125 protein-coding genes and 1 riboswitch (2 of these 126 only partly in view) are annotated in these 114238 nt (G+C 43.5%); of the genes, 44 read left to right on the forward strand and 81 right to left on the reverse strand.

Translation table 11 applies throughout. The annotated features are described in order from the left end of the window. The 6 genes from lptD to apaH all read left to right on the forward strand — a co-directional run. Positions 1 to 1561, forward strand: the 3' portion of a protein-coding gene (gene lptD, locus ACF8EG_RS08520; RefSeq protein WP_276419664.1) for an LPS assembly protein LptD. The gene continues 785 nt to the left of window position 1, outside the view; only the last 1561 of its 2346 coding nucleotides appear in the window; its start codon lies off the left edge, out of view; it ends in the stop codon at positions 1559 to 1561. Between the two features lie 61 nt (positions 1562 to 1622). Continuing rightward, positions 1623 to 2906, forward strand: coding sequence for a peptidylprolyl isomerase SurA (gene surA / locus ACF8EG_RS08525; protein ID WP_005459625.1), 1284 nt, complete (start codon positions 1623 to 1625; stop codon positions 2904 to 2906). Continuing rightward, positions 2896 to 3894 carry a 4-hydroxythreonine-4-phosphate dehydrogenase PdxA gene (gene pdxA / locus ACF8EG_RS08530; protein WP_029802775.1) on the forward strand — a complete coding sequence of 333 codons (999 nt, stop codon included), beginning with the start codon at positions 2896 to 2898 and terminating at the stop codon, positions 3892 to 3894. Before surA ends, pdxA begins: the two co-directional genes overlap by 11 nt. Further along, the gene (gene rsmA / locus ACF8EG_RS08535) at positions 3891 to 4700 is read left to right on the forward strand and encodes a 16S rRNA (adenine(1518)-N(6)/adenine(1519)-N(6))-dimethyltransferase RsmA (RefSeq protein ID WP_005459622.1); all 810 of its coding nucleotides are present in this window, start codon (positions 3891 to 3893) and stop codon (positions 4698 to 4700) included. The genes pdxA and rsmA overlap by 4 nt, the downstream gene beginning before the upstream one ends. A 65-nt stretch (positions 4701 to 4765) precedes the next feature. Beyond that, positions 4766 to 5146, forward strand: coding sequence for a Co2+/Mg2+ efflux protein ApaG (gene apaG / locus ACF8EG_RS08540; protein ID WP_005459620.1), 381 nt, complete (start codon positions 4766 to 4768; stop codon positions 5144 to 5146). 16 nt (positions 5147 to 5162) lie between these two features. Continuing rightward, complete coding sequence (gene apaH / locus ACF8EG_RS08545; protein ID WP_005480531.1) at positions 5163 to 5969, forward strand: bis(5'-nucleosyl)-tetraphosphatase (symmetrical) ApaH; 807 nt, start codon at positions 5163 to 5165, stop codon at positions 5967 to 5969. 80 nt (positions 5970 to 6049) lie between these two features. Here the strand turns inward: apaH and folA are convergent, their stop codons facing one another. The 6 genes from folA to rplU form a co-directional block, all read right to left on the reverse strand. After that, the gene (gene folA / locus ACF8EG_RS08550; RefSeq protein WP_005459612.1) at positions 6050 to 6532 is read right to left on the reverse strand and encodes a type 3 dihydrofolate reductase; all 483 of its coding nucleotides are present in this window, start codon (positions 6530 to 6532) and stop codon (positions 6050 to 6052) included. A 9-nt stretch (positions 6533 to 6541) separates the two neighbouring features. Continuing rightward, complete coding sequence (locus ACF8EG_RS08555) at positions 6542 to 7015, reverse strand: threonine/serine exporter family protein (RefSeq protein WP_005459611.1); 474 nt, start codon at positions 7013 to 7015, stop codon at positions 6542 to 6544. After that, the gene (locus tag ACF8EG_RS08560; RefSeq protein WP_005459610.1) at positions 7015 to 7815 is read right to left on the reverse strand and encodes a threonine/serine exporter family protein; all 801 of its coding nucleotides are present in this window, start codon (positions 7813 to 7815) and stop codon (positions 7015 to 7017) included. The genes ACF8EG_RS08555 and ACF8EG_RS08560 overlap by 1 nt, the downstream gene beginning before the upstream one ends. Positions 7816 to 8007: 192 nt before the next feature. Next, positions 8008 to 9180 (reverse strand): Obg family GTPase CgtA, encoded by a 1173-nt coding sequence (gene cgtA / locus ACF8EG_RS08565; protein ID WP_005489537.1) that lies wholly within the window; start codon positions 9178 to 9180, stop codon positions 8008 to 8010. 210 nt (positions 9181 to 9390) lie between these two features. Further along, entirely contained in the window at positions 9391 to 9648 is a 258-nt protein-coding gene (rpmA, locus tag ACF8EG_RS08570) for a 50S ribosomal protein L27 (protein ID WP_005383095.1), read from the reverse strand. 20 nt (positions 9649 to 9668) lie between these two features. Beyond that, complete coding sequence (gene rplU, locus ACF8EG_RS08575; RefSeq protein WP_005383096.1) at positions 9669 to 9980, reverse strand: 50S ribosomal protein L21; 312 nt, start codon at positions 9978 to 9980, stop codon at positions 9669 to 9671. 257 nt (positions 9981 to 10237) lie between these two features. On the opposite strand from rplU, the gene ispB reads away from it, so the two are divergent. Beyond that, the gene (gene ispB, locus ACF8EG_RS08580; protein ID WP_005479642.1) at positions 10238 to 11209 is read left to right on the forward strand and encodes an octaprenyl diphosphate synthase; all 972 of its coding nucleotides are present in this window, start codon (positions 10238 to 10240) and stop codon (positions 11207 to 11209) included. Between the two features lie 91 nt (positions 11210 to 11300). Here the strand turns inward: ispB and ACF8EG_RS08585 are convergent, their stop codons facing one another. Both ACF8EG_RS08585 and mdh read right to left on the reverse strand, forming a co-directional pair. Continuing rightward, positions 11301 to 11492: a hypothetical protein gene (locus ACF8EG_RS08585; protein WP_005479653.1), complete on the reverse strand. Its 192-nt coding sequence runs from the start codon at positions 11490 to 11492 to the stop codon at positions 11301 to 11303. Positions 11493 to 11605: 113 nt separating this feature from the next. Then, positions 11606 to 12541, reverse strand: coding sequence for a malate dehydrogenase (mdh, locus tag ACF8EG_RS08590; protein ID WP_047732637.1), 936 nt, complete (start codon positions 12539 to 12541; stop codon positions 11606 to 11608). A 358-nt stretch (positions 12542 to 12899) separates the two neighbouring features. Between mdh and argR the strand changes: the two genes are divergently transcribed. The 4 genes from argR (at position 12900) to ACF8EG_RS08610 (ending at position 18103) form a co-directional block, all read left to right on the forward strand. Further along, positions 12900 to 13370 carry a transcriptional regulator ArgR gene (gene argR / locus ACF8EG_RS08595; RefSeq protein ID WP_005430583.1) on the forward strand — a complete coding sequence of 157 codons (471 nt, stop codon included), beginning with the start codon at positions 12900 to 12902 and terminating at the stop codon, positions 13368 to 13370. Positions 13371 to 13775: 405 nt separating this feature from the next. Next, positions 13776 to 14744, forward strand: a complete 969-nt coding sequence (locus tag ACF8EG_RS08600) for a TAXI family TRAP transporter solute-binding subunit (protein WP_021454067.1) — start codon at positions 13776 to 13778, stop codon at positions 14742 to 14744. 297 nt (positions 14745 to 15041) lie between these two features. After that, positions 15042 to 17621, forward strand: coding sequence for a TRAP transporter permease (locus ACF8EG_RS08605; RefSeq protein WP_047732640.1), 2580 nt, complete (start codon positions 15042 to 15044; stop codon positions 17619 to 17621). Positions 17622 to 17665: 44 nt separating this feature from the next. Further along, a complete protein-coding gene (locus ACF8EG_RS08610; protein WP_005454686.1) occupies positions 17666 to 18103 on the forward strand; it encodes a universal stress protein in 438 nt (145 codons plus the stop codon). Positions 18104 to 18170: 67 nt separating this feature from the next. Here ACF8EG_RS08610 and thiQ read toward each other — a convergent pair whose 3' ends face one another. The 5 genes from thiQ to mpl form a co-directional block, all read right to left on the reverse strand. Continuing rightward, positions 18171 to 18875, reverse strand: a complete 705-nt coding sequence (gene thiQ, locus ACF8EG_RS08615) for a thiamine ABC transporter ATP-binding protein (RefSeq protein ID WP_025523364.1) — start codon at positions 18873 to 18875, stop codon at positions 18171 to 18173. Beyond that, positions 18875 to 20461, reverse strand: a complete 1587-nt coding sequence (gene thiP / locus ACF8EG_RS08620; protein WP_080346445.1) for a thiamine/thiamine pyrophosphate ABC transporter permease ThiP — start codon at positions 20459 to 20461, stop codon at positions 18875 to 18877. The genes thiQ and thiP overlap by 1 nt, the downstream gene beginning before the upstream one ends. A gap of 41 nt (positions 20462 to 20502) precedes the next feature. After that, positions 20503 to 21495 (reverse strand): thiamine ABC transporter substrate binding subunit, encoded by a 993-nt coding sequence (gene thiB, locus ACF8EG_RS08625; protein WP_021450137.1) that lies wholly within the window; start codon positions 21493 to 21495, stop codon positions 20503 to 20505. 72 nt (positions 21496 to 21567) lie between these two features. Further along, positions 21568 to 21704, reverse strand: a riboswitch (TPP riboswitch). Positions 21705 to 21741: 37 nt separating this feature from the next. After that, entirely contained in the window at positions 21742 to 22380 is a 639-nt protein-coding gene (locus tag ACF8EG_RS08630) for a flavin prenyltransferase UbiX (protein ID WP_047732647.1), read from the reverse strand. Positions 22381 to 22385: 5 nt separating this feature from the next. Further along, the gene (gene mpl, locus ACF8EG_RS08635) at positions 22386 to 23744 is read right to left on the reverse strand and encodes a UDP-N-acetylmuramate:L-alanyl-gamma-D-glutamyl-meso-diaminopimelate ligase (RefSeq protein ID WP_047732650.1); all 1359 of its coding nucleotides are present in this window, start codon (positions 23742 to 23744) and stop codon (positions 22386 to 22388) included. A 312-nt stretch (positions 23745 to 24056) separates the two neighbouring features. On the opposite strand from mpl, the gene fbp reads away from it, so the two are divergent. Together fbp and ppa are read left to right on the forward strand one after the other, a co-directional pair. Next, positions 24057 to 25073, forward strand: coding sequence for a class 1 fructose-bisphosphatase (fbp, locus tag ACF8EG_RS08640; RefSeq protein ID WP_005454699.1), 1017 nt, complete (start codon positions 24057 to 24059; stop codon positions 25071 to 25073). A gap of 127 nt (positions 25074 to 25200) precedes the next feature. Further along, the gene (gene ppa, locus ACF8EG_RS08645; RefSeq protein WP_021450134.1) at positions 25201 to 25731 is read left to right on the forward strand and encodes an inorganic diphosphatase; all 531 of its coding nucleotides are present in this window, start codon (positions 25201 to 25203) and stop codon (positions 25729 to 25731) included. 74 nt (positions 25732 to 25805) lie between these two features. Here ppa and ACF8EG_RS08650 read toward each other — a convergent pair whose 3' ends face one another. From ACF8EG_RS08650 to ACF8EG_RS08665, 4 genes are all read right to left on the reverse strand, one after another. Beyond that, entirely contained in the window at positions 25806 to 26168 is a 363-nt protein-coding gene (locus ACF8EG_RS08650; RefSeq protein ID WP_029559767.1) for a DUF2799 domain-containing protein, read from the reverse strand. A 96-nt stretch (positions 26169 to 26264) separates the two neighbouring features. Beyond that, entirely contained in the window at positions 26265 to 26612 is a 348-nt protein-coding gene (locus ACF8EG_RS08655) for a gamma-glutamylcyclotransferase (protein WP_047732653.1), read from the reverse strand. Between the two features lie 44 nt (positions 26613 to 26656). Beyond that, the gene (locus ACF8EG_RS08660) at positions 26657 to 30424 is read right to left on the reverse strand and encodes a translocation/assembly module TamB domain-containing protein (RefSeq protein ID WP_047732656.1); all 3768 of its coding nucleotides are present in this window, start codon (positions 30422 to 30424) and stop codon (positions 26657 to 26659) included. Beyond that, entirely contained in the window at positions 30421 to 32133 is a 1713-nt protein-coding gene (locus ACF8EG_RS08665) for an autotransporter assembly complex family protein (RefSeq protein WP_005454701.1), read from the reverse strand. Before ACF8EG_RS08665 ends, ACF8EG_RS08660 begins: the two co-directional genes overlap by 4 nt. Before the next feature lie 167 nt (positions 32134 to 32300). On the opposite strand from ACF8EG_RS08665, the gene msrA reads away from it, so the two are divergent. After that, positions 32301 to 32939 (forward strand): peptide-methionine (S)-S-oxide reductase MsrA, encoded by a 639-nt coding sequence (msrA, locus tag ACF8EG_RS08670; RefSeq protein WP_021450132.1) that lies wholly within the window; start codon positions 32301 to 32303, stop codon positions 32937 to 32939. A gap of 83 nt (positions 32940 to 33022) precedes the next feature. On the opposite strand, the gene ACF8EG_RS08675 is transcribed toward msrA, so the two are convergent. Next, positions 33023 to 33223 carry a DUF1107 domain-containing protein gene (locus tag ACF8EG_RS08675; protein WP_005454667.1) on the reverse strand — a complete coding sequence of 67 codons (201 nt, stop codon included), beginning with the start codon at positions 33221 to 33223 and terminating at the stop codon, positions 33023 to 33025. Between the two features lie 212 nt (positions 33224 to 33435). Here ACF8EG_RS08675 and ACF8EG_RS08680 point away from each other — a divergent pair, with 212 nt between their 5' ends. From ACF8EG_RS08680 to ACF8EG_RS08710, 7 genes are all read left to right on the forward strand, one after another. Beyond that, a complete protein-coding gene (locus ACF8EG_RS08680; protein ID WP_005454650.1) occupies positions 33436 to 33987 on the forward strand; it encodes a YtfJ family protein in 552 nt (183 codons plus the stop codon). Between the two features lie 159 nt (positions 33988 to 34146). Beyond that, complete coding sequence (locus ACF8EG_RS08685; protein WP_005454649.1) at positions 34147 to 34446, forward strand: DUF2607 domain-containing protein; 300 nt, start codon at positions 34147 to 34149, stop codon at positions 34444 to 34446. Between the two features lie 128 nt (positions 34447 to 34574). After that, positions 34575 to 35189, forward strand: coding sequence for a DUF2796 domain-containing protein (locus ACF8EG_RS08690; protein WP_047732660.1), 615 nt, complete (start codon positions 34575 to 34577; stop codon positions 35187 to 35189). Between the two features lie 64 nt (positions 35190 to 35253). Further along, positions 35254 to 35982 carry an ABC transporter ATP-binding protein gene (locus ACF8EG_RS08695; protein ID WP_025517589.1) on the forward strand — a complete coding sequence of 243 codons (729 nt, stop codon included), beginning with the start codon at positions 35254 to 35256 and terminating at the stop codon, positions 35980 to 35982. Continuing rightward, positions 35979 to 37238 carry an ABC transporter permease gene (locus tag ACF8EG_RS08700; protein WP_005454685.1) on the forward strand — a complete coding sequence of 420 codons (1260 nt, stop codon included), beginning with the start codon at positions 35979 to 35981 and terminating at the stop codon, positions 37236 to 37238. Before ACF8EG_RS08695 ends, ACF8EG_RS08700 begins: the two co-directional genes overlap by 4 nt. A gap of 2 nt (positions 37239 to 37240) precedes the next feature. Then, positions 37241 to 37735: a DUF3299 domain-containing protein gene (locus ACF8EG_RS08705; protein WP_005479671.1), complete on the forward strand. Its 495-nt coding sequence runs from the start codon at positions 37241 to 37243 to the stop codon at positions 37733 to 37735. Between the two features lie 317 nt (positions 37736 to 38052). Then, positions 38053 to 38958 carry a TIGR03899 family protein gene (locus tag ACF8EG_RS08710; protein WP_005454670.1) on the forward strand — a complete coding sequence of 302 codons (906 nt, stop codon included), beginning with the start codon at positions 38053 to 38055 and terminating at the stop codon, positions 38956 to 38958. A 90-nt stretch (positions 38959 to 39048) separates the two neighbouring features. Here ACF8EG_RS08710 and cysC read toward each other — a convergent pair whose 3' ends face one another. The 5 genes from cysC to cobA all read right to left on the reverse strand — a co-directional run bounded on the left by cysC (position 39049) and on the right by cobA (position 44939). Next, the gene (gene cysC / locus ACF8EG_RS08715; protein WP_005454655.1) at positions 39049 to 39666 is read right to left on the reverse strand and encodes an adenylyl-sulfate kinase; all 618 of its coding nucleotides are present in this window, start codon (positions 39664 to 39666) and stop codon (positions 39049 to 39051) included. Positions 39667 to 39690: 24 nt separating this feature from the next. Next, positions 39691 to 41415: an SLC13 family permease gene (locus tag ACF8EG_RS08720; RefSeq protein ID WP_005454668.1), complete on the reverse strand. Its 1725-nt coding sequence runs from the start codon at positions 41413 to 41415 to the stop codon at positions 39691 to 39693. A 231-nt stretch (positions 41416 to 41646) separates the two neighbouring features. Continuing rightward, positions 41647 to 43077, reverse strand: coding sequence for a sulfate adenylyltransferase subunit CysN (gene cysN, locus ACF8EG_RS08725; RefSeq protein ID WP_005454657.1), 1431 nt, complete (start codon positions 43075 to 43077; stop codon positions 41647 to 41649). Between the two features lie 18 nt (positions 43078 to 43095). Next, on the reverse strand, positions 43096 to 44004 hold the full coding sequence (gene cysD / locus ACF8EG_RS08730) for a sulfate adenylyltransferase subunit CysD (protein WP_005454659.1): 909 nt from the start codon (positions 44002 to 44004) through the stop codon (positions 43096 to 43098). 59 nt (positions 44005 to 44063) lie between these two features. Continuing rightward, the gene (gene cobA, locus ACF8EG_RS08735) at positions 44064 to 44939 is read right to left on the reverse strand and encodes a uroporphyrinogen-III C-methyltransferase (RefSeq protein WP_047732661.1); all 876 of its coding nucleotides are present in this window, start codon (positions 44937 to 44939) and stop codon (positions 44064 to 44066) included. Between the two features lie 266 nt (positions 44940 to 45205). On the opposite strand from cobA, the gene cpdB reads away from it, so the two are divergent. Then, a complete protein-coding gene (cpdB, locus tag ACF8EG_RS08740; RefSeq protein WP_025503879.1) occupies positions 45206 to 47167 on the forward strand; it encodes a 2',3'-cyclic-nucleotide 2'-phosphodiesterase in 1962 nt (653 codons plus the stop codon). 108 nt (positions 47168 to 47275) lie between these two features. Then, entirely contained in the window at positions 47276 to 47848 is a 573-nt protein-coding gene (locus tag ACF8EG_RS08745; RefSeq protein WP_005496941.1) for a Crp/Fnr family transcriptional regulator, read from the forward strand. 59 nt (positions 47849 to 47907) lie between these two features. Here the strand turns inward: ACF8EG_RS08745 and dbpA are convergent, their stop codons facing one another. Next, positions 47908 to 49287 (reverse strand): ATP-dependent RNA helicase DbpA, encoded by a 1380-nt coding sequence (gene dbpA / locus ACF8EG_RS08750; protein ID WP_005454697.1) that lies wholly within the window; start codon positions 49285 to 49287, stop codon positions 47908 to 47910. 146 nt (positions 49288 to 49433) lie between these two features. Between dbpA and ACF8EG_RS08755 the strand changes: the two genes are divergently transcribed. Then, a complete protein-coding gene (locus tag ACF8EG_RS08755) occupies positions 49434 to 49895 on the forward strand; it encodes a GNAT family N-acetyltransferase (protein ID WP_025594344.1) in 462 nt (153 codons plus the stop codon). Positions 49896 to 49961: 66 nt separating this feature from the next. On the opposite strand, the gene ACF8EG_RS08760 is transcribed toward ACF8EG_RS08755, so the two are convergent. Further along, positions 49962 to 50561: a LysM-like peptidoglycan-binding domain-containing protein gene (locus ACF8EG_RS08760; protein ID WP_276419657.1), complete on the reverse strand. Its 600-nt coding sequence runs from the start codon at positions 50559 to 50561 to the stop codon at positions 49962 to 49964. Between the two features lie 232 nt (positions 50562 to 50793). Here ACF8EG_RS08760 and ACF8EG_RS08765 point away from each other — a divergent pair, with 232 nt between their 5' ends. Then, on the forward strand, positions 50794 to 51414 hold the full coding sequence (locus tag ACF8EG_RS08765) for an FKBP-type peptidyl-prolyl cis-trans isomerase (RefSeq protein WP_005496936.1): 621 nt from the start codon (positions 50794 to 50796) through the stop codon (positions 51412 to 51414). 138 nt (positions 51415 to 51552) lie between these two features. Continuing rightward, complete coding sequence (locus tag ACF8EG_RS08770; protein WP_047732671.1) at positions 51553 to 52032, forward strand: DUF2780 domain-containing protein; 480 nt, start codon at positions 51553 to 51555, stop codon at positions 52030 to 52032. A 138-nt stretch (positions 52033 to 52170) separates the two neighbouring features. On the opposite strand, the gene rplQ is transcribed toward ACF8EG_RS08770, so the two are convergent. From rplQ to rpmE, 29 genes are all read right to left on the reverse strand, one after another. Further along, positions 52171 to 52551, reverse strand: coding sequence for a 50S ribosomal protein L17 (gene rplQ / locus ACF8EG_RS08775; RefSeq protein ID WP_005383141.1), 381 nt, complete (start codon positions 52549 to 52551; stop codon positions 52171 to 52173). A gap of 26 nt (positions 52552 to 52577) precedes the next feature. After that, a complete protein-coding gene (locus tag ACF8EG_RS08780; protein WP_005383143.1) occupies positions 52578 to 53570 on the reverse strand; it encodes a DNA-directed RNA polymerase subunit alpha in 993 nt (330 codons plus the stop codon). Positions 53571 to 53594: 24 nt separating this feature from the next. Then, a complete protein-coding gene (gene rpsD / locus ACF8EG_RS08785; RefSeq protein WP_005383146.1) occupies positions 53595 to 54215 on the reverse strand; it encodes a 30S ribosomal protein S4 in 621 nt (206 codons plus the stop codon). 27 nt (positions 54216 to 54242) lie between these two features. Beyond that, a complete protein-coding gene (gene rpsK / locus ACF8EG_RS08790; protein WP_001118870.1) occupies positions 54243 to 54632 on the reverse strand; it encodes a 30S ribosomal protein S11 in 390 nt (129 codons plus the stop codon). An 18-nt stretch (positions 54633 to 54650) separates the two neighbouring features. Beyond that, entirely contained in the window at positions 54651 to 55007 is a 357-nt protein-coding gene (gene rpsM / locus ACF8EG_RS08795) for a 30S ribosomal protein S13 (protein WP_005450559.1), read from the reverse strand. A 149-nt stretch (positions 55008 to 55156) separates the two neighbouring features. Next, a complete protein-coding gene (gene rpmJ / locus ACF8EG_RS08800; RefSeq protein ID WP_000868186.1) occupies positions 55157 to 55270 on the reverse strand; it encodes a 50S ribosomal protein L36 in 114 nt (37 codons plus the stop codon). 38 nt (positions 55271 to 55308) lie between these two features. Beyond that, positions 55309 to 56643: a preprotein translocase subunit SecY gene (secY, locus tag ACF8EG_RS08805; RefSeq protein WP_005481401.1), complete on the reverse strand. Its 1335-nt coding sequence runs from the start codon at positions 56641 to 56643 to the stop codon at positions 55309 to 55311. A gap of 20 nt (positions 56644 to 56663) precedes the next feature. Beyond that, positions 56664 to 57098 (reverse strand): 50S ribosomal protein L15, encoded by a 435-nt coding sequence (gene rplO / locus ACF8EG_RS08810; protein WP_005450562.1) that lies wholly within the window; start codon positions 57096 to 57098, stop codon positions 56664 to 56666. A gap of 5 nt (positions 57099 to 57103) precedes the next feature. Beyond that, positions 57104 to 57280: a 50S ribosomal protein L30 gene (gene rpmD / locus ACF8EG_RS08815; RefSeq protein WP_000201159.1), complete on the reverse strand. Its 177-nt coding sequence runs from the start codon at positions 57278 to 57280 to the stop codon at positions 57104 to 57106. A gap of 7 nt (positions 57281 to 57287) precedes the next feature. Continuing rightward, positions 57288 to 57791: a 30S ribosomal protein S5 gene (gene rpsE / locus ACF8EG_RS08820; protein WP_005435090.1), complete on the reverse strand. Its 504-nt coding sequence runs from the start codon at positions 57789 to 57791 to the stop codon at positions 57288 to 57290. A gap of 14 nt (positions 57792 to 57805) precedes the next feature. Further along, entirely contained in the window at positions 57806 to 58159 is a 354-nt protein-coding gene (gene rplR, locus ACF8EG_RS08825) for a 50S ribosomal protein L18 (RefSeq protein ID WP_005435088.1), read from the reverse strand. 9 nt (positions 58160 to 58168) lie between these two features. After that, a complete protein-coding gene (rplF, locus tag ACF8EG_RS08830; RefSeq protein WP_005455654.1) occupies positions 58169 to 58702 on the reverse strand; it encodes a 50S ribosomal protein L6 in 534 nt (177 codons plus the stop codon). Positions 58703 to 58714: 12 nt separating this feature from the next. After that, complete coding sequence (gene rpsH / locus ACF8EG_RS08835) at positions 58715 to 59107, reverse strand: 30S ribosomal protein S8 (RefSeq protein WP_005455656.1); 393 nt, start codon at positions 59105 to 59107, stop codon at positions 58715 to 58717. 29 nt (positions 59108 to 59136) lie between these two features. Next, positions 59137 to 59442: a 30S ribosomal protein S14 gene (rpsN, locus tag ACF8EG_RS08840; protein ID WP_005455658.1), complete on the reverse strand. Its 306-nt coding sequence runs from the start codon at positions 59440 to 59442 to the stop codon at positions 59137 to 59139. Between the two features lie 17 nt (positions 59443 to 59459). Continuing rightward, entirely contained in the window at positions 59460 to 59999 is a 540-nt protein-coding gene (gene rplE, locus ACF8EG_RS08845; RefSeq protein WP_005455660.1) for a 50S ribosomal protein L5, read from the reverse strand. A 23-nt stretch (positions 60000 to 60022) separates the two neighbouring features. Then, complete coding sequence (gene rplX, locus ACF8EG_RS08850) at positions 60023 to 60340, reverse strand: 50S ribosomal protein L24 (RefSeq protein WP_005455662.1); 318 nt, start codon at positions 60338 to 60340, stop codon at positions 60023 to 60025. A gap of 13 nt (positions 60341 to 60353) precedes the next feature. Continuing rightward, positions 60354 to 60725, reverse strand: coding sequence for a 50S ribosomal protein L14 (gene rplN / locus ACF8EG_RS08855; protein WP_005489425.1), 372 nt, complete (start codon positions 60723 to 60725; stop codon positions 60354 to 60356). A 162-nt stretch (positions 60726 to 60887) separates the two neighbouring features. Next, entirely contained in the window at positions 60888 to 61142 is a 255-nt protein-coding gene (rpsQ, locus tag ACF8EG_RS08860) for a 30S ribosomal protein S17 (RefSeq protein WP_005461671.1), read from the reverse strand. Further along, positions 61142 to 61333 carry a 50S ribosomal protein L29 gene (gene rpmC / locus ACF8EG_RS08865; protein WP_005379576.1) on the reverse strand — a complete coding sequence of 64 codons (192 nt, stop codon included), beginning with the start codon at positions 61331 to 61333 and terminating at the stop codon, positions 61142 to 61144. Before rpmC ends, rpsQ begins: the two co-directional genes overlap by 1 nt. Then, a complete protein-coding gene (gene rplP / locus ACF8EG_RS08870) occupies positions 61333 to 61743 on the reverse strand; it encodes a 50S ribosomal protein L16 (protein ID WP_005379577.1) in 411 nt (136 codons plus the stop codon). The genes rpmC and rplP overlap by 1 nt, the downstream gene beginning before the upstream one ends. Positions 61744 to 61754: 11 nt before the next feature. Next, positions 61755 to 62453 (reverse strand): 30S ribosomal protein S3, encoded by a 699-nt coding sequence (rpsC, locus tag ACF8EG_RS08875; RefSeq protein WP_005383161.1) that lies wholly within the window; start codon positions 62451 to 62453, stop codon positions 61755 to 61757. Between the two features lie 18 nt (positions 62454 to 62471). Then, entirely contained in the window at positions 62472 to 62804 is a 333-nt protein-coding gene (gene rplV / locus ACF8EG_RS08880; RefSeq protein WP_005383164.1) for a 50S ribosomal protein L22, read from the reverse strand. Positions 62805 to 62814: 10 nt separating this feature from the next. After that, complete coding sequence (gene rpsS, locus ACF8EG_RS08885) at positions 62815 to 63093, reverse strand: 30S ribosomal protein S19 (protein ID WP_004394525.1); 279 nt, start codon at positions 63091 to 63093, stop codon at positions 62815 to 62817. Between the two features lie 21 nt (positions 63094 to 63114). Beyond that, positions 63115 to 63939, reverse strand: a complete 825-nt coding sequence (gene rplB / locus ACF8EG_RS08890) for a 50S ribosomal protein L2 (RefSeq protein ID WP_005489461.1) — start codon at positions 63937 to 63939, stop codon at positions 63115 to 63117. 15 nt (positions 63940 to 63954) lie between these two features. Then, the gene (gene rplW / locus ACF8EG_RS08895; protein WP_004398471.1) at positions 63955 to 64257 is read right to left on the reverse strand and encodes a 50S ribosomal protein L23; all 303 of its coding nucleotides are present in this window, start codon (positions 64255 to 64257) and stop codon (positions 63955 to 63957) included. Next, positions 64254 to 64856 (reverse strand): 50S ribosomal protein L4, encoded by a 603-nt coding sequence (gene rplD / locus ACF8EG_RS08900; RefSeq protein WP_005379556.1) that lies wholly within the window; start codon positions 64854 to 64856, stop codon positions 64254 to 64256. The genes rplW and rplD overlap by 4 nt, the downstream gene beginning before the upstream one ends. A gap of 17 nt (positions 64857 to 64873) precedes the next feature. Further along, positions 64874 to 65503, reverse strand: a complete 630-nt coding sequence (gene rplC / locus ACF8EG_RS08905) for a 50S ribosomal protein L3 (RefSeq protein ID WP_005456132.1) — start codon at positions 65501 to 65503, stop codon at positions 64874 to 64876. Positions 65504 to 65517: 14 nt separating this feature from the next. Next, positions 65518 to 65829: a 30S ribosomal protein S10 gene (rpsJ, locus tag ACF8EG_RS08910; RefSeq protein WP_004410492.1), complete on the reverse strand. Its 312-nt coding sequence runs from the start codon at positions 65827 to 65829 to the stop codon at positions 65518 to 65520. Between the two features lie 457 nt (positions 65830 to 66286). Beyond that, positions 66287 to 66508, reverse strand: a complete 222-nt coding sequence (gene rpmE, locus ACF8EG_RS08915; protein WP_005457203.1) for a 50S ribosomal protein L31 — start codon at positions 66506 to 66508, stop codon at positions 66287 to 66289. A gap of 294 nt (positions 66509 to 66802) precedes the next feature. On the opposite strand from rpmE, the gene priA reads away from it, so the two are divergent. The 5 genes from priA (at position 66803) to hslU (ending at position 73140) form a co-directional block, all read left to right on the forward strand. Continuing rightward, the gene (gene priA, locus ACF8EG_RS08920) at positions 66803 to 69007 is read left to right on the forward strand and encodes a primosomal protein N' (protein ID WP_047732672.1); all 2205 of its coding nucleotides are present in this window, start codon (positions 66803 to 66805) and stop codon (positions 69005 to 69007) included. 293 nt (positions 69008 to 69300) lie between these two features. After that, positions 69301 to 70347, forward strand: a complete 1047-nt coding sequence (gene cytR / locus ACF8EG_RS08925) for a DNA-binding transcriptional regulator CytR (protein ID WP_254894148.1) — start codon at positions 69301 to 69303, stop codon at positions 70345 to 70347. A gap of 176 nt (positions 70348 to 70523) precedes the next feature. Beyond that, complete coding sequence (gene ftsN / locus ACF8EG_RS08930; protein ID WP_005481405.1) at positions 70524 to 71069, forward strand: cell division protein FtsN; 546 nt, start codon at positions 70524 to 70526, stop codon at positions 71067 to 71069. Positions 71070 to 71233: 164 nt separating this feature from the next. Beyond that, on the forward strand, positions 71234 to 71785 hold the full coding sequence (hslV, locus tag ACF8EG_RS08935) for an ATP-dependent protease subunit HslV (protein WP_005455873.1): 552 nt from the start codon (positions 71234 to 71236) through the stop codon (positions 71783 to 71785). A 23-nt stretch (positions 71786 to 71808) separates the two neighbouring features. Then, the gene (gene hslU / locus ACF8EG_RS08940; protein WP_047732675.1) at positions 71809 to 73140 is read left to right on the forward strand and encodes an HslU--HslV peptidase ATPase subunit; all 1332 of its coding nucleotides are present in this window, start codon (positions 71809 to 71811) and stop codon (positions 73138 to 73140) included. Positions 73141 to 73553: 413 nt separating this feature from the next. Here the strand turns inward: hslU and ACF8EG_RS08945 are convergent, their stop codons facing one another. Together ACF8EG_RS08945 and ACF8EG_RS08950 are read right to left on the reverse strand one after the other, a co-directional pair. Beyond that, positions 73554 to 73778, reverse strand: a complete 225-nt coding sequence (locus ACF8EG_RS08945; RefSeq protein WP_023624902.1) for a hypothetical protein — start codon at positions 73776 to 73778, stop codon at positions 73554 to 73556. A gap of 160 nt (positions 73779 to 73938) precedes the next feature. Next, complete coding sequence (locus tag ACF8EG_RS08950; protein ID WP_023624903.1) at positions 73939 to 74088, reverse strand: AlpA family phage regulatory protein; 150 nt, start codon at positions 74086 to 74088, stop codon at positions 73939 to 73941. Positions 74089 to 74258: 170 nt separating this feature from the next. On the opposite strand from ACF8EG_RS08950, the gene radC reads away from it, so the two are divergent. From radC to ACF8EG_RS08970, 4 genes are all read left to right on the forward strand, one after another. Next, the gene (gene radC, locus ACF8EG_RS08955; RefSeq protein WP_025604192.1) at positions 74259 to 74732 is read left to right on the forward strand and encodes a DNA repair protein RadC; all 474 of its coding nucleotides are present in this window, start codon (positions 74259 to 74261) and stop codon (positions 74730 to 74732) included. Next, entirely contained in the window at positions 74729 to 75160 is a 432-nt protein-coding gene (locus tag ACF8EG_RS08960) for a DUF2787 domain-containing protein (protein WP_025604194.1), read from the forward strand. The genes radC and ACF8EG_RS08960 overlap by 4 nt, the downstream gene beginning before the upstream one ends. 113 nt (positions 75161 to 75273) lie before the next feature. Then, positions 75274 to 76098: a YafY family protein gene (locus ACF8EG_RS08965; RefSeq protein WP_047732683.1), complete on the forward strand. Its 825-nt coding sequence runs from the start codon at positions 75274 to 75276 to the stop codon at positions 76096 to 76098. Next, the gene (locus ACF8EG_RS08970; protein ID WP_047732685.1) at positions 76095 to 77258 is read left to right on the forward strand and encodes a hypothetical protein; all 1164 of its coding nucleotides are present in this window, start codon (positions 76095 to 76097) and stop codon (positions 77256 to 77258) included. The genes ACF8EG_RS08965 and ACF8EG_RS08970 overlap by 4 nt, the downstream gene beginning before the upstream one ends. 365 nt (positions 77259 to 77623) lie before the next feature. Here ACF8EG_RS08970 and ACF8EG_RS08975 read toward each other — a convergent pair whose 3' ends face one another. After that, a complete protein-coding gene (locus ACF8EG_RS08975; RefSeq protein WP_047732688.1) occupies positions 77624 to 78280 on the reverse strand; it encodes an inovirus Gp2 family protein in 657 nt (218 codons plus the stop codon). 374 nt (positions 78281 to 78654) lie between these two features. Between ACF8EG_RS08975 and ACF8EG_RS08980 the strand changes: the two genes are divergently transcribed. From ACF8EG_RS08980 to rraA, 3 genes are all read left to right on the forward strand, one after another. Further along, positions 78655 to 79458: a hypothetical protein gene (locus ACF8EG_RS08980; protein WP_047732689.1), complete on the forward strand. Its 804-nt coding sequence runs from the start codon at positions 78655 to 78657 to the stop codon at positions 79456 to 79458. A gap of 128 nt (positions 79459 to 79586) precedes the next feature. After that, on the forward strand, positions 79587 to 80504 hold the full coding sequence (locus ACF8EG_RS08985) for a 1,4-dihydroxy-2-naphthoate polyprenyltransferase (RefSeq protein ID WP_005457195.1): 918 nt from the start codon (positions 79587 to 79589) through the stop codon (positions 80502 to 80504). Positions 80505 to 80580: 76 nt separating this feature from the next. Continuing rightward, positions 80581 to 81093: a ribonuclease E activity regulator RraA gene (gene rraA, locus ACF8EG_RS08990; RefSeq protein WP_005457192.1), complete on the forward strand. Its 513-nt coding sequence runs from the start codon at positions 80581 to 80583 to the stop codon at positions 81091 to 81093. A gap of 104 nt (positions 81094 to 81197) precedes the next feature. Here the strand turns inward: rraA and zapB are convergent, their stop codons facing one another. Then, complete coding sequence (gene zapB / locus ACF8EG_RS08995; RefSeq protein WP_005481417.1) at positions 81198 to 81440, reverse strand: cell division protein ZapB; 243 nt, start codon at positions 81438 to 81440, stop codon at positions 81198 to 81200. Positions 81441 to 81786: 346 nt separating this feature from the next. On the opposite strand from zapB, the gene glpX reads away from it, so the two are divergent. From glpX to ACF8EG_RS09010, 3 genes are all read left to right on the forward strand, one after another. Then, positions 81787 to 82794: a class II fructose-bisphosphatase gene (glpX, locus tag ACF8EG_RS09000; protein ID WP_031815877.1), complete on the forward strand. Its 1008-nt coding sequence runs from the start codon at positions 81787 to 81789 to the stop codon at positions 82792 to 82794. Between the two features lie 145 nt (positions 82795 to 82939). Further along, positions 82940 to 83554: a transcriptional regulator gene (locus ACF8EG_RS09005; RefSeq protein WP_276419652.1), complete on the forward strand. Its 615-nt coding sequence runs from the start codon at positions 82940 to 82942 to the stop codon at positions 83552 to 83554. A 104-nt stretch (positions 83555 to 83658) separates the two neighbouring features. Then, positions 83659 to 84015 carry a DUF3135 domain-containing protein gene (locus ACF8EG_RS09010; protein WP_046265218.1) on the forward strand — a complete coding sequence of 119 codons (357 nt, stop codon included), beginning with the start codon at positions 83659 to 83661 and terminating at the stop codon, positions 84013 to 84015. A 40-nt stretch (positions 84016 to 84055) separates the two neighbouring features. Here ACF8EG_RS09010 and ACF8EG_RS09015 read toward each other — a convergent pair whose 3' ends face one another. After that, positions 84056 to 84478, reverse strand: coding sequence for a DUF805 domain-containing protein (locus ACF8EG_RS09015; RefSeq protein ID WP_005458874.1), 423 nt, complete (start codon positions 84476 to 84478; stop codon positions 84056 to 84058). Positions 84479 to 84576: 98 nt separating this feature from the next. Further along, positions 84577 to 84924: a 5-carboxymethyl-2-hydroxymuconate Delta-isomerase gene (locus ACF8EG_RS09020; protein ID WP_025604208.1), complete on the reverse strand. Its 348-nt coding sequence runs from the start codon at positions 84922 to 84924 to the stop codon at positions 84577 to 84579. 270 nt (positions 84925 to 85194) lie between these two features. Here ACF8EG_RS09020 and tpiA point away from each other — a divergent pair, with 270 nt between their 5' ends. Continuing rightward, complete coding sequence (gene tpiA / locus ACF8EG_RS09025; RefSeq protein ID WP_005384863.1) at positions 85195 to 85965, forward strand: triose-phosphate isomerase; 771 nt, start codon at positions 85195 to 85197, stop codon at positions 85963 to 85965. Between the two features lie 97 nt (positions 85966 to 86062). On the opposite strand, the gene galU is transcribed toward tpiA, so the two are convergent. The 10 genes from galU to wecA all read right to left on the reverse strand — a co-directional run bounded on the left by galU (position 86063) and on the right by wecA (position 97600). Continuing rightward, on the reverse strand, positions 86063 to 86941 hold the full coding sequence (gene galU / locus ACF8EG_RS09030) for a UTP--glucose-1-phosphate uridylyltransferase GalU (protein WP_005397961.1): 879 nt from the start codon (positions 86939 to 86941) through the stop codon (positions 86063 to 86065). Positions 86942 to 87008: 67 nt separating this feature from the next. Continuing rightward, the gene (locus ACF8EG_RS09035) at positions 87009 to 88175 is read right to left on the reverse strand and encodes a nucleotide sugar dehydrogenase (RefSeq protein WP_203504583.1); all 1167 of its coding nucleotides are present in this window, start codon (positions 88173 to 88175) and stop codon (positions 87009 to 87011) included. Positions 88176 to 88272: 97 nt separating this feature from the next. Beyond that, the gene (locus ACF8EG_RS09040) at positions 88273 to 90258 is read right to left on the reverse strand and encodes a YjbH domain-containing protein (protein WP_276463650.1); all 1986 of its coding nucleotides are present in this window, start codon (positions 90256 to 90258) and stop codon (positions 88273 to 88275) included. A gap of 135 nt (positions 90259 to 90393) precedes the next feature. Continuing rightward, the gene (locus tag ACF8EG_RS09045; protein WP_140278285.1) at positions 90394 to 91143 is read right to left on the reverse strand and encodes a glycosyltransferase family 2 protein; all 750 of its coding nucleotides are present in this window, start codon (positions 91141 to 91143) and stop codon (positions 90394 to 90396) included. Between the two features lie 4 nt (positions 91144 to 91147). Then, on the reverse strand, positions 91148 to 92029 hold the full coding sequence (locus tag ACF8EG_RS09050; protein WP_140278284.1) for a glycosyltransferase family A protein: 882 nt from the start codon (positions 92027 to 92029) through the stop codon (positions 91148 to 91150). After that, the gene (locus tag ACF8EG_RS09055) at positions 92026 to 92790 is read right to left on the reverse strand and encodes a hypothetical protein (protein ID WP_262628709.1); all 765 of its coding nucleotides are present in this window, start codon (positions 92788 to 92790) and stop codon (positions 92026 to 92028) included. Before ACF8EG_RS09055 ends, ACF8EG_RS09050 begins: the two co-directional genes overlap by 4 nt. A 409-nt stretch (positions 92791 to 93199) precedes the next feature. Continuing rightward, positions 93200 to 94522, reverse strand: a complete 1323-nt coding sequence (locus tag ACF8EG_RS09060; RefSeq protein ID WP_262628707.1) for a polysaccharide biosynthesis C-terminal domain-containing protein — start codon at positions 94520 to 94522, stop codon at positions 93200 to 93202. Then, positions 94512 to 95552 carry a glycosyltransferase gene (locus tag ACF8EG_RS09065; RefSeq protein WP_262628706.1) on the reverse strand — a complete coding sequence of 347 codons (1041 nt, stop codon included), beginning with the start codon at positions 95550 to 95552 and terminating at the stop codon, positions 94512 to 94514. Before ACF8EG_RS09065 ends, ACF8EG_RS09060 begins: the two co-directional genes overlap by 11 nt. Further along, complete coding sequence (locus ACF8EG_RS09070; protein WP_262628705.1) at positions 95539 to 96474, reverse strand: glycosyltransferase; 936 nt, start codon at positions 96472 to 96474, stop codon at positions 95539 to 95541. Before ACF8EG_RS09070 ends, ACF8EG_RS09065 begins: the two co-directional genes overlap by 14 nt. A 43-nt stretch (positions 96475 to 96517) precedes the next feature. Then, positions 96518 to 97600, reverse strand: a complete 1083-nt coding sequence (wecA, locus tag ACF8EG_RS09075; protein ID WP_276463648.1) for a UDP-N-acetylglucosamine--undecaprenyl-phosphate N-acetylglucosaminephosphotransferase — start codon at positions 97598 to 97600, stop codon at positions 96518 to 96520. Positions 97601 to 98745: 1145 nt separating this feature from the next. On the opposite strand from wecA, the gene ACF8EG_RS09080 reads away from it, so the two are divergent. After that, complete coding sequence (locus ACF8EG_RS09080) at positions 98746 to 100062, forward strand: MBL fold metallo-hydrolase (protein ID WP_346330359.1); 1317 nt, start codon at positions 98746 to 98748, stop codon at positions 100060 to 100062. A gap of 239 nt (positions 100063 to 100301) precedes the next feature. Then, positions 100302 to 101309: a sugar transferase gene (locus tag ACF8EG_RS09085; protein ID WP_346330360.1), complete on the forward strand. Its 1008-nt coding sequence runs from the start codon at positions 100302 to 100304 to the stop codon at positions 101307 to 101309. 166 nt (positions 101310 to 101475) lie between these two features. Here ACF8EG_RS09085 and ACF8EG_RS09090 read toward each other — a convergent pair whose 3' ends face one another. The 11 genes from ACF8EG_RS09090 to ACF8EG_RS09140 all read right to left on the reverse strand — a co-directional run. Beyond that, a complete protein-coding gene (locus tag ACF8EG_RS09090) occupies positions 101476 to 102654 on the reverse strand; it encodes an ISL3 family transposase (RefSeq protein WP_276419646.1) in 1179 nt (392 codons plus the stop codon). A 304-nt stretch (positions 102655 to 102958) separates the two neighbouring features. After that, positions 102959 to 103879, reverse strand: a complete 921-nt coding sequence (locus tag ACF8EG_RS09095; RefSeq protein ID WP_025590642.1) for an IS5 family transposase — start codon at positions 103877 to 103879, stop codon at positions 102959 to 102961. A 109-nt stretch (positions 103880 to 103988) separates the two neighbouring features. After that, on the reverse strand, positions 103989 to 105002 hold the full coding sequence (locus tag ACF8EG_RS09100) for a glycosyltransferase (protein ID WP_219605461.1): 1014 nt from the start codon (positions 105000 to 105002) through the stop codon (positions 103989 to 103991). A gap of 24 nt (positions 105003 to 105026) precedes the next feature. Beyond that, the gene (locus tag ACF8EG_RS09105; RefSeq protein ID WP_140278294.1) at positions 105027 to 106124 is read right to left on the reverse strand and encodes a glycosyltransferase; all 1098 of its coding nucleotides are present in this window, start codon (positions 106122 to 106124) and stop codon (positions 105027 to 105029) included. A gap of 4 nt (positions 106125 to 106128) precedes the next feature. After that, positions 106129 to 107124 carry an EpsG family protein gene (locus ACF8EG_RS09110; protein WP_140278293.1) on the reverse strand — a complete coding sequence of 332 codons (996 nt, stop codon included), beginning with the start codon at positions 107122 to 107124 and terminating at the stop codon, positions 106129 to 106131. A gap of 13 nt (positions 107125 to 107137) precedes the next feature. Continuing rightward, positions 107138 to 108223: a glycosyltransferase family 4 protein gene (locus tag ACF8EG_RS09115; protein WP_206959396.1), complete on the reverse strand. Its 1086-nt coding sequence runs from the start codon at positions 108221 to 108223 to the stop codon at positions 107138 to 107140. A gap of 104 nt (positions 108224 to 108327) precedes the next feature. Next, entirely contained in the window at positions 108328 to 109314 is a 987-nt protein-coding gene (locus ACF8EG_RS09120) for a glycosyltransferase family 2 protein (protein ID WP_276419642.1), read from the reverse strand. Next, positions 109307 to 110428 carry a polysaccharide pyruvyl transferase family protein gene (locus ACF8EG_RS09125; protein WP_140278273.1) on the reverse strand — a complete coding sequence of 374 codons (1122 nt, stop codon included), beginning with the start codon at positions 110426 to 110428 and terminating at the stop codon, positions 109307 to 109309. Before ACF8EG_RS09125 ends, ACF8EG_RS09120 begins: the two co-directional genes overlap by 8 nt. After that, positions 110425 to 111750: a Coenzyme F420 hydrogenase/dehydrogenase, beta subunit C-terminal domain gene (locus tag ACF8EG_RS09130; RefSeq protein WP_276419640.1), complete on the reverse strand. Its 1326-nt coding sequence runs from the start codon at positions 111748 to 111750 to the stop codon at positions 110425 to 110427. The genes ACF8EG_RS09125 and ACF8EG_RS09130 overlap by 4 nt, the downstream gene beginning before the upstream one ends. A 19-nt stretch (positions 111751 to 111769) precedes the next feature. Then, positions 111770 to 113218, reverse strand: coding sequence for an MATE family efflux transporter (locus ACF8EG_RS09135; RefSeq protein WP_276419638.1), 1449 nt, complete (start codon positions 113216 to 113218; stop codon positions 111770 to 111772). A gap of 156 nt (positions 113219 to 113374) precedes the next feature. Continuing rightward, positions 113375 to 114238, reverse strand: the 3' portion of a protein-coding gene (locus tag ACF8EG_RS09140; protein WP_140278276.1) for a Wzz/FepE/Etk N-terminal domain-containing protein. 111 nt of this gene lie beyond the right edge of the window; only the last 864 of its 975 coding nucleotides appear in the window; its start codon lies beyond the right edge, outside the window; it ends in the stop codon at positions 113375 to 113377.

The raw sequence follows: 114238 nt of genomic DNA on the forward strand, positions 1-114238 counted from the left end.
TGGCACCAAACTCGACACCGATTTCCGTTACCTAACCGATGGTTGGGGTGAAGGTAAACTGAAAGGCGAATACCTCAACAGCGATAAAAAATATCAAGATGATTCTCGCTGGGGTTACCAAGTTAAGCACGATGGTATTATCAATAAACAGTGGATTGTTAAAGTTGATTACTCACAAGTCAGTGACATTGATTACTTCCTAGATTTGGACTCTGACATCGGTAACCGTGAAGACGGCCAGTTAGTCCAAGAAGGACATGTGCAGTACCGTTCAGATTTCTGGGATGCGTCTTTAACCGTTCGAGATTTCCAAATCCTCTTGAAAGAAGAAAACCGTCCATATCGTTTGCTTCCTCAATTAGATTTGAACTACTACACGCCGTTGTGGGGTGATCACCTTAACTTCGACGTAAAAAGCCAAGTCAGCCGTTTTGACACTAGTGATACCGCTCGACCAAACGCGACTCGCGTTCACATAGAGCCGGGACTAACCATGCCGCTGTCAAACTCTTGGGCCACTTGGACAACGGAAGCGCGCGTACTTTCCACTTACTACTCTCAAGACCTTACTGGCTTGACAGACGTGGACTTGAAAAACCAGCTTGATGAACAAGTTTCTCGTGTTATTCCTGAGTTCCGTACCCATGCTCAGATTTACTTAGAGCGTGACACCAGTTGGATCAAAGGCTACACACAAACGCTAGAACCACAGCTTCAGTACCTTTACGTACCAGAAGAAGATCAAACCAACATCTACAACTACGATACAACGCTGCTGCAAACTGACTACTACGGTCTATTCCGCAGTCGTAAGTACAGTGGTATTGATAAAATCGCATCGGCTAACCAGCTGAGCTACGGTGCAAGTACACGCTTCTTTGATGATGACTACAAAGAACGTTTGAACGTGTCGTTTGGTCAGATCTACTACTTCGATAAGAAGACGAAAATCAGCAATAGCCCGAACATTCCAGACGAGACAACCAACTACTCTTCATGGGCAGTTGAAGCTGATTTCAACTACAACGACTACCTGTTCTATCACGGTGGCGTTCAGTACGACATCGACTTAAGCTCAATGCAGCTTGCCAACAGTACGTTGGAATATCAGTTTAACGGCGGCTTTATTCAAGGTAACTACCGCTATGTCACTCGCGAATACATCGAAGATACGATCATTCTCGAAAACCTCGACACTATTACTCGTAAAGGTATTTCACAAGCAGGTATCGTAGCGGCATACGAGTTCAACCGTAACTGGTCTGCAAGCGGTCAGTACTACTATGACCTAAATGAAAATACCGATATGGAATGGCTAGCAAGCCTGCGTTACCAATCTGATTGTTGGTACATTGGTTTGACATACTCTAACCAATTACTCGGTTGGGAAAATCAAGCTATCGGCAGTACGGGCTCCTCTCCTGAATACGAAAACAACTTTAGTGTTAACTTCGGTATTCAAGGCTTTGCGACAAATCAAAGCACCGGTACAGCAGTCAAAGAACTGGATGGTTCCGACAACGCGATTAAATACGGTCGCCCATTCTATTTGAACAATTAATCGAATTAAGCGTCTTACTCTAAATAAGACGCTTCTTCAAAAAATACTGACGGAATTTTAAATGAAAATTTGGAAATCAATCTTATTCACGACCCTACTCTCTTGTGGAGCAGTAGCAGCACCGGTAGAGCTTGATAAGGTTGCTGTCATCGTTAACGACGGTGTCATTCTACAAAGCGACATCAATACTGCGATGAAAACCCTACAAGCCAATGCTCGTCAAAGCGGAAAAAGTCTACCTTCGGCAAGCGTGCTCAAAGAGCAAGTGGTAGAAAAACTGATCATCGATACGCTGCAAGGCCAAGAAGCTGACCGTATTGGTGTACGCATCGACGATAACCGTCTAAACCAAGCCATCGCAGAAATCGCACGCAACAATAACCAAAGCGTGGAAGAACTGGCAGCATCAGTGCAAGCAGAAGGCCTAAGCTACCCAGAGTTCCGCGAGCAAATCCGTAAAGAAATTGCAGCGTCAGAAGCTCGTAATGCGCTAGTTCGTCGCCGAATCAATATCCTTCCAGCAGAAGTTGATAGCCTTGCAGACCAGCTAGCGAAAGAAACCAACGCAACCGTGCAATACAAAATCGGTCATATCCAACTGCGTTTCACCGACGGTCAAGATAAATCAGAAGTAGAAGCACAAGCGAAAGCCCTGGTTAAAAAACTGAACGACGGCGCAGACTTCACCGAAATGGCTTACACCTACTCTAAAGGTCCGAAAGCTCTCCAAGGTGGTGATTGGGGGTGGATGCGTAAAGAAGAAATGCCAACCATCTTTGCTGATCAAATCAAGATGCAGAACAAAGGCAGCATCATTGGTCCATTCCGTAGTGGTGTTGGTTTCCACATCCTAAAAATTGAAGATGTGAAGGGTCTAGAAACCGTTGCGGTGACGGAAGTTAACGCTCGCCATATTCTGATCAAACCAACCGTGATTCTTAGTGATGAAGGCGCTAAAAAGCAGTTGAATGAATTCGTTCGTCGCATCAAAGCTGGCGAAGCGACCTTTGCTCAATTGGCCTCACAATACAGCCAAGACCCAGGCTCTGCGGCTCAAGATGGTGAACTTGGTTACCAAACACCGGATCTTTATGTTCCTGAATTTAAACACCAAGTTGAAACGCTACCAGTTGGCTCAATCAGTGAACCATTCAAAACGGTTCATGGCTGGCACATTGTTGAAGTGTTAGACCGACGCCAAGTCGACCGCACAGATTCAGCAATGAAGAATAAAGCTTACCGCATTCTATTCAATCGTAAGTTTAATGAAGAAGCAGGCGCATGGATGCAAGAGCTGCGTGCAAGTGCGTTTGTTGAAATCGTGGATGACAACAATGACAACTAATTCAATTCGCAGAATTGTCGTAACCGCAGGGGAACCTGCGGGCATCGGCCCTGACTTAGTGCTGGCTCTATCAAAAGAAGATTGGGCACACCAGATTGTCGTCTGCGCAGATAAAAACATGTTGCAGGAACGTGCCAAAATGCTTGGCATTGATGTCCAACTCTTTGATTACAATCCTGAAGAAGCACCTAAGGCGCAAAAAGCGGGCACACTTATCGTTGACCACGTTGAAATTTCGGAAAACGCGATTGCTGGTCAACTTAATGAAGCCAACGGCCACTACGTATTAAAAACGCTAGAAAGAGCCGCTTTGGGCTGTATGAATGATGAATTTGATGCTATTGTCACCGGCCCTGTTCACAAGGGGGTGATCAATCGCGCAGGTGTTGCATTTAGTGGTCATACTGAATTCTTTGCCGAGAAATCAAATACACCGTTAGTGGTGATGATGTTGGCAACAGAAGGACTGCGTGTCGCATTGGTTACCACACATATTCCATTGGCGTATGTGTCAAAAGCGGTCACCGAAGAGCGACTAGAGAAGATTATCGATATTCTTCATAAAGACCTCGTAGAAAAATTTGCCATCGCAGAGCCAAACATCTATGTTTGCGGGCTTAATCCTCATGCAGGTGAAGATGGCTGTTTAGGTCGTGAAGAGATCGAAACCATCACTCCGACACTGGAAAAGATTCAAAAAGAAAAAGGTATCAAGCTGATCGGCCCACTGCCGGCAGATACCATTTTCAATGAAAAATATTTAAACGATGCAGATGCTGTTTTAGGCATGTACCACGACCAAGTATTGCCGGTATTAAAATACAAAGGCTTTGGACGTTCAGTAAACATTACTCTTGGTCTACCTTTTATTAGAACCTCGGTAGATCACGGTACTGCATTAGAGCTGGCAGGGACAGGTCAAGCGGATACAGGGAGCTTCCGAACAGCGCTCACGCATGCGATAGAATTGGTAGAGAAGAAACAATGAGAAATGATGTCCATTTAGGACACAAAGCGCGTAAACGTTTTGGTCAAAACTTCCTGAACGATCCATACATTATTGATGGCATCGTATCAGCAATTAACCCAAAGCCAGGTCAGAATCTGGTTGAGATCGGCCCGGGTCTTGGTGCAATCACAGAACCCGTTGGCCGTGAAGTAGATAAGTTCACCGTCATCGAACTGGACCGTGACTTAGCCGAGCGTTTACGTAACCACCCTGATTTGGCAGACAAACTAACGATTCATGAAGGCGACGCAATGCGCTTTGACTTCACTCAGTTAGTGAAGCCAAACAACAAGCTGCGTATCTTCGGTAACTTGCCGTACAACATCTCTACACCTTTGATGTTCCACCTATTTGAATTCCATAAAGACATTCAAGACATGCACTTTATGCTTCAAAAAGAAGTGGTGAATCGCTTGGCAGCAGGCCCGGGTAGTAAAGCTTACGGTCGTCTAACGGTAATGGCGCAGTACTACTGTAAAGTTGTACCTGTACTAGAAGTACCACCAACCGCATTTGTTCCGCCACCGAAAGTAGACTCCGCTGTTGTTCGCCTAGTACCTTATGAAGAGCTACCATGCCCAGCGAAAGATCTACGTTTACTCGATCGAGTTTGTCGTGAAGGCTTTAACCAACGCCGTAAAACCGTGCGTAACTGCTACAAATCTCTGTTGAGCGCAGAAGTTCTGGAAGAGCTAGGTGTAAACCCAAGCATGCGTCCAGAAAACCTAACGCTACAACAATTCGTCGCGATGGCGAACTGGCTAGCGGACAACCCGCAGCACTAATAACTCAAACAATAAGCCAAACCCTTGCCGGTTTGGCTTATTATTAAGTTTATCAAGGAGTGCACATGGACGTCATTCAACCCTGCATCAAGATTCAAGTTCACACCAAATACATCGAAGAGCAATCCAATCCAGAGCTACAACGCTTTGTTTTCGCCTACGTCATTACCATTAAAAACCTCAGCCAGCAGACAGTGCAGCTCATAAGTCGCCGATGGTTGATTACCGATTCCAACGGTAAACAAATGACGGTAGAGGGAGAAGGTGTTGTTGGGCAGCAGCCGTTTATTCCAAGCAACGATGAATACACTTACAGCAGTGGTACCGCGTTAGAAACGCCTGTTGGTGTCATGCAAGGACACTACAAAATGCTGGATGAAAAAGGCCAGGAATTCATCACTGAAATTGAGCCATTTCGTTTAGCGATTCCGAACGTTTTAAATTAATAAGATTGGAGATTCAGTGGCTACCTATATCGTTGGTGACATCCAAGGCTGTTTTGACGAACTACAGCAGCTACTCAAGCGCGTCAACTTTTCCACTCAACATGACCAACTTTGGCTCGCAGGAGATTTGGTGGCTCGCGGCCCGAAATCACTCGAAACACTGCGCTTCGTAAAGTCACTCGGTGACAGCGCAAAAGTCGTACTCGGCAATCATGACTTGCATTTACTGGCAGTATCCTACGGCCTGAAAAAGCGAAAAGACAAAGATAAAACGACCCCTATTTTCCTCGCTAAAGACCGCGAAGAACTGCTCTCTTGGCTAGCTAAACAACCTCTTCTGGCAGAGCACGACGAGTTTGTGATGTGTCATGCGGGTATTTCACCGCAATGGGATTTAGAAACAGCAAGACAATGCGCTCGCGAAGTAGAACGTATTATCCAAGGCGAAGAGTTGCCGTGGTTGCTAAAAAATATGTACAGCAACTTACCAGATCTTTGGGATGACTCACTGGAAGGTCTAGATCGCTACCGCTATATCATCAATGCCTTTACAAGAATGCGTTTCTGCTTTTCTGATGGTCGTTTAGATATGGACTGCAAACTGCCTCCGCAAGAAGTCACAGGTGACCAATTGGTACCTTGGTTTGAACTGCCGCACCGCATACCGTTAGAAAAAACAGTGTTATTCGGCCACTGGGCAGCATTGCAGGGCTATATCGATGAAAAAGTCATTGGACTCGATACAGGTTGTGTCTGGGGTGGTTCGCTGACGATGATCCGTTGGGAAGACAAACAACTCTTTACCCAAGACGCTCTCGATTAATCACTAGATCGTTACTCCAAAAACAAAAAGCACCGTGGTTACGGTGCTTTTTTCTATTCTGCTTCGAGAGACTTTTCTAACTATTGCTTTTCTAAAATCGTAAAACGCATGTTGTAAGCGTTTTTCTCATCCGCTTGGTAGGTTTCAGAATATGTCTCTTTGAACTCATTACCCCAGTCTGGGAACTGGGTGTCACCTTCAACTACAGCATCAATATGTGTGACATACAGTTTATTTGCCATCGCTAAACAAGAAGCGTAGATAGCACCACCACCAATGATCATTACTTCTTCAACATCACCTGCAGCCTCTAACGCTTTTTCAACTGAAGTCACCGTCGTAACGCCTTCAATACTCAATGATTCATCTCGGCTAATGACAATATTCAAACGTCCTGGCAAAGGGCGACCAATTGAATCGTAAGTCTTTCTTCCCATTACGACGGGCTTCCCCATCGTACAACGTTTAAACCAAGCAAAATCCGCAGGAAGATGCCAAGGCATTTGATTATCTTTGCCAATAACGCGGTTGTCTGCCATCGCGGCAATCATACTAATGATCATGTCGGGTCCTTATACTATCGGTCTGCGGCGGTAGAATAACAGCCCAGGAACTGCGAGGCCAACTGCTAAACCAGCAATAATAAACATGGCTTTAAGAAAGTTCTCCATGCAGGTCGCAATTAACTCTGGCGAGTAACCCAAATGGTTAATCTCCACCATCGCAATCATCGCTTTGTAAGCAAAAACGCCCGGCACCATAGGTATCAATGCAGCGACAGTAAACACTTTTGGATGAGCCAAAAAGCGGTGAGACCAATGAACCCCTATCATGCCAACCAAGGTGGCAGCGAAGAAGGTCGCCCACTCAATCGGTACTCCAAACTGCATCATCAAGTAACGGCTTCCGTGACCAATCGCACCACCTACCGCGCAATAGATCAAAGCTCGCTGTGGCACATTAAACACCAACGCAAAGCCGACTGCAGGGATGGCAGCAAAAAACATGTCATTGAGCAAACCGAGCGTTAAATCAAAAATATTCATTAAATTGCCCACCCCCAAATACCAGTTACACTCATTGCCGCCACAATGCCCAAACACGTTGCTAACGTCAGCAAACTGGCCATTACAAACCGGGCAATACCCATGTTAATGTGACCTTTTAGCATGTCTGCTACCGAATTAATCAGTGGAAAACCAGGCACCAACATCAACACCGACGATGCCATCGCTACGGTTGGTAAATTACCAATTTGATAAATTTCAGCTTGAGCAGAAATCAACGTGGTTACAAATGCGGTAGCAGCAAAGTTAAGTAATGGATTGAAGTGACGATGGCCAATCTCTTGGCGCACGATCATGCCACCAGCCGAGGCCAAGAAGGTCATAATAAATACGCCCCAATCGCCACCCGCTAAATGGCTGAATGCCGCGCATGATAAGCCAATCATAAGCACCACTAGCCAGCGGTTGTACCGTTCTGGGCTGATGGTATTCAGTTTTTTCTGCGCCATGGCAGCATCGAGTAACCCGCGCTCCATCATGATACAGATGCGTTGAATTTGCGTAATAACGCGCATGTTGATGCCACGATCGGCACAGCTTCGAGTAGTGGTGATGCAGTGTCCATCCATTACGGTCGTGACAACCAAGGCATTGGCTGAGAGGGCTACAGCCACTTCATGCACGCCACAAGCTAAGCCAATACGACGCATGATATCGCACACAAGCGTACTTTCTGCGCCATGGGCCAACAGCATTTGTCCGGCTTGAGCGACAAGTCGAGAAATGGAGCGTTGGTTAGATACCGTCAACTCTCCAGACGGTATGGTTTCTAGATTCATAGATAGGTCTAAGTCCTTTTAGGGTGTTGCTTACTCTCACGTGAAGGAGGTCAAACAATCCCGAATCATCACGCGAAGCCACTATTGTGCCGCAAATCACATCATCTAAATATGATTTAGATACAAAAAAAGCCGCAATAGATTTTGCGGCTTTATTAAATTGTCTAGCAAGACATCGCTTGGAGAGAACAATTAGTCACGAACGTAGACAACGTGACCGTCATCTTCTTCGTCATCCCAATCATCCCAGTCGTCGTCATCTTCAGTAACAACGTCTTTTCCTGCCATTGCATCTTTATGGTAATCATCCCACATGAAGTTAACTTTATCTTCTTCAGCCACTTCTTCCTCTTCGCGAGGTAGGTTTTCCATAAAGTCAGCAAGTTTGTAGCAAAGCTCTTTTGTGCCAGAACGGTTGATCGCAGAGATCTTGAAGTACTCATCTTCCCAACCTAGCGCATCCAAGATCTCTTGGATCTTTTCATTCGCTTCTTCTTCAGGCATCAGATCAACTTTGTTGAACACCAACCAGCGAGGTTTGCTTGCCAGTTTTTCACTGTACTGCTCTAGCTCATCAATGATGGTTAGTGCATTTTGTACAGGATCAGACTGATCAATCGGCATGATATCAATCATGTGCAGCAACACTCGGCAACGTTCTAGGTGTTTCAAGAAACGAATACCTAGACCCGCACCATCAGCAGCCCCTTCGATAAGCCCCGGGATGTCAGCAACCACAAAGCTCTTTTCAGGAACAACACTCACCACACCCAAGCTTGGGATTAACGTGGTAAACGGGTAGTCTGCTACTTTTGGTTTTGCCGCTGATACCGCGCGAATAAACGTCGATTTACCTGCGTTTGGCAAGCCAAGCATACCAACGTCCGCCAACAGCAGTAGCTCAAGACGGATTTCACGAATTTCACCTTTCGTACCTAGCGTTCTTTGACGAGGCGCTCGGTTTACTGAAGATTTGAAACGCGTGTTACCAAGACCGTGCCAGCCGCCTTTCGCAACCATCACTTTCTTACCGTGCTCAGCAACTTCTGCCACAATTTCGTTAGTGTGGATATCCACTGCGCGAGTACCCACTGGTACGCGAAGAACAATGTCTTTACCACGTTTACCAGTACAGTTACCACCGCGACCGTTTTCACCACGCTCCGCTTCGTAGAAGCGTTGGAAACGGTAATCAATTAGGGTATTTAGGTTTTCATCAGCTTGGATGTAAACATCACCGCCGTCACCACCATCACCGCCGTCAGGGCCGCCTTTAGTGATGAATTTTTCACGCCAGAAACTGACAACGCCGCTACCGCCATCACCAGCCTGAACTTTTACTACCGCTTCATCTACGAACTTCATCTTTTACTCCGACTACTTCGTGCGTGGATTAAATCTACTGTGTCATCCGACAATTTTAGCAGATGACAGATCTAAGCTCCCAGATTCAAATCGCCTCGGATTCTAACGAGAAACTTCGATATATCGACTGCCATAAATAAAAAACCCCGCCGATTCGGCAGGGCTTTTGAATTCAGCTTAAAGCTATTAAGTAACTTGGTAAAAACCTAATTACTCAGCTTCGATGCTTACAAACTTACGGTTCTTAGGACCTTTCACTTCGAACTTCACTTTACCTTCAGTAAGAGCGAATAGAGTGTGGTCTTTACCGATACCTACGTTGTTACCAGCGTGGAACTTAGTACCACGTTGACGAACGATGATGTTACCTGCAAGTACAGATTCACCACCGAAACGCTTAACACCTAGACGTTTGCTTTCTGAATCGCGGCCGTTACGAGTAGAACCACCAGCTTTTTTGTGTGCCATTGTTAAACTCTCCTAATAGATTAAGCGTTGATACCAGTGATCTTCACTTCAGTGAACCACTGACGGTGACCCTGTTGCTTACGAGAGTGCTTACGACGACGGAACTTAACGATTTTAACTTTATCGCCACGACCGTGTTGTACAACTTCAGCAACAATTTTGCCGCCCTCTACAAGAGGAGCACCAACTTTGATGTCTTCGCCGTTAGCAACAAGAAGAACTTTATCAAATTCTACAGTTGCACCAGTTTCAACGTCTAATTTCTCTAAACGAAGAGTTTGACCTTCGCTTACACGGTGTTGTTTACCACCAGATTGGAAAACAGCGTACATATTTTACTCCGCTTTTTCCGCACAGCCTTTTCATGAGGGTGTGCGCTAAACTAATCATCAATAGGGCGCAGATTCTACAGAAGAGATGCCCCTATGACAAGCCATATTTTGAAAAAATTGGCGAAAAGCTAATCGCCAAAGAAAAGTGCGGCAATCATGCCCTTTAGTAATGTATTAATCAACGTTTTTTAGTGTATTATTCGACAATTATATAAATCGAATAAGCCTTGCAGGGTCTAACTTCAGCCGGATATACGATGGATTTTAAAACTATCCAAGCGCTTACTGCCGATGACATGGCAAAAGTGAATGAAACAATTCAAGCCCAACTAAATTCTGATGTCTCTTTAATCAACCAGCTCGGTTTCTATATCGTGAGTGGTGGAGGCAAACGTCTACGACCGTTACTGGCAATATTGTCAGCACGTGCATTGGGGTACCAAGGCACTGGCCATACGATGGCAGCGGCGTTTATCGAGTTCATCCATACAGCGACTTTGCTGCACGATGATGTCGTGGACGAATCAGACATGCGCCGTGGAAAAGCGACAGCGAATGCTGCGTTTGGTAATGCCGCGAGCGTACTTGTTGGGGACTTTATTTACACTCGCTCATTTCAGATGATGACTGAGCTAGGATCCATGAAGATCCTTCAACTAATGAGTAATGCAGTAAATGTGATCGCCGAAGGTGAAGTTCAACAGTTGATGAACTGTAACGATCCTGACACGACCGAAGAAAGCTACATGCAAGTCATCTACTCAAAGACTGCACGCTTGTTCGAGTCTGCAACGCAAATTGGCGCGATCTTAAATGATGCTCCAGAACACGTTGAATTGGCTCTGCAGAATTATGGTAAATACCTAGGCACTGCATTCCAGCTTATTGATGATGTAATGGACTACACATCCGATGGCGAAGACATGGGCAAAAATGTTGGTGATGATTTGGCTGAAGGAAAACCGACTCTGCCTCTGTTGCATGCAATGCGTAATACGACGCCAGAAAATGCGCTGATGATTCGCGAGGCGATTGAAAAAGCCAATGGCATGGAACGCTTAGATGAAATCCTAGCCGTTATGAAAGAGGCCGGTTCGTTAGAATACACTACGCAGAAAGCGTTAGAAGAAGCAGATAAGGCGATCGCTGAACTGGAAGTACTACCAGAATCAGAATACAAAGAAGCGCTTATCACGCTGGCTCATGTTGCGGTAAAACGCACTCGCTAGCACCACCAGACCCTTTAGCAAGAAAAACAAAAGGAAGAGCATTTCGCTCTTCCTTTTTCGTCTCAGCTCTAGACAATTTCAACGACTCTGACTAATAATATCGTTCGCTTCCACCGTGCAGCTGTGGATCGTCCTCTATCTCATCAAAACTCACTGCTATCTGTTGATCTGAGCCTTGCTTGGATAACAAAACGGTCTCTGCTTCACGGTCGACAACCAAAATCGTACCGACGCCTTCTTGGCACTCAACAACCATGCCTTTTCGGATTCGACTTGCTTCCATCATCTTCTCCTTAACAATGTTGTTTTGGTTCGCTTGTGATACGTAATTCAGAGCAAAAAGATCAAAAAAGCCGATCCTAAGATCGGCTTTCTTCTTAATTCGCGTTATAGAGATTATTTAGCGAATTCAACACCAATGTTGATGTCGCCATTTAGCGTTTCTAGCATTCCATCTAGTGCCGCTTTTTCGAAGTCGCTCAATTCGCCGTAGCTTAGTACTTCTTCTACGCCTTCTTTGCCCAGCTTCACAGGTTGTGCAAAGTAAGGTGCGTGCTCGCTGTCACCTTCAACGTAAGCACACTCAACAACGCCTTCTTCACCTTGAAGAGCTCGTACAAGTGCTAGACCGAAACGACAAGCCGCTTGGCCCATAGAAAGTGTCGCACTACCGCCACCCGCTTTTGCTTCAACAACTTCTGTGCCTGCGTTTTGAATACGCTTAGTCAGAGCTTCTACTTCTTCAGCTGTAAACTCCACACCTTCTACTTGAGAAAGAAGAGGAAGAATTGTCACGCCAGAGTGACCACCGATAACTGGTACACGGATATCGCTAGGATCTTTGCCTTTTAGCTCAGCAACAAACGTTTCTGAACGGATCACGTCTAGTGTGGTAATACCGAATAGGCGACGCTTGTCGTAAACGCCCGCTTTCTTCAGAACTTCAGCAGCGATTGGCACTGTTGTGTTCACTGGGTTAGTGATGATACCTACACATGCTTTAGGACAAACAACCGCAATCTTTTCAGCGAGTGATTTCACAATACCAGCGTTTACATTGAACAGATCCGCACGATCCATGCCCGGCTTACGAGCAACACCCGCAGAGATAAGAACTACATCTGCACGTTCTAGCGCAGGAGTTGGATCTTCACCAGCGTAACCTTTGATCGATACTGGTGTTGGGATGTGGCTAAGATCTGCTGCTACGCCAGGCGTAACTGGAGCAATATCGTATAGGGCTAAATCAGAACCAGCAGGAAGACGGTTCTTAAGCAGAAGGGCAAGGGCTTGACCGATGCCACCAGCGGCACCAATAACGGCTACTTTCATGTAGTTCTCCTTGAGAGTATTTCTCTTATAAACGTATTCGTAGGGTAGTTTGTAACCAACTGAAATAAGCTATCGGAATCACAACTTGATTACAATCAATTAACGCCAGCTTTGCGACCTCGCGCAACTCGCTGTTGTCGTGCTACAAATGAAGGTTGGATTATTCTTTTATTCTGTTGAAATGACAAGAAATTCAATAGGACAAAACGAGACTGGTTGAATTACCTTAAAGAATCCTGTTCTGTTTATGGTTTACAGTGATGCAACTAACAGAATGCCGGGACTTTTTGGCACTGCATGAATATATATGCGAGAATATGCAAAATTGCTGACACGTACTAAGAGAATCATAATGACTATGCGCAATTCAGAGAAACAAGATAACCTAGTCCGCGCCTTTAAAGCCCTGCTAAAAGAAGAGAGCTTTGGCTCACAGGGTGAAATTGTTGACGCACTCAAGCAGCAAGGCTTTGAAAGCATTAACCAATCTAAAGTTTCACGTATGCTGACCAAGTTTGGTGCTGTTCGTACTCGTAACGCAAAAATGGAAATGGTGTACTGCCTACCGGCTGAGCTGGGCGTACCAACAGTAAGCAGCTCTCTACGTGAACTGGTTTTAGACATCGATCACAATGCGGCATTGGTTGTCATTCACACAGGTCCTGGCGCAGCACAGCTTATTGCTCGCCTACTCGACTCGTTAGGTAAATCCGAGGGTATTCTTGGCGTAGTAGCGGGTGACGATACCATTTTTATTACCCCTACAATGCCAGTATCAACTGAACAATTGTTCAAGTCTGTATGTGAGCTATTCGAGTACACAGGCTAAGACCGACGAACATTGGTTTAAGTAACTCTTTGTGGGCTATGAAAGAAGTACTATTTTGTAGCCCATTATTTATGTAAACAAATTGCTTCATGTGACTACTTTTTACTCACCACTTTTGTGATTAATATCACGCAATTGATCTTTTTCACCATCTTGCCTTATTCACACCTAACTAACTGTTATAAAAAGAATTAAATCAAAGATCAATCACCATACCCTGTCGCAAGCTTTAGACTTATTCGCTATAACATTTAACATTCGGATAATTTTCTGCCAATTTTTTGTTATGATTTGCTCGCTTTTTCAAACAATTGGATTGGAAAAGATGCCGTTTCCAAATAGGAAACTCCAGAAGTGATTTATGGTTATTTCCGGGTAAATAATGAATATAAGGAAGGGAAATTCATGGCATTTAACAAACTTCTCAAAGTAGGCGCTATCGCTGCAGCTGTAATGGGCGCAGGCGCAGTTAACGCTCAAGAGTTTATTACTATCGGTACTGGCTCGGTAACTGGTGTTTACTACCCTACTGGTGGTGCTATCTGTAAGTTGGTAAATAAAGGTCGTAAAGACCACAACATCCGTTGTTCAGTAGAATCAACTGGTGGCTCAATTTACAACGTTAACACTATCCGTGCAGGCGAATTAGATTTTGGTATCGTGCAATCGGATTGGCAGTACCACGGCTACAACGGTACGAGCAAGTTTGCGGAACAAGGCCCGTACAAAAAACTGCGTGCAATGTTCTCTCTTCATACTGAACCTTTCAACATCATCGCACGTGCTGACTCTGGCATCGAAAACGTTCAAGACCTAGCTGGTAAGCGTGTCAACATCGGTAACCCAGGTTCTGGTGACCGCGCGACAATGGGCGTAGTAATGGATGCAATGGGCTGGACAAATGACAGCTTCAAACTTGCTTCAGAGCTAAAAGGCTCAGAGCGTTCTCAAGCCCTTTGTGACAACAAAATTGATGCGTTCATCTACATGGTTGGCCATCCAAACGGTTCAATCAAAGAAGCAACAACATCATGTGATGCGAAGCTAGTGCCTGCAACTGGTCCTAAGATCGACAAGATCGTCGCAGATAACCCGTACTACGCATTCAGCACAGTGCCGGCTGGTATGTACCGTGGTACAGATAAAGACGTGAAGAGCTTTGGTGTTGCGGCAACAATGGTAACAACATCTGATGTTTCTGATGAAGTTGCATACAACGTTGCTAAAGCCGTGTTCGAGAACTTCGACACCTTCAAACGTCTGCATCCAGCTTTTGCTAACCTGAAAAAAGAAGACATGGTGAAAGCAGGTATTTCTATCCCTCTTCACCCTGGTGCAGAAAAATACTACAAAGAAGTGGGTCTAATTAAGTAAGCACTCACTTATTTCAATCTCAGGCAGAAAAAGATGGTTTTCTGCCTGATTGAGTATGCTGGTTGTAGCACGTTGAACCGGCATGCTTTGTTCATTTGCCAGTTTTTCTTAGAACTGCGCACTCAATACCCAAGAAAACACTTTAACGCCGCCAACAAAGCACTCGGTACTCTTGCTTTGTGATTCGGCAGCGGAATACTCGAAAGCAAACTTCGCTCCATTCACTACACTGATAAAGGCGAAGTGTGGTTCTCGATAGAAGAACGGACAGGACCATCAATAATAAGGAAAAAGTACATGGCGACGAATAAGACTCCGTCTCAAGATGTGCAAGAAATGGTGGCTCAAGCAGACACGGGCGCACGTAACCCTTCGGGAGTGCAAGGACGAATCCTTTGGTTAGTCCCTCTGTGTTGGTCACTATTTCAATTATGGTACGCCTCCCCGCTACCATTTATTTTCAATTTTGGCGTACTGAATGACACTGAAGCGCGAGCGATTCACCTCACTTTCGCGATATTTTTGGCCTTCACTGCTTATCCAGCAATGAAGAACTCTCCGCGTGATCACATTCCTCTTGTGGATTGGATTCTCGCGTTAGCGGGTAGCTTTTCGGCTGCCTATATCTACCTTTTCTACACCGAACTCGCAGGACGTTCCGGCGCGCCCACCACTGCCGATATTGTGGTTGCGGTCGTTGGCATGATATTGCTACTTGAAGCGACTCGTCGTGCATTAGGGCCTCCGCTAATGGTTGTGGCCGCCGTGTTCCTGACTTACACATTTGCTGGCCCATACATGCCAGATGTCATAGCCCACAAAGGCGCAAGCTTAGGTAAAGCGATGTCGCATCTGTGGCTAACCACCGAAGGGGTATTTGGTGTTGCGTTAGGTGTATCCACTTCTTTCGTATTCTTGTTTGTACTGTTTGGCGCGATGCTAGAGCGTGCGGGTGCGGGTGCTTACTTCATTAAAGTCGCATTTTCTCTACTTGGTCATATGAAAGGCGGCCCAGCTAAAGCCGCGGTTGTCGCATCTGGTCTATCGGGTCTGGTTTCAGGCTCATCGATCGCAAACGTCGTAACCACGGGTACTTTTACCATTCCATTGATGAAACGAGTCGGCTTCCCGGGCACAAAAGCGGGTGCCGTTGAAGTGGCAGCGTCAACCAATGGTCAGCTCACCCCGCCAATCATGGGCGCGGCAGCGTTTTTGATGGTGGAATACGTTGGGATTTCTTACGTAGAGGTTATCAAAGCGGCATTACTTCCAGCGCTGATTTCCTACATCGCGTTGATTTACATCGTTCACCTTGAAGCATGTAAAGCGGGCATGACTGGCTTACCTCGTCGTCATAATCCAACGTTACTGCAAAGCCTACTTTCATTCACGGCTACCATTTTAGGTCTGTGTGTAATCAGCGCTTTGGTGTACTACGGTGTAGGTTGGACGAAAGATGTCTTTGGCGACGCAGCGACTACGATAGTAACGATCGCGCTACTCATCGCCTACGTCGGCCTCGTAAAAATTTCTGCGAACCACATGAAAGATGGCGCAATTGAGATTGATGCGGAGCTGACTGAAGTGCCAGATCCGGGTCCTACAGTGAAGTCTGGCTTACACTACCTGCTACCTATAGTGGTACTGGTTTGGTGTTTAACAGTAGAGCGCTTCTCACCTGGCTTATCAGCATTTTGGGCGACCGTCTTTATGGTCTTCATTTTGCTAACGCAACGCCCTCTGATGGCGTTACTTGCGAAAGAAGGCGACCTAGTACAACAAACCAAAGAGGGTTTTGTCGATCTCGCTGAAAGCTTGGTGGCTGGTGCTCGCAACATGATCGGTATCGGTGTCGCAACTGCGGCGGCAGGTACGGTTGTTGGCGTTGTGACGCTAACTGGTATCGGCTTGGTGATGACGGACTTTGTTGAGTTTATCTCTGGCGGTAGTGTCATCCTAATGCTGCTGTTTACTGCGGTTATCAGTCTGATTCTCGGTATGGGCCTGCCTACCACAGCAAACTACATTGTAGTATCAACGCTAATGGCGCCAGTTATCGTAACGCTCGGCGCAGCGCACGGTCTTATCATTCCACTGATTGCGGTGCACTTGTTCGTGTTCTATTTCGGTATTCTCGCCGATGATACACCACCGGTCGGTCTGGCTGCCTTTGCCGCTGCAGCAATCGCGAAGTCCGATCCAATTCGTACCGGTATCCAAGGCTTTACCTACGATATTAGAACCGCCATTCTGCCATTCATGTTTGTTTTCAATACCCAATTATTGTTGATGGGTATCGATTCTTGGTGGCATTTAGCACTCACGGTAATCTCTTCCATCATTGCGATGCTGATCTTCTCTGCCGCTACGCAGGGATGGTGGCTGACTCGTAACAAGTGGTGGGAAACCGTCCTATTATTAGTATTAACTTTCTCATTCTTCCGACCTGGTTTTTGGTGGGACATGTTATACCCAGCGAAAGTTCTTTCTCCTGGGGTTGAGATAGCTCAAATCACGGAAAACCTAAATGTAGGAGAATCCATTGAGTTACGTGTTGCCGGACAAAACCTCGAAGGCGAATACGTCGAGAAAACGGTACGTCTGCCATTCGAAGACAGAGCAACGACGGCTGAAGAGCGTATCTCTTCAATGGGTCTGATGCTGACTGAGAACGACGGCAAAATGGTCGTCGACATGGTTGAATTTGGTAGCCCTGCGGAGTCATCTGGTATCGACTTTGATTGGGAAATCAAATGGGTCGTTCAAGACGCAGATCGTCCAATGAAAGAATGGGTATTTGTACCTTGCTTGATTCTTCTGCTGGTACTTGCCATGAACCAAAAACGTCGTGCTCGCAAGAAACAACTGAGCGCATAACCGATTTGGCCCCGCGGATCTGGGGCCTTAGTGAGAGACATTGAATGTATAAACAAATTCTTGTTCCGGTTGATCTAAATGACCAAGGCTTCTCAGACCGAGCGGTTGAACTGGCGGTGTGGCAAGCAAAACAAGCAAACGCAGAAATCCACCTGCTCACTGTTTTGCCAGGTATTCACATGTCGATGGTCGCCACTTACTTCCCAAAAGACGCAGCGGCGAAAATGAAGCAAGATGTGAAGCAGCAGCTAAAAGCATTTGCCAGCGAGCACATTGATGATGAAGTGATTTACAAAGTGCACGTTGCCGAAGGCAAAGCTTACGCAACAATTCTTGATTACGCCGAACGTTTGGGCGCAGACCTTATTATCATGCCAAGTCACAAGCGTTCGAAAATCAACAAAGTGATGCTTGGTTCTGTTGCAAGTAAAGTTGTGGAATATTCTCCAATCAATGTGATGGTAGTGAAGCCGCAAGGTTAAGCTTACGGCCACTCAAGAAAAGAAAAAAGGTTGATGCGAGCATCAACCTTTTTTGTATCTCTCATCATTATCCGGCGGCGCGAACGAAGGCCTGTAGGGTCTTGCTGGGATGTTCGGCAGTCAGGGCATCAATCTCACCCACCGCTTCTACTTTTCCGTTAGCAACAAAGACAAAGTGACTCGCAATCGCTTTGGCATCACTAAGATGATGCGTAACCATCAACACGGTAATTCCCCGCTCCGCGGCCAGTTTTTTTACCAAGCTCAGCATCTCTTCACGCAACACCGGATCAAGTGCCGAGAAAGGCTCATCCAACAGCCACATGGAATGAGGCTGAACAAAACAACGCGCTAAGGCAACACGTTGACGCTGCCCTCCAGAAAGGTGCTCAGGCAAACGGTCGAGGTACTCTGCAACGCCAACTTGCTGCGCAGCTTGTTCAACCTGACGTTTTTGGTCTACCGTGAGCTTTAGTCCCGGGTGTAAACCTAAGCCAATGTTGTCACGCACCGACAAGTGAGAAAACAAGTTATGCTCTTGGAACAGCATGGAGAAAGGACGCTGATAAGGCTCTTTGCGCACAATCGACTCACCATCAACCCGAATGTCACCTTGGTCAGGATGGATGAATCCTGCAACCAGAGCCAGCAAGGTTGATTTCCCTGCCCCACTCGGCCCCATCAACGATACAATCTGACCACGTTCAATGCTCAACTCAAAACGAAACAGTTCACGTTGGTAGGTGTACTGCACATCATCCAACACTAGCATTATGCTTTCTCCTTCGCTTTCAATACTTTCTCTATCAAGGCAAAACAGCCCACACTCAACAACAATAGCGTCACGGACACCACCGCAGCGGCGTCCATCTGATAACTGCCAAGCAACTGGAACAAATACAGAGGTAAGGTACGAAATTCTTGTCCACCAAACAGCGCTATCGCGCTTAAATCCCCTATTGCAAACATAAAGCTGATCGCAAACGCATGTGCAAACGGCTTGCGCAGCGCCTGCCACTCCACCACTTTAAATCGTTGCCAGCCACGCATGCCTAAGCTGGCACATACATACTGATACTGTTGCTCAACGTGCAGCATCGGTTGCACTAGCGTTTTGATCACGTAAGGCAAAGCCATCAAACCATTCACCAAAATCACGACAAAAAACGCCAAGCTAAAAACATCGGTAAATGATCGCAGTAGTAAGAATAGGCCAGTGCTAATCACCAGCCCCGGCGTCACTAGAATAATGGTACCGATTAACTCTATCTGATCAGCTCGCGTGTTTTTATACTGCAAACGCCAACGGCGACTGGTCAACAATATAGACACTCCCGCAGCGACCGCAAGCGCACTGGCTAACCCTGCAACTTTGAGCGAGTTAGATAACGCAGACCAAAAACGTTCATCGGTTAACACCGTCCAAACTTGTTGGTTGATACCACTCAGTAACACCATCAGTAACGGCGGTATCACCAGTAAAAAGGCACCTATGATCCAAAAGCTATCCCAAGCTTTTGACCACCCATGATCCTTCGTTAAAAATTGCTGTACCGATGTGCTGCCAGCACTGATAGCAACAGGCTTTGTTAACTTCTGTACTCCAATCGCAAGTAGTCCACACAACAGCATCTGCCACAACGCTAATAACGCACCAGCTTGCAAATCAAAATCAAACTTAATCGCTTGATAGATGGCTAGCTCAATAGTGGTGGATTTTGGCCCGCCACCCAGCGCCATCACAGTGGCAAAACTGGTGAAGCACAACATAAATACCAAGCCACAAACGTGAGGAAGTTGCTGCCTTAAACGCGGCCATTCCACCCAGCGAAACTTATCCCAATGGCTCATACCAAGATGCGCACACAGCTTGTGTTGCTCAGCAGGGATAGACTCCAAGGCTTGCAGCAGCAAGCGGGCCGCGTAAGGTAAATTAAAGAACACATGGGCAAGTAAGATGCCATTCAAACCATAAATAGAAAATGGAAGTTTGGTGTCGAAACCTTGCAGCCATTGCGCTAACAAACCGCTATTGCCATAAATCGCTAATAGCCCAAAAACACCAACCAAAACCGGCAAAACCAGTGTCGATGCAAATAGCTTAAGCAGTAATGATTTACCCCAAAATTGGCGACGCGAAAGCGCGTGCGCAACTGGAATGGCAAAACCAACACTGAGCAATGTGGAAAGAAAAGCTTGGTAAAAGCTGAACTTGGTGACATGTTGATAATACGGGTCGTCCCATACCACAGACACATCAAGTGAAGGGGCTTGAACAATCAAAGCACCTAGGGCAGAAATAACAAAGGTCGCGATGATCATCGCGACCCCTAAACCTATTTTTGGAACAGAATTCAAAGGTAAAACCTATCTCATTCAGATGAGGGTGGAAACGTCAGCTAAAACGTCAGTGCACTTTGCCATTCGCGAATCCAAGACTTACGCATTTTTGCCACTTCATCAGCACTAAAACTCAACGACTTGCTTGGAACGCTCAAGGTTTCAAAACCTTTAGGTAACTCAACGTCAGTAACTGGGTACATCCAGTTGCCCGTTGGCATCGCTGACTGGAACTCATCACTTAAAATGAAATCCATAAACTTATCAGCAAGTTCTGAATTTTTTGACCCTTTCACTTTGGCGGCGACTTCAACTTGCATGTAGTGGCCTTCAGAAAAATTCGCCGTCGCAAACTTCGAATCGTTTTCCGCAATTAAGTGGTAAGCAGGTGAGGTGGTGTAAGAAAGCACTAAATCGGACTCACCATTGAGGAACATAGAATACGCTTCTGACCAACCTTTCGTGACCGTTACGGTTTTGCTTGCTAGCTTCTGCCACGCTTGCGTCACATCGTCGCCATAAATGGATTTCATCCACAGCATCAAGCCTTGGCCCGGCGTTGACGTACGCGGATCTTGATAAATCACTTTCAAATCGTCGCGCGTTTCCACCAGCTCTTTCATGCTTTTCGGTGGATTAGCCAGTTTCTCTTTGTTGTACACAAACGCGAAGTAGCCGTAATCGTACGGTACAAACGTCGTATCGCTCCAACCGTTTGGTAACACTGTGTTGGCCGTATCCACATTGTGCTCGGTAAGCAGACCGGTTTTCTTCGCTTCTGCCATCAGGTTGTTATCCAAACCTAACACGATGTCGGCTTTGCTATTACCGCCTTCAAGACGAAGACGATTCAGGATCGACACACCATCGTCCAACGCTACGAAGTTAACGTCACAGCCACATTTTGCTTCAAAAGCTTGCTCGATTTTAGGACCCGGCCCCCAATCTGCGGCAAAAGAGTCGTAGGTATAGATGGTTAATGTGTTTTCAGCGGCAAACGCTGAAGTAGAGGTGATTGCAGCTAAGGCAATCAGATTTAGAGTGGTTTTCACTGCTCGCTCTCCATGAGTATTTCAGAGAAATAAGTTGAGCGGCACAGGGTTTGAGGCGGCTATTAAGGATTTCCAATATCCAGACTCAATTCCTACGCCAGCATTATCTGGTTCAGGTAATACGGGTCCCTAGTAAAACACTTAGGTCTCAGCGCCCAAATGCATTGATTGACTCAATGCAAAATGGGTTTGCTCCCCGATGAGTTGGATGGATTGTAAAGGTATTTGAGTGGTTACACAATCAGCTCACGAGCGCTGGTCATAGCCCCAACGAGGCACTAAACCTTGCTCAATACCCAAGTGGTCGAGAATTCTCGCCACCATAAAATCCACTAAGTCTTCAATGCTCTTTGGCTGATGGTAGAAGCCCGGAGCCGCTGGCATGATGGTGACGCCCATTTGCGATAGCTTGTGCATGTTCTCAAGATGCAGCGTTGAAAATGGCGTTTCACGAACCACGAGCAACAGTTGCCCGCGTTCTTTCATTACCACATCAGCCGCCCGTTCGATCAAGTTGTCCGACATACCATGCGCGATCGCCGCAACACTTCCTGCTGAACATGGGCAAACCACCATTTGCTTTGGTGCCGCTGAGCCAGACGCTACCGGTGAGAACCAGTCATCTTTACCACAAACAGTGATGTTATTTGGATCACAGTTGAGATGTTCCACCAGTGTTTGCTTTGCGGCGTCTGCCCCACTTGGCAGCTTAAGGTTGTGTTCGGTTGCCATCACAACGCGAGCCGCCGAAGAAATCAGAACGTAGACATGATAATCCGCCGCGACCAAACATTCTAAAAGACGAAGGCCATAAGGAGCACCAGAGGCACCCGTTAATGCCAACGTGATGGCTTTTTTCTGAGAGGGTTGTATTTTGTTGTGCATATCAATCAGGCTTTTAGTTTTAACTGCTCAAGAAGTTTTCCGTGAATACCACCAAAGCCACCGTTACTCATTACCAGAATTTGGTCTCCAGGCTGAGCACGTTCGACAATTTTAGCCACAAAGTTATCTATATCGGCATCGACAAACGCTGGCTGCTTGCATTGATCAGCAATGTCTTGCACCGACCATTCGATATTGTCTGGCTGGAATAAGAACACTTCATCTGCGCTGTGTAGCGAATCCGCGAGTGTGTTCTTATGAACACCACGCTTCATGGTGGCAGAGCGAGGTTCCAACACAGCAAGGATACGTTTTTCACCCACTTTGTTACGCAAACCACCCAGTGTCAGTTCAATTGCCGTAGGGTGATGCGCGAAATCATCGTAAACCGTGATGCCTTGTTCTTCACCTTTGAGCTCTAAGCGACGCTTAGTGTTGATAAAACGCCCCAACGCCTGACAAGCAAGTTCCGGCGTTACACCAACGTGTCGTGCGGCAGCGATCGCCATCAGTGCATTATCCACATTGTGGTCACCCACCAAATCCCATTCGACGATACCGACCTTCTCGCCTTGCAAAGCAACTTCAAATTTTGAGCCATCAAGCACTAATTTGTGCGCTTGCCAGTCACCATCCTCACCAGAGAACTGTCTTTCCGTCCAGCAGCCACGCTCTAATACATCCGCCAAAGCTTGATCCTGCTTCGGCGCTAAGATCAAACCATTGCCCGGTACCGTTCGCACTAAATGATGGAATTGACGCTTGATCGCTTCTAGATCATCGAAGATGTCAGCATGATCGAACTCAAGGTTGTTCATGATTAAAGTGCGAGGATGGTAATGCACAAACTTAGAACGCTTATCGAAAAAAGCACTGTCATATTCGTCCGCTTCAACAACAAAAAACATGCTTTCGCCCAAACGAGCCGACACACCGAAGTTACCCAACACGCCACCAACGAGGAAACCAGGTTGGTAACCACAGTCTTCGAGTATCCACGCCAGCATGCTCGAAGTGGTCGTTTTGCCGTGTGTACCGGAAACAGCCAACACCCAACGATCATGCAGTAAAAATTCGTTCAGCCATTGTGGTCCTGAGGTGTAACGCATGTTGCTATTAAGTACATGCTCAACACACGGATTGCCACGGCTCATCGCGTTACCAATCACCACAAGGTCAGGTTGAGGATCGAGTTGAGACGGGTCGAAGCCTTCAATAATTTCAATACCTTGAGACTCTAGCAATGTGCTCATCGGTGGGTAAACATTGGCATCAGAACCCGTCACTTTATGCCCTAATTGACGCGCTAAAATTGCTGCGCCGCCCATAAACGTGCCACAGATACCCAAGATATGAATGTGCATAAACTAAACCTTGTAATGCGTTCTTTGATGCCTTCATTATCGCGATAACGACCAGAAAAGCGAGTGACTTTAGCCTTCTTCTTGCAGTCCCTTTCACAAATATGACAAGGTTGAACAGAGACTGTACAGCGCTCTGACCTGCGAATGAATCCCTAATTTGAGCAGACAAATAAATTGAGATCTCAGACAGTTACTTCATTACCATTAAAAAGATCCACGACTTAAAATTACATCTAGCGCAAACGTTTAACATCCATAAAGAGATGCCCGTTGCGCAACACCCCCAATGAAATGTAAATGTAAGGATTAACCATGTCAGGAATGCGCACCCTAGGCGAATTCATTGTTGAAAAACAAGCGGATTTCCCCCACGCTAGCGGTGATCTCTCATCTCTTTTAGCATCCATTCGTTTAGCTGCAAAAATCGTTAACCGTGAAATCAACGCAGCAGGTCTTGGTGATATCACTGGCGCTGTCGGCACGGAAAATGTCCAAGGCGAAGCACAGCAAAAGCTAGACGTGTACGCGAACGACAAATTTAAAGCGGCGCTTGAAGCTCGTGACCAAGTTTGTGGCGTTGCCAGTGAAGAAGAAGATGAAGCGGTTGCGTTCAACAAAGAACTCAACCAAAACGCAAAGTATGTTGTATTGATGGACCCACTTGATGGTTCTTCAAATATCGACGTAAACGTGTCTGTCGGTACCATCTTCTCTATTTATCGCCGTGTTTCGCCTATTGGCACACCCGCGACAGAAGAAGATTTCCTTCAGCCAGGTCATAAGCAAGTTGCAGCAGGTTACGTAATTTACGGTTCATCAACTATGTTGGTGTACACCACAGGTAACGGCGTAAACGGCTTTACTTACGACCCATCCATCGGCAGCTTCTGCCTATCTCATGAAAACATGATGATTCCTGAAGATGGTAAGATCTACTCCATCAACGAAGGTAACTACATTCGTTTCCCACAAGGTGTGAAAAAGTACATCAAATACTGCCAAGAGAATGTGCCTGAAGACGGTCGTCCATACACCTCTCGCTACATTGGTTCTTTGGTGGCGGATTTCCATCGCAACCTGCTTAAAGGTGGCATCTACCTTTACCCAAGTACGCAAAGTCACCCACAAGGCAAACTTCGCCTGCTTTACGAATGCAACCCAATGGCATTTCTCATCGAACAAGCGGGCGGCATTGCATCAGATGGCGTGAATCGCATCATGGACATCAAACCGACTGAGCTACACCAGCGTGTACCTTTCTTTGTGGGTTCGAAGAACATGGTTCGCAAAGTTGAAGAGTTCCTTGAACTGCACCGCGACGAAGAATAATCTCAGACCTTTGTCCAACGCGGCAGGTGTTTACTTGCCGCGTTTTTGTCGCTAAAGTGAAATGCGAATTAATCATAGATGAGGGCGATCTTCTGGCTACTCATCCTCAATGAAAAGGAATATTCAAATGAGCCTAAACCATGTACCAGCAGGTAAATCGCTACCTGAAGATATTTACGTCGTTATCGAAATCCCTGCCAATGCAGACCCTATCAAATACGAAGTAGATAAAGACTCTGGTGCTGTATTTGTCGACCGTTTCATGTCTGCGCCAATGTTTTACCCATGTAACTACGGTTACGTGAACAACACACTTTCGCTTGATGGTGACCCAGTAGATGTCCTTGTCCCAACGCCATACCCACTCATCCCAGGTTCTGTTATTCGCTGCCGACCTGTTGGCGTTTTGAAGATGACGGATGAATCGGGCGAAGATGCAAAAGTCGTTGCCGTACCGCACTCTAAAATCTCTAAAGAGTATGAACACATTCAAGATGTGGGCGACATTCCTGAGTTGCTAAAAGCGCAAATCACGCATTTCTTTGAGCGCTACAAAGAGTTGGAATCAGGAAAGTGGGTGAAAGTTGATGGCTGGGCAGATGTAGAAGCGGCAAAAGCAGAGATTCTACAATCTTACGAACGTGCGCAAAACAAATAAGCGTAAACGTCAACCCCGAATACAAAAAGAGCTGCAAAGTGCAGCTCTTTTGCTTTCTAACCTAAACGCTTGCCTTAAATAGGAGCTCCTGCGGAGGACATACGACCAGCGTCATAATCGTGTTGGAAGAACGGGTCAACGTCATCGCATATTCCGAAATACGGTCGTCCAACCACACCCAGCATATAGGCACTTTGCTCACAATACTCTTGCTTACCTTCTTGATAACCGTTTTGGTAGGCCATGATCAGTTCTGGCGTTGCGTGGTTAGTGTCATCCAACTTAGCTATCCGCTCTTGTGACAACTCTCGTAATCCATCTAAGGCAGACTGTTTCCCGAACGCTTGCCAATCAGTCACACTGGTTGAAGCTGGTAAGGTGGTTTGCGCACAAGCAGACAGAAGCATCATCATCGCGCCAATTATTAACACTCTCATCATCACTCCTTACTTTTCTGACTTGTCGTTTTCTAACGTATTTAGAAACGTTTTTAAATCTCGACAACGTTCTTACGATGGTTACTTAAGTATAGTTCACACCCTTTGACACCAATCGCCAGACGCTATCTCTTCCGTAAGCTGCTCCGTGTCTTGATACAAGTAAATCCACGCTTGGCCAAATGGCGTTGCAATGCTCTCTCTGCGATATTCGACCGGTACGTCTTCAAGCTTATCGAGCGCCACCAAAGTATCATCATCAATCATATAAACTTCGCCTTGGATTGAGCGCTGCCCTTCTGACAGCGCTGGGTACGAACCTACATCGTAGAGCGAAAATTGGGCGTCCGTTTCATGTAAACCAAGAAATTGAGCCGAGCTCAAATAATGATGGTTGTACTCTCCCTTACGTAACGTCCCGTAGACAAAAATCAAATGCTGCATAACCACTCCTTAGCTATGAGTTCTGTGTGGTTAGGACGTGTGCCCTAATCAAATTCAAATTGATAGAGTAGGTCAACTGCGCTATCTACACCAGATACCGCCTCTAAATACAAGTCTTGCATCAATCGGTAACGCACCGTGAACTCACCCAGCGAGTTGAAGATGCCAACACCATACTTAACCTGTAGACCTGGCAAAATGTAACCACTCACTGTCACTTGAGAGTCATCACCCGAGCCTGCCGTATCAAGCTGTAAATCTTGTACGCCAAAGGCTTCACCGATTTCTCCAACAACACGACCGCTTTTCGCCAAACTCAGACCAATCAATGTAGTCGTCATCGCGTTACCACCCGACTCACCATCAATATCTTGACCACGAAGCAGGTAAGACAACGCGTTGGCTTGTGGCATCGCTGGCTCCGAGAAAATTTCCACACTCGGATCTGAAGCTGGGCCAGTCACACGCACACCTGCGATCACATCGTCTTGAGTATTGTCAGGGTTACGAATCGCTTTGATCGATACATACGGTTGATCCGCGGGACCATTCATTAAGATCTTACCTTCTTCGATCACCAAATCTTGACCAAATGAACGGTAAGAACCGTCAACGATGTTTACCTCACCAACGATGAATGGTCCTTTGTCTTTTTGTGTCACGTTAAGGCTACCTTTCAAGCCGCCCTTCAAGCCAAACGCCGCAAGTTGGAAGTCGTCACCAATCTTGATGTTGATGTCCGTTTCAACGTTGAATGGCATGGCCGTCACTTCATCAACTGGCTGTAAATCCTTGTTTAAAATCACGGTATCACTCGACACCCCAACCGCACTTGGTGGCAGTTCCTCAATGACGATACGCCCCCACGGCAGATTGATGTTACCTTCCACCTTCGCCAATTGCGGCGTGACATCAATGGTCATGTCCGGCTCAACTTTGATTTTGACCATCGGCGGCATATCAACTTTTAGTTCTTTTGCAAACACGCGGGCGCGAGTGCGCCAGTCTTGCAAGTCACGCCAGTCAGCATCACCGGTGATTTCTAGCTTACCGTCAGGCGTAATGATCCCAGCATCCAAATCCGCTTGGTGACCTTTGAAGTTGATCACGACTTGTCCGGAGTTGATGTCGATTGGCGTCACTTCGCCTTGCAGCTTCATTTGATCGATAAGGAACTGACCATTCACTTTTGGATGCATGACATCACCAGACAAGGCCAAATCAGTATTCATATTCGCCTTGAACAAGCTGTATTCCCCGATCAACGGAGCCAAGAAGTCCAAGTGGAACGTAGAAAGCGCAACCTTACCGTCAATAGTTGGCTTCTCAGATGAGACATTCAGTAAAGAAACCTTACCAGACAAGTCACCGTTATCTTTCACATCAAATAACCACTCAGCATCAAGCTTGTCTTTCGCTAATGCCGCTTTAAAGCTGAAGCTGTCCCAGCCCACTTTAATTGGCTGCTCTAGTGCTTGTTCAACTTGACCTTTTGGCATGTTGACACTCAAGGTAACTTCAGGCTTTTTCTCTGGAGCCCATTTAGCAAAAGCCTGTGCATTAACTGAACCTTGCAGCTTGGTTTCTGGCGGCAGGAATTGTTTGATTTGGTCAAAATTAAAATCATTGATCGCTAACTTCGCTTGACCACTCTTACCGACACTAATATCTTCGGTTAGACACACGCTCGACTTCGCTTGCAACCAACAATGGGCTTGAACATTCGCGATCTGTTTGTCGATATTGACCTTCACCGCAGTCGATTTTTGCAGTGACCAAGGACCTTGTTGCGAGCTCAGCGTCAAGCGGCGCAGCGCCCCATCCCAAATCATTTCTGGCTTCTGCTTAAACGTCCCTTCGATTTCCAAACTGGTCGAAACCAGATCAGACACCACATCAAGCGTCAGTTGATGCAGTTTTTCATCTCCAGAGACTTCAAGATCCGCGCTATCAACTTTAATGTCGTCGTAGGTAATGTTATTCGCAATAAGACTTAAGTTCGCTTTTGGTGCTGGCAGAGGTGTCACATCGCCCTTTAAGGTGATCGTTTCTACATTCGCCTGTTGCTGCCAGTTGATCTGATTTAAAGCGAGATCAAGATTGATGTCAGGCTCTTTCAAACTACCACGTAGCGCTACTTTACCTTGCATCTTACCCGCAAGATCCGGAACACTTTTCGCAAAGTCAGGGAAGTTAACTTCAACATCCATCAAGATTTGTTTGTCGATCTTGCCCTTCGCACTCAGTTGGTTCGGGCCATGAGAAAGCGCTAAACCTTGAGTGGTTAGTTGGATGTCTTCACCTTTGCCATTCTTATCAGACGCTTCAAGTTGCCCTTCGACATTCAATGGATAACCTCGCAAAATGCCGTCGATGTCTAACTTAGGCAAACTGACTTGCCAACCACCTTGTTCCGTTAACGATCCCGAAGTCGAGAGGCTACCGCTGATATCCCCTTCTGCTTCTTTCCACTGCAATCCTGGTTGAATGTTTTTTAGGTTCAGGTCGGCTTGCCAGTTGATTGGCGCCGCCCAATTCGCCATAACTTTACCGGAAAGTTCGCCCCCCAAAGTTTTCACTACAAGGCTTTCGAGATCGATTTGCTCCAGCGTACCTTTGCCGTTCAGCGCAACATCAACGGCGGGAATGTCTTTGCCTGACGCTTTGGTTTCTAATGCGACTTCGTAACCATCAAGTGAACCTTTTGCCGCCAAACTTGGTACAGAAACCAGATAATCACTTTGCCCAAATAGCGGCCATTGCGCTTGAACATTTTTGATCGAAACATCAAACGGCAACTGCGTTTTAAGCGGTTGGATGTCACCTTTGATCTCCGCTTGTACAAGCTCAGAAAGAGTAGCATTTAACGATAAATCCCCAACCGAACCAGAGGCCGAAAGCGACAGTTTTTGTCCCTTCGCATCCGCTTGCTTCACTAACGCGTCCAATTGCGCTTTGATTGGGTAATCAGCAGAAAGGGTCACTTGTGTGCTTAACTTGCCTTCCACTTCTGGCATGTCGAGCTCTAACGTTTTGACATCAACACGCTCACCACCCGCTCTTGCAACCAAACCAAGATGATTGACGATCACTGGCGTTTCACCTGCCAGTTTAAAATTGTAAATATCCAGACGGCGCGCTTCTACCGTCAGCGGAATCCATACTTCTGGTAACACAATATCTTGCGGCGTAGCGTCAGTTTCTTTCGGCTCCTCGGCAGCCGCTTCAGGTTCAGCTTCACTTGGTGCGAGCGCAACATTGATGTCTTTCAATGTGGTTGGTGCGATCACCAAACGATCGCCCTGCATCGACAAAGCGGTCGAGAACGTTTGCCAATCAATCTGATTGCCTAACACATTGACGTTGATGTCATTAAAGCTGACTTTATTGACAAAAATTGGCACTGGCGTGCTGATAGAACGCAGCGGTGGTGTTTCTTCTTCAGGCTCTTCACTGGCAGGTGGCAATTCTGGCATTTGGAAGTTAACACCTTGTAACGCCAGTTCATCAACACACACTTTTGGGTCAAAGAAACAGCGGAAGTTAATCGCCAACGCAAGGCGCTCAACTTTCGCATCAATATGTAAAGACTCATCAACAAAACTGACATTTTGCAGTGCAAAACGAGGGAATAGCGAACCTTGAATGCTCTCGACTTTGAGTTGAGGTAAGGCTTTCTCTGCGCCCCAAATCGCCAGCTTCAACCCTGGATGGGTAAACAGTACCGTTGCGACAAAAATAGTGATTAACAACAGCAGACCAATCAAACTTAGTGATAACCACTTGGTCCACTTAAACATCTTTTTGATCATAGCTCAGGCCCCAAAGAGAAGTGGATGCGGAATTCGTTGTTTGGCTTTTCATCCAGCCCCCACGCAAAGTCGAAGCTTACCGGTCCCACAGGTGAAGCCCATCGAATACCAACCCCGGCACCAGATTTCCATTCAGGTGTGTCATTAAACGCATCACCAATATCGTAGAACGTTGCGGCCCACCAGTTGCCGTAAACACGATATTGATACTCTAAGGTGCTGCTTAAGATGTATTTCGCACCCGTTAATGCGCCACTTTCATCGACAGGTGAGATGGATTCATAGCCATAACCACGGATGTTGTTGTCACCACCAGCAAAGAAACGCAACGATGGCGAAAGCTTTTCAAATTCCTCCGTGATGTTAGCCCCCCCTTCGAGACGGAACAAACCACGATGGTTTTCGCCGATGCCACGAATCCACGAAGATCGCCCAAGCAAACGCAATACGCGCGTTTCAGACAGTAGCGCCGGATCGCCGTATTCAACCGTTACGCTTTGCTTATCGCCCCACATTGGCATACTGCCACCACGGACACGAGTACGCGAAAAGGTTGCGCCAGGAAGCACAAACTGCACGCCATCATCTTGCAAACCTTGCGAGAAGTTTTCGTACAAGTGACGAACGTACACGGTTTTGTGCCAACCACCGTCGGTTAACCAGTGTCTTTCTACCGCAAGGTTTGATTCCAAACTCTCAGTATCACGGTTGTCCAAATGCTTCAGACCAAATTGCAATTGATAGTATTCACGTAAGACGTCGTCTAATGGAATCTTGTAGCCGGCGGTGATGGTTTGTTCTGGTTTGGAGAGAGAAAGCGCCGTATTAAAGCTATGACCGCGTGCACTTACCCATGGTTTTTTCCATTTTAAAGTGCCGCGCACACCCGTATCGGTGGAGTAACCAATACCGGTTTCAATTTGGTTTTTCGCAGCAGGCGCTAACGAGACTTTAATCGGCAACTCGCGCCCATCTTCAAGCTTGCTTAAGTCAGGCTCAACAAACACGGAGGAGAACCAATCCGTGTTAGACAGGTTTTGGTTGTATTCACCCACATCAGAGACAAGATAAGGTTCACCAATTTCAAAAGGTCGCATCGACTCAACACGGTTTTCCCAGATCTGGCTTCCCGTAATTTCTACCGGACCAAAGTGATAGCGAATACCGCTGTCGTAGTGCAAACGCACATTGGCTTCATTCAATTCAGGGATCACTTCCAGCTTGTTGAGCTTAAAGTCACCATTGAAGTAACCACGTTGCAAAGCCAGGTTACGAATCCCTGATTTAAGGCTGTCATACTCACCCTGATTTAAAATCCGCCCAACTTTTAAAGGCGATTTGGCGATGAGATTCGTAAATTCTTCATCCTCTTTCGCTTCACCGCTGATCACGACATCCATTACTTTGATCTTAACTGGTAAGCCTTTGTGGATGTTAACGATCAGCTCGTCATTCCCTTCGGAAATAGAGTATGAGATTTTTGCATGATAATAGCCAAGCGCATTAAGCGCTTCGGTGATACTTTGATCCAATCGCGCCTGAAAGCGCAGCGAAGTGGAGTAATCCTTCTCTGGAATCGAAGACAGGTACGCTTTCACGTTATCTTCCAGTGCGCCATCGATGCCTTTAAGCTTTAAAGAAACATCGGCATACGCGCTCTGAGAAACAACCAACAAGCCAACAATGATGGGGAGAGCTTTTTTTATCATGCTTTTTTAGCTGAATGAGGTTAAATAAACGTAAATAATGATAACGCCAATTAAAGGCTAAGTCTGTAATATTAATAGGTTTACCGCGGTCTATGTCATAACAACATCAGATACAGACGAAATGAAAAAGTTCGCAAATTTAAGACACGTATTAAAGGACAAATACCATGCTCAACAAACAGACATTAATCAGTATAGAAGATGCCCTGCCTGGTAGAGAACAACCAATGCAGATTGAAGATTGTCATTTTGTAAATCAATCGAGTCTAACGGCACCATTAGCCCATCATCAGCAACAGATTTTGTTAGGCATGGGGTGCTTTTGGGGCGCTGAGCGTCTCTTTTGGCAATTGGATGGCGTGGTTTCAACATCTGTGGGTTATGCGGGTGGGTTTACACCAAATCCAACCTACGAAGAAGTGTGTACGGGTAAAACCGGTCATACTGAGGTTGTGAGAGTCGTGTTTGATGAGCGTGTTATCTCACTAGCACAACTCCTTGCGGTATTTTGGGAAAAACACGACCCGACTCAAGGCATGCGCCAAGGTAACGATCTCGGCACACAATATCGATCTGCGATTTACACGTACTCTCAAGAGCAACAAGAACTTGCTGAAAAATCAAAGCTTCAGTATCAACAAGCATTAGAAGCTGAGCTTCGCTCAACGATTACTACTGAGATCGTCCCTGCAGGGCCTTACTATTTTGCAGAAACCTACCATCAACAGTATCTTGCAAAGAATCCGGATGGCTACTGTGGCATAGGCGGCACAGGTGTTTGCTTCCCACCAAGCTTGCAAGGCTAATCAAACTGCACTGAAACGAGAAAGAGCGACCAAGGTCGCTCTTTTTAATCTTTCGTTTTTTGGGTTAACACGCCATGAATGGTTTAGGCGGATAATGATGAAATTGCTTGGTTTACTTCTTTAAAGACAGCCAGTCGCTTTTGATCTTTCACATCAGGAAGCAGCACTTTGCCATTATCAAAGCAGAAACTTCCCACCCCAACAATGAAGAATTGCCCTTTAAACAACGTCTTTACGAAACGGGCCACTTGTAGTGGTCGATATACAGCAAACTCACGTAGCATAATTCACCTCAATTCCTTTGAGAAAACCCCGATTGCTTATTCTCTGCAACCTTAATGCGCATTTTGCGACGGAGTTCAGTGTAGCAAATTCTAACTACAACGCAACATTACACCACTGCATACGTTAAATAAATGTTATCGACAATTCTACAAATTTGCCGGGACTGGATATATACTGGCTTAACTCCCAAACCCAAACGGAATATAACAATATGAAAACTAAGACTCTCCTACCTCTACTGCTTGCTCTTTCTCCAAGTTTGGCTTTCGCACATAACTTGTCGGTTGGTGAAACCGTTCCACCTGCACAAGTCGGCGCATACGGTGAAATTGTTTTACAAGGTGAAGGTGTGGCTTACCAACCTTGGGCAACACAGCATATGCTAGGTAAAGTCCGCGTAATTCAAGCGATTGCTGGTCGCAGCAGTTCAAAAGAGATGAACGCACCGCTGATGACTGCAATTACCGCCGCTAAATTCCCAGAAGATAGCTACCAGACCACCACCATCATCAACCAAGATGATGCGATTTGGGGCACTGGCTCATTTGTGAAATCTTCAGCACAAGACAGTAAAAAAGAGTTTCCTTGGTCATCAATGGTATTGGATGAAAATGGCTTGGTGGCGAACACTTGGGGGCTAAAAGAAGAAAGCTCTGCGATCATCGTACAAGATAAACAAGGCAAAGTTCTGTTTGTGAAAGAAGGCGCATTGACGCAAGACGAAATTACACAAGTGATTGGCCTTATCAAGCAAAGTATTTAGTTCGAGATGACGGCTCCTGACTCGGCACCAATCAGGAGCCTCAATCACACGGTATCCCACTAATATGCTGTGTTAAATTTTCCTCACCAGACAAAAGAGTGAACTTTTGCCAATAATGAGTGTTATATTATAACACCCGTTAGGATTTCAGGCGTTCAGATGTACTTTTCTTGGCAAACCATTTTCAGATCTTGGCATCGCACTGTTGTACTTTTCAGTGTTGCTTTGCTGATCATCTGGAATTTTGCTTCGATCTTTCATCAAGTCGACCTCACACCAGAGCATCATACCCATCATCACTGCCAACTCTTTGCTGGCGCGCAACATGGTCTCGCTAAAGCACAACCGGCAATCCCTGTGCCGTCATACACACGGGCCCATTATGATGATGTCTCAGAGCGCTCGCATCATGTAGAAGAAGTATTCAGCGCTGCGCGTGCACCGCCTTATTTTGCGTAAACACTCAAACACAACCCAATTACGTTATTTCCAACGTGTATAGACGCGTTTCAATAACAGAACGTCAAATGAGTACTAATCTGAAATCAACCAGATCTCGGATTTATCAGCAAAATTAGGAAAGTAAAATGCCATCTAAACAGGTTTTAGCGATCGTTATCGGTTTGTCTCTATCGACAGTCGCAACAGCAGAAGAATACCGCCAACACAGTGCGCACGTTCATGGTCATGTTGAATTTAATATTGCCCAAGACGGCAGTGACTTGCTGCTCGAAATCACAGCTCCTGGTGCTGATGTGGTCGGCTTTGAACACGCACCAGAAAATGCAGAGCAAGAGAAAACACTGCAACACGCAGTCGCAACGCTAGAAGATAGCAACGCACTGTTTGCGATTAACCCACAAGCACAATGCGAAATTGAAGAAGTTCATGTTGAACACACGCTTGGGGGGCAACATGAAGAACATGAGCACCATGATCATGAAGGCCATGATCATGATGAACACGCCCATCACGATCACGACGATCATGAAGGTCACGACCATTCAGAGCACAGCGACCACGGTGAATTTACCGTGCAATATCGCTTTCATTGTGCCCAAGTCGGCGAACTCAGCCATATTCAAACTGATTGGTTTAACCAATTCCCAAGTACTGAATCGGTAAATGTAAACTTATTCACAGATACGACTCAATCAGCCACTAGCTTAACCAAAAGCAACACTCAAATCGCAATCAAATAACCCAAATAGCGTGTAAGTACCCACTTACACGCTGTGTTTTTTTAATTCGCTTTGGTGATTTACTATGACTGATTCAGCATCAAACGTGGTTGAGCTCAAACAGGCTCAGTTTGTCTGGCCCGGTTCAGAGACCGCGGTGATCAATATTCCTGATTTGCAGATAGCAACGGGTGAGCATGTCTTTATCAAAGGGCCAAGTGGCTGTGGAAAATCCACACTTTTAGCTTTGCTCACCGGAATCAATACGTTAAGTTCAGGCTCGTTATCAGTACTCAATACGAACTTAGCGACGCTAAGCTCAAGCCGCAGAGATAGATTCCGCGCCGACCACATTGGTTATATCTTCCAGCAATTCAACTTGCTGCCGTATTTGAATGTCATCGACAACGTATTACTTCCTTGCCAATTCAGTAAAGTGAGACGAGATCGCGTGACACCAAACGCCTCCAAAGCCGAGCTTTTAGCACAAGCGACAACCTTGTTGGAGCGGCTTCATTTACCGACAAATTTACACTCTCGCCCAGTGTCAGAGCTGAGTATTGGACAACAACAGCGAGTGGCGGCAGCTCGTGCGCTAATAGGGCATCCTGCGTTAGTCATTGCTGACGAGCCGACATCTGCACTCGATCATGATAATCGCATGGCGTTCATCGAACTGCTGATGGAACAGGCTAATCAAGCCAACGCGACATTAATCTTTGTCAGCCATGATCCAACTCTGGAAAGCTTGTTCGATCGCACCATTAATCTGCCAGAAATAAACCAAAGCAGTAACATGGAGGTGCTAGCGTGAGTGCTGTAATCAAACTCGCTTGGAAAAGCTTGATGAACCGCAAAGCGACAGCGGTGTTGACGATCATGACGGTAGCAATATCGGTAATCTTGCTGCTTGGCGTAGAACGTATCCGCACTCAAGCAAAAGACAGCTTTGCGAACACTATTTCCGGAACCGACCTAATTGTCGGCGGACGCTCTGGCCAAGTGAACTTACTGTTGTATTCAGTCTTTCGTATCGGTAATGCCACCAATAATATCGATTGGAAAAGCTACCAAGAATTCAGCCAGCATCGCGCGGTTGATTGGGCAATTCCCATTTCGCTCGGAGACTCTCACAAAGGCTTTCGAGTGATGGGAACCAATCATAGTTACTTTGAGCATTATAAGTACGGAAGTAAGCAACCACTTACTTTCTCGAAAGGGAAAGAGTTCAATGGATTATTTGAAACCGTACTCGGATCGGACGTCGCCAAACAATTGGGTTACCAGATAGGCAGTGAAATCATCATTGCCCATGGTATCAGCGATGTTGGCTTCAGTCGTCACGATAAACTGCCATTCAAAGTTGTTGGTATTTTAGCTCCAACTGGCACACCAGTAGATAAGACTGTTCACGTCTCGTTAGAGGCGATCGAAGCCATTCATGTCGGTTGGGAAAGTGGTGCACGCTTGGGCCCAACACCGGATGCCAAGGTATTACAAGAAAGGGACTTTCAACCAAAACAGATCACTGCCATGCTTGTGGGCTTGAAATCGCGCATTCAAACTTTTGCGTTGCAAAGGCAGATCAACAACTACCCGAAAGAACCTCTCAGTGCCATTATGCCCGGTGTCGCGCTACACGAATTGTGGGGCATGATGTCTGTCGCAGAACAGGCCTTGATGGCGGTTTCTGGTTTTGTGGTTATCGCGGGTTTACTCGGCATGTTAAGCAGCCTACTGACCAGCTTACAAGAACGACGTCGAGAAATGGCCATTTTACGCGCTATGGGAGCGCGCCCACGCCACGTTTTTTCTCTGCTCATTAGTGAAGCGAGTTTACTCACAGCAGCAGGTATCGTCACCGGCGTTTTGGGGCTGTATGCGATACTCGCCCTACTTCAGCCCCTAATTCAACAACACTACGGTATAAATCTCACGTTAAGCACGCTTTCTGCGTACGAATGGATGCTGCTTAGCTTTGTACAATGCGCCGGTATTGTGATTGGTTTTATTCCAGCATTCCGCGCCTACAGACAGTCACTCAGTGACGGAATGACCATAAGGATCTAACGATGTGGAAAAAAGTTTTAGCCAGTTGCTTACTCGCGATTGCATTTACGACGCCGGTCATGGCGAGTGATGAGCCATTAACGCTCGACTGGATCGATCTGGTTCCTGAAGCGGAACGTAAGCTGTTCGACAGCGTGGGGATGCCCGCATCTGATCACAGTGGTGGCGCGGCGCAGCAATCAAAAATCGGTAACGTCAGACCAGAACTCAATGGCAGTCAGGTCAAAATCCCTGGCTTCGTGATTCCTCTTGAGGGAGATGCCAACACGGTGACGGAATTTTTGTTGGTGCCGTATTTTGGGGCGTGTATCCACGTACCACCACCACCACCAAACCAAATCATTTACGTGAAATTTCCGAAAGGCGCACCAGTACAGGAACTTTGGGATGTCATTTACGTGGTGGGAACGTTAAAAACCGAAACCATTAACCATGAACTGGCAGAAACAGCGTATGTGATTGAAGGTTCAAAAATCGAAGCCTACGACGATATGTAGTCGTCGATTTCGAGGTACACCAAAGGCGTCGCATCGGCGCCTTTGTCATCTTTAAATGTTAAACAATGTAGCGCGATAAGTACGCTAACACGCCCACATAAAGAATCAAAAGAAACGCTATCGACAGGTGCTTTTTCAGTTTACTTGCTTCCGAGAACTTCATCGCCCCTCCAAAATAACGATAACAATTTTAACAACTCATTATCATTTTGGGTAGACCTATTCCTTCAAAATCTGAGACGCTCTCTCTGGTCGCCTCGCGGATTAAGGTGTAAATTGAGGCAAGCGTCAAACGCAAGCTCTTGGTAGGAAAATACATGGCAGAACCAACGAAACAACCTGTAGTGATTGAACACCAGCCTAATACGCAGAAAAACGGTCACCACGACAAGAAAACGGGTTACATCAAAGACAGTGCGAGCAGAATTAAAAACATCGCTCAATCTCATGGCCTCGACGCTCTGTTGCAAACTGACCCTCCTGCCAAATCCGCATTAGAAAGAGCACAACTGCGAGACCAACGCCGCCAAGAGCAAAGACAAAAAAACCTTGAGCAAATCCTAAAACTCGCGCACAGCGCTTGCCGCGATGAAACCGCAGGTGAACCCGATCAAGATTGGTTGTATCGATTTTTTGATATGGCCCAAGACATCCACAACAGTTCAATGCAGAAGTTGTGGGCGCAAGTAATGAAGCGTGAAGTGACCAACCCAGGTTCCACGTCGATGAAAGCGCTGAAAGTCCTTAAGGATATGTCCCCAAAAGAAGCGCAAACACTACAAAGAGCAGCCTCTTTGGCGTGCAGTTTTGGCGGCGATAACAGTAAAAAGTTATTGATAGGCTATAAGGCACATGGCGGAATATTCAATTTTGGTAAACGAGATACCACCAGCAATCTGAATATGGGCAGCTTTCAATTGCCGTACTCAAGTCTATTAGTATTGATTGAATTGGGGTTACTGCATAGCACAGAACTGGAATCAGGAGAGATCGGCATTGAAACGCCATTGATACTGGCATATCAAGGCAAGAATTTGTCTCTGCAAGTGAATACGAAGGGCATCCGTCTGCTGTACTACCGTTTCACGCCGACGGGTAACGAACTGTGCAAACTGCTTGGCAACAAGCCAAATTCCCAGTACTACGATCAAATGCTCGCCTTGTTAAATCAAAAGTTTAGCGTAAGCACCGAAGCAAGCAGCAGCGTGAACTATACCGTTTAGTTTCGCTCTAGGAGCTTTAGGTCACCTATGATCTAAAAGCTCCTCAAGCAGTACACTAGGCTTTTGGCTACCTATGAACCAAAAGCTGAGTTAGCTGATCACACGACGTTGTTTAAGCTCATTCAAACACAATTCAACCAACTCTTCGACGCTCTTCTCGCCTGCTGGCAAATCGATTTCTGGATTGATTGGCGCTTGATATTCTGAATCAATACCCGTGAAATTTGGGATCTCACCTGCTCGCGCTTTTTTGTATAAGCCTTTTGGATCTCGGCCTTCACACACTTCGAGAGATGCATTCACAAACACTTCAATGAACTCACCTTCGGGCAGTAAATCGCGAACGAGTTGACGCTCAGCACGGTGAGGAGAAATGAACGCGGACAACACAATCAAACCCGCATCTGCCATCAGTTTCGCCAACTCGCCAATACGACGAATATTTTCACGGCGATCTTGTTCAGAAAAGCCTAGATCGCTACACAGGCCATGACGAACATTGTCACCGTCCAACAAATAAGTGTGGTAGCCCAACTCAGCTAAACGATTCTCCAGCGCGCCCGCGACGGTTGACTTACCTGCGCCAGATAAACCAGTAAACCAAAGCACTGCTGGTTTCTGTTTTTTCAGCTCAGCACGAAACTGTTTATCAACCGTGTGCTGATGCCAGACAATGTTTTCATCTTTTACCGGTGTTTCAGCGGTCATAACGAATCCTTGTATTTATCGGAATTAAAACGGAAAGAAGACCGGTATCAATGTCAGTACCAATACGGAATACACAATCGAAATCGGCACACCAATTCGCACATAGTCGGTCAATTTGTAATTACCTACACTGTAAACCAACAAGTTGGTTTGATACCCGTAGGGAGAAATAAAGCTCGCGCTTGCGCCAAATAATACCGCCATAATAAATGGCATCGGATCCACTCCGTACCCGACAGCCATGCTATAGCCAATCGGAAATGCTAACGCGGCAGCGGCATTGTTGGTCACCAATTCAGTCAGCACCAAGGTCATGATGTATGTGGCCACCAGCGCACCAAATACGCCCCAGCCGTTAAAGGCTTCGATAAACATCTCGCCCATCCTGACGGACAAGCCAGATGAAATCATCAGCTGCGCAATAGAGAGCGCAGAGCCCACAATCACCACAATATCAATGGGAAAACGGCGGCGAAGCTCAGAGATTTGCACTATGCCAAACGCAATGAGTGCAATGATGTATACCGCGAGCCCTTTAATGATCGGCACAAGTTCTAGTAGTGCACAGGCGATAACCGCAGCAAAACCAATCAACACAATCGTCGATTTATTGGAGTCTAAACGTGCGCTGGAATCTAAGTCGTGCACTAACACAAATTCTTTACGGTGCGCTCGACGCTCAGACTCGAAACGCTTGCCCGGCACCAACACTAAAGTATCGCCCGGAGCTAAGGTAATACTGCCCAATCCACCTTCTAGACGCTCATGTCCACGACGAATGGCGACAACAACCGCATCAAAACGATCGCGGAAGCGGCTTTCTTTCAAGGTCTTATGGCAGAAGGTTGCAGAGGAACTGACCACCACTTCAATAAAGTTTTGGCCATTCAAATGCTGTTGCCCAAATAGCGTCAGCCCCGGAATTTCTTGCAAGGTCGCCACACTTTCGACATCGCCACAAAACAGCAGACGATCTTTCGCTTTCAGCACGAAGTCGGGGCCTACTGACGATACCGTCACGCCATCACGAACCACCTCTGCAAGAAACAACTTACGCAGCGCACGCAGATTGTTTTCACTGATGGTACGGCCAACCAAAGGGGAACCTGGTTCAACACGAGATTCAAGGAAATAAGGTAAGTCTTCTTGGTTTTGGTCATCGTAACTTGGCAGCAAATAGCTCAGCGGAATAAGAATTAAAAGACCACCAGCTAAGACAGCCAAGCCAATCATCGTCGGAGTAAAAAAGCTTAGACTCGGTAGCCCTGCATCTTCCACAAAGCTATTAATAATAAGGTTGGTCGAAGTACCAATAAGCGTTAATGTGCCGCCAAATATCGCCGCGTAAGAAAGTGGAATCAGTAGCTTAGAAGGCGCGTGCTGTTGATTGCGTTTAATCGCACCAATCAAAGACACAACAACGGCCGTATTGTTGGTAAAGGAAGACAGTAAGGCGGTCGATAACCCAAGCTTGGCGATCACACTGCCTAAATGACCTTCTGAAATACTACGGCTCACCCAACTGATCAGTAACGTTTTTTCTAATGCACAAGAAGCGAGAATCAGCAGGACCAAAGTTAACAATGATGAGTTGGTAAAGTTCGCAGCAATGGTCGTGGAATCCATCATTCCCGCCATGAAAGCAATAAAGGCTGCACCAGCAAAAACGTAGCTCGGCTTAATCTTAGTCACAAGCAAACAAGTGATAATGCCAAGCAAAATCGCTAATACAAATCCTTGTTCCCACATAGCCTTTCCTTACCAAACAGCTCGAAACGAGCGAAACAAACCGCAACACAACGACAGTGTGTAGAGCGATAAAACAAGTAACCAGAGCAAAGCAAAGCGAAAAAGAGTGCCAGAATGCTCAGTTTTCTTGGGCTTCACTGAACATTCCGGTGTTAGAGGCAGCCTAACCGCATTTCGCACTCGGTTAGGCTGTGAACCTAGACACTAATAACGTCCCTAGGTTTACTGCCATTACTTCTTGAGTAACTGGCTTAGGTCTTTAGCTTCCCAATGTGGGAAGTGTTTGCGAACAAGGGCGTTCAACTCAAGTTCAAAGGCAGATACATCAGCTAAACCGCGTTCAAGCTCTGTTAAGCTTTCTTTCACCATACCAGCACCAACGGTCACATTAGTTAGGCGATCGATGATGATGAAACCACCGGTATCTGCGCAGTCTTGGTAATTGTCCAAAGCTACTGATTCATTGAGCGACCACTCACACAAACCAATGCCATTTAGAGGCAGTTCCGCAGCACCATGTGTCGACAAGTTATTGATGTCGTACTGGTGACGAATCGACTCTACGTGACCAACGGTCTTCTTACCTGCAATCTTGATGTCGTAATCACGACCAGGTTGCAACGGCTGCTCAGTCATCCACACCACATCGGCAAGCAAATGGTTGGTGGTTTGCACTTGCGCGTTCTCAAGCACGATCAAATCACCACGGCTGATGTCAATTTCATCATTCAGAGTCAGCGTAACGGCTAGACCAGCTTGCGCTTCTTCAATGTCGCCATCGAAGGTCACAATGCGAGCGACAGTCGACGTTTTACCGGACGGCAATGCTTTGATGGCATCACCGACTTTCACAGAGCCAGACGACACCGTGCCCGCAAAGCCACGGAAATCAAGGTTAGGACGATTCACGTACTGAACAGGGAAACGGAATTCACCCGCACCTTTTTCGTAGTCCACATCCACCGTTTCTAGCAACTCAAGCAACGATGGACCTTCAAACCAGTTCAGGTTCTGTCCTTTATCCACTACGTTGTCGCCTTCCAGCGCTGAAATCGGGATTATTTGAATATCAATATCGCCAGTTAGATTTTCAGAAAACTTCAGGTACTCATCACGAATTTCTTCGAAGCGCGCTTGTGAGTAATCCACCAAATCCATCTTGTTGATTGCGACAACAAAATGTTTCAAGCCCAATAGGTTTGAAATGAAAGAGTGACGACGCGTTTGATCCAAAATGCCTTTACGGGCATCCACTAAAATCACCGCTAAATCACACGTCGATGCGCCTGTCGCCATGTTGCGCGTGTACTGCTCATGTCCTGGGGTATCAGCAATAATGAACTTACGCTTCTGCGTCGAGAAGTAACGGTAAGCAACATCGATTGTGATGCCTTGTTCACGCTCAGCCTGCAGACCATCGACAAGCAACGCCAAATCGGGCTTTTCACCCGTCGTACCAACGCGTTGGCTGTCTGAGTGAACCGCGGCTAGTTGGTCTTCATAAATTTGTTTTGAATCATGGAGTAAGCGACCAATCAGGGTGCTTTTCCCATCATCCACAGAACCACAAGTCAGAAATCTAAGCAGAGACTTGTACTGATGTTGTTTTAAATAGCCTTCGATACCAAGCTCGGCTAATTGAGCTTCAACTGCACTGTTCATTCTCTTTCCTTAGATCTTTTAGAAGTAACCTTGACGTTTCTTGAGTTCCATCGATCCTGACTGATCGTGGTCGATCGCTCGGCCTTGACGCTCACTTGAGGTCGCCACCAACATCTCTTCAATAATGCCCGTCAGCGTATTCGCTTCGGATTCAATCGCACCTGTCAGTGGATAACAGCCCAACGTACGGAAACGCACGCTTTTCTCTTCAATTACTTCACCCGGTTGAAGCTCCATACGGTCATCATCCACCATGATCAGCATGCCATCGCGTTCGACAACCGGACGCTTATCAGCAAGATAAAGCGGGACAATTTCGATGTTCTCTAGGTAGATGTATTGCCAGATATCAAGCTCAGTCCAGTTAGAAAGTGGGAACACTCGAATGCTCTCACCTTTATTCACTTGACCGTTGTAGGTTTTCCAAAGTTCTGGACGCTGGTTTTTCGGATCCCAGGTATGGTTCTTGTCACGGAACGAATACACTCGCTCTTTTGCGCGTGATTTTTCTTCATCACGACGAGCGCCTCCAAAAGCAGCATCGAAGCCATATTTGTTTAGCGCCTGCTTAAGACCTTGCGTTTTCATGATGTCCGTATGCTTTGACGAGCCATGAACAAACGGGCTACATCCCATTGCTATGCCTTCTGGGTTCTTATGAACCAAAAGCTCAAAACCGTATTTTTCCGCAGTACGATCACGGAATTCGATCATTTCGCGAAATTTCCAATCGGTATCCACATGCAGCAGCGGAAATGGGATCTTACCTGGGTAAAACGCCTTACGCGCCAAATGCAGCATCACTGATGAATCTTTACCAATCGAATACATCATGACTGGGTTATCAAACTCAGCAGCAACTTCGCGGATGATATGAATACTCTCCGCTTCGAGTTGTTTAAGATGAGTTAAACGTTGTTGGTCCATGTTTTGTATTTCCTTTTTAAGCTTGAAGGCGCGTTACGTCTCTAATCTTTGGACTGAAATTATATGGAGTTGGCAATAGCACTTTTGTTGAAATCAGTACTAGACAAAAACCAATCTAACTTTTGAGACAATCGCACTACCTCTCCTACGACAATCAAAGATGGCGCCTGAGCTTCCTTCGATAAATCAGATAGTTGGGAAAGTTCTCCCGTAAAAACTTTTTGCTGAATTTGCGTACCGCGCTCAATAATAGCAATCGGAGTTGAAGCCGCTCTTCCGTGCTGAATGAGCTGATTCTGAATATAGTGTGATTTCATGAGTCCCATGTAGATCACTAAAGTCTGATTGCCACGAGCCAGTGTTGACCAATCCATCTCATCACTTTCTTCTTTCAAGTGACCAGTAACAAAAATGGCCGATTGAGCATAATCACGGTGCGTCAACGGAATGCCAGCATATGCTGTCGCTCCTGCTGCGGCAGTAATACCAGGCACCACTTGAAAACGAATGCCAGCATCAGCCAACACTTCTAGCTCTTCTCCACCGCGACCAAATACGAAAGGATCACCGCCTTTTACTCGTACTACTCGGTATCCTTGCTCAGCAAAATCAACCAAAAGTTGATTTGTCTTTTCTTGCGGTACACTGTGGTGCCCTGCACGCTTGCCAACACAAACTAAAATCGTATCGCTTGGGATCAGCGCCATGATCTCTTCAGACACCAAATAGTCGTACAAGACCACATCCGCCTGTTGTAAACAGTTCAGTGCTTTAATGGTGAGAAGTTCAGGGTCGCCAGGGCCAGCACCAACCAATGCCACTTCGCCTGGTTTGAGTGACTGCTTTACAAAACGAGTGACGCCAGACACTTGGTTGTCAGAAACCAACCTCGGCTTTTGTACAGGTAAAGGAGTGACTGAATCGTTCGTTGCCATGTGCTTGCTCATCGTCCATTGATATTGTGATGCAGGCATTATGGCGGGGTGTTTTTATTACCTGAAATTCTAAAATTTCATTTTTTATTCAAAAATCTGCTAAGAAGTTTTTGTTTGGTCTCATTCAAAATCGTGAAAAAGTCGGCGTTTAATATGAAAATGGTTCAGTAAAATGTCGTTGATTCACAGTTTTCTGCACCTTAATCATTAAGTTGCATTAAAATTCGTTACACTCGACTTCCTATCCCATTAAATTGGAGCACCTCATGAAAATGGCAGTTAATCCTATTTCCGTCGCAGTTTTGAGTGGCATGTTGACGCTTGCAGGGCCAGCAATGGCAGACACGATCAAGCTTCGCATTATTGAAACCACTGACATCCACACCAACGTGATGGATTACGATTACTACAAAGACCAACCATCACAACAAATTGGTTTGAGCCGCGCAGCCACATTAGTTAAGCAGGCAAAATCCGAAGTGGAAAACAGCGTGTTGGTCGACAACGGCGACTTAATTCAAGGTAGCCCGATGGGTGACTACATGGCGGCAAAAGGCATACAGGCTGGGGAAGTTCATCCTGTATACAAAGCCATGAACCAATTGCACTATGATGTGGGGAACATTGGTAACCATGAATTCAACTATGGTTTGGACTTCTTACAAAATACGCTGGCCGGCGCGAACTTCCCCTACATCAACGCCAATGTGTTTGATAAGAAAACTGGCGAACATTACTTCCAACCTTACCTGATCAAAACACACAGTTTTAAAGATACCGATGGCGAAGTTCATCAAGTAAAAGTGGGTTACATCGGGTTTGTTCCACCGCAAATCATGGTTTGGGATAAGAAAAATCTTGAAGGTAACGTGGTTGCCAAAGACATCAAAGAAACTGCAGAGAAGCTGATTCCGCAGATGAAGAAGGAAGGTGCGGACATTATTGTCGCGATTCCGCACTCAGGGGTTTCAACCGATCCATATAAACTAGGTGCGGAGAACTCGGTGTACTATTTAACGCAAGTGAAAGGCATTGATGCCATTGCGTTTGGTCACTCTCACGCGGTCTTCCCAGGCAAAGGATTTGAAAATCTACAAGGCGTAGACAACAACAAAGGTACCATCAACGGTGTCACTGCCGTCATGCCTGGCCGTTGGGGTAGCCACGTGGGAGTCATGGATCTGGTCATCGAGCAAAAAGACGGCCAATGGCAAGTAGTGGAAGGACAATCTGAAGCAAGACCAATTTTCGACAAAGCGACTAAGAAATCGCTTGCAGAAGCAGACCAAGGCATCATTAGAGCACTCGAAGACGATCACAAAGGCACTCGCGAATTCGTTAACCAACCAATTGGTAAAGCGAATGACGTGATGTACAGCTTCTTGGCTTTGGTGCAAGATGACCCAACAATCCAAATCGTTAACCTTGCACAAAAAGACTACGTTGAACGTTTCATTCAAGGCGATCCAGACCTTGCTGACATTCCAGTTTTGAGCGCGGCAGCGCCGTTTAAAGTGGGCGGACGTAAAGATGATCCGAACGGCTTCACTGAGGTAGAATCTGGCCAACTGACTTTCCGCAACGCCGCCGACTTGTACCTATACCCAAATACGCTCGTCGCAATGAAGGTGAAAGGCAAAGAAGTACATGAATGGCTAGAGTGCAGCGCAGGCCAATTCAAGCGCATTGATGTCAATACGACTCAGCCACAATCGTTAATTGATTGGGATAACTTCCGTACGTACAACTTTGACGTGATTGATGGTGTGGAATACCAAATCGACATCACTCAACCACCGAAGTACGACGCGAATTGTAAAGTCATTAATCCGGACTCCCAGCGTATCGTGAATCTGACTTTCAATGGCAAACCAGTTGATCCGAAACAAGATTTCATCATCGCGACTAACAATTACCGCGCGTACAGCAATACCTTCCCTGGCACGGGTCCGGACTTCATTGCATTTGACTCTCCAGACGAAAACCGTTCTGTGGTTGCTGCGTACATTTCTCGCGTGAGTGAGGAAAAAGGCGAAGTCACGCCAAGCGCTGACAATAACTGGTCGTTCGCACCAATTAAGTCAGACAAAAAACTGGATATTCGCTTTGAAACCTCACCGAGCGAAAAAGCTTCGAAGTTTATCCAAGACAAAGGCCAATACCCGATGAAACGCGTCGCAACTGACGAAGTGGGCTTTGCGATTTATCAGATCGATTTAAACAAATAAGCGACTCCATGTTCAAACTAGCGGCTCCTCAGTGAGCCGCTTTTTGTTACTGCGCAAAGCAGTTAAGATAGTTCAAATGCGCTAACCCTTTCACTGCAGATAACCTTCATGCAAAACGACGTATTTTTCGATCTCACTCAACATGGATTTTCAGAAGATGAAGCCTCACAACTCATGGTCTATGGACAAGAGTTAGAATTACCTACTAGACACATTCTTAGCCATCAAGGTGAATTTAGTTCACACATCTACTTCATTCTGAAGGGGTTATGTCACGCAAGCTATCTCACAGAGAAAGGCAAAGAATTCAGCAAAGAGTTTTATTGGGAAAAGGACTGGGTGATCGGCTTTGAAAGCGTGATAAAGGATCAACCTTCACCGTACTTATTGGAAACGCTGACCGCATGTCATTTATTCTGTTTGCCTATCGAGGCATTGCATCAATGGCGCGCCGAAAAGCACTCTATTTACCTAAAATTGCTCGAAACGCAGTTGATGAACAAAGAGAATAAAGAACGTTTTATGCTGTTGTATTCACCTGAGGAACGTTATCAGTTATTTTGCCACCACTACCCAGATTTAGAACAGCGTATTACCGATAGCCAAATTGCGGCTTACCTCGGCATTACAGCTATCAGCTTGAGCCGTATTAAAGCGCGTTTAGCAAAAGACAGCGAATAAGAGACGCACCAAACAAAAAAAGGCTCTTCCAACGAAGAGCCTTTGTTCAATCTAATGACTTATTTAAGAAGACGTGCTCGGAACTGACGCCCTTTCATCTTCCCCGTACTGATAATTTGCAGCGCTTTCTTCGCGGCAGACTTTTCTACAGCAACGTAAGAACGTACAGGGAACAAATGAATCTTGCCCACTTGCGCACCTGGGATGCCATTTTTGCCAGTCAAACAACCAAGAATATCGCCAGGACGAACTTTTTGCTTCTTGCCGCCATCAATGTTGATGGTCACCATCTTCGCTTGGTATGGCTGCTGATTTGATTTCGCTGGCAAGGTCGCGGGTACCACATCCATCTCTAAGTACTCTTCGATACGAGCAACACGTAGACCGTCTTTTTCACCAAAGAAGCTGAACGCCAAACCTTTACTGCCTGCTCGGCCAGTACGGCCAATACGGTGCACGTGCACTTCTGGGTCACGAGACAGCTCAAAGTTGAACACAGCATCAAGATTGTCCACATCCAAACCTCGTGCCGCCACGTCCGTTGCCACAAGAATAGAAACGCTCTTGTTCGCAAATTGCACCAGTGCTTGATCACGTTCACGCTGTTCAAGATCACCGTGAATATCGATCACGCTAAAGCCGCGATGGTGTAATTCATCCGCAACATTTTGAACCTCTTTCTTCGTATTACAGAACACCACCGCCGACTCTGGTTGGTAAGTCAAAAGAAGATTCGCTAGCGCCTCATCACGCGCTTCAGTTCCTTCTACTTTGTAGAAGTATTGAGCAATGCTGGAAGTATCGTGAGTCGATTCAACCTTGATCATCTCTGGCGATTTCATAATACGCTGAGCGATTTTCTCGATCTTCTCTGGGAATGTTGCGCTAAACAGCAATGTCTGACGCTGTTTAGGCGCCGCATTAATAATTGCATCTAAAGCATCTTGGAAGCCCATTTCTAGCATACGATCGGCTTCATCCAGCACCAATGTATTCAACTCTTCCAAGTTAATACGGCCTTTCTCAAGGTGATCCAGAATACGCCCCGGAGTACCAACAAGGATATGTGCACCATGCTCTAACGAACCAATTTGCGGTCCCATCGGCATACCGCCGCACAACGTAAGTACTTTAATGTTATGGATACCACGCCCTAGCGTTCGAATTTCTTTAGCAACTTGATCCGCCAGTTCGCGAGTCGGACACAGCACCAAAGCCTGCACGCGAAATCGTTTTACGTTTAGATTTGATAGCACGCCAAGACCAAACGCCGCTGTTTTACCCGAGCCCGTTTTACCCTGACCAATTACGTCACGCTGATTCAAAATCGCCGGTAAGCTTAACGCTTGAATTGGCGTCATATGGGTGTAGTTCAATGAATCCAGCGTTTCTAGTAGCGCTGGGTTCAGGCCTACTTGGTCAAAAGTTTGTTTGCTCACAGGGAAATATCCTCAGGTGGGATGAAAAAGAGGGCTCATTATCGCCAGATTTTCTGGGAAGACCAGTGAAAATTAACCATTGTTAATGAGTATTGAAACAAAAGCGAGTACATTCAGGCACTCTACTATCATTATGGACGACGGACATGACCACTTGGATCACTTTGCCTTTTGCTCAACTAACTACCTTACAACTGTATGAGATGCTGCGCTTACGCGTCGACGTGTTCGTCGTCGAGCAAACTTGCCCGTACCCGGAGCTAGATGGTAAGGATATTATTGACGGCGTTCATCACCTACTCGGCTACCACAATGATGAACTAGTTGCCTGCGCTCGGCTTCTGCCAGCTGGAACCACTTACGATAACGTCAGTATTGGCCGAGTCGTAACCAAACAAACAGCCCGAGGTGGTGGCTTAGGCCATCGGCTAATCACACAAGCCATCCAAGCATGTTCTACGTTATGGCCCGAAAAAACCATAGACATTGGTGCACAAGAACATCTTATCGATTTTTATGCTCACCATGGATTTGAAGTTATTTCTGACAGTTACTTAGAAGATGGAATTCCACACGTAGACATGCGCAGGAAGCATTCGACTCAATAAACCTCTACAAAACTGCAATAAGAAAGACGCGAGATGATTGCGTCTTTTTTAAATCTACAACGGAAACTATTTGTTTCTGCCGAAGCTGCCATCCGATAGACGGAAGAACATAACCGAATGATCGCTCTTTTCCAGTTGCAACATATCTAACTGGCCGTTTTCTGAGAGTTTAAAACGGATGAGTTGCCCCTGCTTGATATGGCTCAGTGGCTTGTCGCTTCCTTCTATTTTTACTAAGGCGCTAAGGTCAGCCATAGAAAGCTGATTGTTGCGAAAAACTTGAGCTAACGTATCACCATTCTTCACATGGTACTCTTTCCAGTCTTCTGACTTAGGCCCCGAGCTTTGCGACGTACGTTGCTGACTCAGGCTTTGCGCATTTAACTGGATCGCAACACGCTGGCTATCCACTTCACCCTGCGGTTCGACTAACGTTTCCGTTTTTTTCGGTAACGGTACAATCAGAAGTAGAAGTAATAATGGCATTAACACCATCAAAGCTCGTTGATGGAATTTAGGTAAGCGCTGCCAAAATGCCTTGATTGGTTCTACACGTTCCAACCACTTACTTTTGTTGAACGGCTGCTTCCAGTTGATAGCAGCGAACTTTTGTTTGACCAACTCGACGTAGTCGACTTGCTGCTTTTTCTTTCTGCGACGATTCATGTTGATGTGTCCCTTAATACTTCTACTACCAGTATAAAAATACCAGCGCGGAGAGTATATGGTTTTGACTAAAGTAAAATGGAATTTGGTTTAAATTAGCAGAAATTTCACTTGGAGTAAGAGATAAGTCACACGCTGACTGGTCAGATAACGCAATCGCCAGCAATTATTTAAACCTAAGCTCGAAACTGATATCCTGTTACCTTTATCACTCCTAATAAGAGCGACATTCATGTCTGAAATTAAATTTGAAACTGCAGAACAAAAAGCAAGCTACGGCATTGGTCTGCAAATGGGTCAGCAACTAGCTGGCTCTGGTCTTGAAGGCCTTAGCGTTGACGCTATCGCTGCGGGTATCGCAACAGCATTGACTGGCGAAATGCCATCAATCGAAATTGACGAAATCAACAATGCACTGCAAGAGCTACACACTCGCGCAGAAGCAGCTCGTCAAGAAGCTGCTAAAGCAGCAGCAGCTGATGGTGAAGCGTTCCTAAAAGACAACGCTCTACGTCCAGAAGTTAATGTTCTTGAATCTGGCCTACAGTACGAAATCATCAATGAAGGTACTGGCGAAATCCCAACAGCTGATAAATCTGTACGTGTTCACTACCACGGTGAACTAACAGACGGCACAGTATTCGACAGCTCTGTATCTCGCGGCCAACCAGCTGAGTTCCCAGTAACTGGCGTAATTAAAGGTTGGGTTGAAGCTCTACAACTAATGCCTGTAGGTTCTAAGTGGAAACTATACATCCCACAAGACCTTGCGTACGGTGAACGTGGCGCAGGCGCTGCAATCCCTCCATTCGCAGCACTAGTATTCGAAGTTGAGCTACTAGATATTCTATAATTGAGACTTTTCTCAATGACCTACATAAAGCGGCGCATTAGCGCCGCTTTTTTTATAAAATAATAGAAGTTATCAGTCAGATGACCTAAAAAAATAAATACAACAAATAAGTTAAAACGCTCAACCGTCGGAGGTACTATGCGTAAAACTCTCCTAACTTTAGCTCTCCTATCAGTGAATATTGGCAGCGCACATGCGTTTTTGGATACTGTCGTAGATAAGAGCAGCAAAAATGGTCTTATGGATATGGTAAGCCAAGGCCTAAATGCAGAATCTTCACCTCTTACTGAGCTACTAACGAGTCAGCTACCAGTTTCGACAGAACAAGCTGCAGGTGGCAGCAGTGCCCTAATTGCACTTGCTCAAAGCCAACTGTCTCAACAAAACAGCACGGAATTGCAGTCATTGATCCCTGGATTATCCAACTTGAAAGGTGCACAAAGCCTGTTAGGTAACATCGAAAGCTTGAGTGCCGTACAAAGCGCATTTAATGCACTAGGACTAGACCCATCGATGATCAGCCAATTTGCACCAGTGATTTTAGGTTACCTAAATGAGCAAGGAGCAAGTGAGGGATTATTGAAGTCTTTAAGCGGTCTATGGACGAACGGTAAGTAATTTCGCTTTAAGCGAAATCCCCACCGAAATAGAAGTAAAAAGAATGGGAACATACAAACAGTAGGCTCCCATTTATGAGCAAATTACAGATACAAAAAAGCCGAGCTAACGCTCGGCTTTCTCGTTCTTACGAACTGATTACTCAGCAGCTTCTTCAGCAGCTGGGCGATCTACAAGCTCAATGTAAGCCATTGGAGCTTTATCACCAGCACGGAAGCCAGCTTTTAGGATACGAGTGTAACCGCCCTGACGAGCAGCAAAACGTGGACCTAGTTCGTTAAATAGTTTTGCAACTACTTCGTTGTCACGAGTACGTGCAAATGCTAGACGACGGTTAGCAACACTGTCAGTCTTAGCTAGTGTAATCAAAGGCTCAACTACGCGACGTAGCTCTTTTGCTTTTGGCAAAGTAGTCTTGATAACTTCATGACGTACTAGAGAGCTAGCCATGTTGCTAAACATCGCTTTACGATGTGAGCTGTTGCGGTTGAGTTGACGACCACTCTTACGATGGCGCATGACCTAATCCTTCTAACTAGTATCGATTAATCTTCAGCGATTGATGCAGGTGGCCAGTTTTCTAGGCGCATGCCCAGAGACAGACCACGTGACGCAAGTACGTCTTTAATCTCAGTAAGAGATTTTTTACCAAGGTTAGGCGTTTTAAGTAGCTCAACCTCAGTACGTTGTACTAGATCACCGATGTAGTGAATCGCTTCTGCTTTCAGACAGTTAGCAGAGCGAACTGTTAGTTCAAGATCGTCTACAGGACGCAGTAGGATCGGATCGAATTCTGGCTTCTCTTCCTTCTCCTCAGGAACACGTACATCACGAAGATCTACGAATGCATCCAATTGTTCAGCTAGGATAGTAGCTGCACGACGGATTGCTTCCTCAGGTTCTAGAGTACCGTTTGTTTCCATATCGATAACAAGCTTGTCTAGATCAGTACGCTGTTCTACACGAGCTGCTTCTACAGCGTAGGCAATTTTGTCTACTGGGCTGTAAGTAGCATCTACTAGTAGGCGACCGATTGGACGCTCGTCTTCTTCATTATGGATACGCGCAGAAGCTGGAACATAACCACGACCACGTTCAACTTTAATACGCATTGCGATTTCAGCGTTGTCATCCGTTAGGTGACAAATAACGTGTTCAGGGTTAGCGATCTCTACATCACCGTCATGGGTGATGTCACCTGCAACCACAGGGCCCGAGCCTGATTTGTTCAAAGTAATGAACACTTCATCTTTGCCTTCAGCTACACGCACTGCCAAACCTTTAAGGTTTAGAAGGATTTCAAGAATATCTTCTTGTACGCCTTCTTTAGTGCTGTACTCATGAAGTACGCCTTCAATTTCTACTTCTGTCACTGCACAACCAGGCATAGAAGATAGAAGAATGCGGCGAAGTGCATTACCCAGAGTATGACCAAAGCCACGCTCTAATGGCTCAAGAGTTACTTTTGCGTGAGTCGAGCTGATTTGTTCGATGTCAACTAGACGTGGCTTAAGAAATTCTGTTACAGAACCCTGCATTGTGTCCTCTCTTTAGTTTAAACCTTACTTAGAGTAAAGCTCGACGATCAATTGTTCGTTGATGTCAGCTGATAGATCAGAACGCTCAGGCATACGCTTGAATGTACCTTCCATCTTGCCACCATCTACTTCAATCCAAGTTGGTTTTTCACGTTGTTCAGCAACTTCTAGAGCTGCTTTGATACGAGCTTGCTGTTTAGCTTTCTCGCGAATAGAAACAACGTCATTAGCCGCTACTTTGAAAGAAGGAACGTTTACAACTTTACCGTTAACTAGGATAGCTTTGTGGCTAACTAGCTGACGTGCTTCTGCGCGAGTTGCGCCAAAGCCCATGCGGTAAACTACGTTATCAAGACGACCTTCAAGAAGCTGAAGCAGGTTCTCACCTGTGTTGCCTTTAAGACGTGCAGCTTCTTTGTAGTAGTTACGGAATTGTTTTTCTAGAACGCCGTACATACGACGAACTTTTTGCTTCTCACGAAGCTGAACGCCATACTCAGATAGACGACCGCGACGAGCGCCGTGTACACCTGGTGCGTTATCAATTTTACACTTGGTATCGATCGCGCGAACACCAGACTTAAGGAATAAGTCAGTGCCTTCACGACGGCTAAGCTTCAGCTTAGGACCCAAATATCTTGCCATGATTCTTCTCCAATAGTCCTAGAAACGTTATACGCGACGTTTCTTAGGTGGACGACAACCGTTATGAGGGATTGGTGTAGCATCAACGATGTTTGTGATGCGGAAACCAGCTGCGTTCAGTGCGCGAACAGTAGATTCACGACCTGGACCAGGACCCTTAACCATAACTTCCAAGTTCTTTAGACCGTATTCTTTAGCCATTTCAGCACAACGCTCAGCAGCAACCTGTGCAGCGAACGGAGTAGACTTACGAGAACCACGGAAACCAGAACCACCTGCAGTAGCCCATGCAAGAGCGTTACCTTGACGGTCAGTAATGGTTACGATTGTGTTATTGAAAGAAGCATGGATGTGCGCAACGCCATCTGCAACTTGCTTGCGTACGCGCTTACGAGCGCGAGTTGGTTGTTTAGCCATTGTACTCTACCTTCCCGATTATTTCTTGATCGGCTTACGCGGACCCTTACGGGTGCGAGCGTTGGTTTTAGTACGCTGTCCACGTAGCGGTAGACTGCGACGATGACGAAGACCACGGTAACAGCCAAGGTCCATAAGACGCTTGATGTTCATAGATACTTCACGACGTAGATCACCTTCTACAGTGTACTTAGCTACACCATCACGCAGTTGATCGATCTGCTCTTCAGTTAGTTCACTGATCTTAACATCTTCAGCAATACCCACTTCAGCTAGGATAGCTTGAGAGCGAGTTTTACCGATGCCGTAGATCGCCGTTAGAGCGATTACAGCGTGTTTCTGATCAGGAATGTTAATGCCTGCTATACGGGCCATTATTCACTCCTAAGTGTTTCTATAAAAGAATTAGCCGCAGCAAAGCCCGTTATGGATACGCTGCGGAATACTACTTCTTTTGCACGCAAAAGGTAGGCCGAGGAATATACTCGACCCAACCTTCATTTTCAAGTAAAAATTTCTGCTAATTAGCCTTGGCGCTGTTTGTGCTTTGGCTCACTGCAAATCACGCGAACGACACCGTTACGCTTGATTACTTTACAGTTACGGCAGATTTTTTTAACGGAAGCACGAACTTTCATTGCTAAACTCCGTAAATGAAACTGAGTCTACCGCCGGATTAACGGCCGTAGCCTTTCAGATTCGCTTTCTTCAACACAGAATCATACTGTTGAGACATCAGATGAGTCTGTACCTGTGCCATAAAGTCCATAATTACAACAACTACGATTAGTAGTGATGTACCGCCGAAGTAGAAACGTACGTTCCACGCGACCATCATGAACTCGGGAATCAGACAGATAAAGGTAATGTACAGTGCACCAGCAAGGGTAAGACGTGTCATTACTTTATCGATGTACTTCGCTGTCTGCTCACCTGGGCGGATACCGGGTACGAATGCACCAGACTTCTTCAAGTTATCTGCTGTTTCACGCGGGTTGAAAACCAACGCCGTGTAGAAGAAACAGAAGAAGATAATTGCTGCTGCATATAGCATTACATACAATGGCTGACCTGGGCTAAGAGCCAAAGACACGTCAGTTAACCAACCGAACGCGCTGCTCTCACCATTCTGACCAAACCACTGAGCCAGTGTTCCTGGGAACAGGATAATGCTTGATGCGAAAATCGCTGGAATAACACCTGCCATATTAATTTTAAGTGGCAAGTGAGAACTTTGTGCAGCAAATACTTTACGACCTTGTTGACGCTTCGCGTAGTTAACGACGATTCGACGCTGACCACGTTCCATGAAAACAACGAAGTAAATTACTGCAAAAGCTAATACCGCGATTAGCAACAGAAGAAGTACATGCAATTCACCTTGACGCGCTTGCTCGATTGTTTGACCGATTGCAGAAGGCAATCCAGCAACAATACCTGCAAAAATTAGTAACGAAATACCGTTACCAATTCCACGCTCTGTAATTTGTTCACCTAACCACATTAGGAACATGGTGCCGGTTACTAAACTTACGGTAGCAATTAGCGTAAACATGGTTTGGTTGATAACAACCAGATTGTCGACCATGTTTGGTAAGCCTGTTGCGATACCTATAGCCTGGAAGGTTGCAAGTACAAGCGTGCCGTAGCGTGTGTATTGGCTGATCTTACGACGGCCTGCTTCACCCTCTTTTTTGAGTTCAGCTAACGCTGGATGAACTACAGTTAGCAATTGGACAACAATAGATGCCGAAATATACGGCATGATGCCCAATGCTAATATAGATGCACGCTCAAGAGCACCACCGGAGAACATGTTAAACATTTCAACGATGGTACCTTTTTGCTGTTCGAACAAATCGGCAAGTACAGCAGCGTCAATACCAGGAATCGGCACAAAAGAGCCGGCTCGGAATACTAAAAGTGCACCAATTACGAATAACAAGCGCGACTTTAGTTCACTTAAGCCGCTCTGAGCACTACGAAAATCTTGTCCTGGTTTCTTAGCCATCTGTACCTCGTTCCTCGAGATTATTCCTCGATTTTACCGCCTGCAGCTTCGATTGCAGCTTTAGCGCCTTTAGTCACACGTAGACCTTTAACAGTCACTGCTTTGTTAATTTCACCAGAAAGAACAACTTTAACGAATTCGATGTTCTTAGTGATGATGTTAGCAGCTTTAAGGCTGTTTAGATCAACCACGTCACCAGAAACTTTCGCTAGCTCAGCTAGACGAACTTCAGCAGACACTAGGCTCTTACGAGAAGTGAAACCGAATTTTGGTAGACGTTGTTTCAGAGGCATCTGACCGCCTTCGAAACCTGGACGAACTTTACCGCCAGAACGTGATTTTTGACCTTTGTGACCACGGCCACCAGTTTTACCTAGGCCAGAACCGATACCACGGCCTACACGCTTAGGAGCATGTTTAGAGCCAGCAGCCGGTGCAAGAGTATTCAAACGCATTCTGATTACTCCTCAACTTTAACCATGTAGTAAACCTTGTTGATCATACCGCGTACGCACGGAGTATCTTCAAGTTCTACTGTGTGGTTGATTTTACGAAGACCTAGACCACGCAAAGTAGCTTTGTGCTTTGGTAGGCGGCCAATTGAGCTTTTAGTTTGAGTTACTTTAATAGTTGCCATGGTGTTCTTACTCCGAAATAGCTTCAACAGTTAGACCACGTTTAGCAGCAACCATTTCTGGCGACTTCATGCTACCTAGTGCATCGATCGTTGCACGAACGATGTTGATAGGGTTCGTTGAACCGTATGCTTTAGATAGTACGTTGTGTACACCAGCAACTTCTAGTACTGCACGCATCGCACCACCTGCGATAACACCAGTACCTTCTGCTGCAGGCTGCATGTAAACTTTAGAGCCCGAGTGGCGACCTTTCACTGGGTGGTGAAGAGTGCCTTCGTTTAGAGCGATCGTAGTCATGTTACGACGCGCTTTTTCCATTGCTTTTTGGATCGCTGCAGGTACTTCACGAGCTTTGCCGTAACCGAAACCTACACGACCATTACCGTCACCAACTACTGTTAGTGCAGTGAAGCTCATGATTCGACCGCCTTTAACCGTTTTAGAAACACGGTTAACTGCGATTAGCTTTTCTTGCAAATCATTCGCTTGAACTTGTTGTTCTTTAGCCATCTTCCAACCCTACCTTAGAATTTCAGACCAGCTTCGCGAGCAGATTCTGCTAGCGCCGCTACTCGACCGTGGTATTGGAAACCAGAACGATCAAATGCAACTGCAGTTACGCCTTTTTCAAGAGCGCGTTCTGCAACAGCTTTACCTACTGCTTTAGCTGCATCAACGTTACCAGTGTATTTCACTTGCTCACGGATCGCTTTTTCTACAGTAGAAGCTGCTGCGATAACCTCAGAGCCGTTAGCCGCGATAACCTGTGCGTACACGTGACGAGGAGTACGGTGTACAACTAGGCGAGTCGCACCCAGTTCTGCAATCTTACGACGTGCGCGTGTAGCACGACGGATGCGAGATGCTTTCTTATCCATAGTGTTACCTTACTTCTTCTTAGCTTCTTTAGTACGCACATTTTCATCTGCGTAACGAACACCTTTACCTTTGTAAGGCTCAGGTTGACGGTAAGAACGAATGTCAGCCGCAACTTGACCAACTAGTTGTTTGTCACAACCAGTAATCACGATTTCAGTTTGGCTTGGACATTCAGCTTTGATACCCGCTGGCAACTCGTGCTCAACTGGGTGTGAGAAGCCTAGTGTTAGACCTACAGCGTTGCCTTTGATAGCAGCACGGTAACCAACACCTTTAAGAGTTAGCTTCTTAGTAAAGCCTTCAGTAACACCAACAACCATGTTGTTAACTAGTGCACGAGCAGTACCTGCTTGTGCCCAAGCGTTAGCAACACCTTCTTTAGGACCGAAAGTTAGGTTGTTTTCTTCCTGAGCGATAACTACAGCGTCGTTTAGTACGCGAGTTAGTTCGCCTTTAGCACCTTTTACAGTGATTTCTTGGCCGTTTAGTTTCACCTCTACGCCAGCTGGAATAGCGACAGGTGCTTTAGCAACACGAGACATATTCTACTCCTATTAAGCTACGTAGCAGATGATTTCACCACCAAGACCTGCTTTACGTGCAGCGCGGTCTGACATAAGACCCTTGGAAGTAGAAACGATAGCAATACCAAGACCACCCATTACAGAAGGAAGTTCATCTTTCTTCTTGTAAACACGTAGACCTGGACGAGAAACACGTTTAAGTTGCTCGATTACTGGTTTAGCTTGGAAGTACTTAAGAGTTACTTCTAGCTCAGGTTTTGCTTCGCCTTCAACAGCGAAGTCAACGATGTAACCTTCAGCTTTTAGTAGTGCAGCAATTGCAACTTTAAGCTTTGAAGAAGGCATTTTAACAGCAACTTTGTTTGCTGCCTGACCGTTACGAACGCGGGTCAGCATATCCGAAATCGGATCTTGCATGCTCATATGATTTACTCCAAATGATTAAGTGGCAATTACCAGCTAGCCTTACGAAGACCCGGAATCTCGCCTTTCATGCAAGCTTCACGAACCTTAATACGGCTTAGACCGAACTTACGTAGGTAACCGTGTGGACGACCAGTTTGGTTACAACGGTTGCGCTGACGTGATGCACTTGAATCACGTGGAAGAGATTGCAGTGTAAGAACTGCGTTCCAACGATCTTCTTCAGATGCGTTTACATCGCTGATGATAGCTTTTAGCGCTGCACGCTTTTCAGCGAACTTAGCTACTAGCTTTGCACGTTTAGCTTCACGTGCTTTCATTGATTGTTTAGCCATAACAGTAACCCTTCACCTTACTTACGGAATGGGAAGTTAAAGGCAGCCAGCAGAGCACGGCCTTCCTCATCAGTACCAGCAGACGTCGTAATAGTGATGTCTAGACCGCGTACACGATCAACTTTATCAAAGTCGATTTCCGGGAAGATGATTTGCTCGCGAACGCCCATGCTGTAGTTACCGCGACCGTCAAAAGACTTAGCGCTAACACCACGGAAGTCACGTACACGTGGAAGAGCGATGTTAATCAAACGCTCAAGAAAATCCCACATACGTTCGCCACGCAAGGTTACTTTACAACCGATAGGGTAGCCTTCACGGATTTTGAAACCTGCAACAGATTTACGCGCTTTAGTGATAAGTGGCTTTTGACCAGAGATCGTTGCCATATCAGATGCTGCGTTTTCTAGCAGTTTCTTATCGTTGATTGCTTCACCAACACCCATGTTTAGGGTGATTTTCTCGATTCTAGGGACTTGCATGACGCTTGTGTAACTGAACTGTTTGGTCAGTTCAGCGACTACAGACGACTTGTAGTAATCATGCAGTTTCGCCATAGTAGAACTCCAAATTACTTCTATTAGTTAGAAACGGTTTCGCCGTTAGACTTGAAGAAACGAACTTTTTTGCCGTCTTCAAAACGGAAACCGATACGGTCAGCTTTACCAGTAGCTGCATTAAAGATAGCCACGTTAGAAACATCGATTGCTGCTTCTTGCTCTACGATACCGCCTTGGATACCTAGTGCAGGAACAGGTTTCTGGTGTTTCTTAACAAGGTTGATACCTTCAACGATAACTTTACCAGTTGCTAGGACCTTAGTTACTTTACCTTTCTTGCCTTTGTCTTTACCAGCAAGAACGATTACTTCGTCATTACGACGGATTTTAGCTGCCATTTCTACGTGCTCCTTACAGAACTTCTGGAGCCAGTGAAACGATCTTCATGAACTTATCGCCACGAAGTTCGCGTGTCACAGGACCAAAGATACGTGTACCGATTGGTTGCTCAGTAGTGTTATTCAACAGTACGCAAGCATTTCGGTCGAAGCGAATGACAGAACCGTCAGGACGACGTACGCCTTTACGGGTGCGCACTACAACCGCCTTCATAACGTCACCTTTTTTAACTTTACCGCGAGGAATTGCTTCCTTAACAGTAACTTTGATGACGTCACCGATATGTGCATAACGGCGGTGTGAGCCACCCAGAACCTTAATACACATTACGCTGCGTGCGCCTGAGTTATCAGCTGCGTCCAGCATACTTTGCATTTGGATCATGTTAGTGCTCCGCTAAATATTAATAACTAGACCCATCACGGGTCGGGCTGCCTCTTTATAAGGGACGCGAATTGTACCACCCTTTTCTGTGATTGGGTAGTCAAAAAATAAACGGCTCCAAAAATATTTTTGGAGCCGTTTCTTATCATAGAAGAGTGAAGATTACATCTTCGCCTTTTCTACAACTTTCACCAAAGTCCAAGACTTAGTCTTAGACAGTGGACGACACTCTGCGATTTCAACAGTGTCGCCAATGCCACACTCGTTGTTTTCGTCATGTGCGTGTACTTTAGTCGTACGTTTAACGAACTTACCGTAAATTGGGTGTTTTACGAAACGTTCGATTGCAACAGTGATAGACTTGTCCATCTTGTCGCTAACAACACGACCTTGTTGAGTACGTTTTACTTCGCTCATTATGCGCCTGCCTTCTCAGTCAAAACAGTTTTCACACGTGCGATATCACGGCGTACAGCTTTCAGAGTATGAGTTTGCTGTAGTTGACCAGTTGCAGCTTGCATGCGCAAGTTGAACTGTTCACGTAGCAAATTCATTAGCTCAGCGTTAAGCTCTTCAACGCTTTTCTCGCGTAGATCTTGTGCTTTCATCACATCACCTGCTTAGTTACAAATGTAGTTTTGAAAGGCAGTTTACGTGCCGCTAGACGGAACGCTTCACGTGCCAATTCTTCAGGTACACCACCCATTTCGTACATAACCTTACCAGGTTGGATTTGGGCTACCCAGTACTCAACGTTACCTTTACCCTTACCTTGACGAACTTCTAGTGGTTTTTCTGTGATTGGTTTGTCTGGGAACACACGGATCCAGATTTTACCTTGACGCTTAACGTGACGTGTCATTGCACGACGTGCCGCTTCGATTTGACGAGCAGTTAGACGACCACGGCCAACAGCTTTAAGACCGAATTCGCCGAAGCTTACATCAGTACCTTTAGCTAGACCACGGTTACGACCAGTCTGAACCTTACGGAACTTAGTACGTTTAGGTTGTAGCATCTGTCGACTCCTTACTTACGGCCTTTACGCTGCTTCTTAGGCTTGTCGCCTTTAGGCTCTACAGCGTTAGCTGCTGGCATACCACCTAGGATTTCACCTTTGAAGATCCAAGTTTTAATGCCGATCACACCGTATTGAGTGTGAGCCGAAGAAGTTGCGTAATCAATGTCAGCACGTAGAGTGTGTAGAGGCACACGGCCTTCACGGTACCACTCTGAACGTGCGATTTCAGCGCCGCCTAGACGACCGCTTACTTCCACTTTGATACCTTTAGCGCCTAGACGCATAGCGTTTTGTACTGCGCGCTTCATAGCACGACGGAACATAACACGACGCTCTAGCTGAGACGCGATGCTGTCACCAACAAGTTGCGCATCTAGTTCAGGCTTACGTACTTCAGCGATGTTAATTTGCGCTGGTACACCTGCAATTTTAGCTACAGCTGCGCGTAGCTTCTCAACGTCTTCACCTTTCTTACCGATAACAACGCCTGGACGAGCAGTGTGAATAGTCACACGGATGCTCTTAGCAGGACGCTCGATAACGATGCGTGATAGAGACGCTTTTTTCAGTTCACTTGTAAGGAACTGACGTACCTTGAAGTCGCCGTCTAGGTTGTCAGCGAAATCTTTGGTGTTAGCAAACCATGTAGCATTCCAAGGCTTAACGATGCCTAGACGAATACCATTTGGATGTACTTTTTGACCCATTGCTTACTCTCCTAGTCTCTAGCGATCTGCTACAACAACAGTGATGTGGCTTGAACGCTTCAAGATACGATCCGCACGACCTTTAGCACGAGGCATAATACGCTTCATGGTTGGGCCTTCATCTACAAAGATTTTTGCGACATTCAGATCGTCAATATCTGCACCTTCGTTGTGCTCCGCGTTAGCGATAGCAGACTCTAGAACTTTCTTAACTAGTGCAGCAGCTTTTTTGTTGCTGAACGTTAGGATTTCTAGAGCTTGGTCAACAGATTTACCACGGATTAGATCCGCAACTAAGCGAGCTTTCTGAGGCGAAATGCGAGCAAAGTTATGTTTAGCAATTGCTTCCATTATCTACTCCTTAGCGCTTCTTAGCTTTCTTATCCGCAGCGTGACCGCGGTAAGTACGTGTTGGTGCGAATTCGCCCAGTTTGTGACCGATCATTTCATCAGTTACAAATACTGGTACGTGCTGACGACCATTATGGACAGCGATGGTCAAACCGATCATCGTAGGGATGATCATTGAACGACGGGACCAAGTCTTAATAGGCTTTTTGTCTCCGCTTTCCACCGCTTTCTCTACCTTCTTCAGCAAGTGTAGGTCAATAAAAGGACCTTTCTTGAGAGAACGTGGCATGGCGATTCCTCTTTATATAGATTACTTGTTACGACGACGTACGATGTACTTGTCAGTGCGTTTGTTCTTACGAGTCTTGAAGCCTTTAGTTGGCATACCCCAAGGAGATACTGGATGACGGCCACCAGAAGTACGACCTTCACCACCACCGTGTGGGTGATCAACCGGGTTCATTACTACACCACGTACGGTTGGACGTACGCCGCGCCAGCGTGAAGCACCAGCTTTACCAAGTTCGCGTAGCATGTGCTCAGAGTTACCAACTTCACCGATTGTTGCACGGCCTTCAGAAAGAACTTTGCGCATTTCGCCAGAACGTAGACGGATAGTTACGTACGCACCGTCGCGAGCAACGATTTGAGCGTAAGCACCAGCCGAACGAGCTAGCTGACCACCTTTACCAGGTTTAAGTTCAACATTGTGTACAGTTGAACCTACTGGGATGTTACGCATTGGTAGAGTGTTACCAGCTTTGATTGGTGCATCAACACCAGACTGAATAACATCACCAGCTACAACACCTTTAGGTGCTAGGATGTAGCGACGCTCACCGTCTTTGTAAAGAACTAGAGCAATGTTTGCGCTACGGTTTGGATCGTATTCTAGACGCTCAACTGTCGCTGGGATACCGTCTTTAGTACGTTTGAAGTCAATTACACGGTAGTGATGCTTGTGACCACCGCCGATGTGACGTACTGTGATACGACCGTTGTTGTTACGACCGCCATTCTTAGAGTTTTTCTCTAGAAGAGGTGCGTATGGCTTGCCCTTGTGTAGGTCAGCGTTAACAACTTTAACAACGTGACGACGACCAGGGGAAGTCGGCTTACATTTAACAATAGCCATTTTTAACTACTCCTGTTATTCCGCGCCGCCAACAAAGTCAAGATCTTGACCTTCTTTCAAAGTAACGTACGCTTTCTTAACGTCGCTGCGGCGACCTTGGCGTAGACCTTGACGTTTGGTCTTACCCTTAGTGATAAGAGTATTTACAGACTTAACTTCAACTTCAAATAGCTTTTCTACAGCTGCTTTGATCTCTTTTTTAGTTGCATCTTTAGCTACTTTGAAAACGATAGTGTTCGCTTTCTCAGCTGCCATAGTTGCTTTTTCAGAGATGTGCGGTGCACGTAGAACTTTTAGGATACGCTCTTCAGTGATCATGCTAGCATTTCCTCTACTTGCTTAACTGCTTCTGCAGTCATTACAACTTTGTCAAACGCGATTAGAGATACTGGATCGATACCAGCAACATCACGTGCGTCAACTTTGTATAGGTTACGAGCAGCTAGGAATAGATTCTCATCTACTTCGCTAGTCACGATTAGAGCGTCAGTTAGCTCAAGCTCTTTCAGCTTAGCAACTAGCTCTTTAGTCTTTGGTGCTTCAACTGAGAAGTTATCAACAACGATTAGACGCTCTTGACGAACAAGCTCAGAAAGAATGCTCTTCATAGCACCGCGGTACATTTTTTTGTTTACTTTTTGGCTGTGATCTTGTGGTTTCGCAGCAAAAGTAACACCACCTGTACGCCAGATTGGGCTACGAATTGTACCAGCGCGAGCGCGACCAGTACCTTTTTGACGCCATGGCTTAGCGCCACCGCCAGATACTTCTGAACGTGTTTTTTGAGCACGTGTACCTTGACGAGCACCTGCTGCGTACGCAACAACTACTTGGTGTACAAGAGCTTCGTTAAACTCACGTCCGAAAGTAGTTTCGGAAACAGTTAGTGCATCAGCACCTTTAACCATTAGTTCCATTACTTACTCCTGAGACGTTATGCTTTAACAGCTGGTTTAACGATCACGTTGCCGCCAGTTGCGCCTGGGACTGCACCTTTAATAAGAAGCAGGTTGCGCTCAGCGTCAACACGTACGATCTCTAGGTTTTGAGTCGTTACACGCTCAGCACCCATGTGACCTGCCATTTTCTTGCCTTTAAATACGCGACCTGGAGTCTGACATTGACCGATAGAACCAGGAGCACGGTGAGACAATGAGTTACCGTGAGTCATATCTTGAGTACGGAAGTTCCAACGCTTAACAGCGCCTTGGAAACCTTTACCCTTAGATGTACCAGTAACGTCTACTTTCTTAGTTTCGTTGAATAGTTCAACAGTTAGTTCAGCACCAACTTCGAACTCTTCGCCGTTTTCTAAACGGAATTCCCAAAGACCGCGACCAGCTTCAACGCCAGCTTTAGCAAAGTGACCTGCTTCAGCTTTGTTTACGCGGTTAGCTTTCTTAGAACCAGCTGTAACCTGAATTGCAGCGTAGCCATCAGTTTCAAGAGTTTTCACTTGAGAAACACGGTTAGCTTCAACTTCAACAACAGTTACTGGGATAGAAACGCCTTCTTCAGTAAATACGCGGGTCATGCCCACTTTACGACCGATTAGACCAATCATACTTCTAATCTCCCTTAACCTAGGCTAATTTGAACGTCAACGCCCGCAGCAAGGTCTAGACGCATTAGAGCATCAACAGTTTTGTCTGTTGGCTCAACGATGTCGATTAGACGCTTGTGAGTACGGATTTCGTACTGGTCACGTGCTTTCTTGTTAACGTGTGGAGAGATAAGAACTGTGAAACGCTCTTTACGAGTTGGTAGTGGGATTGGACCACGAACCTGTGCGCCAGTGCGCTTAGCTGTTTCAACGATTTCCGCTGTAGAAGCATCGATTAGTTTGTAATCGAAAGCTTTTAGGCGGATACGGATACGTTGGTTCTGCATGAGACAGAGCTCCAATTTTAAAAATTACACAAACAATATCGCCACTCAAACTCGTCAAGACGAGAGAATGCCGATTGATTTATGTGAAACCGTAGCATCCAAGATTAGGACGCATTGTCAGTTAATTTTCGATTAACAATCCCTACGTGCCAAAGTCACCTTTGGGGATAGTTTTTCCGAAGAAAAGATAGCTAATTGTATTAACCGCGAACATAAGCTGAGTCTACATTACCTAACAGTCCTATAAGGAAGTTAGCTCCTCACTGCTCATTGGTTCACAACTGGCTTAACCAGTGCGACGCATTATACAGATCACACTTTAGGTTGCAAGGGCTGAATGAAAAATAATCGAAACTATTTTTAACTTGCTGTTTTATGGTCACCTGCAAAATGGGCCATAAACAAAAAGGACGCCGAAGCGTCCTTTTCTAAACTGTAATCGTAATAGCAGTTGCTATTATTTCTTACCGCTTGATAGTGCACCGAAACGCTTGTTGAAGCGATCAACACGGCCGCCTGTATCAACGATACGTTGCTTACCAGTGTAGAATGGGTGACACTTGTCACACACGTCTAGGTGAATAGACTCTTTACCTAGAGTAGAGTTGAACTCGAAAGAGTTGCCGCAAGAACAAGTAGCGTTTACTGCTTTGTATTCTGGGTGGATACCAGCTTTCATGGGATAACCTCAATAGTAGGCCGTGTCGCTATACGAATCTAAGCCGCACACCACACGCAATTAATAATAAAATGGGATACCGCACCAACCAATTGCTGAAGCCATATCTCAAGGCGCGATATAGTAATGAATCCCCTAGATAGGATCAATACGTATGGCAATTTTTTCGCCACTTTTTTCACCAATCCGGTGATATTAGTATATTTCCGAACACACTCTGTAGGTTGACTCGTATTCCTGGGGCGATTTTAATAAACTCTACAGTCCTTTCTTCTTTTATATAGCTACGAATCTATGCATCCATCCATTGCTAGAGTGGCACTGCCCGTACCTCTCGACAAACAATTTGACTATGCCATCCCAGGATACCTGTTTCCTATCATTGGCGGGCGCGTATCCGTACCTTTTGGACGTCAAACGTTAGTTGGCATCGTCACCGCGATGGTTAATCACTCGGACTTTCCCCAAGATCAACTCAAGCCAATCAAAGCAGTTCTTGATTCTCAGCCGGTATGGTCTGAAAAGCTTTATTCGTTGCTGACTTGGTGCAGCCAGTTCTACCAATACCCACTTGGAGATACGCTACACAATGCGATGCCGGCAGCTCTGCGTAAAGGAAAGCCTGCAGATTTTGCGACGCTACAAGAGTGGCAAATTACCGAATCCGGTAAAGACAAGCTGATGCAAGGGCTTGATCGTCGAGCGGTCAAACAACAGAAGGTCTTGCAAATGTTGATTAACGGCGCTTTGCCTCACCAGGAATTTGTCGACCAAGAGATAGCCTCAACAGTACTAAAGTCTTTAGAAGAGAAAGGCTGGATTGAACGTATCGAGAAGAAGCCTGCAATCACCCAGTGGGGACAGCACGTTGAATCCGACGTCGAGAAGCCAAAGCTCAACCACGAACAAGCGCTGGCTATTGCGAGTGTAAATAGCCAAACAGGTTTTGCTTGCTATTTATTAGAAGGCGTCACGGGCTCAGGTAAGACAGAAGTGTACCTTAACCTGATCAAACCGGTCTTAGAGAAAGGTAAACAAGCCTTGGTTTTAGTACCAGAGATTGGCTTAACACCACAAACCATCAACCGCTTTAAACGCCGTTTTAATGTGCCAGTTGACGTTATCCACTCCGGGTTAAACGAGACGGAGCGTCTGAATGCATGGCTTTCTGCACGCGACAAAGCGGCCGGAATCATTATCGGCACACGCTCTGCCCTACTCGCGCCTTTTGCTGATCTCGGGATTATCATTGTGGACGAGGAACATGACACCTCTTACAAACAGCAAGATAGCTTGCGTTATCATGCACGCGATGTTGCTGTAATGCGCGCCCATAAAGAACAAGTTCCGATTGTTCTGGGCTCAGCTACACCTGCACTGGAGACATTGCACAATGCCTTGTCAGGCAAGTATCACCATTTAACCCTGACCCAACGCGCAGGCTCTGCGGTTCCTACTACTAATAAAGTGCTCGACGTCAAAGGTCAGTATTTAGAAAGTGGTTTATCTGCCCCATTGATTGCGGAAATGCGCAAACACCTTAAAGCAGGCAATCAGGTGATGTTGTTTCTTAACCGTCGTGGTTTCTCCCCTGCTCTCATGTGCCATGAATGTGGTTGGATTGCCGAATGCAAACGTTGTGATGCTTATTACACCTTCCACCAATACAGCAATGAGATTCGCTGCCACCATTGTGGTTCACAGCAACCAGTGATTCATCAGTGTCAGGGCTGTGGTTCAACTCAACTGGTTACCGTTGGTGTCGGTACCGAACAGTTAGAACAACAATTGGCACAACTGTTCCCCGAATACAAAGCCATCCGTATCGACAGGGATAGCACGCGCCGAAAAGGCAGCTTAGAAGACGCGTTGGAATCCATCCGTAAGGGTGAATATCAAATTTTGATTGGCACTCAAATGTTGGCTAAGGGACACCATTTCCCCAATGTAACGCTCGTCGCCTTGCTAGATGTTGATGGCTCTCTATATAGTAGCGACTTTCGCGCCTCCGAAAGATTAGCGCAGCTATTCATTCAGGTCGCAGGGCGAGCCGGACGTGCAAGTAAGCCGGGGGAAGTGGTTTTGCAGACTCACCATCCTGAGCACAGTTTGTTGCAAGCCTTATTGGAAAAGGACTACCGACACTTCGCTATGACGGCATTAGAGGAACGTAAACTGGCGCAGTTGCCACCGTACAGTTTCCTTACTCTATTTAAAGCCGAAGCGAATCAGAGCGAGATCGTAGAAGATTTTCTGCGTCAAGTTCGCTTTACCTTAGAATCGCACCCTTTATTTGACGACACCTGCATGGTGCTTGGTCCAACACCATCGCCTCTCGCCAAACGCGCAGGCAAATACCGTTGGCAGCTGTTACTCCAAACCCAGCACCGTTCATTAATGCAAAAGTTATTAACCAGTGCCAAACCTGCTATTGAGTTGTTGCCTAATTCCAAAAAAGTTCGCTGGAATTTAGACATAGAACCACAAGATCTCAGCTAGCAAACGTTTAACTATGTAATGAATTACCTTTTAATGTGATGAGACTCACATCAAGATTGCAATTTTTGTTAAACAGACCGTAACTTTCCCGATAGAAATGAATAGACTATCCAAATTAGCAAAGTCTAAAGTGGGTTTACCCCATAGGCTTAGATTAAAACAATGACTATTCCCAAAATTTGAAGCAGTAGCCAAGCGATGCTTTATCGCCTACTCCCTAAAAATAACCACTAACAACGTGATTAGATAGGCACTGATTACCAGTGATAAAGACCTACGACTTCTGACAGGGAATAACGTCATCTTGGCAAAAATTTGAGAGGTTAAACACTATGGCGACAATGAAGGATGTTGCCCAGCTTGCGGGAGTGTCGACAGCTACGGTATCTCGAGCATTAATGAATCCAGAAAAAGTCTCTTCTTCAACAAGAAAAAGAGTCGAAGATGCCGTCCTTGAAGCGGGCTATTCTCCAAATTCATTAGCGCGTAATCTACGTAGAAACGAATCAAAAACGATTGTTACCATCGTTCCTGACATCTGTGATCCTTACTTTTCTGAAATCATTCGTGGTATCGAAGACGCAGCTATGGAACATGGCTACCTCGTACTGCTCGGTGACAGCGGCCAGCAGAAAAAGCGTGAAAGCTCGTTTGTGAATCTAGTGTTCACCAAACAAGCCGATGGCATGTTACTGCTTGGTACCGACCTGCCATTTGATGTCAGCAAGCCAGAACAGAAAAACCTGCCACCAATGGTCATGGCTTGTGAGTTTGCGCCAGAGCTAGAATTACCAACCGTGCACATTGACAACCTAACGTCTGCTTTTGAAGCGGTCAATTACCTAACTCAACTTGGCCATAAACGCATAGCACAAATTTCAGGGCCAGACACAGCGGTATTGTGCCAGTTCCGCCAGCAAGGTTATCAACAAGCCTTACGTCGCGCGGGGATCAGTAAAGACCCACAATACAGTGTTATCACTGAGTTTTCTTTTGACGGCGGCGCGAAAGCTGTACGTAAGTTGCTAGAACTTCCAGAGCCACCAACTGCGATTTTCTGCCACTGCGACACCATGGCAATCGGCGCAATCCAAGAAGCGAAACGACTCGGTCTGCGCGTTCCGCAAGATTTGTCAGTGGTTGGTTTCGATGATATCAACTTTGCTCAATACTGCGATCCACCGTTAACGACCATTTCTCAACCTCGTTATGAAATTGGCCGCCAAGCGATGCTTATGATGCTTGAACTACTTAAAGGCCATGACGTTCATTCAGGTTCACGCTTACTAGAAACTAAGCTTGTTGTCCGTGGTAGCGCAGCGCCACCGCAACGCGCCTAAGCGCTCGGTAGTCCAACGCGACCTATCATGTAAACTAACGATAAGCGGTACCCATTGGTGCCGCTTTTTGTCTTCTCTATCTGATACGTAGCTATCAAGATTACATCAATAGGGTGTTTTCTCGACCCGTTCTGGATTAACATATTTGGAAGAATCCTTGATGACCAGAAGTAACCGTGGCAAACAGAGATTATGTGAGACGGGGGCGAGGCGCTCCAAAAAAGTCGACAAAAAAACAACCTCCCAAAAGAAAACCTTGGCGTAGTGGTCTACTTGCAATCTTGCTTGTGGGCGGTTTTGGCTATGGTCTGTATTTATTAAGTAACGATCCAGAACCGAAACCACCCGTGGTTCAACAACCTACCACGACCGTCAGTAAGCCAAAGCCGAAAAAGGATTTGCCACCACCACCTGAAGAGAAGTGGGAATACGTCGAATCTTTACCCAAGCGAGAAGTGGAAGTCGTCGCCAAAGAAATCGAAGTATCTAAAATCCCATACGTAATGCAGTGTGGCGCTTACAAAACCCAAGCACAGGCCGAAGAACGAAAACTGGCTATTGCTTTCCAAGGTCTTTCGAGCAAAATTCGTAAGAAAGAAGGCAGTTCTTGGTACCGTGTTGTACTTGGCCCGTACAAGTTCAAACGCGATGCAGAAAAAGATCGCCACAAGTTGCAACGCGCGAAAATCGAACCGTGCGCAATTTGGAAAGAAAACTTCTAATCTCACAAAGACCAACCGCATTCGCTGTTGGTCTTTTTTATTCCTCGCGTGTTATTGGCATCATCAGCGTTAGCAAATGTGAAAAACGCCCTCCCCTTGAATCCCAAGTTCCTCTCCCCCATATACTGAATTAAATCCAAAGAGAAATAATTAAGAGGTCGACTGTGACTACCATTGTATCTGTACGTCGAAATAACAAAGTCGTCATCGCGGGTGATGGCCAAGTATCTCTAGGCAATACCGTCATGAAAGGTAACGCGCGCAAAGTTCGCCGCCTATACAACAATAAAGTGCTTGCTGGCTTTGCTGGCGGTACAGCGGACGCCTTCACCCTATTTGAACGCTTTGAAAGCAAACTACAAATGCACCAGGGCCACCTGACGAAAGCAGCCGTAGAACTGGCAAAAGACTGGCGCAGCGACCGAGCTCTTCGCAAATTAGAAGCGTTACTTGCTGTTGCAGACGAAACAGCATCACTCATCATCACTGGTAACGGCGATGTCGTTCAGCCAGAAAATGATTTGATTGCGATTGGTTCTGGTGGTGCATACGCACAAGCAGCCGCAACTGCACTTTTAGAAAATACTGACTTAGATGCACGTGAAATCGCGGAAAAGGCACTAAACATCGCTGGTGATATCTGTGTATTCACCAACCATCACCACACCGTAGAAGAGCTAGACTCAACTACAGAGCCTGAAACCCCAGCCGCGTAATCGTAACGAAGTAAGGAAAGAATATGTCTGAAATGACCCCTCGCGAAATCGTTCATGAACTGAACCGTCACATCATTGGTCAAGACAAAGCAAAACGTTCGGTTGCGATTGCCCTTCGTAACCGCTGGCGTCGCATGCAGCTAGAAGAAAGCTTGCGCGTCGAAGTCACACCGAAGAACATTCTGATGATTGGTCCAACTGGTGTTGGTAAGACAGAGATTGCTCGTCGTCTTGCTAAACTAGCCAATGCGCCATTCATCAAAGTCGAAGCAACAAAGTTCACCGAGGTGGGTTACGTTGGTAAAGAAGTTGAAACCATCATTCGTGACCTGACTGATGTCGCTGTGAAGATGACCCACCAACAAGCGATGGAAAAAGTAAAATTCCGCGCTGAAGAACAAGCTGAAGAGCGCATTCTCGATGCACTACTGCCACCAGCACGCGATAGCTGGGGTCAAGTCGAGCAGAAAGAAGACACCTCAAACACTCGCCAAATCTTCCGTAAAAAACTACGTGAAGGTCAGCTAGACGATAAAGAGATTGAAATCGATGTAGCCGCGCCTCAAATGGGTGTGGAGATCATGGCACCTCCTGGTATGGAAGAAATGACCAACCAGCTACAAGGTATGTTCCAAAACCTTGCCGGCGACACCAAGAAAAAGCGTAAGCTGAAAATCAAAGACGCGATGAAAGCGCTGGCAGAAGAAGAAGCAGCAAAACTTGTAAACCAAGAAGAGCTAAAAGAAGCCGCGATTTTCAACGTAGAAAACAACGGTATTGTTTTCATTGATGAAATCGACAAGATTTGTAAACGCGGCGAAAGCTCTGGCCCGGACGTGTCTCGTGAAGGTGTGCAACGTGACTTACTTCCTCTGATCGAAGGCAGTACCGTTTCGACAAAACACGGCATGGTAAAAACAGACCACATTCTGTTTGTTGCATCCGGTGCTTTCCAGGTCGCGAAGCCTTCTGACCTTATCCCAGAGCTGCAAGGCCGTCTGCCAATCCGTGTTGAACTTGAAGCTCTAAGCAGTAACGACTTCAAACGCATTCTGACCGAACCTAAAGCGTCATTGACTGAGCAATACATCGCGTTGATGAAGACAGAAGATGTAGACATTGAATTTACTGAAGACGGTATCACGCGAATTGCAGAAGCCGCATGGACGGTAAACGAAACCACAGAAAACATCGGTGCTCGTCGTCTGCATACCGTTATGGAACGTCTGATGGACGAAATCTCTTACGATGCAGCAGAGCAATCTGGTGCTAAGTTTGTGATTGACGCAGCTTACGTTAAAGAACGTTTAGGCGATACGATCGAAAACGAAGACCTAAGTCGCTTTATTCTGTAACTAGTAAGAATCAATTAGCCTAGAAAATTACCTAGTGTAAATGTACATATTTGGAAATTTTCATTTGGTTCATTTAAGCCATTACCATCACGCCACTTTAAATAAGAGTGACACTGGGTAATGGCTTTCTTTATCTACGCGAAAATGATACTAAATTTCAAAAAAAAATATCCATAGACGATGAGAGCGCAATGCCTATACCTCTATGGATAACGAATTAAATTTACTCTAATCTCGTAGCGCCATGTAACACGCGTTTTCACCTTATTGTAGGATGAGAGCTTTTAGACAACTAATCGAAATCTATGTTTAATATCAATTAGATGATTCCTCTTCCTGAATAAAGAAAGCGTACTCAGACATAGACTCTCAAGTATAGAACCTGAAACAAATATAATTAAAGGTTTTGTATCTTATAGTTCGTCACAATATTCGTTAGCTGTGACAGTAGGGCATTGCAAACGTGTGGATTGCACAGCTTGGTCAATCAATGCCGCTGACGCCCCAACTAACACAGACACAACAATGCCACTAGATGTAATTGTTCCTTTCGGGCCAAATACTGGCGCAGCGGTGATCACTCCAGCAACACTCGCAGTTCCTGTAATTGCCTTACCAAGCGTTTGATACAAAGACATAAAAACTCCATTATTAACAAGTTAAAAAAGGTTGCCGATGGCAACCCTTTCGATTGAATAACACACTTTGAAACTTCTCGTTTATCGTAATAAAAGGTCATTCAACTAAATGATATATATTCATAAATAGCTCAAATCAAAGTAGCTGACTTCCCTCACATCAACGTGTCAATAGAATGCTCTCCATCCAATCATCTACTTCACTTTCTACCCATGCCACCGCACGGTCACCTAAGTTGACCGACTTCGGGAAAGCATCATCGTTCATTTTTCGGTAGATAGCCGATCGGCTTAATTCAGTCTTTTCCATCACTTCTTTCAGCTTTAAAATCTCATGGGACCTACTCCTAATTCATTGACCCATGGGATAACGCTGTGGGTCAGAAAAAACGTTCAGGACTCTTATTCACTCTGAATCTAATCACTTTCAGATATATGTCCTCTTAGTGAAGTACCTATCGTTTAACACTTGGAGGACCTATGTCGACCAATCACCTTCACTACCAAAAACAAAAGAAACATCAAGAAAATGAAATCCTAGAGCATGCCGCTGAAATCCTCGCTAACCGCTACGTTCGAGGTAATGCCCTTTGTAACCCGGAAGCAACCAAAGAGTATGTTCGATTCAAACTAGCCAGCGCTGAACACGAGGTTTTCGCTCTGCTACTGCTTGATAGCCAACACCGTGTCATCGAATTTAAATCACTCTTTAAAGGCACCATTGATTCCGCTAGCGTTTATCCTCGCGAGGTCGTCAAAAGCGTTTTGGAAGTGAATGCAGCGGCGGTCATTCTGGCGCATAACCACCCTTCCGGTGACCCTTCCCCATCTCAAGCGGATAGGCGTATCACACGCAAGCTCATCGACGCTTTAGCGTTAGTGGATGTCAGGGTGCTTGACCATATCGTTGTCGGAGAAAGCAGTGTCTCGTTTGCAGAAAAGGGGTGGCTATGATCAACACGATTTGTGGTGGCATTTCTTTAGCGCCACAATTGCATCAACTATTGGAGAAGCTATTGAAGGGGTACTCTTTACCTGACAATGCCAAACAGTTGCTCCTAACTTGCCGCCAATTAAGCTACTACCGCCATGGCCGAGGTATTCATCCTGTTGAAGTGCAGTTCAAACGCACTACAAATTCAGAGCCCTGGCAGGTTGTCTTCTTTGCCAGCTTTTCTTATCCATTTGAAAGTGCGCTCAACGTTCAGCCTGAACTGTACTTTCACCTTGCCCAGGGATGGTGTTATCAACCCGACACAGGGGCGGTAAACCTTGAACATCCAGAAGTACTCGACCTTCTTCAGGTATGGATGAAAACGTTCGCTCGACACCTTTCAAGCATGGATTTTGACGAGATCGATTTATCCATCGTTGGAAAGTAAGCCTCTGCCACCTAATCACGACACTTCATGACGCAGGTGTGACAAATTACGTCGTATCATTTTCGCTTAAGACATTGATACGACGAGCTTTGTCGCACCTTTTTGATATTGTCATGCCCAACAGAACGAACCTTGTTGAACTGACCATGACGCAACCTAACCAAACTCAGTATCACCTTGAGCTTATCTTGGCGATTTACAACCTTATTCCTTACAATAAGAAAATCACCGCCAAGCAAATTCAAACTCAACTGTCCCCGCTTGGTTTAGAGCGTTCCTTACGCACTATCCAACGTAATCTGTCCGCTATCTGTGCCATGTTTCCCAATGTCATGGTGGATGATAGAGACAAACCCTTTGGCTACCAAAAAACCGAAGCTCTGAAGATGAGCACAACGGCTCACGAAGCGGTATTGCTCTATTGGCTCATCGAGTCAACCAAGCATCACCTGCCTAACAGCCTTGCTCTACTCTTAGATGACTTTCTCTCGAACATAACCCCTGAAGACATCAATAACCATCAAAATCATTGGTCATCTAAAGTTCCTATCACCGTCCAAAACCCATTAAGTAACCACATTCAAGTCGATATTCAGGTTTTCCAGATTGTATGCCTAGCGACACTTCAACAGCGTCTTATCTCATTAAAGGTAAACGAAGGTGACGACACTCTGCGCCTAACTAACGTTCAACCAATAAGTCTCGCACTCCATCACGGAAGTCCTTATCTAGTTTGGCGGACACACTCGCATACCAAGTTGAACACCTTACCTTTTAGCAACATCCAAGAGGCCACCATGTCGAGCTTTCGCTTTGAACTTCAAACGGATGCAACTCTGCTCACCTCTGAAGTTCAAGAGCTGTTTGATATCTCTGGCTCTCATCTTGAATTCAACACAACAGTCCCCTCTAAAACTTACTATGGAGAAATAGAATGAACCTATCTAAAACCCTACTTACCACTGCTCTCTTTACCGCTCCTTTCGCCTTAATCGGGTGTGGCGGCTCTTCTGGCGGGAGCGACAATAATAACTCTGGACAGCCGTATCAATTTGGGGGTGCTGTACAAAAAGGTCCTCTACAACCTGGCTCCGTCGTCACCGCCTATGAACTTAACCAAGACTTAGAACAGACCGATACCTCGTACACCACTCAAATCGAGGACTATGAAGGTAATTACAACATGAATGAGCGGTTCAATACGCCTTATGTCGAGCTCGTTGCACAGGGAGATTACTTTAATGAGCTCACAGGAAAAAGTGATGAGCAGATGCGCATGAGCGCTTTTGTCGATATGAACGCGACGACACAAGTGAACTTCAATGTTGCTACAGCGGCTATGAAAGCCAGTATCATGGCAAAGGTACAAGCCGGACAGTCCTTTGATGAGGCGGTACATGAAACCACCTCTGAGCTGCTAAGCCTTTACAGTTATGACCCTGCGCAATGGGCAGACGATATTAACTTCTATAACGTCAACCTTTCTAACGCTGGCGATACCAGCACTGTGCTGCTCGTTATCTCTGCAAGTACTTTAACCATGGCGACCGAAAACGGACTCACGTTAGAGCAACAAATCGAGAAAATTGGTCAGGTCTTGTTAGAGCCTAAGTCCGTTCAGTTTGAAGAGATGAAACAAGCATTAACCCAGTACAGCCTCGCGCTATACAAAACTGCCGCTTATGAAAATACTCAGAAGTACTACGCAGACAACGGTCTAGACTTTGATATTCCACACGTGGATTACTTCATCGACATCGATGGTGATGGTGTGCTACCTAACAAAGACTTACCTGTGTTCCGCTACACTTCTGGGCTATCACTCGCTGCAACTGAAGAATCCATCGGCGAAGAAGTACCTGCTGGCGCTGGTGCTATCGATTACCAAGGTCGTCCTATGACGTTCGAAGTTATTGGTGAATTCAAACACGGTGAAATCGCATCGATTGAATACACTGATAGTGGTGTTAGCATTTGGTACCGTTTGACCGATATCAACATCACTGAAACAGTTGATGACTGCGTTACCATCAACACGGTAAAACCTGCACCTGCTAACTTCACATACGATGCATGTGTTACTCTAACCAAACAGTAATCTTCAGCAGTTCGTAAAAATAGGAAGCCTAGCTTCCTATTTTTTTGTCAGACTCCCAATGTCATTGTGGAGCACAACGAAGCGTATTCAGAAATAATACGTGAATAACTAAGTACGTGAGACGGCATTTACACTGACACAGACATAGGGTTCTGAGGACGGATATCATTAACACTACTGTTGTTATCGAGGCCAATATACCAGCGGCGCATGACCGTACTACCCAATGCCGTGTGCTTATCTAGTATATTCCGAATGGCAGATTGAAACTAAGAGGCATATGCTATTCCAGTTATCTCTACACTTATAATCAATCTAAAGAGCAATCACGTTTCGAAATACTAAACAGGTGTGTATATTGGCTATCATCCTTGACTCGTTCCAAAGCAACGTTTTCCTTCACCATAATGCTTCGTTCTATTTTTGGCAAAGTAACTGAGTCTTGTAAAGAGGGCCTGGTATTTATTCTCGAAGTCATATTTATTTTGGTCTAAGTAATGTGTACCTTTATAAACAAGTTGAACCAACCTATCTGCATTATCAACATGCTCTCCTAGTGCACTACTCCATGCATCCATAATGAGTCTTACTAAACTCTCTTCATTATCTCTATAACCGCTACTAAAATATCTATCTTTATTAAAAAACAGGACAAGGTGATAGTGGTCATTGTCAGATTTATTCCTTTCCCTACACCAAACATATCGTAGGTGACATGGATATACCCTTTTCTCACTCGCTTTCATTCTTTTTTCTTGCGCTTTTATTTTTGCCTTCAATGATTCAAAGAATCGTTTAATGATATTTTTTTGATTAAATGTATTGTTCAAAATCTCATCTCTGCGAAGTATGTCTTTTTCACTATCAGAAACAGGAAGTCTCAGATCCAGTCTTAACGCATGAACTCTCTTATAGTCTTTTAATGCTTTAGACATGGTTAATATGATCCGATCTAGATAGTGTGTATTGAGTTCACTGACCGGATAAAGAATCTCTAAGCCTTTGTAAGTATAAATCATCATTCATTCTCTTTGGTATTAATCCAAAGATATGAATTACTGTGTTATTTAATACATGGTATTTAAGGAGAGCATACTAATTCTACTAGGTAATGGTATCTAGGATATGAGTACTTCGTTAAGTATGTGTTATGTATATTAACCATACCAACATATCGGGTAAGAGTTCAGTCTAAGCCTCCTGTATAACAGATGCAAAAGAGCGACTCTGAAATTAGCGACAACCATGAGGAATTAGTTAATGTCAGCGTTTAACTTACATCTCCGGCTAAAACTACATTGTAGTTTTATAGGCACAAATCCAAATAGATTGAAACTACATTGTAGTAAATATAAGATACTAGTTGCTATACATTAACATTTCAGAGGGTTTAATTATGGGAAATTACAATGTCAAAATTGAAGATGAAACTATGGGAAGATTCTATGCTCGTCAGCTATCAACACATGATATTAGAGCAGTATGGGAAGAATCATTAAGTATTAAAGAAAATGAAAGTATAATAAATGCTGCTCTTAAATCATATTCATTCGAAGATTGCAAAAGGATTGTCGGGAAAATAGAAGAAAAATATAATTCAATTTTATATATAAAAAATGAAATAAGAAAAAATGAAAGATTTTGTAATTTTTCATGGTTTTATATTCAAAAAAAACCATCAGGAAAAATATCATTGAATCCAAATGGAAGCAGTTTTAAAGAAAGAGTAGCCTGGGTAATATCATATATAAGAAAGGTAAATAGAAGCAAGCATAGCCATATTGAACTAGAGAGGGCTATTGTAAGAAAGTGGTATTTATCACTTGATAAAACTGAGATCATTTCATGGTTGAAAGATGATGAAGAAAAAATAAAATGGGCATGGAGCTACATACTTAAACATGAGCCTTTGGTTATTAAATATATTTGGAATAATAAAAAATCAACGCAAGACCTGAAAGATTTCATTATCGCTTTTTTTGATACAATTGAAGAGAACAAAAGAGATATTACTATTAAAAGGATAAAAAAGGCATGGGATCAAAAGAAGTTTAGAGATAAAGTTCAATCTAAAAAGCAATATTGTATAAACTTATCTGAAAGCAGCAATGAAAAACTTAAAGCTATATCAATTTCAAAAAACATGAAAAGAAATAAAGTTATAGAATCACTCATAAATAATGAATTCTTAAGGCTATAGGAATCTCGCTGTATTGCTTTTAATACTCATATTAGTTTACTTAATCGTCTTCTATTTGATTTAAGTTAATGGTGTACATAAAAATTTATGTCTATACTGGGCACATTGGTTACTAGCACGAAATTTCCATGAAACAATCTCTACAGATCTGGCTTGAAGCCGCTCGCCCTAAAACATTGCCTCTCGCTCTGGTGTCTATTTTAACTGGTAGCGTACTTGCATACTCAGCCGGTCATTTCTCTTTGACCATCGCAATCATGGCCTTTGCTACGGCAACCTTATTGCAGATTCTATCGAACTTAGCCAACGACTATGGCGATGCAGTAAAAGGCACCGACAATGAAAACCGTTTAGGTCCACAGCGTGCGATGCAGACTGGTGCCGTTAGTGCCAAACAGATGAAACAGGCGATCATTTTTAATATCGTGCTTACCGCCATCTCGGGCTTGGTTTTGGTGTTTTACGCGCTGAGCTCGCCAGAAAGCATCATCACCTTCATCGGTTTGGGTATTCTTGCCATTATCGCGGCGATTGCTTACACCATGGGCAGTAAGCCCTACGGTTATGTCGGCTTAGGCGATATTTCCGTATTCCTGTTCTTTGGTCTGCTAGGCGTATCTGGTACATACTTCCTGCATACTGGGCATGTAGACACCACTCTATTCTTACCAGCTCTGGGCTGTGGTTTACTCGCGGTAGCGGTACTGAACATCAACAACATGCGTGATATCGAGAACGATCGCGAATGTGGAAAGCGCACGGTCGCCGTCCGTTTGGGTCAACACAAAGCCAAGCAGTACCACTTTATCTTACTTGGGGGTGCTATTTTAGCGTTTGCGGCTTACTTGTTAATTCAAGACAAACCTCTGTGGATTAGCCTACCCTTCTTATTGAGCGTTTATGTCGTCATTCATCACGGTAAAGCCGTTTGGGATACAGAAAAACCTGCACAAATCGCTCCAATGCTGCCAGTTATCGTAAAATGCTCATTAGTCACTAACGTTTTGTTTGCAACAATTGTGGTAGCTCAAACTCTGGTAAGTTAAAAAAGGATTGTCATTGCATTGACTTAATGCCTAGATATACTCAAAGACAACCAGTTTCTGTTTAGAAAGGTACGCTATGGAATACAATACCTCAGCACTCTGCGATATCTACCTTGATCAGGTCGATGTGGTTGAACCAATGTTCAGTAATTTTGGCGGACGCGCGTCATTTGCCGGGCAAATCACCACCATTAAGTGTTTTGAAGACAACTCACTGATCCGCGAAACCTTAGAGCAAGATGGTCTTGGGCGTGTGTTGTTGATTGACGGTGGCGGTTCCTTACGTAAAGCGCTCATCGATGCAGAAATAGCTGCGATTGCAGAAGAAAACGAGTGGGAAGGCATTGTCGTTTACGGTTGTGTCCGTGAAGTCGATGAACTAGAAGACATGAACCTCGGCATTCAAGCTTTGGCATCGATTCCTGTTGGCGCGGCGAACCAGGGCATTGGTGAGCTAGATGTACCCGTAAACTTCGGCGGCGTTAGCTTCCTTCCAGAAGATTACATCTACGCCGACAACACTGGCATCATCCTATCTCCAGAGCCACTTAATATTGACCTTGAGTTAGATGATACGGTCGAAGAGTAGCTTCCAGTAGCCAGTCACCTTTCGTTGACTAAAGCGCTGCTCATACCCAAATACACAAACACCCGCCGAAGCGGGTGTTTTTAATTCTGGATGAAGAAGTGAAATTATTCCACTTCGTCCATTTTGCCAAGTAGTGCACGAATGCGCTCTTGCCACTGTGCGTGCTCTTGCTGAGCTTGCTGAGCTTTTTGCTCTAGATCTTCACGTTGAGAACGAAGCTCGTTCGCTTCTGCTTCTAGTTTTACTTTGTCTTCTTTCAGCTCTTCAACTTCCATCTGAAGAAGAGTGATTGTGTCAACTGCAGTTTGAATTTTAGATTCTAGTTGTTCTAGTACTTCAAAAGACATCTTGGCCTACCTATGTTATTCCGTTGGGACGATGCACGAGATTGGCGTGCAGCTTACCTATATAAGGTCATTCTACTCAGCGTCGCGATGAGAAACACTCACTATATTCGATATTTCGCATCATTCGGTTAAAAAATCGGCGCAATCTCACTAAACGCTGACTTTTCTTATCGGCGAAGCATTTTTGTGCAAGGTATTTACGCCTCTCCGCGACAAAAATCACCCAAGTATTGATCAAATTCAACTTAGTTAAAGTAAAAGCTCAGCAAAAAGGCAAACGTTTAACTGCCGTTGTGATAGAATCGCCGCGCAAATTCCTCTTCCCTATTGCTTACTTGGAGACATCATGAAACGCGATTTAGCAATGGCATTTTCTCGTGTAACTGAAGGTGCTGCACTCGCTGGTTACAAATGGCTTGGCCGTGGTGACAAAAACGCAGCCGATGGCGCTGCTGTTGAAGTTATGCGCACTCTACTGAACAAAACAGACATCAGTGGTGAAATTGTCATTGGTGAAGGTGAAATCGATGATGCTCCAATGCTATACATCGGTGAGAAAGTTGGTCTAGGTGGCGATGAAGTGGATATCGCTGTTGACCCTATTGAAGGCACTCGCATGACCGCAATGGGTCAATCAAACGCATTGGCAGTGCTTGCCGCGGGTGAAAAAGGCAGCTTTTTAAAAGCACCTGACATGTACATGGAAAAACTGGTTGTTGGTCCAGGTGCGAAAGGCGTGATCGATCTAGAAAAGCCGTTGCAAGAAAACCTAGAAAACGTTGCTAGCGCGCTGAATAAAACGCTGGACACTCTGGTTGTCATCACTCTAGCAAAACCTCGCCACGATGATGTGATAGCAGAAATGCAATCGATGGGTGTGCGCGTCTTCGCGGTGCCAGATGGCGACGTTGCAGCTTCCATCCTAACGTGTATGCCAGATAGTGAAGTGGACCTCATGTACTGCATTGGCGGTGCACCAGAGGGGGTGGTATCCGCAGCAGTGATTCGCGCACTTGATGGTGACATGCATGGCCGCCTTCTACCTCGCCACGAAGTGAAAGGCGACACAGAAGAAAACCGTATTTACGGTGCGGCTGAACTACAACGTTGTGAAGAAATGGGCGTAAAAGCCAACATCGTCCTAAAAATGGAAGACATGGCGCGCAGCGACAACGTCGTCTTCTCAGCAACAGGCATTACAAAAGGTGACTTGCTAGAGGGAATTTCTCGCCAAGGTAATATTGCGACAACAGAAACGCTACTCGTGCGAGGCCGTTGCCGTACCATTCGCCGTATCAAGTCGACCCATTACTTAGAGCGCAAAGATCCAGAAGTTCGCGATATCATTCTGTAATTTTGGGGTTCAGCATAGCAAAGGGTTGGCAAAGTGCCGGCCCTTTTTGCTTTTGGCTCACCAAATCCCCACTCAAGTTAAGTCAACACTTTTCTTTACTAAGCCTATCGCGCATAATGTGTACGGGAATACAAATGGTGGGAATATGAAGACCGTAGATAGGATATTGCAAATCGTTAAGCGTGACGGGTCTGTCACTGCAAAACAACTCTCTTCTGAGCTTGGGATGACAACCATGGGTGCTCGCCAGCACCTGCAAGGTTTAGAAGATGATGGCATCCTGTCGATTCACGATGTAAAAGTCAAAGTCGGACGCCCTACTCGCCATTGGTCTTTAACCCAGAAGGGACATGAGCAATTTGCCGATCGTCATGGCGAACTCACCATCCAATTTATCGAAGCCGTGGAACACATCTTCGGTAAAGATGGCCTCGACAAAGTTACCTCCGAGCGCGAAAAACTGACTTTACAAAACTATCGCCAACACCTCGACCAATGTGCGTCTTTAGAAAGCAAGCTGGAAACTTTGGTTTTTCTGCGCGAAAAAGAAGGCTACATGGCAGAGCTTGAACAAGATGAGCACGGCTTTATCTTGATCGAGAATCACTGCCCGATTTGTAAAGCCGCCACGCGTTGCCCTAGTTTATGCAAATCTGAACTGAGTGTGTTCCAGTCCTTACTCGGAGACAACACGACCGTCGAGCGTACCGAGCATATCATTAGCGGTCAACGTCGCTGCGTTTACCGAATCCGCGCTTAGATTTCGGCCCTTTCGCTCTCTCTTACAAATGAGACAGGCCAATGATTCATCCTTTACTCTGATTCCTGTGGTGTACGCTTGTAGTATTGAACACGAGTATCCATATGGATTTGGAGAAAGGGATGAGAACTCTACATACTCACACAACGCAAGTATTACCCTCATTTGATGAACTGGTTCAGATGGCCGAAAGCGATCCAGAAGGCTTTGAACAATTTCGCCACGAGATGGCGAAAGAAATGATAGAAAGCGCATCAGAAACGATGCAACCACGCTTATGGGCTCAGCAAAGCCATATTGATCGTGTGATTCGCAACTGTAAAAACCCTCATCACACCAACGTCGTGCTAATGAATGAACTACAAAAACAAGTCACGAAGTTCAGAGAAGCATTACAAGGAAAAGCGACGTCGGTTCAAACAGACAACGTAGTCGCCTTCAACAGAAACGATTTCTACTGATGTGAGAGTCACACTTTAGGCTGACTCCCACACTCATTAATCATTGTGGCTCAGGACCGTATTTATTCGGGCCTGATGTGCCTTTCAAAAAACCACACTCAATCAAAATCCAAAGCCCACAAATTAATGAAATCGAAGCAATGAATAGCTGTGGCGTTGAAGGTTCTTGCGCCATTGGGCTTGTCATCGGCGTTGCGATGCGACCAATCACCAAAGGAATATTCAAGCCTAACCAGTAGATCGACTTGTCGCGGTCATGCCATCTCTTTGTCGTAATAGCCAAATCAGGAATAAGTAGTACCAACAAGAATATTGGCAGTAACAGGTAAGAAAACGCAGGAAACAACTTACTGATACCCGCACCAAAACCTATAATCGAAATGTAGTAAATCACATTCCAAATCCAATAGGTTTTGCGATCGATACGTCCGTGAAACGAAAACAGTAACTCTTTAGTCGACATCAATTTTTATCCAAAAATAGAAAGAATAAAGAGTAGCCGAGTCGGGTTAATTTGGGAAGAAACAACGCCCTCTGAACAACGTCAGCCAAGCCTTATATTCAGTTCACCACTTTTTGAAAGCTGTCCACATCCATATCTCGAATGTTAACCGTTAAACTGTGCACATGACTTGCCTGTTCTTGAAGCACAACCATTAAAGCTCGCGATAATTCTCGCTTTTGTTCAGACGTTCGGCCAGACAACAAATCAAAATTGATATGGATAAAATCGAGGCTGTCACCCGCTTCACCAATTAGCCAGTTATGACATCTTAACGTTCTTGATTTCACAGAGGTCAACTCAAAAAGGCCACTCTCTAACGCAGCCTTATGTAAGTCTTCCAGCAAACCTTGTACATTGACTCGCTCTTCCACTGAGTTCGAATACTCTAAAACTAAGTTTGGCATTTTGATTCCTTTCTACAACATAAAAAATTCAGTGCGTAGTAATACCAATCTAGCCAGCAATTTCCGAGGAATGAACTATCATTCTGTCTACGCGATCACCAATCGATTGCTTTTGATAAAAATAACAGAACAACTTCGACTCCCGACGGAGAGAGAAAGCCACATAAGACATGATACCAATCATGATCTGTTCATATTATTCTGTTATATTCCTACGTAGATTTTTTACATTAATAGACTATTTACATTAAAGATAAGGGAGATATTCCTATGCGTCGTCCTGTAGTGATGGGTAACTGGAAACTAAACGGCAGCAAAGCAATGGTAACTGAGCTGCTAACTGGTCTTAACGCTGAGCTTGAAGGCGTTGAAGGTGTTGACGTAGCAGTAGCTCCACCAGCTCTTTACATCGACCTAGCTGAGCGCGTAATCGCTGAAGGCGGTAACAAGATCATCCTAGGTGCTCAAAACACTGACCTAAACAACAGCGGTGCTTTCACTGGCGACATGTCTCCAGAAATGCTGAAAGATTTCGGTGCTACTCACATCATCATCGGTCACTCAGAGCGTCGTGAATACCACAACGAATCTGACGAGTTCATCGCTAAGAAATTCAACTTCCTAAAAGAAAACGGTCTAACGCCTGTTTTTTGTATCGGTGAATCTGAAGCTCAAAACGAAGCTGGCGAAACTGAAGCTGTATGTGCACGTCAAATCAACGCAGTTATCGACACTTACGGTGTTGAAGCTCTAAACGGCGCAATCATCGCTTACGAACCAATCTGGGCTATCGGTACTGGTAAAGCAGCAACCGCTGAAGATGCACAACGCATCCACGCTTCTATCCGTGCACTAATCGCAGCGAAAGACGAAGCAGTTGCAGCACAAGTAATCATCCAATACGGCGGTTCTGTTAAGCCAGAAAACGCTGAAGCTTACTTCTCACAACCAGACATCGACGGCGCTCTAGTTGGCGGTGCTTCTCTAGACGCTAAGAGCTTCGCAGCAATCGCTAAAGCAGCGGCTAAAGCAAAAGCTTAATCTCGTTTTTACTGAGAGTAGAAATAACAAAGGGATGCATCATGCATCCCTTTTTGTTTGTGTTGTACCGCCGGAGTACCTAATAGAAAGTTCCGACTTACGCTGGCTCAGCAATTTTCACGGTTGGCTTTTTCGCGAGCTCCGCACTGGAATCTTTCTTATAAAGGTTCTCGTAGCAGTAATTTGTTGCTTCAATGTAGCCTTCTACGCTACCGCAATCAAAGCGCTGACCTTTAAATTTGTATGCCAAAACACAACCAGATTGAGCTTGTTGCATCAGCGCATCGGTGATTTGAATCTCGCCACCTTTGCCCGGCTCTGTATTTTCAATCAGTTCAAAGATATCAGGTGTCAGAATGTAGCGACCAATAATCGCTAGATTGCTAGGTGCAGTGCCTGGCTCTGGCTTTTCAACCATGTTATCAATGCGGAAGATATCATCTTTGATCATCTCGCCAGCAATCACACCGTATTTATGCGTTTCTGATTCCGGAACTTCTTGTACCGCAACGATTGAACAGCGGAACTGTTTGTACAGCTCAACCATTTGCGCTAGAACGCCTTTGTCCTCATTCACACAAAGGTCATCCGCAAGCACTACAGCAAACGGTTCATCACCGACCAATTCACGTCCCGTAAGAATAGCGTGACCTAAGCCTTTCATTTCACGCTGACGGATGTAAGTGTAACTCGCAGAATCAATCAAAGAACGAATATCATCAAGCAGCGCTTCTTTACTTGTACCGCTAATTTGATGCTCTAGCTCGTAGTTTTTATCAAAGTGATCCATTAACGAGTGCTTACCACGACCAGTGACGATGCACATACCGTCCATACCGGCTTCAATCGCTTCTTCAACACCGTATTCAATTAATGGTTTGTTCACCACTGGCATCATTTCTTTCGGCATCGACTTGGTTGCAGGAAGGAAACGTGTACCGTAACCCGCCGCCGGGAATAAACATTTTTTAATCATAACCATTACCAACTAAAAAAAGGCTCCTCTGAGGGAGCCTATTATATTATTTGAATATAAAGACGAATTAATCGCTACCAAACAGGTCGCGGGTGTAAACTTTATCAGCTACATCAGCAAGCTCTTCAACCATACGGTTAGAGACAATCACATCTGCACTTTGTTTAAACTCATTCATATCTTTGATTACACGTGAGTTAAAAAACTCATCTTCCTTAAGTACTGGCTCATATACCACTACTTCTATGCCCTTTGCCTTAATACGCTTCATAATGCCTTGAATAGACGAAGCGCGGAAATTGTCTGAGCCAGACTTCATAATTAAGCGGTAAATGCCCACAACTTTTGGTTCTCGCTTGAGAATAGATTCTGCGACAAAATCTTTACGAGTGCGGTTTGCATCAACAATCGCTCCGATAATGTTATTTGGAACATCCTGGTAGTTTGCTAACAGCTGCTTTGTATCTTTCGGTAAGCAGTACCCGCCGTAACCGAATGACGGGTTGTTGTAGTGATTGCCAATACGAGGATCTAAGCCTACACCTTCAATAATTTGGCGAGCATCAAGGTTATGTGCTTCAGCATAAGAATCTAATTCATTGAAGTAAGCTACGCGCATCGCAAGATACGTGTTTGAAAACAATTTAACCGCTTCTGCTTCTGTAGAGTCAGTAAACAGAACCGAAATGTCTTCTTTTACCGCACCTTCGACCAGAAGGTTAGCGAACTTCTCTGCACGTTCGCTGCGCTCACCAACGATGATGCGAGACGGGTGGAGGTTATCGTAAAGTGCTTTACCTTCACGAAGAAACTCTGGAGAGAACATAACATTCTGACAACCGAGTTCTTCTTTAATACGCGCAGTGTAACCCACAGGTACAGTCGACTTAATCACCATAACCGCATCTGGATTAATTGCCATCACATCTTTAATCACCGCTTCAACTGAAGAGGTGTTAAAGTAGTTCGTTTGAGGGTCATAATCCGTTGGTGTTGCAATAACAACAAACTCTGCATCTTTGTAAGCCAGCTCTTTATCTAGCGTCGCGACAAAGTTGAGCTCTTTGTTTGCAAGAAAATGTTCTATTTCCGCATCAACAATTGGAGACTTCTTGTCGTTCAACAAGTCCACTTTTTCTTGGATAATATCAACCGCCACAACCTCATGGTTTTGTGACAATAACATGGCATTGGACAAACCGACGTAGCCCGTGCCTGCTACAGCAATTTTCATTTTTATTTCCTATTATTTAACTGACGCTAGCATATCAAAACACCTACACTCTCGGTAGAGTACAGTGATTAACTCAAAGCCTAACTAGCAACACAACTTAATTCAATTGAGTACCCAAGTAACGCAAATAAGCGTTGCGGATGCGCTGCCTGTTCTGCTCAAAGTACTCTTGACCATAACGGCCTCGGTTAAAATAGCGACGAAGCATGCTATTATCCATCACAAGTTCATCCCCTTGGCCTGCCGCTAAGTAATTATAATCATTGCCAACTCGTGTCGTAACGTTGAAATCATAAGCCTCGTTACCACGAACTTGTATCACACTCGGCGACATATCACGCCATGGCGTTAATGGCAGCTTTACCGACACAGTGACAAACTGCTCTTCGTCTGTATCGTTAAACTTCGTCACCTGATAACTTGCGGATACTTCTATGTCTTCAAACCAATGTGATGTCGTGAATTTTGCGCCGACATCCCCTTTCCAAAACTCGCCAGCAGTTGCGTTAAACTGCCAATCCCACTCTGGCATAGAGAATGTGTAACGAGTTAAAAAGGTTTGGCGATCTGGGTTCGCATAACCATTTTTGTCTTTTTCGTCTTGATGTTGGAAATAGCTCATCTCTAATCCCAACCAATGGCTGCCCGATTGAGAGAACCAAGCTGATTCACTACGCGCACCGATATAGTCCGATTTAACCAAGCCTAGAGATACCTGGTTGGCTATATCGACATATGGTAAACGGAAGAACTGATGTACCATCGCGCGGTCAATTTCGTTTTCATAGGCACTATCTTCAAAGTAACCACCCTCTTCAAAATCGTCGCTCTCCGCCAATGGCAGGATATGGCGAACATCTACAGCAGCACCAGACCACAAGAAGGTATAGAGGTTGCTCGACATAGCGAAAGAGTAATCGTAAACACCAAATTCCGTTGCAACACCATGACGCACCATTGGCGATAGCACCAATTGTGAATCTAGCGCGTCACTGTTTACGCGCTCTGTTTTCCACTCTACTAACTCAAGCTTGTCGGATAGATTTTTGGTACGGAAATGAATGTCATCACATGCCGCAGAACCATTCACAAACCTCTGGTAACACGCAGCATCCGTTTGCACGCTCACTACTGGTTTTTGGTTTGCCAATAGCATTAATTCTACACGATCAGAGCTTAAGCCCATTTCTTGTGCGGCGTTTGAACCGAAGTGGCTTGAAATGATCCCCATAGCTACACCCAAACCATCCATCTGGTTGTGATTGTAGCGGCGGTTCTCTAGAGCTACGACAACCGACTGGTTTAAGGTGCCTACTTGAATATTCATAAAACCTTCGTTACGCAGTGCACTGACCAAAGCAGAAATCGACGCATTATCCGCTTTGCTTTGCTCCAGAGAGAGCTTTTCCATCAGTGACACATTGTCACGAGCATACTCACGAGAGCGAGTGTAATCAGTGATGAGCGGGATGGATAAGGCCGCATTCCAAATTGTCTGCCCATCCGTCTCATGGCCAGAATAAATCTGGTAACTCAAAGAAGCCGTCATGCCGTAAGGTAACAGTTCTTTTGGCGTGAACAATTTCATTGATGAGTTAAACTCGACAGCATCGTATTCACCAGTGAACTGAACAAAATCGAAAGGTTGGTATTCAATACCACCAAATGGTCCATCCATGACACCTAACGGGATATCAGATTGACCATAACCAGCAGAAAACCTTATAGGAACAACCTCAAAAGAGTAATCGGTAACTATATATTTTGAATGAAAAAATTGGAGTGCACCTCCAAGATCTTGAATACCGGCCGCAACATCAATATTTTCATTACCCCAAAAGTCTGGAAATTGATATTTAAAAGATAGGGATAAGTCCCTGTTGCCACATTCCTCTCTAGATTCAAAAATATTACAATTGTGCGTTTCGGTCGCAATTCTTCCTGTCGTTTCTAAATTTGGAATTATACCTAAGGAAAGTTTGATTGAATCCAATTCATCAATTCCATATTTAAATGGTATGCCTTGAGAAAAAGAAGTTTGAAATTCTCCAAAACCTAACACTTGAGCATTTGGAATGAACATCAATCCGGAGAAACTCTGGTTAGATGCAAAAGTAGTTAATTCAGCAGATAGCAAATCACCTAATGGAAGTATTGCTATTAAGAAGACCGGAGGAAGCTTACAGTTTGATAACATTCTTACATACTCTTACTATAATTACTTTCTAAAGACCGCTCTAAACGCGTAAAACATAAAGCACTCTATCGAAACTCTTAATGGTAAGCGTTCTATTTTGCGATAAATTTCCCATTGACGGAGTGACTTTTTAAATTTATTTCGAGAGATTGAGTTTGGTAAAATGCGATATTTAGTCAAAACTTGAGGGAAGATATAGGCTTTGGTTCCAGATTTTAATAACTTAAGCCATAGTGCGTAATCTTGCCCAGTTCGTATCAGAGGCATTGAAATATCACTAAATGCTGAACGGCGTAAGATAACTGTTGAACACCCCATAGTAGCCTTTTTTCTTAGCATATCTTCGTAGCTAACACTTTCTTTTATATGGGAATCAACTTTTTTTCCTAGTGGTCTTCCAGATTCACTAATTAACTGATAAGGCGTGAAGGAAAAATCAATGTCATACTTCACCATAAATTCAACTTGTTTCTTTAGCTTGTTAGCATCCCATAAATCATCGCTGTCAATAAAAGCAATAAATTCTCCGGAAGAATATGAAATAGATTTATTTCTAGCAATAGCTGCACCACTGTTCTCTTTATTTTCAAGTATAATTACTCTGGAATCACCTTTGGATATTTCTTTTAGTATTTCTCTTGTTTTATCCGTAGATGCATCATCTGTTACGATCCACTCAAAATTGCTATATGTTTGCTTTATAATTGATTTATAAGTGTGTATAATTTCTTTTTCGCAATTGTACGCAGGTGTTATTATTGAGACTTTCATTTATTTATCTTTTTATTAAAAAACGAAAAAAATAGTGTGGATGTATAAGGTCAACTTTCATTTCTTTTAATGTGAATATACACTCAAAAAACTTTACAGGAGACATTTTTAATATTTTAACAAGAGGCAAAATTAAAGATATTGAAAATTCATTGTGTCTTAAACTCTTTAACATACTATTATATCTTACAAGAACATATAATCTGGATATTTCTTTTTCTAGATCCTGTGAGCTTGTCAGAGACCCCTCTCTCTCAACCACGGAGTATATTGTATAATCCGAACAAGAAATAGACTTAGCTGTGGTTCCAACTTTGAGTGAAAACATAACATCGTTGGATGCAATAACTTCATCAAAATATATTTTATTTTTAGATATTAAGCTGCGAGATATGAGTTTTGACCAAGGTACATGAAATCTATATCGGATTGAATCGTCACCATAACACGTAAAATTTTCAACTAGCTTGCAATACCTTTTATGCCTATCCGAAGCTTCGCCATTATCCTTTTCTGACATAGGAGGAAAATAAACAATATCAGTCTTTTTTCTAATTTCTAATTTTACAACTCGTAACCAGTCGTTTTTAAAAAAATCATCGGAGTCAGCAAACAATACATATTCACCTACAGCTTTTTCTAGACCCACATTCCTTGCCGATCCTGCTCCTGATATTACGCTATGATTACGAAGAAACGAAACATTACCATACTTTCTAGAGAAGTGAGAAAATGTTTCTTGAGTCATAGAGTTATCATCGATTACTATTACATCTAATTCATTTAACTCATCTACTTCTAACGTTTGGAATATTGAGTCCAACAATTTCTTCAACCCAGACTCACATTTATAGTGCGGTATAATTATTGAAATTAGTTTACTCAAGTCAAGACCTCCTTATTTATAGAATGAATATACACGCTAGCGATAAGAAAGAAGACAAAAGGTGCTGGCTCCCAAGGGCTGGCTAGCGAAAACCCCATAGTGAAGAAGGGGAAAAAGAATAACAAAACTAATTTCCCTCCTCCCAATTTAAAAAAATAAATCAACACTGACATATATAATATAATACCTACAAGCCCAACATGTCCCAATAATAATGGAATAAGAGCATGTGCATAATAGTCACTTCCTGGGCTATAAACATAATTCCCTTTGTCAATTCCAAAACCAAATAGTTGTTCCTCTAACGTATAGTTGGAAATTTTTTCTAAATGTGAGAAGATCTCGAACTTTGTCAAGAGACTACCATCACTTATTTGAAAGTGATGGTTTAATAAAAAGTAATTTATAGGTAAAAATATAATAATCAAAAAAACTATAAACGCGATAATCTTTTTTATACTAGACTGAAAACAAAATAAAAACATATATATAAGCAACGTTAATAATGCTCCAAAATATGCTGAACGGCTAAAGCACAGTAATATAAGTAAGAGAGTCCAAGTAACCAGCATTCGACTTCGAACAATTAAACATAATGACAATAATGATACTAAAATTACAGCTAAGCCATTAGAATCAGTAAACATAAAGCTGCCATACTTAAAAACGTAAAAATTGTCTGCCGACAAACCACTACTAAGACCTTGCTCAATTGAATTCTGATTCCAACTATCTTTTGATAAGATAATTGATGTCGGCATAAATATTCTTACAAATGACTCAATGGATGATATTAACAAACAAAAGAAAATACCAAAACTTATTAACCTTCTAGTATCACAGCTGAAAGTAAAATTCATTTCTTTAAAAATTACTATTGGAATCATAAAGAAAATAAAATGTAGAACAGTTCTTATAGAGTCTTTGAGCGCGGACTCAAAAAAATCCAGCCAAAATAAGCAAAAAATTAATGATACTATTATAGTTAAAATTATATATATATATGTTGATAAATTAAAACCAACAAAAATCGAGAAAATAATGATAAAAAGTATAAATATCAGATAATAAAGCCTGAATACGACATAACGATTTGCATCGAAGAGAAATTCAAATCGGAGAAAAACACCTATCAATAGAAGAATCAAAATACACGAAAAAACTCTCTCCTTATTCATGATTCTTCCTTACTATCTTATCAAATCCACTTTTAGCAAGGCTCCACTTAGGAATAAAAGTTCTTGAGGTAATAAAGAACATGTTTTTAGTGTCTTTAGGAATAGAGTAATAAAAATAATCCGATATTGAATAGCTAACAATGCTAGCAACAACAGCACCCAACGAACCAAAATTACTTATTAACAAAAAATTTAGAAATATATTAATCAACGCACCTAAGCTTGTTTTATATGCTTCATGCTTCTCACAACCGGCCACTATCAATGCTCTACCTAAAATTGGGCCTTTCATTATAAATAACCAACTTAGGCTAAGGAGTGAAAATAATATATACATATCATACCCTTTTTCGAAAAATAACTTATCAAAAAATAGGTAACCAAATGAAATCGAAAGTAAAATAAATAAAATCGAGATAACCGAACATAGAGATAACACTTCCTCTAGAAACTCATGATATTTAACCTTGCTTTCTCTATAATATTCCAACAGAAATGGATAAGAGATAACACCAATTATTCTAGGGAAGAAAAAAGCGGGCAGAATTAACCTAGCAACAGCGGAATAAACCTCTAAATCATGTTCAGTTCCCAAGAATTCGATCAGAAGTATGTCCGCCCTAATGTTTATCTGCACCATAATTGAAGATAATATAAGCGGACAAGAAAGCCTTACTAGTGTCAACATCTTAATTCTATTAGAGCGTAAGAATTTCTTTTTAGGTATACTAAATTTTATCCCTCGAAAAGAAACAAAAAGAACAACAGATTCTATTAGAAATGGTATATATATATTATTTACATTAAGCCCATAAAAATAGCCTATTATAAAAAAAGACATTAACTGAGTGAACTTTGATAATATTGAAAAATTAGAAAATAAATGTGCTTTGCCTTGGGCTTGATAATGCAAAGAGGAAACTTGACAAAAATTGAATATCCCCCGAGAAATGATAAATATAAAAATGTAATAAAAATCAATACTTTCTAGAGTTGAAAAGACGCCCACTATTGAAGAAAAGGATAGTATATAGAATATTAACGTTAATAAGTTTAGGAATATGTAACTCGTTAGATATCTTGGGCAAAAACCATCGTTTTTATACTCTCGAATAAAAATGTAATTGGTTCCCAGATTAGAAACAAAGCTTAACAATATAGATATAGTTTGGAGTAATGTTAATTGAGCAAGAGCCCCCAAACCGACTTGGTTAGAGATAAGGATAGTTATAATTACATTAACTAAAAATGAGAATATGTTATCACTCAGCAATCTAAAGAAGGGCAATGAAAGAAAACGAAATTTACTTCTCATTGATGTATCTCTCTAATACATAATCGTTGCTTATTTGTTTTAAGTCATATTCATCATAAGAAAATATACTTAAATCGATATTTTCAAATAAGTTATCGTTTTTGTTTTTCAGAAAAACTTTGTTAGACCCAATAAGAATATCTCTAGGCCCAAAGTCACAATCAACTGATATTACAGGTGTTTTTAGTATTACTGCCTCGAGTATAACGTAACCGAAACCTTCTCGCTTGGATGCAAGAACAAGAGCATTTGCTTTTTTAATGATAGGATAAGGATTATCCAAATATCCCAAAAAAACCACACGATCATCTAACATTAGCTCTTTGACCAACGAATCTAAGTTCCTTTTCTCAGGCCCTTCTCCAACCAAAAGTAGTTTAACGTTAGATTCATAATATGATGAATGAAAATCTCTAATAATTTTCTCTACATTTTTTTCTTTAGATAACCGACCAACATAAACAAAGTAATTATCATAATTACATTGGTAAGCAAGAGCTTTTTTTACCACCCTATCTATATCGATAGGGTTATGAATAGTAGTGGTCCTACAAAATGGTACAATTTTTGACAATTTAGATCTCAATCCAGATGATACACAACAGATTTTTTTACTGCGGTATACTCGGTTAAGGTAAATATAATATCTAATTCTTTTAAACCAACTATTGGAATAATATTCTTTTGAAAAACCATGACATACATAAAGAATATTTCTTGAATTAAACCTTGATACTATTTTAGTCATTTTTGGATGACTAACAATTACAAGGTCAGCACTATCAATATGATGCTTTATATATTTGGCCGCATTTTTAATATCATTTGAGTAAAGCCTTGACCTTTCCTCTGAAAATACAAAGTCTTGTTCTACGCCCAATTTTAAACCTAGTGAAACTTCGGGTTTAAATAGACTAATAACCGAGAATTCATAGCTTTCGCTTTCAATATTGGCTATCGTTGATACAAATTTCTCAACGCCACCTCCAAACGAATGATCTAAAAGCAACAGTAATTTATTTTTTTTCATGGCTTATCGATGCTAAAAAAAAATTCTTATAATATAAAAAGTCAGTATTCATCTCTAAATAAAGATTGTAAAATTTCCTTTTACCCAACAAGATCATATAGATATTCTTTGCTATAGTTCTTAATAAAATAATACATAGTTTGATTATCACCCCTATAGAAACAAAGATATTGGCATTTATATTTTTATTTGACATTCTTTCTATGCCTTGTACTCGAGCTCGTTCAAAAAAGTATTCTTTGGTTTGTTTTTGCAGTGGAACGTAGTGTAAGATCATTAGGCTAGGAACAAAAATAATTTTGTAACCTTTTTTTCTTGCTTGCTCTTGAAATAACGTTTCTTCTCCATATGACATAACATTATTTACCATCCCCTTACTAACATCAAAGTCAATAGAAGTTAGTACCCTTCTTGATATAATCATATTCCCGCCACTTACAGATTTACGTTCTAGCTTAGTATCTTCTCTATATGGTAACCATTTTCTGTTTGAGCCGTAGACATCTTGATACCAGTCAACTTTACCATCTAAATACCATGGGTCATATGGGCCTCCGATGATATCAAAGCCTTTCATAGATATATAATTCAAAGCTATTTTCAACCAAGATTTTGATAAAATCGCATCATCATCTATAAAAGCTAACCATTCTCCAAAGAATTCTTTTCTAGCTTTATTTTTTGCATGACTTAGGCCTTGTTTAACCTCATCAAAACATCGAATATACGGTTTTTCAAGGGATAGTTTTTTTAAGTATTCTTTAGTTCCGTCGGTAGAGTTATTGTTAATTACAATTAACTCTACATTTTGATTTCCTTCTATCTGTTCGATTATAGATTCTAAACACAACCTCAAGAACCTTTCTCTATTAAAAGTACAAACACATATAGATAACTTAGGAGAAGAGCTTATTTTATTCATAGTGAAATCTTTAATTTTGACATTAATATTTAAATTTTGACCATTATTCTTTTATCGCAGAGCTATTCATTTTCAATTGAAGTATTTTTTTAATTTTTGAGGAGATTACCCAAATGTGATTAATAAAAAAGAGATACGTCATGAATAGTGTAATGAATAATATAAACATGATAGATTCTCGGATGTTATAGAAATCAGCAATAACACCGAAGGTGGCAAAAAAAGCAGCCATCGTACAGATTACAATTAACGTTGATTGAGGAGAAAGTCCAATTCTTTGACAAATATGGTGTAGATGTTCTCTGTCTGGTTGGAATGGCGACTGACCTTTACGAATACGACGAATCATAATGGTTGCCATGTCCATCAACGGTAAAGCTATTAACCATAGTGCTGTGACTGGCTTGAAGGCTACAGCTCCTGGTTCTTGCGTACCGCGAATCAGCATCCAGACCACGGTAAAGCCGATAAACATACTGCCAGCATCACCCATAAAGATCTTAAAGCGACGACCAAGTGGGAAACCTAAGTTCAGGAAGATGTAAGGAAGCATCGCAGTCACGATCATTAAACAGATCGTGGCTAAATATTCGTTTCCGTTGTAGGCAAACACAATACCTAATGCTGTAAAGGTGACCGAGGCTAACCCGCCCAGCAAGCCGTCTATGCCATCAACCATATTAAATGCGTTAATTGCGCCTATTACCGCAATAACGGTGATCACTGCGCCAGTAACTTCATTCAGGGCAATGGTTTCGCTCCCCATTAAATAGCCTAAATCGTGTAAGCTGTGGCCTCCAATGTAAATCATCGCAAGGGATATTCCGGCTTGGATAATAAGGCGAATTTTGAAGCTTACATCATAGTAGTCATCTAATGCACCGAGCACTATAAGCACAGCCGAACAAGATAAGTAGAGTGATAGGTTGTCATTCATGGGTAGGAACAGAAGGAACCCGACCAGTATAGTAAAGAAAATGGAGATGCCTCCTACAAGGGGTACTACTCCTTGGTGAAGCTTTCTTGCACTGGGTTTATCTACCAGACCTACGCGCTTAGCAACTTTACGCATAACAAAAAGTAGAACGAACGACAAAATAAATACAAATAAATATGCATTATTCATAATAGCCAACTGTGTTATTAAATAAGTTTGAGGTAAATCTATAACGCATCCGACTGATTTCCTTTACGGATTCCATTGCATCACAGGTCCGATACTGCTAATTCTTGCTTCGCTCGTATCTAGACACGCCGAACTCTAAGAATGAGCAGGTGATTTTTGGGCGTGACAAAACCACATTAGCCAACGTGGGTTGTAACGCATTGCAAACGCTAATTTCTAATATTGAATATGTAAGTAACTGAGTTCCACCAACACTAGCTCGTGACGGTCATAGGTTCTCAGCCTTTTATAGGCAGGCCAAATACAAAGCTGAACATACTAACTGACGGTTTGGACCGGTAGTTAAGTACTTCTATAAACCTAGTATTTGGTTTTGATAGGTATGAGAAATGGAGATTTTAATTGTAACCTATGCCTAACCAACATTTGCTCGCCACTTTGTTAGCTTTGAGCGCCCCTCTGACAAAAGGGAATTACATAAATTTGTAATAGTTCTCGTTTTTTATAAATCAATCTTGCCAGAAATGCACTTAGATGCTTATTATTAAAAGTTATTTCACTTTTCAGATACTTAGCTTTAGAGACCTCGGAGTTATAGCGACTTCGGGCACGCTACCGCCCCTAGGTCTGGCTCCTAGAGGCAATTGAAATGTTCACGATTTAATCGGTTGCATCTCCGATCTGGTGACGAATTGTATAGTAAACTCGTTGCAACGAAAAGCCATTCAATCGAAAAGCTTACAAAAAAATAGCTCTTTCCTGACACTTAAAGCGTCAGAAATGTGTCGGTTTTATAAAATTATAATTATCAGACGCCCATTTACGCAGTTAGGACTAAGCAGCCAGTGACGTTGATTCCAAAAGCTTAAATGCAAATAATTGCAATAATATGAATTGCATCACAAGCAGTTGCAACTTAACACAGTCAAATTTATGACGAATATCTAAGTCTCTCTAAACTTTCAGTTTTGCCATTTTCTTTCTCCTATTTTGCTTGCCTACAATACGCTCACTTATTCACTATCTGCCTGCTTACCCTACCTACTGAGCGATTTACCGAATCGCTGCCAAATAGTGAGGTTTGGCTACGTGTAATATAGATACTCACAAGTGTAAGCTAGCAAAGGTAAAAGCGTCGTTTTGTTATGAAAGTACTGCACCACGGTGGGAAAAATACGGTTACTGGCTCTTGCCACGAGCTCGTGTTACAAAATGGAAGTGTGCTGATCGACTGTGGTTTGCTACAAGGTGAAGATAATGCTCAGCGGCAGAGTTTGAATATCGACTTTTCTATCTCTGATCTCAAAGCGGTTGTTCTAACCCATTCTCATATCGACCATGTTGGTCGGCTACCTTGGTTATTGGCTGCTGGCTATAAGGGGCCTATTTACTGTACGGAAGCCTCCGCTGAGCTCGTACCGCTTATGTTAGAAGATGGATTAAAGCTCCAACTAGGCATGAGGCATCATCAAAGGGAAAACGTGCTCGATTTTATTCGAACGCTTGTTCGCCCTTGCCCTTATTCCCAATGGATAGAGATTGAAGAACATGCTTCTCTTCGCTTTCAACCAGCAGGACACATTTTAGGGTCTGCATATGTTGAGTTTTGTTTATCAAACAATGAGGTTGTTGTGTTCTCAGGGGATTTGGGCCCTCATAACACGCCTCTCCTACCGGATCCGGTATCGCCCGAAAAAGCTGACTATTTGTTTATCGAGTCGACATACGGCAATAAAGTTCACGAAGATGTAGAGTCTCGCAGTAGGCGATTGCTTTCTATTATTGAGCATGCACTTCAGGATGGTGGCGTAATTGTTATACCGGCTTTTAGCGTCGGGAGAACTCAAGAGTTACTCTTTGATATAGAACAGCTTATTCATGAGCACGCTTTGCAAGATTCACTGCCTATTATTCTTGATTCTCCTTTGGCTAAAAAGGTAACTAATACCTATCGCCAATTTAAAAAGCTTTGGGGAGCAGAAGCGAAAGAGCGGCTCGAGCATCACCGACATCCTCTTGCATTTGATCAATGTATTATGGTCGAAAGCCACACTGACCATTTAAAGCTCGTGAATCGACTCGCGAGCACAGCAGAAGCTGCTATCGTAGTTGCGGCCTCAGGAATGTGTGAAGGTGGACGAGTCGTCAATTATTTAGAAGCTTTGCTGCCTGATGAAAGAAATGATGTGCTATTTGCCGGCTATCAAGCGGAAGGGACTTTAGGTCGGCGTATCCAAGATGAAGCAGAAAGTGTATTGATTGAAGGTAAACGCGTAAAAGTGAAAGCTCAAGTTCATACGATGTCAGGCTACTCTGCACATGCCGATATGAACGACTTAATACAATTTGTAACTGCCATTCCCACTCCTCCTAAGGAGGTTCTCCTTATACATGGTGAGGAAGATTCGAAAAAAGCACTTTATCAACAACTAATCAACCTCGGATATAACTGCGTATTATAGTGAATTAGATAATTATTTAATTTCGAGACAACATAATATATCGCAAACATAGTTTGTCGAATTCATTGATATAGTAACGTCAAGATTCAAAAACAAGGCATAAGTAAGGACTCAGGTTCAAGAAAATTCTCAAAGTTACAAGCATGTTCTGGATTAAGGGATATAATTTCTATACGAATTAAATTATAATCGCCGACTTGTAAGCAATTGGCTAGCCGAAAACAACTTATTCCATTCCTATGACAGACAGTATGAGCGACACGCTTCAAGAACGAGAAGCAACTGAATTAGCTAAGAATAATTCTATCAGCATAACATCAACATTGGACGAGTTATCAGCAAGCGAAACCGATGCTTGTATTTATATCTACTGTCCAAAAGAAGACGAAACAAAGATTTCTCAGGTACTTAAGAGACATCCTGAGATTAACGCTCAAGTTAATAACTATGCCCTTAGGGATTTCAAGAGTAAAACGCTTTGCCACTTCAAAAGCTCACACCTAAACCCTGAGCAGCAAGCGTTTCTTGTAGCTGCAACAGAACTTGGGGCTTGGGTTGAGCCTTTAGTGAGCTACTTTGATCGTTCACTTGGCTACACTGAAACTGAGCTCTTGCATAGCGGCTACTTCTTACACCAAAAAGCTTTTTCTATCCTCTCTAATCGTAAGAACAGCTGGCAAAAGCGCTTTATTGATCTATTGTTTGTTTTTATGCTCTCGTGGGTTGCTATCCCAGTAGGGCTTATTACGGCACTGCTTATTAAGCTTGAGTCACCAGGCCCGGTATTCTTTAAGCAGCGTCGTACTGGCCAATATAATGAAGAGTTTGAAGTGATTAAGTTTCGCTCGATGCGAAACGATGCGGAAAAGAATGGTGCCCAATGGGCAACTAAAAATGACGCGCGCGTAACGAAAGTCGGCTGTTTTATTCGTAAGACTCGCATAGATGAGCTCCCTCAGTTAATCAATGTACTAAAGGGAGAGATGTCGATGGTTGGTCCTCGTCCAGAACGCGAGGTGTTCATCTCTGAGTTGGAAAAAGCCATTCCTTACTATCGATTTCGTCACGCCGTTAAACCTGGGGTAACCGGCCTAGCCCAAGTAAAGTACCCTTACGGCGCATCGGTAGAAGATGCTATTTGGAAGCATAAGTACGATATTTACTACATCAAACATCAAAACTGGAAAATGGAAGTGAAGATTCTGTTTCTTACGATAAAAACAGTTTTGTTTGGCATGGGGCGTTAAGCCTTATACTCAAATTTGTGATTCATATAAAGAAGGTTTCAATTTTCTGAATTGAAGTACGAGCTTATAATTCTGTTCTTGGAACCGCTCTTTACAGAATCTGATAGCACTGCTGTACTTCGTTAGGCGTCAGACAAAGGTGTTTGGGTTAACGCTTTTTAAAGGTTCATCGCGGCTTTCCGGGGAAAGCCGCTTTTATCTTCAAGAAGAAGTAATCAGTATCTCGATAGCCATATCCCATCCGCTTGATTAACTTTATCTTGTTATTTATCCCTTCAAGCGTACAGGTATTCAGCGGATAGCTTGCTGAAGCAGTGATACGGAGCTTTCGAGCGAACTCTTTAAGTGGCTTAATTCCACTCTCATTCACTTGCTCCCACCATACCAGCCATAGGTTTTTAGCCTGAAGTTCTGATCCACAACGCCACAGTTCCTTTAATTGCGCACCCAGTAAGTAGGTTGTCATCAAGTCCTGATTCATATTCAATATTTCAGTGAGGTAGCTTTCCTGTTGTGTATTTAAATTATCCCTATTTTTCAATAACACCCAGCGCGAACGCTTGACCCATTGCCTTGCTTTTTTATCTTGTTTTAGCTTATTGGCTTGGTCGACTCTGACTCTATCCATCACTTCACGACCAAACTTAGCAACGACGTGGAACAAGTCGTAAACGATGTGAGCATTTGGGCAATGCTCTTGGAGTTCAAGGTCAAAAGCCGTATTCATATCCATTGCTACAGCTTCGATATTTTTACCATGCTCACCTAGCTGTTCAAAGAACGGTCGAATATCCTTGCGGCTACGACCTAGTCCTATCCAGATAACTTGATGGCTTTTCGCGTCAGCAATGACCGTCGCATAGCGGTGCCCTTTAAAAATAGCGAACTCGTCCATGACGAGTTGCCTTAATTCACCCCATTTAACTTGCGGCACTACTTGTTGAAGCCGACGCTTATCTATCTCTTTGGTTGTGTGCCAATGAACGCCTGTCACTTGGGCTATATGTTTAATTGGTAGCAGAGGTAACAACTGTTCTATATAGCTTCGTAGGCGTTTAGTGATACGAGCATAAGGTTCCAACCAAGATAGCCGCTCTGTTTTAATGCCGCAGTTACTGCACTTGATGCGTCGGGTTTGAATGGACAGTTCAACGGGAGCTCCTAACAGTGTAGCTTCCTTCACGTTACGCCACTGATACTCATGTATGGCTTGAGCTTTAAGCCCGCACGGACACTTAGCGATAGAATTAGGTTTGAGAGTGAGCTTTATTAATGACGCAGTCTGATGAGACTTTACTATATGAAAGCCTTCCCAGAATGAAGATAGGAAAGTATGATTCGACATGAAAACGGTAGTTTGTGTAGGTTTTGTTTGGCGATAAAACTCTATCACTTACTACCGTTTTTGTTTTTAGTTCCCGCTTATCCGCAATGAACCTTTTTAAAGAGCCATCTGACAACTCCCAGTTATAGTAGTGATACCATTCAGATAACAACAACTCTAGGTCTTCCCGTCCCCCGAAGCATCTATAGTCGGATAAAACTCACTTTTATAAGTTTTCTGGGAGTGCTCACATTTGCTATTGAAGTGAGGGGGCTTTGTTGCGTAATTCAGACGAGAAACCAAACCGCCCAAAGTTGAGCGACTTTTAGACAATATACTGAGTTTCAGGCATACCAAGTCCTGTAAGCTTATTCAGCGCTTTAATCATTGTGTAAGTCTCACCAACCTGAGCATTGTAATTTCGGAGGCTGAGTTTCCCACCCAACAACTGTTTCACTCGATGCATTGCTGTCTCTGATAGCGAGCGCTTATGATAACCATACCGCTTTTTCCACTTCTTGTTGGAGCCGTACAGCTTCTGGCAACCTACCGCCAGATTTCGAGGATGTCCTTGTTCCCAGAAGGTTGCTCCTTCCCTTGGAGGGATGAGCGGAACCGCTCGCTTTACACGTATTGCATCATGGCAATGTCTTGTGTCATAAGCACCATCACCTGATATCTCAATGATTTTACGACGTGTCTGCTTAAGTAGGTTGGGAAGCACTTCGGCATCGGTAACGTTAGATAAACTCAGCTCTGCTGCGACTATTTCGTGGGTGCTGGTATCTACTGCTAGATGTAGCTTACGCCAGACTCTGCGCTTCCCATCAGTACCATGCTTTTTGACCTTCCATTCACCTTCGCCATAAACCTTGAGACCAGTGGCATCGATGGCCAGATGCTGTATCACACCTCTGGTTTTGGTTTTAAATGAAACCTCAACGTCCTTAGCTCGACGGCTTATACAGGTGTAATGCGGACAAACAAGCGGTATGTTAGCCAGCTTAAATACGGAGTCTAGAAAACCTTGCAGCGCTCTCAATGGCATAGAGAAAACGCGTTTTACCATGAGTGCTGTAGTAATGGCTAAGTCGCTGAATCGACGAGGCCTACCTCGCTTATTCTGTTTACTTTGCTTCCACTCTCTTATGGTCTCTTCATCAATCCAGAAAGTAAGTGAACCACGGTTGATTAGGGCTTTGTTGTACTGTTTCCAGTTAGTTGTTTTATAACGAGGTTTCGGCATAAGGCTACGAAGATTAGCTGATTTAGCCGATCAGATCGCAACTTCCTGATTTAGTTCCATCGAATTACGCAACAAAGCCTCTTTCCGCTTATGGAAAAGTTCAAGGTGTCTAAATTCCGATATATAGTGCCTTATACAATTCGTAAGAATTCTTTATATCAAATTCAACTGAACAACGCTCAGCTTGCTCTTTGTAGTCTGAGTAATCATTTTTGATTTCGTGTATAGCTTTGAGTATGGCCTCAGAATCGTTCTCGACTAATAAACCATTCTGTGTTATCAACTCTCCACACCCACCAACATTACTTAATAACAAAGGTAGTCCCGTCGATGCAGCCTCAAGAGCTGACATTGGCATACCTTCACTATCTGATATTAGTGCAAATAAATCATATTCTGAGAAATTATCAAAATTCTCTATAGCCCCGGTAAAATGAACATTTTCGGGCCTAGAGCATTGGGAAAGAAGAGGACCATCACCAACTACATCAAGGCTTACACTAGGCAACTGAGAAATCGCATCTATCAACAAATCAGGCCTTTTAGGATAAGCGAGCCTACCTAAAAAAAGAACTTTGAAGCAACTTCTCACTTCTTTATTTTGTACTTTTCGCGGAAAAACACAGTTTCGTATGTGTATTAATTTGTTTTCATTTATACCAATGATTTTAGCTGCATCCTGTTTGTCTTTTTCAGATACGCAAAGGATTTTATCGGATAAAAAGGAAAGTACTCTTTCTATTGTTATATATAACTTCCGGAATCTCCCACCATTATATATACAAGACCAACCATGAGAAACATAAACCACTCTAATTTTAACCATCACCTTTAACAATCTCGCATAAAGTCCTGCGTTTGCAGAACTTGCTACAACGACATCGATACGGTTTTGTTTTATAAACTCGACTATTTTTAGATATGCCTTAAGTGAGAAGCCTTTCTCGATTTCAGGGACAAAGAATTGTTTTTTTACAGTGGTATTTTCCGTCAACCACCCGGATTTATTTGTAATAATAAAGTGCTCAAACTCATCTCCTAAAAGTGTAACTTGATCCTTGACCCAGGTTTGAGCTCCGCCGATCTCAGACTTTGTAATAATATGTAATATTTTAGCTGGCACCCTATACTCCGAGAAATAAGGTAGTTATTTATTATGGGATTGGTATAGATTCAGCCACTTTTTAGAAATGGCTATGAGTGAATAATGTTGCTCAACGTGCTCTCTCGCTTTAGCGCCTAAGGTCTGCTTTTCATCCTCAGACATATCAAGAGCCTGCTTGATTGCTCCAGAGAGGGCCTGAGAATCTCGTGGGGGAACTAGGAAACCGTATTTACTAACAACTTCTCCCACACCACCGCAATCGGTAGCAACAATAACTCTTTCTGCTGCCATTGCCTCAGCAACAACAAGTCCAAACCCCTCCCAAGCAGAGGATAGAACAAAGATATCAGCGGCACTCATCCATTGTGGAACTTGGTGACTAAGCCCTATGAAGTTTACTTTATCTTCAATACCTAATTCTTCAGCTAATATCTTCAACTCTTGCCGCTTGTCACCGTCCCCAATAATGGCAAGCTTTACCTTGCGCTCTGTTAATAAAAGGGATGAAAACGCGTTCAGTAAGTTGGGGTAATCTTTTGCTTCTGTTAGCCGACCAACACTTAGGAGCAAGGTTTCATCTTCGTTTACACCGATTTCACTTCGGTAAGCGAATCTCGTCTCTTTGTTAAAGCGATATTTATTTAAGTCAATTCCATTGTGAAGAGCGATGATACGATCAGAGCTACACGCACCTTTGTCTATGAAAGCTTCGACAGCTTCTTCACTGACATTAGTCAATAGGTCCCCCTGCTTCTGAGTAAGTTTATATGCCAGCATTCTAAGTCTCCCTCCCTCATTACTACTATGAGCGGTACATATGAGACGTTTGATAGGAGTCGTAACTCTAACAAGCCTCATAAGTATGTTCGCATGGACCATATGACTATGAACAATATCAGGGGCGAAACTCTTGATAATTTTTTTTATTTTCAAATATGTAGAGGCAACTCCGAGTAAACTTTTCTCCATCCGAAGTGACAATACCTCAACCGATGTAGATTGAGGCTTTAAAAGGGGCTCGCCATGCATAGAAAGGATAGTGACATCATGCCCAAAGGTAGAGTATGTATCGGCTAAATCACATACTTGTTTCTCAGCACCTCCCACACCTAACCCAGTAATAACTAGCAAAACTTTCATGTAATTACCATTGATTAAAAAAGAACACACCTTCTCTCGTCAAACTTGCGCTTTCTATCGACTGCTTAAATATTGTAGTATTCAAGAATATCAAAGTAACCATTAATATTAGAGCTCTCATATTACTAAAATAACATAAAAGGCAAATTATAAATGGAAGAAAGCTTACCATTAGTCTTCCAGCAAAAGGGCTAAAGAAATACATACCTAGATATATGGAAAGCCCTAATATTGCTATCACATAATGCCCATCATTGAGATATATCCTCTTATACTGTGTAAGTATCATGATTAAAATACCACTAAATAAAACAAAATTCCCTCCTCCAACACCCGTGATAGTTGAGCTATATTCAGTTGCTTGTCTCAATGCTAATAATTGAGCAACAGGAAGGATTAACAAGCTAATTCCTATGGAGATAGTAAACAAAAATAAAGATCGAAGTATAATCTCCTCTGAGACTAATTGCTTAAAAAAGCTATCAGCCACGACAAAAAAGAATACTATAAACATAGATGAATGAATGAACCCTAGTAAAAAGACAATTAACTTAAAGTATCTTTTATGTCCCAAAAACAGGATTGCCCACATCATCATTGAGGCTGCAAATGCTTGCCTTAAAACGACAAGTTGCATATGAAATGCCTGCGGAATGAATAACAATGCTAAAAAGCCTAGAAAACAAACTAAAGCATTTCTACCTTTGTAAAGAATGAAAAAACTAACTGTAAACCCAGTAAAAAAAACAAAGACTAGCGGTATAACTTCTGGTTTGAAAAAGTTACTTAAAAAAGAATTTAATAGCAAAAATAATGGTTCGTTAGTCAGAATAGCCAATCCATCATAACGATCCATGATTTTCATTGAGTCAATCGCATATACGATATAGTTTTGCCTATCTCTAAAGAGTTCATTAGGCAGTAATGTAAGCAATAAGCCATATATTACTGAAATTACTAAGTAAGAAAGTATATAGAGCCTATATTTAGTGATTCTCATTTACTTACTATCTCTAGTTTGAAAGTAATTTTAACCACGTGCTTAAGATGGTCTCTGTACTAAACCTCTTAGAGTTATTGATTGAGTGCGTGGTTAGTTCTTGATAGCGTTCTGAGTTCATCGATGCCTCAATACCTTTAATTAAAGAGTCTTTTAACGCAATAATGTTATTTGCTTCACACAACCAACCATTATGACCATCTTGAACGACTTCAGCTGGTCCTGTATCACAATCAAAAGAGACGATTGGTAAGCCATAAGCTTGCGCTTCGATTAATACTAAAGGCAAACCTTCAAACCTGGAGCTCATAACAAAGAGCTTTGATTGAAGATAATAGTTCTCGATCTGGTTGGTTTTAGGGATAAACTCAATTGTTTTGGTAACATCTAACTCAACAGAGCGCTTTGACAGAGCTTCCTCATCTTCCCCGCTACCTATAATCTTTAATTTCCATTGAGGATACTCTTTTGAGACTTGCTGCCATGCTTCAAGTAAAATATCGAATCCTTTTTGATAAGTTAACCGTCCAACAGCTAAAACCACATCATCTTTATCTTGACTGATATCAGTGGGTTTAGAAACGGTAATAGGATTGGGTATTGAGACTAAGTTTGCCTTGCATTTAGTACCAGATATCCAAAGCTGCTTATCTCTTTCCGTCAATGTAACAACATCGTCAGCAAAAAGAGCAGCTAGTCGTCTTGCAAAACGTCTAGTTTTTCTTCCAAGATCAACTTTATAATTAAAATGTTCCCAGCAGATGTGCCTTACAGATGTGCCACATATTGCGGGAGTTGAGTATAAAGCGAGCATTGACTCAACATCGATTAATATATCAATCGCATTGTTTTTTAAAAACTTTTTTAAACGTGATACGATTAATGGAAACCGTAAAGTCCCACTTCCATACGTAGAAAATAGCGTACTGCACCTGATATCTGCTGAAACAGGGAAAAAAGGCTTACTTTTACCTTGAAGACTTAAGATATAAACATCATGGCCAGATAACTTAGATAGTTCATTTGCCAGCCAAATCGAAACTCTTTCTGTACCACCAGACCCTTCTAAGCTCCCAACAAAAAAACAAATATTTGACATTAAAATCTCTTTATTTATACAAATAATCTATGATAGTAAATGGTAATTTAAAAATGACACCTACTTAAGGAAACGATTAGTTAACTATCGAAAAATCATTCTATTTACTTAATTATTGATTTAAAAAATTCAACAATTTTTAAAAATAAAATTGACATATTAACACCAAAGTTATTAAACAAAAAAATTGCAATTTTAAAGTGAGAACTTATATTACCTTTAAATAGCACTTCATTTGTTTCAGGAAATAAACTCAATGCTTCTCTCGGAGATGTATTAAGAGATGAGTAAATTAATGTGGTTTTTTGACTAAGTTTAAACTTTAAAAAGCCTTCTTCACAATATTTATAAACGCCATTGTTTTTTAAATTTTTACTTATTTCTTCAGCCGCTTTTTTAACTTCTACAATTTTACTCTGATCTATTTTCTTAGTTATAGAAGAAACATTGCATTGATTATAAACAACATAATCACCTTTAATAAAAACTATTTTTTTAGCTGACAATAAAAACTGAATATTAAAGATAAAATCTTCAAGGAAGTTTATTTCATTAGGGAAATTTATTTCATTATTTTCTATAATTTCCCTCCTGTAAAGCTTATTCCAACAGTAACCTTTTACCTCATCCAAAAGCAAATATTTTATACAATCTAAATTACTATCAGACTTCTTCTCCGACATTCGCTCTAGCCTGTCAGGGTATTCAATAGTATAGTCCGAAATGACAAGATCTAAACCTCCACCTTTCGCAACGGTATACACATCCTCCAACCAATTACTTGATGATGTATAATCGTCACTATCAAGGAAGGCGATATACTCACCAGTTGCAAGCGCTAAGGCTTCTTGTCTGGTTTCTGAAACACCCTTATTCTCGCGGCTTACAATTACTATATCCCAACTATCAGATATACTTTTTTGGTAGTTAGATACTTTGTCTTTTAAGATAGATAAAGAGTTATCTTTTGAACCATCATCTAAGAATATAACCTGTAGTTTATCAATACTTTGAGGGAATATAGAGTCGATACATCTTCCTATATATTTCTCTGTATTATATATAGGAACAATGAGTGAGACTTTATACATATTGATGCTCATTTATTGCGGATAAAAGAAATTTCGAAGCAAAAGCACGCTTTTGAGATAAAATTTTGTTAACCTCGGTAAAATCCACCTCTAAATCTAATAATTTATCGTTCAGTAAGTTAACTGAGTCTACTAATCTATGCTCTAAATTGAACATTTTGAGTAATGAGTTAAAACGAGCTAAGCCACGCTCTGAGTTACCAATTGCAATAAATGGTTTGTTGTATATAATCGAAAATACAACTCCATGAAAGGAGTCAGTGACGACAAACTGAGAGTCTCGGAAACCTTGTATCCAACGAGTGACAGGTTGATACTGATCTAAATCGTTTTGTGGCATTAGCTCAAAAGAGGATATGTTCAATTTGCTAACTACCTTTGTAACAACCGCTTTTTTATCTTCAGATTGATCGAGCACATAAACCATTACTCCTTTTGGAATATCTATATGCTTTTCCTTGTCTATCAAAGCGTTGTATTGAGATGCTTCAAGCAACATTGTTGGATCGATAACATGTAAAGCCTCAACTCCGAAATTGTCTCGACAAAGATTCACAGCACTGTCTTCTCTAACACTAACAGCATCAAATTGCTTCAAATGATGTGAGCATTTTTCGAGCAAGTCGTGGTCAAACTCACTAATATTATCTACGCCAAAAGAGGCAGCATAAGATATTTTCTTAATACTAGGATCTTTAATAAAATTAAGGAAGAATGCTTCAATTCCTGGTGAGTACTGAGGTCGCCATACTTGGTCACTACCTACAATAAATGTAGAGAAGTTATATTTTTCCAGCTCATTCAATCTTGATACAGATTCAATTTTGTGTGTTGTTTCTATATTTTCTTGTCTAAAGCGATCTGTATGCTTAGAGATTCTAGCTTTTTCTTTGTTATTAATTGGAAAAACTCTTTTAATATCTTTCTTTAACACATATTTTTTTATAGCATTGACTAGAATCCCTCTTATCCCCCAAAATTTAGCTTTTTTAAATGGTAAGTCAACAGTTAATACATCATGGCCTTGTTCTTTAAGGAAGCGTTGAAGTGCATACGCTTGAAGCAGTCCACCATAATTAGTATGAAGGGGCTGGGTCATAATTGCTATTTTCATTTTTTGTTTCTTACCTTTTTCAGGATGCTTTCTTTTTTTCGGTTAAAACGCGTTACAAAAATCAAAATCTCTCTTATATAGTATATTTTCTTTTCAAAAACTTGAGCATCAGATGATTTTTTCCAGAGTTTTAAACTTTGAGATCTAGTTACCATTCTCATATAGTGAACTAGTTTTAATGACGCTGGTATATCTGTTTGGGCAAATCTTTTTGGTGGCGTTTCCTTCAATTTGTAAGCTTGAGTACGATACTTCAATCCAACTCTTCGGTGGTTGAAACTGCCTCTCTGAGTTTCAACTACTTTTTCAACCGGGACTTCATCCACAATTAAGCTTTTTCTCTCTATACCTTCAGAAAATATATCATTAGCTAACTGGGTTCTAATAATTATAACATTATGGCCCTGGCCATCGTCTGAGTATGGCTTTACCCATGCATCCCCTAAGGATATATCAGCAAGCTCAGTCGTAACATCATCACAAAAGTCACACGCCTTCGCTTTAAATAAACCTGACCCCCACATATCGCCTAGTTTATTCATTCTTATTGATTTTTCTTTTTCTTCAGAAATGCAAGAAAAAGAGTAATCAGAAGCACTAGTGTCAACTGATTTAATTCGATATTCAGGTGACATATAGTTATGTCTAGACGCGCCTGATTTTTCTGCTAGATAGTCTGTATAGTGCCTACTCTTGACACCACCACAAATAATACCAACCGTAAACCCAATTTTATCTTTATAACGCTGATCGTTATGCTGTAATAACCTTACCGCTTTAATAAAACACGCTACACCTACTATTGCTACTTTACCTTCCAGTGTTAATATTGACTCTAGCGCATTTCCAAGGCTTACAGGATAGTAGCGAGTTTTAGATGAAGATCGTACTTTGTCAACACTATTGAATACACCATATTCATAATGTTCACCTTCAGTCCCTGAACGAGACACACAAACCACATGGTCAACAATCCCTTGCTCCAGTAACTTTTCCAAAAAATAGGTCGCTATTCCTCCCGAAGAACTATTTTGTCGGTGAACTTGTGAGTAACCAACATAAGTATTGATGTAATGGCCCACTTGTGGGTCGTGCTTTTGAATACCATCATAGATATACTTTTTCGACAACTCATCTTCAGTACGTACATCGGCGTCAGGCTTTGTATTAAAAGGGCAAACTTGCAAACAAGCACCAGAGCAATCACACTTTTTTAACTGTCTAGGAGTTAAAAAGCCATCTTCGTTCCATTGCATTTTAAGAGACTGATTATCACATTGTGTAATACATGCCCCACAACCAATACATAGTCCTTGTTCCACAATTAACTCTGATATATTTCTACAACTCACTAGTTCTACCTTTCACTTTGGAAAACTTAGATTTTAAAAAACTTCTCACAAACATCTTCTCATTTTCATCAATACCAACTAAATAGATTGAAAGTATATTAATCATAACGCTTATGATACACCCGCCAATCAACCCAAAGATACCTTCGCTAAAATAACTTGATATCGATAAGTTTATCGAAAATGATAACAAAGAAACCAACGCAACCCTGAAGATGACACTTCTTACAAATCCTTTGATCAACTCCGGTTCGAAATTGTATAAAAGGATTAACCTTAATACGAGAGCTATTAGCGATATACTTATCGCCACATAATAGACAATACTAGGAGCTCCGCCTAATTTTAGTGCTAAATATGACACGGGTAAGTTAAGTAAAATAACGGTTCCAACCACGATCTGATACAATTTAATCTTACCCGTTGCTTGAAAAGTAGTCATTATCACTCCAGAAAGGCTAATTATCAAACTATCAATTACAACCAGTTTGACAAATTTTTCTGTATTTTCCGGAACATTACCTAACCAGAGCTTTAATATATAGTCTGTTTGAACTAATATTGGCATAGAAATAAAAAGGAGTAAAAAGAATGATATCTTTGCGCCAGAGAATATTAAGCTGCGTACGTACTTAGTATCTCTACCTGAATATGATTTTATAATCTGCGGAGCAAAAGACGTTTGTAAGCTGCTCACAAAACCAAATACCGCACTATTTACTTGCATAGCTATAGCTCTTGCTGCATTTACTACAGTACCAAATGTAATATTTAAAAGTATATTAACACCATAATTGGAAACGACAGCTGCTATATTCCCATAAAAATTCCATCCGATATAACCAACCAGTTTTTTAGAGTATTGCTTATTCCAAGAAAATATAATTCTTGTGTTATGTAAAGCTACTTTATTATAAAATACATAACAAAGAAAAACTAAAAATGCACTCATTGAGATGAATATTGCATAGTATAATAGTTTGTCACCACTAATTAAACTGAGAATTAATACCGAGCCAAGCTTCAGAGCAGCATCTGCAATGCTGATATATGCAAATGCATCCATTTTTTCAAAAGAAATAATATTGGCAATATACGGAATTGATATAAGGTTAAAAAACACTGTAATTAAAGACATATAGAAGACTAGTAATGCCGTATCTAACCTTATATCCGGTATTGTTAAAAATGAACTTACAACCCAAGAACCTAAAGATAACCCTATTACAAAGAATATAACTCCAATAACTAGATGAATTGTTAAGCTAGCATTAAATATATTTTCTAGTTTATCTTTATTATTATCAGCTTGCCCTAATTCAAAACAAATGAAGCGCTGTGTTGCAGTTGAAAGTGCTCCATTTACGAAAGTCAATAGAGAAATAACGCCAGCAACAACGTGATATATACCAAAATCTTCAACACCAAGTTGTTCCAATACGATCCTTGATGAATACAATGACACAACTAATATCAATATCATTCTAAGGTACAGGAACAATGTGTTTTTTATAATTACTTTGTTTTTCAATATCATCTTGTTAGCCACTGGCTATAGTCAAAGTCGAAGTTAAAGTCATAAAGTGTCGAGTAATTACTTTTCTTCGGACTTCAGCACAGTGAAGACAAAAAGAATACCAATACCAAAAATCATCCCAAATACCGTACCTACAATACACAGGAATGCTCGATTTGGCTCATGCTTCAATTCAGAAAGAACGGCTGGATCAATAACTTTAAATACAAACTCTTCTTGTACCTCGGCTAGCATAAGACTTTTAGTTTGCTCTTCAATTAGCTTGTAAAAGGTGCTTTGCATATCCGTGATAGATGTTTTTTCTAATTGGGCATTTAAATAGTCAAGGTTTTTTGAAGCTTCTTTAATGGTTCGTTCTCGCATTACGTTGTTGATATCTTGCACCAACCAATCAACCCATTGTTGAGCAATGTATGGTGAGTAATGCTTTACTGAAACGCTATAAAGGCCATTCTTTTTATCTTCAGAAATTTCAAATATATCTTTTCTAAACGTTTCATATGCTTCTTGTGCAGTAGGCTCAACACCTCTAAGACCTTTTGGCTCGCGTAACCATTTATTACTTTTCTCATCGTATACTTCATCATCTAGGATCAACTTGTTATTGTTTAAATCCCAATCTCTAGCTGCCATCAAAGGAACAAGTAAATCATGCTTGGATATAAAACCTTCAATGAACTGCCGAGATCTCATTACTTGTACAGCAAGTTCAGTTTGCGATGATTCCGAGGCGCCTATATTCACTCCAGCCAATGCCGCTAATCCACCAAGTTGTCCAGCCATTTGCGACAAATTGCTACCACTAGCACTCTCTGCAGGAGCAAGTAATGCATCAGCTCTATAAATGTTCGGTAAGTTCAATGCATAAAGGACAGAGCCTACTGCAAATACGAACGTGGTTGCAATAATGATCAACTTTCC

The organism is Vibrio sp. YQ_11 (genome assembly GCF_043103065.1).
Lineage (GTDB): Bacteria > Pseudomonadota > Gammaproteobacteria > Enterobacterales > Vibrionaceae > Vibrio > Vibrio parahaemolyticus.

Excerpts from the sequence above, each read along its gene's own strand:
- ACF8EG_RS09060 (WP_262628707.1), bottom strand. The coding sequence starts at position 94,522 with ATGAGAAGTAAATTTCGTTTTCTTTCATTGCCCTTCTTTAGATTGCTG.
- ACF8EG_RS09110 (WP_140278293.1), bottom strand. The coding sequence starts at position 107,124 with ATGAGAATCACTAAATATAGGCTCTATATACTTTCTTACTTAGTAATT.
- apaG (WP_005459620.1), top strand. The coding sequence starts at position 4,766 with ATGGACGTCATTCAACCCTGCATCAAGATTCAAGTTCACACCAAATAC.
- rpmD (WP_000201159.1), bottom strand. The coding sequence starts at position 57,280 with ATGGCAACTATTAAAGTAACTCAAACTAAAAGCTCAATTGGCCGCCTA.
- ACF8EG_RS08755 (WP_025594344.1), top strand. The coding sequence starts at position 49,434 with ATGACCACTTGGATCACTTTGCCTTTTGCTCAACTAACTACCTTACAA.
- rplV (WP_005383164.1), bottom strand. The coding sequence starts at position 62,804 with ATGGAAGCAATTGCTAAACATAACTTTGCTCGCATTTCGCCTCAGAAA.
- folA (WP_005459612.1), bottom strand. The coding sequence starts at position 6,532 with ATGATCATTAGTATGATTGCCGCGATGGCAGACAACCGCGTTATTGGC.
- ispB (WP_005479642.1), top strand. The coding sequence starts at position 10,238 with ATGGATTTTAAAACTATCCAAGCGCTTACTGCCGATGACATGGCAAAA.
- rpmJ (WP_000868186.1), bottom strand. The coding sequence starts at position 55,270 with ATGAAAGTTCGTGCTTCCGTTAAAAAAATCTGCCGTAACTGTAAAGTA.
- ACF8EG_RS08760 (WP_276419657.1), bottom strand. The coding sequence starts at position 50,561 with ATGAATCGTCGCAGAAAGAAAAAGCAGCAAGTCGACTACGTCGAGTTG.
- rplD (WP_005379556.1), bottom strand. The coding sequence starts at position 64,856 with ATGGAACTAATGGTTAAAGGTGCTGATGCACTAACTGTTTCCGAAACT.
- radC (WP_025604192.1), top strand. The coding sequence starts at position 74,259 with ATGTCGACCAATCACCTTCACTACCAAAAACAAAAGAAACATCAAGAA.
- ACF8EG_RS09125 (WP_140278273.1), bottom strand. The coding sequence starts at position 110,428 with ATGAAAATAGCAATTATGACCCAGCCCCTTCATACTAATTATGGTGGA.
- rpsJ (WP_004410492.1), bottom strand. The coding sequence starts at position 65,829 with ATGCAGAACCAACGTATCCGTATCCGCCTAAAAGCTTTCGATTACAAA.
- ACF8EG_RS08770 (WP_047732671.1), top strand. The coding sequence starts at position 51,553 with ATGCGTAAAACTCTCCTAACTTTAGCTCTCCTATCAGTGAATATTGGC.
- ACF8EG_RS09080 (WP_346330359.1), top strand. The coding sequence starts at position 98,746 with ATGAAAGTACTGCACCACGGTGGGAAAAATACGGTTACTGGCTCTTGC.
- ACF8EG_RS09115 (WP_206959396.1), bottom strand. The coding sequence starts at position 108,223 with ATGTCAAATATTTGTTTTTTTGTTGGGAGCTTAGAAGGGTCTGGTGGT.
- ppa (WP_021450134.1), top strand. The coding sequence starts at position 25,201 with ATGAGCCTAAACCATGTACCAGCAGGTAAATCGCTACCTGAAGATATT.
- ACF8EG_RS09005 (WP_276419652.1), top strand. The coding sequence starts at position 82,940 with ATGAAGACCGTAGATAGGATATTGCAAATCGTTAAGCGTGACGGGTCT.
- ACF8EG_RS09095 (WP_025590642.1), bottom strand. The coding sequence starts at position 103,879 with ATGCCGAAACCTCGTTATAAAACAACTAACTGGAAACAGTACAACAAA.
- rplW (WP_004398471.1), bottom strand. The coding sequence starts at position 64,257 with ATGATCACTGAAGAGCGTATCCTAAAAGTTCTACGTGCACCGCACATC.
- argR (WP_005430583.1), top strand. The coding sequence starts at position 12,900 with ATGCGCAATTCAGAGAAACAAGATAACCTAGTCCGCGCCTTTAAAGCC.
- ACF8EG_RS08560 (WP_005459610.1), bottom strand. The coding sequence starts at position 7,815 with ATGAATCTAGAAACCATACCGTCTGGAGAGTTGACGGTATCTAACCAA.
- ACF8EG_RS09020 (WP_025604208.1), bottom strand. The coding sequence starts at position 84,924 with ATGCCAAACTTAGTTTTAGAGTATTCGAACTCAGTGGAAGAGCGAGTC.
- ACF8EG_RS08945 (WP_023624902.1), bottom strand. The coding sequence starts at position 73,778 with ATGTCTTTGTATCAAACGCTTGGTAAGGCAATTACAGGAACTGCGAGT.
- ACF8EG_RS08555 (WP_005459611.1), bottom strand. The coding sequence starts at position 7,015 with ATGAATATTTTTGATTTAACGCTCGGTTTGCTCAATGACATGTTTTTT.
- ACF8EG_RS08655 (WP_047732653.1), bottom strand. The coding sequence starts at position 26,612 with ATGCAGCATTTGATTTTTGTCTACGGGACGTTACGTAAGGGAGAGTAC.
- rplR (WP_005435088.1), bottom strand. The coding sequence starts at position 58,159 with ATGGATAAGAAAGCATCTCGCATCCGTCGTGCTACACGCGCACGTCGT.
- zapB (WP_005481417.1), bottom strand. The coding sequence starts at position 81,440 with ATGTCTTTTGAAGTACTAGAACAACTAGAATCTAAAATTCAAACTGCA.
- galU (WP_005397961.1), bottom strand. The coding sequence starts at position 86,941 with ATGATTAAAAAATGTTTATTCCCGGCGGCGGGTTACGGTACACGTTTC.
- ACF8EG_RS09105 (WP_140278294.1), bottom strand. The coding sequence starts at position 106,124 with ATGAAAGTTTTGCTAGTTATTACTGGGTTAGGTGTGGGAGGTGCTGAG.
- ACF8EG_RS08720 (WP_005454668.1), bottom strand. The coding sequence starts at position 41,415 with ATGTGGGAACAAGGATTTGTATTAGCGATTTTGCTTGGCATTATCACT.
- mdh (WP_047732637.1), bottom strand. The coding sequence starts at position 12,541 with ATGAAAGTAGCCGTTATTGGTGCCGCTGGTGGCATCGGTCAAGCCCTT.
- ACF8EG_RS09045 (WP_140278285.1), bottom strand. The coding sequence starts at position 91,143 with ATGAAAGTCTCAATAATAACACCTGCGTACAATTGCGAAAAAGAAATT.
- rplC (WP_005456132.1), bottom strand. The coding sequence starts at position 65,503 with ATGATTGGTCTAATCGGTCGTAAAGTGGGCATGACCCGCGTATTTACT.
- secY (WP_005481401.1), bottom strand. The coding sequence starts at position 56,643 with ATGGCTAAGAAACCAGGACAAGATTTTCGTAGTGCTCAGAGCGGCTTA.
- rpmA (WP_005383095.1), bottom strand. The coding sequence starts at position 9,648 with ATGGCACACAAAAAAGCTGGTGGTTCTACTCGTAACGGCCGCGATTCA.
- ACF8EG_RS08705 (WP_005479671.1), top strand. The coding sequence starts at position 37,241 with ATGTGGAAAAAAGTTTTAGCCAGTTGCTTACTCGCGATTGCATTTACG.
- mpl (WP_047732650.1), bottom strand. The coding sequence starts at position 23,744 with ATGCACATTCATATCTTGGGTATCTGTGGCACGTTTATGGGCGGCGCA.
- cgtA (WP_005489537.1), bottom strand. The coding sequence starts at position 9,180 with ATGAAGTTCGTAGATGAAGCGGTAGTAAAAGTTCAGGCTGGTGATGGC.
- ACF8EG_RS08650 (WP_029559767.1), bottom strand. The coding sequence starts at position 26,168 with ATGAGAGTGTTAATAATTGGCGCGATGATGATGCTTCTGTCTGCTTGT.
- glpX (WP_031815877.1), top strand. The coding sequence starts at position 81,787 with ATGAAACGCGATTTAGCAATGGCATTTTCTCGTGTAACTGAAGGTGCT.
- rpsM (WP_005450559.1), bottom strand. The coding sequence starts at position 55,007 with ATGGCCCGTATAGCAGGCATTAACATTCCTGATCAGAAACACGCTGTA.
- ACF8EG_RS08710 (WP_005454670.1), top strand. The coding sequence starts at position 38,053 with ATGGCAGAACCAACGAAACAACCTGTAGTGATTGAACACCAGCCTAAT.
- rplN (WP_005489425.1), bottom strand. The coding sequence starts at position 60,725 with ATGATCCAAATGCAAAGTATGCTGGACGCAGCTGATAACTCAGGCGCA.
- ACF8EG_RS08630 (WP_047732647.1), bottom strand. The coding sequence starts at position 22,380 with ATGCACAACAAAATACAACCCTCTCAGAAAAAAGCCATCACGTTGGCA.
- ACF8EG_RS08780 (WP_005383143.1), bottom strand. The coding sequence starts at position 53,570 with ATGCAGGGTTCTGTAACAGAATTTCTTAAGCCACGTCTAGTTGACATC.
- ACF8EG_RS08975 (WP_047732688.1), bottom strand. The coding sequence starts at position 78,280 with ATGATGATTTATACTTACAAAGGCTTAGAGATTCTTTATCCGGTCAGT.
- rraA (WP_005457192.1), top strand. The coding sequence starts at position 80,581 with ATGGAATACAATACCTCAGCACTCTGCGATATCTACCTTGATCAGGTC.
- ACF8EG_RS08765 (WP_005496936.1), top strand. The coding sequence starts at position 50,794 with ATGTCTGAAATTAAATTTGAAACTGCAGAACAAAAAGCAAGCTACGGC.
- ACF8EG_RS09015 (WP_005458874.1), bottom strand. The coding sequence starts at position 84,478 with ATGTCGACTAAAGAGTTACTGTTTTCGTTTCACGGACGTATCGATCGC.
- ACF8EG_RS09065 (WP_262628706.1), bottom strand. The coding sequence starts at position 95,552 with ATGAAAAAAAATAAATTACTGTTGCTTTTAGATCATTCGTTTGGAGGT.
- ACF8EG_RS08610 (WP_005454686.1), top strand. The coding sequence starts at position 17,666 with ATGTATAAACAAATTCTTGTTCCGGTTGATCTAAATGACCAAGGCTTC.
- ACF8EG_RS08660 (WP_047732656.1), bottom strand. The coding sequence starts at position 30,424 with ATGATCAAAAAGATGTTTAAGTGGACCAAGTGGTTATCACTAAGTTTG.
- rplQ (WP_005383141.1), bottom strand. The coding sequence starts at position 52,551 with ATGCGCCATCGTAAGAGTGGTCGTCAACTCAACCGCAACAGCTCACAT.
- rplB (WP_005489461.1), bottom strand. The coding sequence starts at position 63,939 with ATGGCTATTGTTAAATGTAAGCCGACTTCCCCTGGTCGTCGTCACGTT.
- rplX (WP_005455662.1), bottom strand. The coding sequence starts at position 60,340 with ATGGCAGCTAAAATCCGTCGTAATGACGAAGTAATCGTTCTTGCTGGT.
- rpmE (WP_005457203.1), bottom strand. The coding sequence starts at position 66,508 with ATGAAAGCTGGTATCCACCCAGAATACAAAGCAGTAAACGCTACTTGT.
- rplF (WP_005455654.1), bottom strand. The coding sequence starts at position 58,702 with ATGTCTCGTGTTGCTAAAGCACCTGTCGCTATTCCAGCTGGCGTAGAG.
- ACF8EG_RS08690 (WP_047732660.1), top strand. The coding sequence starts at position 34,575 with ATGCCATCTAAACAGGTTTTAGCGATCGTTATCGGTTTGTCTCTATCG.
- ACF8EG_RS08980 (WP_047732689.1), top strand. The coding sequence starts at position 78,655 with ATGGGAAATTACAATGTCAAAATTGAAGATGAAACTATGGGAAGATTC.
- msrA (WP_021450132.1), top strand. The coding sequence starts at position 32,301 with ATGCTCAACAAACAGACATTAATCAGTATAGAAGATGCCCTGCCTGGT.
- ACF8EG_RS08685 (WP_005454649.1), top strand. The coding sequence starts at position 34,147 with ATGTACTTTTCTTGGCAAACCATTTTCAGATCTTGGCATCGCACTGTT.
- cysN (WP_005454657.1), bottom strand. The coding sequence starts at position 43,077 with ATGAACAGTGCAGTTGAAGCTCAATTAGCCGAGCTTGGTATCGAAGGC.
- thiQ (WP_025523364.1), bottom strand. The coding sequence starts at position 18,875 with ATGCTAGTGTTGGATGATGTGCAGTACACCTACCAACGTGAACTGTTT.
- rpsC (WP_005383161.1), bottom strand. The coding sequence starts at position 62,453 with ATGGGTCAAAAAGTACATCCAAATGGTATTCGTCTAGGCATCGTTAAG.
- ACF8EG_RS08665 (WP_005454701.1), bottom strand. The coding sequence starts at position 32,133 with ATGATAAAAAAAGCTCTCCCCATCATTGTTGGCTTGTTGGTTGTTTCT.
- rpsN (WP_005455658.1), bottom strand. The coding sequence starts at position 59,442 with ATGGCTAAACAATCAATGAAAGCACGTGAAGCTAAACGTGCAAAGCTA.
- cysC (WP_005454655.1), bottom strand. The coding sequence starts at position 39,666 with ATGACCGCTGAAACACCGGTAAAAGATGAAAACATTGTCTGGCATCAG.
- ACF8EG_RS09010 (WP_046265218.1), top strand. The coding sequence starts at position 83,659 with ATGGATTTGGAGAAAGGGATGAGAACTCTACATACTCACACAACGCAA.
- rpsE (WP_005435090.1), bottom strand. The coding sequence starts at position 57,791 with ATGGCTAAAGAACAACAAGTTCAAGCGAATGATTTGCAAGAAAAGCTA.
- ACF8EG_RS08675 (WP_005454667.1), bottom strand. The coding sequence starts at position 33,223 with ATGCTACGTGAGTTTGCTGTATATCGACCACTACAAGTGGCCCGTTTC.
- pdxA (WP_029802775.1), top strand. The coding sequence starts at position 2,896 with ATGACAACTAATTCAATTCGCAGAATTGTCGTAACCGCAGGGGAACCT.
- rpsK (WP_001118870.1), bottom strand. The coding sequence starts at position 54,632 with ATGGCTAAACAACCAACTCGCGCTCGTAAGCGCGTACGCAAGCAAGTT.
- ACF8EG_RS09070 (WP_262628705.1), bottom strand. The coding sequence starts at position 96,474 with ATGAATAAAATAAGCTCTTCTCCTAAGTTATCTATATGTGTTTGTACT.
- hslU (WP_047732675.1), top strand. The coding sequence starts at position 71,809 with ATGTCTGAAATGACCCCTCGCGAAATCGTTCATGAACTGAACCGTCAC.
- rpsD (WP_005383146.1), bottom strand. The coding sequence starts at position 54,215 with ATGGCAAGATATTTGGGTCCTAAGCTGAAGCTTAGCCGTCGTGAAGGC.
- ACF8EG_RS08585 (WP_005479653.1), bottom strand. The coding sequence starts at position 11,492 with ATGGAAGCAAGTCGAATCCGAAAAGGCATGGTTGTTGAGTGCCAAGAA.
- ACF8EG_RS09085 (WP_346330360.1), top strand. The coding sequence starts at position 100,302 with ATGACAGACAGTATGAGCGACACGCTTCAAGAACGAGAAGCAACTGAA.
- cobA (WP_047732661.1), bottom strand. The coding sequence starts at position 44,939 with ATGGCAACGAACGATTCAGTCACTCCTTTACCTGTACAAAAGCCGAGG.
- ACF8EG_RS08985 (WP_005457195.1), top strand. The coding sequence starts at position 79,587 with ATGAAACAATCTCTACAGATCTGGCTTGAAGCCGCTCGCCCTAAAACA.
- ACF8EG_RS08960 (WP_025604194.1), top strand. The coding sequence starts at position 74,729 with ATGATCAACACGATTTGTGGTGGCATTTCTTTAGCGCCACAATTGCAT.
- ACF8EG_RS09040 (WP_276463650.1), bottom strand. The coding sequence starts at position 90,258 with ATGTTCATTCCAAATGCTCAAGTGTTAGGTTTTGGAGAATTTCAAACT.
- ACF8EG_RS08605 (WP_047732640.1), top strand. The coding sequence starts at position 15,042 with ATGGCGACGAATAAGACTCCGTCTCAAGATGTGCAAGAAATGGTGGCT.
- fbp (WP_005454699.1), top strand. The coding sequence starts at position 24,057 with ATGTCAGGAATGCGCACCCTAGGCGAATTCATTGTTGAAAAACAAGCG.
- ACF8EG_RS09035 (WP_203504583.1), bottom strand. The coding sequence starts at position 88,175 with ATGAAAATTGCTGTAGCAGGCACGGGCTACGTCGGTTTGTCCAATGCC.
- ACF8EG_RS08695 (WP_025517589.1), top strand. The coding sequence starts at position 35,254 with ATGACTGATTCAGCATCAAACGTGGTTGAGCTCAAACAGGCTCAGTTT.
- rsmA (WP_005459622.1), top strand. The coding sequence starts at position 3,891 with ATGAGAAATGATGTCCATTTAGGACACAAAGCGCGTAAACGTTTTGGT.
- ACF8EG_RS08600 (WP_021454067.1), top strand. The coding sequence starts at position 13,776 with ATGGCATTTAACAAACTTCTCAAAGTAGGCGCTATCGCTGCAGCTGTA.
- surA (WP_005459625.1), top strand. The coding sequence starts at position 1,623 with ATGAAAATTTGGAAATCAATCTTATTCACGACCCTACTCTCTTGTGGA.
- ACF8EG_RS08680 (WP_005454650.1), top strand. The coding sequence starts at position 33,436 with ATGAAAACTAAGACTCTCCTACCTCTACTGCTTGCTCTTTCTCCAAGT.
- cpdB (WP_025503879.1), top strand. The coding sequence starts at position 45,206 with ATGAAAATGGCAGTTAATCCTATTTCCGTCGCAGTTTTGAGTGGCATG.
- rpsQ (WP_005461671.1), bottom strand. The coding sequence starts at position 61,142 with ATGAGCGAAGTAAAACGTACTCAACAAGGTCGTGTTGTTAGCGACAAG.
- tpiA (WP_005384863.1), top strand. The coding sequence starts at position 85,195 with ATGCGTCGTCCTGTAGTGATGGGTAACTGGAAACTAAACGGCAGCAAA.
- rpsS (WP_004394525.1), bottom strand. The coding sequence starts at position 63,093 with ATGCCACGTTCTCTCAAGAAAGGTCCTTTTATTGACCTACACTTGCTG.
- ACF8EG_RS08745 (WP_005496941.1), top strand. The coding sequence starts at position 47,276 with ATGCAAAACGACGTATTTTTCGATCTCACTCAACATGGATTTTCAGAA.
- wecA (WP_276463648.1), bottom strand. The coding sequence starts at position 97,600 with ATGAATAATGCATATTTATTTGTATTTATTTTGTCGTTCGTTCTACTT.
- rpmC (WP_005379576.1), bottom strand. The coding sequence starts at position 61,333 with ATGAAAGCACAAGATCTACGCGAGAAAAGCGTTGAAGAGCTTAACGCT.
- ACF8EG_RS08950 (WP_023624903.1), bottom strand. The coding sequence starts at position 74,088 with ATGGAAAAGACTGAATTAAGCCGATCGGCTATCTACCGAAAAATGAAC.
- cysD (WP_005454659.1), bottom strand. The coding sequence starts at position 44,004 with ATGGACCAACAACGTTTAACTCATCTTAAACAACTCGAAGCGGAGAGT.
- rplP (WP_005379577.1), bottom strand. The coding sequence starts at position 61,743 with ATGCTACAACCTAAACGTACTAAGTTCCGTAAGGTTCAGACTGGTCGT.
- ACF8EG_RS09055 (WP_262628709.1), bottom strand. The coding sequence starts at position 92,790 with ATGCCGACATCAATTATCTTATCAAAAGATAGTTGGAATCAGAATTCA.
- ACF8EG_RS09120 (WP_276419642.1), bottom strand. The coding sequence starts at position 109,314 with ATGTATAAAGTCTCACTCATTGTTCCTATATATAATACAGAGAAATAT.
- rpsH (WP_005455656.1), bottom strand. The coding sequence starts at position 59,107 with ATGAGCATGCAAGATCCGATTTCGGATATGCTGACCCGCGTTCGTAAC.
- priA (WP_047732672.1), top strand. The coding sequence starts at position 66,803 with ATGCATCCATCCATTGCTAGAGTGGCACTGCCCGTACCTCTCGACAAA.
- rplO (WP_005450562.1), bottom strand. The coding sequence starts at position 57,098 with ATGCGTTTGAATACTCTTGCACCGGCTGCTGGCTCTAAACATGCTCCT.
- rplU (WP_005383096.1), bottom strand. The coding sequence starts at position 9,980 with ATGTACGCTGTTTTCCAATCTGGTGGTAAACAACACCGTGTAAGCGAA.
- ACF8EG_RS09090 (WP_276419646.1), bottom strand. The coding sequence starts at position 102,654 with ATGTCGAATCATACTTTCCTATCTTCATTCTGGGAAGGCTTTCATATA.
- ACF8EG_RS08970 (WP_047732685.1), top strand. The coding sequence starts at position 76,095 with ATGAACCTATCTAAAACCCTACTTACCACTGCTCTCTTTACCGCTCCT.
- rplE (WP_005455660.1), bottom strand. The coding sequence starts at position 59,999 with ATGGCGAAACTGCATGATTACTACAAGTCGTCTGTAGTCGCTGAACTG.
- ACF8EG_RS08965 (WP_047732683.1), top strand. The coding sequence starts at position 75,274 with ATGCCCAACAGAACGAACCTTGTTGAACTGACCATGACGCAACCTAAC.